At 38.9% G+C, this 97873-nt stretch carries 88 protein-coding genes, 3 tRNA genes, 2 pseudogenes and 1 other annotated feature; of the genes and pseudogenes, 38 read left to right on the top strand and 55 right to left on the bottom strand.

The genetic code is table 11. From position 1 onward, the window contains the following. Window positions 1-203: 203 nt before the first annotated feature. The 8 genes and pseudogenes from K6V43_RS01855 to argR all read right to left on the bottom strand — a co-directional run bounded on the left by K6V43_RS01855 (window position 204) and on the right by argR (window position 7835). Window positions 204-947, bottom strand: a complete 744-nt coding sequence (locus K6V43_RS01855; protein ID WP_013730659.1) for an amino acid ABC transporter ATP-binding protein — start codon at window positions 945-947, stop codon at window positions 204-206. Further along, entirely contained in the window at window positions 947-1750 is an 804-nt protein-coding gene (locus K6V43_RS01850; protein WP_174846249.1) for an amino acid ABC transporter permease, read from the bottom strand. Before K6V43_RS01850 ends, K6V43_RS01855 begins: the two co-directional genes overlap by 1 nt. Before the next feature lie 185 nt (window positions 1751-1935). Further along, window positions 1936-2787, bottom strand: coding sequence for an amino acid ABC transporter substrate-binding protein (locus tag K6V43_RS01845; RefSeq protein WP_174846250.1), 852 nt, complete (start codon window positions 2785-2787; stop codon window positions 1936-1938). Between the two features lie 32 nt (window positions 2788-2819). Continuing rightward, window positions 2820-3506: pseudogene (locus K6V43_RS01840) on the bottom strand (gamma-glutamyl-gamma-aminobutyrate hydrolase family protein). Between the two features lie 321 nt (window positions 3507-3827). Next, window positions 3828-4268: a DUF3021 domain-containing protein gene (locus K6V43_RS01835; RefSeq protein WP_222381281.1), complete on the bottom strand. Its 441-nt coding sequence runs from the start codon at window positions 4266-4268 to the stop codon at window positions 3828-3830. Then, window positions 4265-4708, bottom strand: a complete 444-nt coding sequence (locus tag K6V43_RS01830; RefSeq protein ID WP_172036978.1) for a LytR/AlgR family response regulator transcription factor — start codon at window positions 4706-4708, stop codon at window positions 4265-4267. Before K6V43_RS01830 ends, K6V43_RS01835 begins: the two co-directional genes overlap by 4 nt. Window positions 4709-4833: 125 nt before the next feature. Next, window positions 4834-7374: a DNA mismatch repair protein MutS gene (mutS, locus tag K6V43_RS01825; RefSeq protein ID WP_222381278.1), complete on the bottom strand. Its 2541-nt coding sequence runs from the start codon at window positions 7372-7374 to the stop codon at window positions 4834-4836. Between the two features lie 23 nt (window positions 7375-7397). After that, window positions 7398-7835 carry an arginine repressor gene (argR, locus tag K6V43_RS01820; protein ID WP_222381275.1) on the bottom strand — a complete coding sequence of 146 codons (438 nt, stop codon included), beginning with the start codon at window positions 7833-7835 and terminating at the stop codon, window positions 7398-7400. Window positions 7836-7942: 107 nt separating this feature from the next. Here argR and argS point away from each other — a divergent pair, with 107 nt between their 5' ends. Beyond that, window positions 7943-9631, top strand: a complete 1689-nt coding sequence (gene argS, locus K6V43_RS01815; RefSeq protein WP_105126502.1) for an arginine--tRNA ligase — start codon at window positions 7943-7945, stop codon at window positions 9629-9631. 492 nt (window positions 9632-10123) lie between these two features. Next, window positions 10124-11038: an SH3 domain-containing protein gene (locus K6V43_RS01810; protein WP_222381271.1), complete on the top strand. Its 915-nt coding sequence runs from the start codon at window positions 10124-10126 to the stop codon at window positions 11036-11038. A 36-nt stretch (window positions 11039-11074) separates the two neighbouring features. On the opposite strand, the gene K6V43_RS01805 is transcribed toward K6V43_RS01810, so the two are convergent. After that, window positions 11075-11596 (bottom strand): ABC transporter permease, encoded by a 522-nt coding sequence (locus K6V43_RS01805; protein WP_222381269.1) that lies wholly within the window; start codon window positions 11594-11596, stop codon window positions 11075-11077. A 112-nt stretch (window positions 11597-11708) separates the two neighbouring features. Here K6V43_RS01805 and K6V43_RS01800 point away from each other — a divergent pair, with 112 nt between their 5' ends. After that, entirely contained in the window at window positions 11709-11891 is a 183-nt protein-coding gene (locus K6V43_RS01800) for a hypothetical protein (RefSeq protein WP_222381266.1), read from the top strand. Window positions 11892-12057: 166 nt separating this feature from the next. Here the strand turns inward: K6V43_RS01800 and K6V43_RS01795 are convergent, their stop codons facing one another. From K6V43_RS01795 to malQ, 4 genes are all read right to left on the bottom strand, one after another. Further along, window positions 12058-12699: an ABC transporter ATP-binding protein gene (locus K6V43_RS01795; RefSeq protein WP_024404294.1), complete on the bottom strand. Its 642-nt coding sequence runs from the start codon at window positions 12697-12699 to the stop codon at window positions 12058-12060. Window position 12700: 1 nt separating this feature from the next. Continuing rightward, complete coding sequence (locus tag K6V43_RS01790; RefSeq protein ID WP_222381264.1) at window positions 12701-14731, bottom strand: DUF1430 domain-containing protein; 2031 nt, start codon at window positions 14729-14731, stop codon at window positions 12701-12703. A gap of 58 nt (window positions 14732-14789) precedes the next feature. Continuing rightward, window positions 14790-15083: a lactococcin 972 family bacteriocin gene (locus tag K6V43_RS01785; RefSeq protein ID WP_222381261.1), complete on the bottom strand. Its 294-nt coding sequence runs from the start codon at window positions 15081-15083 to the stop codon at window positions 14790-14792. 658 nt (window positions 15084-15741) lie between these two features. Further along, window positions 15742-17262: a 4-alpha-glucanotransferase gene (malQ, locus tag K6V43_RS01780; RefSeq protein ID WP_172018942.1), complete on the bottom strand. Its 1521-nt coding sequence runs from the start codon at window positions 17260-17262 to the stop codon at window positions 15742-15744. A gap of 305 nt (window positions 17263-17567) precedes the next feature. Between malQ and K6V43_RS01775 the strand changes: the two genes are divergently transcribed. The 6 genes from K6V43_RS01775 (at window position 17568) to pulA (ending at window position 24996) form a co-directional block, all read left to right on the top strand. Beyond that, a complete protein-coding gene (locus tag K6V43_RS01775) occupies window positions 17568-18827 on the top strand; it encodes an extracellular solute-binding protein (protein WP_024404298.1) in 1260 nt (419 codons plus the stop codon). Between the two features lie 117 nt (window positions 18828-18944). After that, on the top strand, window positions 18945-20240 hold the full coding sequence (locus K6V43_RS01770; protein ID WP_024391304.1) for a sugar ABC transporter permease: 1296 nt from the start codon (window positions 18945-18947) through the stop codon (window positions 20238-20240). 1 nt (window position 20241) lies between these two features. Beyond that, window positions 20242-21084, top strand: coding sequence for a sugar ABC transporter permease (locus K6V43_RS01765; protein ID WP_105126507.1), 843 nt, complete (start codon window positions 20242-20244; stop codon window positions 21082-21084). A gap of 61 nt (window positions 21085-21145) precedes the next feature. Then, complete coding sequence (locus K6V43_RS01760; RefSeq protein ID WP_024396322.1) at window positions 21146-21928, top strand: DUF1189 family protein; 783 nt, start codon at window positions 21146-21148, stop codon at window positions 21926-21928. A 9-nt stretch (window positions 21929-21937) separates the two neighbouring features. Next, on the top strand, window positions 21938-22921 hold the full coding sequence (locus tag K6V43_RS01755; RefSeq protein ID WP_105126508.1) for a LacI family DNA-binding transcriptional regulator: 984 nt from the start codon (window positions 21938-21940) through the stop codon (window positions 22919-22921). A 23-nt stretch (window positions 22922-22944) separates the two neighbouring features. Next, on the top strand, window positions 22945-24996 hold the full coding sequence (gene pulA / locus K6V43_RS01750; RefSeq protein WP_222381260.1) for a type I pullulanase: 2052 nt from the start codon (window positions 22945-22947) through the stop codon (window positions 24994-24996). 341 nt (window positions 24997-25337) lie between these two features. Here the strand turns inward: pulA and nrdI are convergent, their stop codons facing one another. The 9 genes and pseudogenes from nrdI to K6V43_RS01700 all read right to left on the bottom strand — a co-directional run bounded on the left by nrdI (window position 25338) and on the right by K6V43_RS01700 (window position 37356). Continuing rightward, entirely contained in the window at window positions 25338-25793 is a 456-nt protein-coding gene (gene nrdI / locus K6V43_RS01745) for a class Ib ribonucleoside-diphosphate reductase assembly flavoprotein NrdI (RefSeq protein ID WP_222381259.1), read from the bottom strand. A 76-nt stretch (window positions 25794-25869) separates the two neighbouring features. Beyond that, window positions 25870-26808, bottom strand: coding sequence for a YitT family protein (locus K6V43_RS01740; RefSeq protein ID WP_024391310.1), 939 nt, complete (start codon window positions 26806-26808; stop codon window positions 25870-25872). Continuing rightward, window positions 26795-28546 (bottom strand): aspartate--tRNA ligase, encoded by a 1752-nt coding sequence (aspS, locus tag K6V43_RS01735; protein WP_222381258.1) that lies wholly within the window; start codon window positions 28544-28546, stop codon window positions 26795-26797. The genes K6V43_RS01740 and aspS overlap by 14 nt, the downstream gene beginning before the upstream one ends. Window positions 28547-28775: 229 nt before the next feature. Then, window positions 28776-29150 (bottom strand): annotated as a pseudogene (locus K6V43_RS01730) (GNAT family N-acetyltransferase); the annotation flags it as partial. A 192-nt stretch (window positions 29151-29342) separates the two neighbouring features. After that, window positions 29343-30254 carry an aldo/keto reductase gene (locus tag K6V43_RS01720; protein ID WP_222381257.1) on the bottom strand — a complete coding sequence of 304 codons (912 nt, stop codon included), beginning with the start codon at window positions 30252-30254 and terminating at the stop codon, window positions 29343-29345. Window positions 30255-30322: 68 nt separating this feature from the next. After that, window positions 30323-31336 carry a glycosyltransferase family 2 protein gene (locus tag K6V43_RS01715; RefSeq protein ID WP_172019389.1) on the bottom strand — a complete coding sequence of 338 codons (1014 nt, stop codon included), beginning with the start codon at window positions 31334-31336 and terminating at the stop codon, window positions 30323-30325. Window positions 31337-31380: 44 nt separating this feature from the next. Continuing rightward, on the bottom strand, window positions 31381-33780 hold the full coding sequence (locus tag K6V43_RS01710) for a glycoside hydrolase family 3 C-terminal domain-containing protein (RefSeq protein ID WP_222381287.1): 2400 nt from the start codon (window positions 33778-33780) through the stop codon (window positions 31381-31383). A gap of 149 nt (window positions 33781-33929) precedes the next feature. Continuing rightward, complete coding sequence (locus K6V43_RS01705; protein WP_222381255.1) at window positions 33930-34409, bottom strand: GtrA family protein; 480 nt, start codon at window positions 34407-34409, stop codon at window positions 33930-33932. Between the two features lie 37 nt (window positions 34410-34446). Further along, a complete protein-coding gene (locus K6V43_RS01700; RefSeq protein ID WP_222381253.1) occupies window positions 34447-37356 on the bottom strand; it encodes a glycoside hydrolase family 3 protein in 2910 nt (969 codons plus the stop codon). Between the two features lie 239 nt (window positions 37357-37595). Here K6V43_RS01700 and K6V43_RS01695 point away from each other — a divergent pair, with 239 nt between their 5' ends. Next, the gene (locus K6V43_RS01695) at window positions 37596-38309 is read left to right on the top strand and encodes a LytR/AlgR family response regulator transcription factor (protein ID WP_172129871.1); all 714 of its coding nucleotides are present in this window, start codon (window positions 37596-37598) and stop codon (window positions 38307-38309) included. Continuing rightward, window positions 38306-39613, top strand: a complete 1308-nt coding sequence (locus tag K6V43_RS01690) for a sensor histidine kinase (protein ID WP_222381252.1) — start codon at window positions 38306-38308, stop codon at window positions 39611-39613. Before K6V43_RS01695 ends, K6V43_RS01690 begins: the two co-directional genes overlap by 4 nt. A 287-nt stretch (window positions 39614-39900) precedes the next feature. Here the strand turns inward: K6V43_RS01690 and K6V43_RS01685 are convergent, their stop codons facing one another. The 3 genes from K6V43_RS01685 to K6V43_RS01675 all read right to left on the bottom strand — a co-directional run bounded on the left by K6V43_RS01685 (window position 39901) and on the right by K6V43_RS01675 (window position 43452). After that, a complete protein-coding gene (locus tag K6V43_RS01685) occupies window positions 39901-41247 on the bottom strand; it encodes a metallophosphoesterase (protein WP_222381251.1) in 1347 nt (448 codons plus the stop codon). Between the two features lie 84 nt (window positions 41248-41331). After that, entirely contained in the window at window positions 41332-42846 is a 1515-nt protein-coding gene (locus K6V43_RS01680; RefSeq protein WP_222381249.1) for a flavocytochrome c, read from the bottom strand. Between the two features lie 159 nt (window positions 42847-43005). Beyond that, entirely contained in the window at window positions 43006-43452 is a 447-nt protein-coding gene (locus tag K6V43_RS01675; RefSeq protein ID WP_228381239.1) for a DUF6568 family protein, read from the bottom strand. A gap of 733 nt (window positions 43453-44185) precedes the next feature. Between K6V43_RS01675 and K6V43_RS01670 the strand changes: the two genes are divergently transcribed. Beyond that, window positions 44186-44389, top strand: coding sequence for a KTSC domain-containing protein (locus K6V43_RS01670; RefSeq protein WP_024391325.1), 204 nt, complete (start codon window positions 44186-44188; stop codon window positions 44387-44389). A 249-nt stretch (window positions 44390-44638) separates the two neighbouring features. On the opposite strand, the gene rpsD is transcribed toward K6V43_RS01670, so the two are convergent. The 10 genes from rpsD to K6V43_RS01620 form a co-directional block, all read right to left on the bottom strand. Beyond that, the gene (rpsD, locus tag K6V43_RS01665; protein WP_024391326.1) at window positions 44639-45250 is read right to left on the bottom strand and encodes a 30S ribosomal protein S4; all 612 of its coding nucleotides are present in this window, start codon (window positions 45248-45250) and stop codon (window positions 44639-44641) included. 203 nt (window positions 45251-45453) lie between these two features. Continuing rightward, window positions 45454-45705, bottom strand: coding sequence for a Veg family protein (locus tag K6V43_RS01660; RefSeq protein ID WP_024391327.1), 252 nt, complete (start codon window positions 45703-45705; stop codon window positions 45454-45456). A gap of 3 nt (window positions 45706-45708) precedes the next feature. Then, complete coding sequence (gene dnaB, locus K6V43_RS01655) at window positions 45709-47064, bottom strand: replicative DNA helicase (protein ID WP_024391328.1); 1356 nt, start codon at window positions 47062-47064, stop codon at window positions 45709-45711. 31 nt (window positions 47065-47095) lie between these two features. Next, the gene (gene rplI / locus K6V43_RS01650; RefSeq protein ID WP_222381247.1) at window positions 47096-47548 is read right to left on the bottom strand and encodes a 50S ribosomal protein L9; all 453 of its coding nucleotides are present in this window, start codon (window positions 47546-47548) and stop codon (window positions 47096-47098) included. Window positions 47549-47559: 11 nt separating this feature from the next. Continuing rightward, window positions 47560-49521 (bottom strand): DHH family phosphoesterase, encoded by a 1962-nt coding sequence (locus tag K6V43_RS01645; protein ID WP_222381285.1) that lies wholly within the window; start codon window positions 49519-49521, stop codon window positions 47560-47562. A gap of 84 nt (window positions 49522-49605) precedes the next feature. Continuing rightward, window positions 49606-51522, bottom strand: a complete 1917-nt coding sequence (gene mnmG / locus K6V43_RS01640; protein WP_222381245.1) for a tRNA uridine-5-carboxymethylaminomethyl(34) synthesis enzyme MnmG — start codon at window positions 51520-51522, stop codon at window positions 49606-49608. Between the two features lie 2 nt (window positions 51523-51524). Further along, window positions 51525-51980 carry an NUDIX domain-containing protein gene (locus tag K6V43_RS01635; protein ID WP_222381243.1) on the bottom strand — a complete coding sequence of 152 codons (456 nt, stop codon included), beginning with the start codon at window positions 51978-51980 and terminating at the stop codon, window positions 51525-51527. Beyond that, window positions 51970-52401 (bottom strand): NUDIX hydrolase, encoded by a 432-nt coding sequence (locus tag K6V43_RS01630; protein WP_222381241.1) that lies wholly within the window; start codon window positions 52399-52401, stop codon window positions 51970-51972. Before K6V43_RS01630 ends, K6V43_RS01635 begins: the two co-directional genes overlap by 11 nt. Before the next feature lie 16 nt (window positions 52402-52417). Continuing rightward, on the bottom strand, window positions 52418-52870 hold the full coding sequence (locus K6V43_RS01625) for an NUDIX hydrolase (protein WP_105136738.1): 453 nt from the start codon (window positions 52868-52870) through the stop codon (window positions 52418-52420). Between the two features lie 141 nt (window positions 52871-53011). Continuing rightward, window positions 53012-53338 carry a winged helix-turn-helix transcriptional regulator gene (locus tag K6V43_RS01620; RefSeq protein ID WP_014638837.1) on the bottom strand — a complete coding sequence of 109 codons (327 nt, stop codon included), beginning with the start codon at window positions 53336-53338 and terminating at the stop codon, window positions 53012-53014. A gap of 125 nt (window positions 53339-53463) precedes the next feature. Here K6V43_RS01620 and K6V43_RS01615 point away from each other — a divergent pair, with 125 nt between their 5' ends. Continuing rightward, window positions 53464-53853, top strand: a complete 390-nt coding sequence (locus K6V43_RS01615; RefSeq protein WP_024389859.1) for a nuclear transport factor 2 family protein — start codon at window positions 53464-53466, stop codon at window positions 53851-53853. Window positions 53854-53895: 42 nt separating this feature from the next. Here the strand turns inward: K6V43_RS01615 and mnmA are convergent, their stop codons facing one another. Further along, window positions 53896-55020 (bottom strand): tRNA 2-thiouridine(34) synthase MnmA, encoded by a 1125-nt coding sequence (gene mnmA / locus K6V43_RS01610; protein WP_222381239.1) that lies wholly within the window; start codon window positions 55018-55020, stop codon window positions 53896-53898. A 230-nt stretch (window positions 55021-55250) separates the two neighbouring features. Between mnmA and sdaAB the strand changes: the two genes are divergently transcribed. Both sdaAB and sdaAA read left to right on the top strand, forming a co-directional pair. After that, a complete protein-coding gene (gene sdaAB / locus K6V43_RS01605; protein WP_172019099.1) occupies window positions 55251-55922 on the top strand; it encodes an L-serine ammonia-lyase, iron-sulfur-dependent subunit beta in 672 nt (223 codons plus the stop codon). A gap of 12 nt (window positions 55923-55934) precedes the next feature. Continuing rightward, complete coding sequence (gene sdaAA / locus K6V43_RS01600) at window positions 55935-56807, top strand: L-serine ammonia-lyase, iron-sulfur-dependent, subunit alpha (RefSeq protein WP_172019098.1); 873 nt, start codon at window positions 55935-55937, stop codon at window positions 56805-56807. Window positions 56808-56843: 36 nt separating this feature from the next. On the opposite strand, the gene K6V43_RS01595 is transcribed toward sdaAA, so the two are convergent. From K6V43_RS01595 to yfmF, 12 genes are all read right to left on the bottom strand, one after another. Continuing rightward, complete coding sequence (locus K6V43_RS01595; protein ID WP_222381238.1) at window positions 56844-57452, bottom strand: DUF3642 domain-containing protein; 609 nt, start codon at window positions 57450-57452, stop codon at window positions 56844-56846. A gap of 120 nt (window positions 57453-57572) precedes the next feature. Next, the gene (locus tag K6V43_RS01590) at window positions 57573-58241 is read right to left on the bottom strand and encodes a response regulator transcription factor (RefSeq protein WP_222381237.1); all 669 of its coding nucleotides are present in this window, start codon (window positions 58239-58241) and stop codon (window positions 57573-57575) included. After that, on the bottom strand, window positions 58238-59620 hold the full coding sequence (locus K6V43_RS01585) for a sensor histidine kinase (protein WP_222381236.1): 1383 nt from the start codon (window positions 59618-59620) through the stop codon (window positions 58238-58240). Before K6V43_RS01585 ends, K6V43_RS01590 begins: the two co-directional genes overlap by 4 nt. Before the next feature lie 115 nt (window positions 59621-59735). Continuing rightward, entirely contained in the window at window positions 59736-60311 is a 576-nt protein-coding gene (gene apf, locus K6V43_RS01580; RefSeq protein ID WP_172019094.1) for an aggregation-promoting factor, read from the bottom strand. 244 nt (window positions 60312-60555) lie between these two features. Next, window positions 60556-61329, bottom strand: coding sequence for an aggregation-promoting factor C-terminal-like domain-containing protein (locus K6V43_RS11455; RefSeq protein WP_261311750.1), 774 nt, complete (start codon window positions 61327-61329; stop codon window positions 60556-60558). Between the two features lie 141 nt (window positions 61330-61470). Then, window positions 61471-62268 (bottom strand): energy-coupling factor transporter transmembrane component T family protein, encoded by a 798-nt coding sequence (locus K6V43_RS01570; RefSeq protein ID WP_024397266.1) that lies wholly within the window; start codon window positions 62266-62268, stop codon window positions 61471-61473. Continuing rightward, the gene (locus tag K6V43_RS01565; protein WP_172055311.1) at window positions 62261-63103 is read right to left on the bottom strand and encodes an energy-coupling factor ABC transporter ATP-binding protein; all 843 of its coding nucleotides are present in this window, start codon (window positions 63101-63103) and stop codon (window positions 62261-62263) included. Before K6V43_RS01565 ends, K6V43_RS01570 begins: the two co-directional genes overlap by 8 nt. Continuing rightward, window positions 63079-63915, bottom strand: a complete 837-nt coding sequence (locus K6V43_RS01560) for an energy-coupling factor ABC transporter ATP-binding protein (RefSeq protein WP_105126890.1) — start codon at window positions 63913-63915, stop codon at window positions 63079-63081. The genes K6V43_RS01565 and K6V43_RS01560 overlap by 25 nt, the downstream gene beginning before the upstream one ends. Continuing rightward, window positions 63915-64454 (bottom strand): CDP-diacylglycerol--glycerol-3-phosphate 3-phosphatidyltransferase, encoded by a 540-nt coding sequence (pgsA, locus tag K6V43_RS01555; RefSeq protein ID WP_024391342.1) that lies wholly within the window; start codon window positions 64452-64454, stop codon window positions 63915-63917. Before pgsA ends, K6V43_RS01560 begins: the two co-directional genes overlap by 1 nt. Before the next feature lie 11 nt (window positions 64455-64465). Continuing rightward, entirely contained in the window at window positions 64466-65350 is an 885-nt protein-coding gene (gene rodZ / locus K6V43_RS01550) for a cytoskeleton protein RodZ (RefSeq protein ID WP_172039383.1), read from the bottom strand. Between the two features lie 82 nt (window positions 65351-65432). Then, entirely contained in the window at window positions 65433-66713 is a 1281-nt protein-coding gene (gene yfmH / locus K6V43_RS01545; protein ID WP_172055309.1) for an EF-P 5-aminopentanol modification-associated protein YfmH, read from the bottom strand. Further along, window positions 66710-67963, bottom strand: coding sequence for an EF-P 5-aminopentanol modification-associated protein YfmF (gene yfmF / locus K6V43_RS01540; RefSeq protein WP_222381235.1), 1254 nt, complete (start codon window positions 67961-67963; stop codon window positions 66710-66712). The genes yfmH and yfmF overlap by 4 nt, the downstream gene beginning before the upstream one ends. Before the next feature lie 73 nt (window positions 67964-68036). On the opposite strand from yfmF, the gene yaaA reads away from it, so the two are divergent. Next, on the top strand, window positions 68037-68420 hold the full coding sequence (gene yaaA / locus K6V43_RS01535; RefSeq protein WP_222381234.1) for a S4 domain-containing protein YaaA: 384 nt from the start codon (window positions 68037-68039) through the stop codon (window positions 68418-68420). A gap of 2 nt (window positions 68421-68422) precedes the next feature. After that, the gene (gene recF, locus K6V43_RS01530) at window positions 68423-69514 is read left to right on the top strand and encodes a DNA replication/repair protein RecF (protein ID WP_222381232.1); all 1092 of its coding nucleotides are present in this window, start codon (window positions 68423-68425) and stop codon (window positions 69512-69514) included. A gap of 75 nt (window positions 69515-69589) precedes the next feature. Here recF and guaB read toward each other — a convergent pair whose 3' ends face one another. Then, window positions 69590-71071 (bottom strand): IMP dehydrogenase, encoded by a 1482-nt coding sequence (gene guaB / locus K6V43_RS01525; RefSeq protein ID WP_222381230.1) that lies wholly within the window; start codon window positions 71069-71071, stop codon window positions 69590-69592. Window positions 71072-71301: 230 nt separating this feature from the next. Then, a complete protein-coding gene (gene trpS, locus K6V43_RS01520; protein WP_172039378.1) occupies window positions 71302-72327 on the bottom strand; it encodes a tryptophan--tRNA ligase in 1026 nt (341 codons plus the stop codon). A 46-nt stretch (window positions 72328-72373) separates the two neighbouring features. Continuing rightward, window positions 72374-72580 (bottom strand) — a binding site (T-box leader). A gap of 93 nt (window positions 72581-72673) precedes the next feature. Here trpS and K6V43_RS01515 point away from each other — a divergent pair. The 3 genes from K6V43_RS01515 (at window position 72674) to K6V43_RS01505 (ending at window position 77849) form a co-directional block, all read left to right on the top strand. Beyond that, window positions 72674-73546 (top strand): YitT family protein, encoded by an 873-nt coding sequence (locus K6V43_RS01515; RefSeq protein WP_024391641.1) that lies wholly within the window; start codon window positions 72674-72676, stop codon window positions 73544-73546. Window positions 73547-73610: 64 nt separating this feature from the next. After that, on the top strand, window positions 73611-75233 hold the full coding sequence (locus K6V43_RS01510; RefSeq protein ID WP_024391642.1) for an ABC-F family ATP-binding cassette domain-containing protein: 1623 nt from the start codon (window positions 73611-73613) through the stop codon (window positions 75231-75233). A 36-nt stretch (window positions 75234-75269) separates the two neighbouring features. Beyond that, window positions 75270-77849 (top strand): YfhO family protein, encoded by a 2580-nt coding sequence (locus K6V43_RS01505; RefSeq protein WP_222381228.1) that lies wholly within the window; start codon window positions 75270-75272, stop codon window positions 77847-77849. Window positions 77850-77918: 69 nt separating this feature from the next. On the opposite strand, the gene K6V43_RS01500 is transcribed toward K6V43_RS01505, so the two are convergent. Further along, a tRNA-Asn gene (locus K6V43_RS01500) sits at window positions 77919-77991 on the bottom strand. Window positions 77992-77996: 5 nt separating this feature from the next. Next, window positions 77997-78068: transfer RNA gene (locus tag K6V43_RS01495), tRNA-Glu, on the bottom strand. A gap of 120 nt (window positions 78069-78188) precedes the next feature. On the opposite strand from K6V43_RS01495, the gene K6V43_RS01490 reads away from it, so the two are divergent. Beyond that, a tRNA-Arg gene (locus tag K6V43_RS01490) sits at window positions 78189-78262 on the top strand. A gap of 15 nt (window positions 78263-78277) precedes the next feature. Here K6V43_RS01490 and K6V43_RS01485 read toward each other — a convergent pair. Continuing rightward, on the bottom strand, window positions 78278-78940 hold the full coding sequence (locus K6V43_RS01485; protein WP_237395533.1) for a YoaK family protein: 663 nt from the start codon (window positions 78938-78940) through the stop codon (window positions 78278-78280). Window positions 78941-78967: 27 nt separating this feature from the next. Beyond that, complete coding sequence (gene rlmH / locus K6V43_RS01480) at window positions 78968-79447, bottom strand: 23S rRNA (pseudouridine(1915)-N(3))-methyltransferase RlmH (RefSeq protein ID WP_222381225.1); 480 nt, start codon at window positions 79445-79447, stop codon at window positions 78968-78970. 192 nt (window positions 79448-79639) lie between these two features. On the opposite strand from rlmH, the gene K6V43_RS01475 reads away from it, so the two are divergent. The 17 genes from K6V43_RS01475 (at window position 79640) to ftsH (ending at window position 97599) form a co-directional block, all read left to right on the top strand. Beyond that, window positions 79640-80821 carry a trypsin-like peptidase domain-containing protein gene (locus tag K6V43_RS01475; RefSeq protein ID WP_222381223.1) on the top strand — a complete coding sequence of 394 codons (1182 nt, stop codon included), beginning with the start codon at window positions 79640-79642 and terminating at the stop codon, window positions 80819-80821. Between the two features lie 62 nt (window positions 80822-80883). Beyond that, window positions 80884-81642, top strand: coding sequence for a ParB/RepB/Spo0J family partition protein (locus K6V43_RS01470; protein ID WP_172019082.1), 759 nt, complete (start codon window positions 80884-80886; stop codon window positions 81640-81642). 202 nt (window positions 81643-81844) lie between these two features. After that, window positions 81845-83209 (top strand): chromosomal replication initiator protein DnaA, encoded by a 1365-nt coding sequence (dnaA, locus tag K6V43_RS01465; RefSeq protein ID WP_222381221.1) that lies wholly within the window; start codon window positions 81845-81847, stop codon window positions 83207-83209. A gap of 154 nt (window positions 83210-83363) precedes the next feature. Next, window positions 83364-84500 carry a DNA polymerase III subunit beta gene (gene dnaN, locus K6V43_RS01460; RefSeq protein ID WP_222381219.1) on the top strand — a complete coding sequence of 379 codons (1137 nt, stop codon included), beginning with the start codon at window positions 83364-83366 and terminating at the stop codon, window positions 84498-84500. A gap of 91 nt (window positions 84501-84591) precedes the next feature. Next, the gene (locus tag K6V43_RS01455; RefSeq protein ID WP_222381218.1) at window positions 84592-85473 is read left to right on the top strand and encodes a diacylglycerol kinase family protein; all 882 of its coding nucleotides are present in this window, start codon (window positions 84592-84594) and stop codon (window positions 85471-85473) included. Between the two features lie 9 nt (window positions 85474-85482). Next, complete coding sequence (locus tag K6V43_RS01450; RefSeq protein ID WP_024391650.1) at window positions 85483-85686, top strand: DUF951 domain-containing protein; 204 nt, start codon at window positions 85483-85485, stop codon at window positions 85684-85686. 99 nt (window positions 85687-85785) lie between these two features. Continuing rightward, window positions 85786-86133, top strand: a complete 348-nt coding sequence (locus K6V43_RS01445; RefSeq protein WP_222381216.1) for a helix-turn-helix domain-containing protein — start codon at window positions 85786-85788, stop codon at window positions 86131-86133. 88 nt (window positions 86134-86221) lie between these two features. Next, window positions 86222-87337: a redox-regulated ATPase YchF gene (gene ychF, locus K6V43_RS01440; RefSeq protein ID WP_024391654.1), complete on the top strand. Its 1116-nt coding sequence runs from the start codon at window positions 86222-86224 to the stop codon at window positions 87335-87337. A gap of 297 nt (window positions 87338-87634) precedes the next feature. Beyond that, window positions 87635-88204 (top strand): aminoacyl-tRNA hydrolase, encoded by a 570-nt coding sequence (pth, locus tag K6V43_RS01435; protein WP_024391655.1) that lies wholly within the window; start codon window positions 87635-87637, stop codon window positions 88202-88204. Further along, entirely contained in the window at window positions 88204-91698 is a 3495-nt protein-coding gene (gene mfd / locus K6V43_RS01430) for a transcription-repair coupling factor (RefSeq protein ID WP_222381214.1), read from the top strand. The genes pth and mfd overlap by 1 nt, the downstream gene beginning before the upstream one ends. 50 nt (window positions 91699-91748) lie before the next feature. Then, a complete protein-coding gene (locus tag K6V43_RS01425) occupies window positions 91749-92021 on the top strand; it encodes an RNA-binding S4 domain-containing protein (protein ID WP_024391657.1) in 273 nt (90 codons plus the stop codon). Continuing rightward, window positions 92008-92379: an FtsB family cell division protein gene (locus K6V43_RS01420; protein ID WP_160864063.1), complete on the top strand. Its 372-nt coding sequence runs from the start codon at window positions 92008-92010 to the stop codon at window positions 92377-92379. The genes K6V43_RS01425 and K6V43_RS01420 overlap by 14 nt, the downstream gene beginning before the upstream one ends. Continuing rightward, window positions 92372-92485 (top strand): SP_0009 family protein, encoded by a 114-nt coding sequence (locus K6V43_RS11450; RefSeq protein ID WP_032512079.1) that lies wholly within the window; start codon window positions 92372-92374, stop codon window positions 92483-92485. The genes K6V43_RS01420 and K6V43_RS11450 overlap by 8 nt, the downstream gene beginning before the upstream one ends. Window positions 92486-92507: 22 nt before the next feature. Then, complete coding sequence (locus tag K6V43_RS01415) at window positions 92508-93788, top strand: serine hydrolase (protein ID WP_024396357.1); 1281 nt, start codon at window positions 92508-92510, stop codon at window positions 93786-93788. Further along, on the top strand, window positions 93789-95057 hold the full coding sequence (gene tilS, locus K6V43_RS01410; RefSeq protein ID WP_024396358.1) for a tRNA lysidine(34) synthetase TilS: 1269 nt from the start codon (window positions 93789-93791) through the stop codon (window positions 95055-95057). A 7-nt stretch (window positions 95058-95064) separates the two neighbouring features. After that, window positions 95065-95607 (top strand): hypoxanthine phosphoribosyltransferase, encoded by a 543-nt coding sequence (gene hpt, locus K6V43_RS01405; protein ID WP_172007146.1) that lies wholly within the window; start codon window positions 95065-95067, stop codon window positions 95605-95607. 21 nt (window positions 95608-95628) lie between these two features. Beyond that, window positions 95629-97599: an ATP-dependent zinc metalloprotease FtsH gene (ftsH, locus tag K6V43_RS01400; protein WP_172007145.1), complete on the top strand. Its 1971-nt coding sequence runs from the start codon at window positions 95629-95631 to the stop codon at window positions 97597-97599. 65 nt (window positions 97600-97664) lie between these two features. Here the strand turns inward: ftsH and K6V43_RS01395 are convergent. Continuing rightward, a partial coding sequence (locus K6V43_RS01395) for a hypothetical protein (RefSeq protein ID WP_222381212.1) occupies window positions 97665-97873 on the bottom strand: 209 nt, incomplete at its 5' end.

Genomic DNA, 97873 nt, shown 5'->3' with positions numbered 1-97873 from the left:
GCATTATTTTTGTCTTTAAGTGCTTGCTTTAATTCTTCGACTTGTGTCTGGGTAAGTTCTTTTGTCATAATACTATCATATCGCTATTTTTGATTTTTGTTAAGTATAACTTCTCTATCAGAAAGCCTAAAAAACAGCCCTCTAACAGGGCTGGGCTGGCTCTATGTATTGAAAATAGGTAGGGCGGGTCACCACACGCCTCTTTAAAATTGAGGATTTGAATAAGAGGCAAAAAATTCTCTAGTTCGTTCTTCTTTAGGATGATGAAAAAGCTCCTCAGGTGTCCCCTGCTCCAGAATACGGCCGTTTTCTAGAAATAATACCTTATCCGCCACTTGATAAATGAAATTCATGTCATGACTAACTAAAATCATCGTTTGTCCTGTCTTAGCCGCATCGGCAATGGAACGTTCTACTTCTCCAACCAACTCTGGATCAAGCGCCGAAGTCGGCTCATCTAGTAGCAAAATGTCTGGTTGCATGGCAAGAGCGCGTGCAAGAGCCACACGTTGCTTTTGACCACCTGACAGATGTCTTGGATAATGGTTCTCACGTTCTGACAGACCGACCTTTCTCAATTCTTCTTTGGCAAGGGCGGTTGCAGATGCATCATCCATCCGCTTGACAATTTTAAGCCCTTCCTTGACATTATCAAGAGCTGTCTTTCGTTCAAACAGATTAAACTGCTGAAAAACCATAGCCAGTTTGCGGCGTAAGGTCAATATCTCCTCTTTTGAAATATTGGTAAAATCAACTGTAAAACCATCAATTTCGATACTCCCCGCATCTGCCTGCTCCAGATAGTTCAGACTACGTAAAATTGTTGATTTCCCTGCTCCAGATGGTCCAACAAGGGCAATAACCTGCCCTTTTTCAATGTCCATATCGATTCCATCTAGTACTTTTTGTCCTGAAAATTCCTTGACTAAATTGCGAATTTTAATCATTAGCGATCACCTCCAACTCCAGAAATATCTACTGATTCAGGGGCCTCAATAGCCATTTTATTTTCAAGGAAACGGCCGAAAGACTCAATCAGAACAGAGAGCGCCCAGTAGACCAAAGAGACAGAAATGTACCGCTCAAAGTAACGATAGTCTGCCCCGCCTTGAATCTGTGCCTGTGCATACACCTCAACGATACCCGCACTGAAGGCTAGAGAAGTTCCTTTAGTCAGACCAATCAAGGTGTTAATCAACGACGGAGTTGCAATCACAGCCGCATTAGGAATGATGATCCGACGATAAACCTGGCCAGAAGTCATACCTAAGGAACGAGCTGCCTCAATCTCCCCTGGACTAACAGCCTGAATCGCAGCACGAATAGACTCACTCATATAGGCAGCCTCATTAAATGCAAAGGCTGTAATCGCAAAGACAGCTGCAGGAATAGCATTGATATTCCAATTAAGACCATATTCCTGATTAAGCCCTCTAAGAACCAATGGAATTCCATAGTAGGTCAACATCAGCTGCACCAAGATAGGAGTGCCTCGCAAAAAACTAACAAAAACTGCCTGAACGGGATATAAGAATCGCACACGATTAATCTTTACAATCGCAAAAACCAAGCCCAATATCAAACCAAAAAAAGCACCTGCGAGCGTCAAGCCAATCGTAATCGGTAAACGTTCAATAATGGATGGCAGTGCATCAAAAACAGCCCTAATGCTAAATAGCTTACCATCCGGTAACCAATCTAAAAAACCTTGATACCATGCCGGTCCTGTTATTCCTAATACACCAATCATACTCTTCTCCAAACATTTAAAAATGACAGATTTTCTGCTATATACTCTATTTTATCATGTAACCATCCACATCAACCTTATATATATTTTATGGCTGTGATAAGTAATCTTAATGATTATAAAAAGACAATGAAAAAGAAACAGCCCACTTGGACTGCTCCCTCCTGTCACAATACTATTGACTCCTATTCATTAGGAACATCTAGTTCCTCCGCCGTTGGAGCATAGTCTTTTCCGAAGAATTGCTCTGTCAATTTCGCAATGGTCCCATCTTCGTTCAAAGCCTTGATGCGGTCGTTGACAAAGCTTTGTAGAGCCGTATTGTCTGAAGAAAATACATAGTAAATAAACGGTTTTTCTGCTGCTTCAAGCTCAATTGTTTTAAGATTTGTCAAATTTTGATCCGCAATAATAGCGTTAACCGTAGGGGCATCAAAAATTTTAAAATCATACTTGCCATCATTTATATTGGTCAAAATCTGTGTGATATTTTCACCAGTATAGTTGATTTCGACTGGCTTATCCGTATGCTGAGTATTGTATTCCTCTAGCTGAGCAGCTGTTGTTGTCCCTGTAACTACCTGTGTAGAATGACCACCAATATCATCATAAGACTGAATATCCGTATCTTTTGGCACAGCTAAAACAGACGGTGTAGAGGCCGTTGGATAAGAATAGAGGTATTTTTCACCACGCTCTTTTGTATAGGAAGTATTATTCCCTAACAAATCAAAGCGTCCTGAATCCAAGCCAGGGAATTGACCGCTACCATCTGTTGTTTCAAAGGTCAATTCATACTGGTCAGAACCATCAAAGATAGCTCGAGCCAATTCAATATCAAACCCTGTCAACTCTCCATTCTCATCTCGATAAGAAAAAGGTTTAGTAGTCCCAACAGTTCCCATTACGATGGTTTCTTTTTTATCCGCTTCTGAAGAGCTAGTGTTTGATGAGCTTGAGGTAGACGAGCAAGCTGCCAAAGCAACTGTCGCAAGAGCTGTAATACCAGCCAGTGATAGAATAGTTCTTAATTTCATAGTAATTCTCCTTTTGTATAAGCAAGTCAGACCTAAAAGGTCTGCACAAAATAATCAAATAGCTTCTGATTACCTCCACTTTGATCAATCAGAAGTTCCGGATGCCACTGGACACCCAGAAAACGTGTCTCATCCATTGATTGGACAGCCTCAATAATACCATCATCTACAGAATGCGCAAGCGCTTCTAGCCCCTGACCCAGATTCTCTATCGCCTGGCTGTGAATAGAATTGACAGCTACTCTCTGACCAAAAATACTAGCCAGAGGCGTCGCCTTTTTACATTCTACCTGGTGAATCAGATCAAAAGGCAGGGACCGATGCCGCTCTACCGCTTGTTTGAGAGTTCCTCCACGTGCAACATTGAAAAGCTGCATCCCCCTGCAAATCCCCAAAATCGGTTTTTCCTGTCTCAAGGCTTCGTGGATCAATTTCAGTTCAAATTCGTCACGTTACTTGAAATAGTCATCGCTTTCGATGAGTTTTTCTTGACCGTAAAACTGAGGTAATACATGTTGACCACCCGTCAGTAATAACTTATCAATCGCCGACACATAGTCGACAACATCCGTTTCACCAGACAAGGGGATATAAAAAGGAAGGCCCTCCCCTCGCTTGATTCCATCTGCAAAGTTACGAGACACCGATAAATTCATAATCGGAATCCCCTCTGCGACAGGCTTTTCATTACTGGTGATACCAATAATCGGTTTCCCCATCCCACCCTCCTTTCGTAATGTATAGACACTATCTTATCATGCCCTCTCTTTTTTGTATATTTTAAATTATTTATAGCCAGCTATATAAAATATTTATGGATCAAAAAAAGAGCCTACTCTGACTCTTGTTTTTTATTCCATAAAAAATAGAGATTGATGGCGCATGCGATTAATATCACGGTTGGCCAAATCAACTGAAACACCGAAAGTCTATTGACATTAACAGCAATATAGAGGACATTCCAGGCTACCCCAAGACTGTAAAGAATTGTCAAGAAAATTTTCATAACACACCCCAATTAAAAGATAGTGTTTATTATACTATAAACCACTATTAATGTCCTTGATATACCGCTCCATTTTTCGATAATTTAGAAAAAATAGCAAAGCATAGACCAAGACAAAGATTAGCCAGAAGAAAAGCAAAGAGCCAAGATTGAGTGGCAACCAACCAGCTAAAATACCCAGTGGTGTGAGGCCTAAAGCTGTTATAGAAAAATGAGTTGTTGTCATATGCAAGAGGCTCCAGTCCTGCTGGTAAATCTTATCTGCTAGCTGAAATAAAAGGCCAATACTTGCCCAAACGACTACACAAATCAGCATGACCGTTGTTTGAGTAAAATGAGCTAAATAGTAAGCCCCCATGGTTGAGAGTGGATTGAGCGGAAGATACGTTCCTTGTCCAAAAATACTGGAAATGATGATGGAAATGATAGTCCCAATTGAAACGCCTAAACTGGCGGATAAAATATATTTTTTCATAGTCCTAACCTTTCTTTGATAGTTTTTAAATAACGACGGGATGAATAGGTGATAGAGCCATTTTTCATGAATAGTTTGACCATACCGTTTGGAGTCAGTTTGAGGTGGTCCAGTTGCCTAATTTGAACGATTTCCGACTGAGAAATTTGCAAAAAGTGTACAGGAAGCATATCTTTGACCTGATACAAGCGTAGATTGGAAGTAAAGGAATCCTCCTCAGTTTCCACCTGTAAGATTTTGTCTTGCAGATATAACCTTACAATACTAGCGTAATCTACAAGGTAAATCTGCTCTCCTTTCTTTACAGTCAGACTGGTAGTTCTCTTGTCCAAATTCTGAATATAGGTCACCAAGTGAGTAATTTGCTCAGACATAGACTGGGCTTCAATTATCACCATATCTTCTAAAATTTCTGAAGAAATATCTAGTTTTACTTTCATATTCTCTCCTTTCTGTCCCTATTAAACACCATTTCTTTACTGGTTTCAAGGGCTTTTGGCTATATGGTTGATTACTTAAGCTAAACGGCAAAAAAGCCAGAATAGCTGTCCTGACTTTCATTGTCTTATAATTTCTTCTTCAACTCCGCAACTGCCATCATGACTTCCATGGGGGTCATATTGTAGATGTCCAGTTTTGCCAGTTCATCGAGGACTGGGTGAGATGGCGTGTCTGCGAAGAGGTCGATTTGACCAGACGGTTCTTCCACTACTGACGGAGCTGGATTAGCTGGTGCAGTAGGGGCTTGGTTTTCAAGTGTCTGCAAAATCCTATCCGCCCGCTGCAATAGTTCCTCTGGCATTCCCGCAATCTTAGCCACATGAATCCCGTAGGACTTGTCAGCTGGGCCTTGTGCAATCTTGTGGAGGAAGGTGACTTGGCCGTCCTTCTCCAAGGTCGATACATGGACATTCTCTAGGTGTTCCAAGGTCTGGCTAAGGTCTGTCAACTCATGGTAGTGGGTAGCAAAGAGAGTCTTGGCTCCAATCTTGTCGTGGATGTACTCGATGATAGACTGGGCCAGGGCCATACCGTCATAGGTGGCCGTTCCCCGCCCCAACTCATCAAAGAGGATGAGCGAACGATCTGTCGCCAAACGCACGGCCTTGTTGGCCTCCATCATTTCCACCATGAAGGTTGACTGCCCGCTGACCAAGTCGTCTGCCGCCCCAATACGGGTAAAAATAGCATCGAAAATCGGCAATTCAGCCTGATCCGCAGGCACATAGGAACCCATCTGCGCCATGATGACAATAACTGCCAACTGTCGCATATAAGTAGACTTACCACTCATGTTTGGACCAGTAATCAGTTGCATATGTGTATCAACATTCAAGTGAATAGAGTTGGGAATGTAGGTCTGCTTGCCCATGACCTTCTCCACCACCGCATGCCGACCATGGTCAATGGTCAGTTCTCTTTGATCTGTAAAGCGTGGACAAACCAAATGTTGCTGCTCCGCCACAACTGCAAAAGCCTGCAAAACATCGATGGTTGCAATGGTCCGAGCCAACTTCTGCAAGCGACCGATATACTTCTCAACCTCTTGGCGAATCCGCAGGAAAATCTCGTACTCCAAATTAGCAGACTTATCACGCGCCTCCAACATCTGCCCTTCGATCTTAGCCAACTCTTCCGTTCCATAGCGCTCCGAGTTTTTCAAGGTCGCCTTACGGAAAAAATGGTCCGGCACATTGCCCAGATTGGAATTGGTCACATGGAAATAGTAGCCGTCTTTTTTGTTGTAATCAATCTTGAGATTGTTGATACCAGACGCTTCACGCTCCTTGGCCTCAATCTCCGCAATCCAACCCGCTCCCTCACGCATGACCAGGCGGTACTGATCCAGCGTTTCGTCAAATCCCGTACGGATGATGTTTCCATCTGTGATGGTCCCTTGAGTTTCTGGGTCAATAGCAGAGCTGATTAGAGCATACATTTCTGGAATTGGGTCCAATCCAGCTACCAGATTGCCTAGAGCAGACTCATTGATTTGTTGCAAGATATTCTTGATTGCTGGGATATTTCCCAAAGTCTGGGACAGCTGCAAGAGATCCTTGGGCATGGTTTTTCCAAAAGACACCCGGCTGGCCAAACGTTCGATGTCATAGACACCTTTTAAAGCCTCGACCAAATCACTCCGTTCAAAGAAGTAATCCAGAAAAACCTGAACGACAGCCTGACGATTCTCAATCCGCTTAAGGTCAATCAAGGGACGATCAATCCATGTCCGCAATAGTCGCATACCCATGGCTGTCTTAGTTTCGTCTAGCAACCAGTACAAACTACCATGCTTCTTGCCTGTCCGACCGTTTTCAAGCAAGTCCAGACTAGATTTAGTCGCATAGTCCATTTGAAGATAGTCCTTGATTTCATAGTGAACCACTTTTTGCAAATGGACCAAATCCCGCATCTGAGTCCTATGAAGGTAGCTGAGAAGCTTGCCTGCTGCAGCTTTCTCCAAGTCTGTCAAGGAATTATCAATCAATTGGACATCCTCTGTCACCTCATCTTCAAAAGAGAGCAACAAGTTCATCTGATTAGAGAAAACCTGCTCCTCTTCCTCCGACAGAGCATAGCCGATGACCAATTCACGTGCCCGTAAATTGCGGATTTCACCGCAAAGACTGGTAAAATCATCTAGGCTAGTCACGAAAAATTGACCCGTTGCTACATCCATATAAGAGAGCGAAAAATGCGCCCCAGACCGATCAATAGCTACCAAAAAGTTACTATCGGCGCCCATCTTTGATGAATCGGTCACTGTGCCTGGAGTGATGACCTGCACCACTTCACGTTTAACAACTCCAACAGCCTGTTTGGGATCTTCCATTTGTTCAGCAATAGCGACCTTATGCCCCAGTTCAACTAGTGTGTCGATATACTGTTGTGCTGCGTGATAAGGCACCCCGGCCATAGGAATAGGGTTTTCTGCATTCTTATTCCGACTGGTCAAAGACAATTCCAATATCTGAGCCGCCTCTACCGCATCTTCATAAAATAACTCATAAAAGTCTCCCATACGAAAAAGCAAAAAAGCATCTGGATATTGTGCTTTTATATCCAGATACTGCTGCATTCCTGGAGAAATTTTTTCTGTTGCCATCCATTATTCTCTCATTCTAACGATTACAAGAAACTATTTATTTCTTCCTCAACACGTTGAGCAGAAACATCATCTTTACAGATGACCAATAAGGTATCCGCACCAGCTACGGTTCCTAAAATGGTCTCTGGTTTCTCTTCATCAATAATATTGGCCATCAAGGCCGCTTCCCCTAGTTCCGAATGTAGAACCAGGATAAAACTAGCTCGGTTTACACTTTTCGTATATTGGGCTAGTAATTGACAAAAATGAACCTGACTGTCATCCTCTCCTAGTGCATAAAAGGACTCTCCAGATTCATGAACTTTGATTACCCCCAATTCCCTCAAATCACGTGATAGGGTTGTCTGGGTTACCGTTATTCCTTGGGCTTCTAGCCATAATTGAATGTCAATTTGACGGCCAACCTTACCTTGCCGAATCATTGACTTAATCAATTCATGCCTCTCTAATTTATTCATACTTGTACCTCAAAATGTATATTTATAGAAATATTATAACATTTTTCCCAACTATTGACCTAGAATTATGATAAAATAGAATCAATAACTCTTGGAGGGATTTTTTTATGGATCATAAACAAACGGTAGCAGAAAAATTATCTGCTGTCCTTCCTCAATTAGACATTGAGACGATTTATTCATTACTCGAAAAACCAAAATCATCAGAAATGGGTGACGTTGCTTTTCCTGCCTTCTCACTTGCAAAAGTGGAGCGAAAAGCGCCACAGGCTATCGCAACGGATATCGTGGAAAAGCTTGATACAACTGGCTTTGAGAAAGTTGTTGCAACTGGTCCTTATGTCAACTTCTTCTTGGATAAGGATGCTATTTCCCACCAAGTCTTGACAGATGTGATTGCTGAAAAAGACCAGTATGGTCAGCTCAATATCGGTCAAGGTCGCAATGTTACCATCGATATGTCAAGTCCAAACATTGCCAAACCATTCTCAGTTGGACACTTGCGCTCAACTGTTATCGGTGATGCTCTTGCCAATATCCATGCAAAACTAGGCTTCAATCCAATCCGTATCAACCACTTGGGTGACTGGGGAAAACAATTTGGTATGTTGATCGTTGCCTACAAACTGTGGGGGGACAAGGCTGCTGTCGAAGCAGACCCAATTTCAGAACTCCTCAAACTCTACGTTCGTATCAACGCTGAGGCCGAAGAAAAACCTGAATTGGATGAGGAAGCACGCCAATGGTTCAAAAAATTGGAAGATGGCGACCAAGAAGCCTTGGAATTGTGGCAATGGTTCCGTGATGAAAGTTTGGTCGAATTTAACCGTATCTATGAAAAACTAGACGTCCACTTCGACAGCTTCAATGGTGAAGCTTTCTATAACGATAAGATGGACGAGGGTATCCAAATCTTAGAAGAAAAAGGTCTTCTTCAAGAATCTAAAGGTGCTCAAATTGTTGACCTTGAAAGTTACAACCTTCCACCTGCTCTTATCAGAAAAACAGACGGTGCAACCCTCTACATCACGCGCGATATGGCAACAGCAATGTACCGCAAACGCACCTATGACTTTGTGAAAAGTATCTACGTCGTTGGTCAAGAGCAAATCAACCATTTCAAACAGTTGAAAGCTGTTCTAAAGGAAATGGGATTTGACTGGAGCGACGATATGACCCATATCACTTTCGGTCTTGTTACCAAGGACAAGAAAAAGCTCTCTACTCGTAAAGGGAACATCATCCTGCTCGAACCAACTTTGGACGAAGCAATTTCACGCGCCCTTTCACAAATTGAAGCCAAAAATCCTAATCTTGAGAACAAGGAAGAGGTGGCTCATGCAGTCGGTGTCGGTGCTGTTAAGTTCTTCGATCTAAAAACTGACCGTGACAACGGCTACGACTTCGATTTAGAGGCTATGGTTTCCTTTGAAGGTGAGACAGGTCCTTATGTACAATACGCATACGCCCGTATCCAGTCTATCTTGCGCAAAGCAAACTTTGTTCCAAGCGCAGAAAATGACTACAAACTAGCTGACGCAGAAAGCTGGGAAATTATCAAACATATCCAAAACTTCTCAACTGTTGTAGAACGTGCTGGTGATAAATTTGACCCATCTCTCATTGCTAAATATGCTATTAATCTAGCCCAAGCCTTCAATAAGTATTACGCACATACTCGTATCTTGGATGAAAGCCCAGAGCGTGATAGCCGTCTAGCACTGGCCTATGCAACTGGTGTAGTTCTTAAAGAAGCGCTTCGCCTCCTCGGTGTAAAAGCTCCAGAAAAAATGTAATCAAAGCCTTCGGCCACCAGCCGAGGCTTTTTTCTAGCCCTCCGATACCAGCTTCAAGCCGAATTATTGGTTGGAGTTTAATACTCTTCGAAAATCAAAATTATCCGTTGTCAACTTGCCTTGATGAACTCCAGTTCTATCATCGGCTTCGTTTCCTAGGCTATTTTTGATTTTCATTGAGTATAACTTGATTTCTATAAGTAAATACCTTTCGGCGTTACGAATAAATAGATATAGTCATTTAGTTTGCTTTTAGTACTCGCTCCAACTATCTGGGAGATAGTTGGAGGTTGGAAATAGAGCAAACAAAGTTCGCATCAACAGCTACAGGCTGTACTGAAGTACGGCAAAGCGAGTTCAAACAATCCAGTGGAGTGTTTGAAGATGGAAATAAGGAAACGGAGTTTCCTCTTGCGTCGAAGTAATCAAAGATAAACTAAATGACTACAAGAGGTATCATTCATACCTCAACATCTATTAAAAGGAGGGTTCATGAACCATTTTTTAAAGAAGAAAAAAACCATCTGTCGACTTGTAGCTATGATTTATCTAATCTATTTTTGTTTACAAGCGTCATCTCTGGCTTTTGCTATTACTCTTGGGGATAATTATCCCTATACTGCCATCAACGCCGTAGACCCTTGGAGACTCTATACCAGACAGTGCACGTCTTTCTCTGCCTTTCGACTCAGTACGGTCAACGGATTTACACTACCACCTGCCTATGGAGACGCCAATGTCTGGGGTCATCGCGCTAGACAAGAGGGATATAAGGTGAACATGATACCTGCTGTAGGAGCTATCGCTTGGTGGGAATCGCCCATGCATGTTGCTTGGGTGTCGGCAGTATATGGAGACACTGTAGAAATAGAAGAGTATAACTACGGTTATCAGTATAAGTACAATCGCAGAACCATTAATAGAAACTCCGTCAGTGGCTACATCCACTTTAAGGATTTGTCTTCTTCTGCCTTGCCAAAACTTCCATCCACTGGAGTCTATACATTTTCCAGTCGTCTTCCTATAAAATCTCAAGCTACCCAGGCTAGTACGACCGTTGGATACTATGAGAGCGGTGAGAAAGTATATTATGATAAGGTTGTAGAAGCTGAAGGGCAATTTTGGATTAGTTATATCAGCTATTCAGGGGTTCGGCGCTATATCCCAGTTTATTCCTTGAGCCAATCTCACCAAACAAGTTCCTTGCCCCAACTCCCATCATCGGGTACCTATAGAGTAAAAATACGCTCCAGCATTCGAAATGCCCCGAAATTGTCCAGTCCTGAAATCACCTACTACGATGCCGGCGCCACGGTGCACTACGATAAGCTAATAACTGCTGAGGGTCGGCTGTGGATTAGCTATATTAGTTATTCAGGCATACGACGCTACATAGCTATTTCCTAACTCAAAAGCGCAATCTTTCGACTGCGCTTTTTTGAATTATATATCTGTTGAATTAACGGCTGTGCTTGGCTTTTCTTTTGGTTTACGCAGATGGAAGAAGACGGTCACACCAAAGTAAATGGCAAATAGGACAATGTTAAGGATGTAAGCCCCTAGCATACCTGCTGCTGTCACATCACGCAAGGCTGGATCTGAGTAGAGGTTGGCAATCCCCTTACCTGCTAGGTAGCTATAGGTATTCAGCAGTAAGGTCGAAAATAGATAGCCGATGTAAAGATAAGAAGCCAGCTCATTTTTCTTCATGAATAAGAAGACAATGACCGCAATCAAAAGACCAAACATGACTAGGGCTGCTGTCTTTTGAATGATACCCGTCTGGAGATTGGCTGTTTCTCTCGAAACAAGAATCAATTCTTCTACATCAATCCCAACAACTCCCTGCACAGACGTACGAAGTCGCTCCTCATTAAAAGTCGACACAAAGGCACTAAACAGCCTTAAAATACTGGCAATACTGGATAGTATCACAAAAATATACAAATGAATCGGTCTTTTCATAATAGCCTCCTTTTTTCTATATTTTATACTCATATTTTTGTATTGTCAATCATATATTTCATTTTACTACAAATATATTTTTTGCTATACTAAATTCAAAGGAGGAAAACTCATGAAGAAATTACCCACCTATATCGGAGTGATTATTTTTGTCGTTACGCTACTGATAAACTGGTTATTGCCAAGTCTTGCTAAAGTTCTGAATGCATTTTTCATTTGGACGATCGTAGCCTGCCTACTCTACACCATCTACTACTGGATTCGCTACTGGCTCTATGTCCGACAACAGAGATAACAAAGACTCCTCTAAGTCAGTTGCTTAGAGGAGTTCATTTTATTCTGATTATTTATTAACTATGCGCACATTGACACGACGATAAGTCTTATTTTAGATAATCAGCATATCCTGAAGAATATGCCTACCTAGACGATATACTGGTTCCCTTACATATATCAGCTGTTTATCCATGTCCAATCGTCTTCATATCGATGAGCACATCTGCTTTTTCCCAAACTGCTGGGTTATGGGTTGCAATAACAATCACACGATTATCATTTTTTAATCTTGCCAAGAGCTGCACAACCTCATCGGAATTTTTGGGGTCAAGTGCCGCGGTCGGCTCATCAGCTAAAATCAGTGGAGGATTTTTTAAGATAAGCTTGGCCAAGGCGACCCGCTGGGCTTCACCTCCCGACAAGGTATAAACCTTTTGGTCTAGGTCTAAATAGTCCAAATTCACCTGCTCCAAAGCCTCCTTTTGCAGTTGCTTTCGCCGCTCTTTTTTCATCTTCTGTCCAACAAATCCCAAGTCTAGATTGTCTCCAATCGACTGATTGTCCAAGAGACCTATCGTTTGGAAAAGGTAACCCATATCATCTCGGAAGAATTGCTGGGAAGGTATTTTTGACAAATCTTGACCTTGGTAAATAATCCGACCGCTATCAGCTGTTTCTAACTTGGCTAGCATATTCAGCAAGGTAGTCTTTCCGCTACCGCTTTTTCCAACTAGAGCATATATCTTTCCCTTTTCCAACTTCAGATTTAAATCCGAAAAAATCTCCCGTTGTTCAAATCTTTTTTTCAATCCTTGAATTTCAATCATTTTATTGTCCTTTCAACACTGCTACATTAGTAGTATGTTCTTTTCTATCTTGTCTTCCCAGTACTATCATGGCATTTAGGGCAAGCAAACTTACTGACAAACTGCTCATAGCGATATCTCCTGTCAACCAAGTTGACACGAGCAATCCGAGTACAAATACGCCAGCTTGACTTAAAAGATAATAGCCATGAAGTTCATTGAAGGTCATTCCTGCCAAACGCCTGATGAACAGTTCTCGTCTGAATTGTTCAAAATAGAGCATACTCATCGCATCAAAGAGCAAAACTGCTGTTGCTAATGTCAAGATCGTACCGATGAGGAGCGAATAAAATTCTGTTCGCTTGGTATTCAAAACACTGACAAAGGACAATCGCTGATTGATCAAGTAGGACACCCAGTTATAGACCCCGTGCTCTTTCATGGCTTCAATAGTCGCTTCATAACCACTAAATTTCATCCCCACATCAAGATTTGTCCCCCAAAACATATCAGAAATAGGTGTCACCCCTGTTGACTCAGGGCTCAAGACAACAATAATCGGGTCTCTCAGATACTGGATCTGACTGCGATTGCCGTCATTATAAAGAAACCGTTGCTGCCCACTGTCTGTAAAGGTTAGACTTATCTTGGTATCGAATAACTGTTGGCTATTTATTTCTAGACTTTCTCGAGAAAATGCCTCTAATTCTGCCTGGAACATATTTTGTACTTGCTCAGATTGATTTCGCAAGTTGGCTGGTAAAATCAGACCATACTCGCCTAGACCCAGATGATTCATTTTTTCTAAGAAAAGTTGTTCTACCACCACTCCCTGCTCTATAAGATAACGGGGAGATACATAAATGACATTGCCACGGGGACTATAATCCGTCAGGCGATTCCCCTCAGGATCCACCTCGCCACCGAAGGCGTACTGGTCTACATTGCTTTTCACAAACAGAGCCTCTGATGTCTCTAGCTGTGTTTTCGTAAACTCTCGCCACTTTTTATTCTGCTGGGCCACTTCCTCTTCGGTCATCATAGCAGAGCTGTAACTAAAAACAGATTTGTAATAGTCATCCCTCAGTGTCCATTCTGCTTGAGCCTGCTCAAGCATGGTCATTTCACCATATCGTTGCACCAATCGGTTTGAGCTAAACCCAACAACCAAAACAGCCAGCAGCTGCCCTATCATCATAACGGACAGCATCCGTTTAAGCGGAAGTTTTCCTTTGAGCAAATTGACGAAGCAATTTTGTCGTAACCCCAGTAAATAAACGACACTGAGACCGAGGGATATGCTGACTAAAGCCACTGCATATAAGATGAGGCCAAAGAAAAAGACTTGCAACAAGGAAATCAGAAAGCCAACTTGAAGATAGAGGATTGCTAGCCCGATTGCAGCCCCAGTTAAAGTAGCTAGTGAAACCTGACGGATGTCTTCCCATAGAGGACGAGCCACTACCTGCAATAAGCTTTCCCCAGAAATCATACGAATTCCTGCATACCGCAAAGATTTGATCCGATAAATTAATGTGAGAGCCATGAAGGTCAAAAGAAAAACAGAGAAGCTCAGCACCGTAACTTCTGAAACAACCGTACTCAGAAAGAGGGTGAAGAGAGAATAGCCATTATGGATTATTCCGCTATAGCCCAGTGATTCCAAATTGTCTTTTAAGGTTTGATTATCCAAATCACCTGAAACAATCAGATAGGAACTAACCAAATCGCTAGTTTCAGCGCTTTCTTTGGAGGAAACGACCAAACCATCCGGAACCTGCCCATTACCATAGATGGCATATGTAAAGCTTGTTTCCCCTAATGCATTAGGCTCAACAATCCGTCTAGCGATCACACTTCTATGCTCATCTGCCAAATCCGTCAAGACCTGTGTCACCTGATCACGATTGGCGGTGGGAACATTGAGCTCTTTCCCAAGGACATCTACCGCCTGGTAGGAGCCAAACTCTACAAGACTGACTTGACCTGCCAAAGAAAATCCTAAGTAAAGTGATACCAACATGGTAGATACTAGAATAAATAAACGTTTCATCGTCTCCTCCAAAGAATTGCTTGGAATTACAAGAGTAGTCCAAGCAAGGTGTACTGTGTTAATAGTTATAGTAAAAAGCAGCCCTTTCACCGAATACAGTATTTATCCAGGCTCGAGAGGTCTGACCTGCCTTTGCATACCCTTTACTTGAGACCCCGGTCCACCTACTTACTACTGTTGAACTATGGTAACGGCTACTGTGAAAGTAATTTGAATAAGCCCCTCCATTTGCTGATCCATATGTCCAAACTCCACCACCTGGATACTGTACCGCAGCAGATGCAGCCACTGTTCCTCCAAGCGTTGCCACAAGTCCTGCAACTAGTGCAAATTTTTTAACGTTCTTTTTCATTTCTATTTTCTCCTTTTGTATTTTAATAGTTTGCAGATGCTATTTCCCACCACGGAATATACACCTTTTCAAAAATACATCTCATCCTATCGCTTACCTTTCCACCAATAATTTAAAAGTGATAAGAACATTTCTTCAAACTTTCTTATCTCACTTCCATTAGCGATTATAGAACATGTGTTGAGCATAGAAAATGACATTTTTGTCATGAAAAAATAAATGTAAGGTTATAATTTTTATGATTGGTGTATACATTTTAAAAAGTATATCTCATGTATAACCTCTCTAAAATGAAAAAAGCATGTCCTCTTTCACGCCACGCTAATGACAACAATGTCATCATACCATTAAAAAACATTTCACCTTAAATGGCGCAAAAAAGACCTGAATGACGAAACTTCCCATCTTTCAAGTCTTATAACAATGATATTCGAATTACCCAAAATTAGAGTTGGCAATGGTTTTTCAAATCTACTTACAACTGTTTTTCTAACGTGATTGCCAATTGCCTCCCGTCACCCTCGATTCATTCCACTATAATAGTGGTACAACTTATGAAGTCTTTATAAAAGCATATCATCTAGTACTCGATTGGCTCTATGTCCGTAAACAGAGATAACAAAGACTCCTCTAAGTCAGTTGCTTAGAGGAGTTCATTTTATTCTGATTTTTCATTAACTATGCGCACATTGGCACGACGATAAGTCTCGGTCAAATCAAGCAGCTCTGCTTCTATTGCTGGGGTGAGTTGCTCTTCTGTCATTCTCCATGTCCAGTTGCCACCAAGTGTATTTGGCAAGTTCATGCGTGCAGAACCGTCTAAGCCAAGTAGGTCTTGCATGGTTACAACAGCCATGAAGGCTGGGGATCCAAAGAGAAGGCGGAAGAGGGCGTGATGGACCGTTTCATCATCACGTCGATTGCTATACTTATCTAAGAATGCACGTGAAGCAGGAGTCGTTTCATTTTCGTACCAGCCAAGAATCGTATCATTGTCATGGGTTCCCGTATATGCCACCACATTATTCGGATGGTTATGGGGCATTTCAATGCTGTCGCCCTCAGGGTCAAAGGCAAACTGCAAAACTTTCATACCAGGAAAACCTGTCGTATCACGCAATTGGATAACCTTGTCCGTCACAGAACCGAGATCCTCAGCAATAATATTTAAATCACCAAGTTCACGTTTGATCGTATCAAATAATTCAAAACCTGGCGCTTCGACACGGTAACCGTTTACAGCAGTTTCTTCACCTGCTGGAATTTCCCAGAAAGAGGCAAAGCCGATAAAGTGGTCGATTCGAACCATATCGTAAATCTTGAAAGATTCTCGTAAACGTGCAACCCACCATGTGAAACCGTCTTGTTTCATCGCTTCCCAGTCATAAATTGGATTGCCCCAAAGCTGACCAATTTCTGAAAATGCATCCGGTGGACACCCTGCAACCACACTCGGCTTGCCTTCTTCATCCGTTTTAAAGAAATGAGGGTTGGCCCACATATCAGCAGAATCTGCAGCAATGTAGATTGGCATATCCCCAACAAACTCAATACCTTTGGCATTGGCGTAAGCCTTTAAAGCCTTCCATTGTGAAAAGAATAAGTATTGTGTAATGCGGTGATAATCAATTCGATCTGCCAACAAGTGACGATAGTGTTCCAAAGTGTCATGATGACGCAAACGAGCCCCTTGGTCTTCCCAATCAGTCCAGGGTTTGAGATCGAAGTGCTCTTTAATGGCCATATATTCAGCAAATGTATGGATCCAAAAATCATTTTCCGTCAAGAAAATTCCGTACTCAGCTGGCAAACCTTGCGCTTTGATATTCGCAACTACTTTTTCTAATAATGGTCGACGAGCTTGAAAAATTGCTGCGTAATCTACTTCTACAGGATTCTGACCAAAATCAATACCTTGTAAATCTTCTAATTGTAGCCAACCTTTTTCGACTAATATATCGAAATCAATAAAATGCGTATTACCAGCAAATGCCGAAAATGACTGATATGGAGAATCTCCATAACTAGTCGTTCCCAACGGTAAAATTTGCCAATAGCGTTGCTTTGTGCGAACTAAAAAATCAACAAAATCATAAGCTGCTTGGCCCATTGAACCAATTCCATATTTTCCTGGTAATGATGAGACGTGCATGAGCACTCCACTTTGGCGTTGTTTCATTTATATCCCCTATTCTCGCACTATAATTGATAGTGCAAACGTTTTCTCGTTATATTATATACCCAAGATCTAAACAAATCAAGCAATATTCATTATAATTCTTTAAAAGTTGGAGAAATATTTCACTTTCTTTCATTAAAATAATTAAAAAAATAATTGCTCGAAATTGCATTAAAAATTTTTTTGAAAAAATTTTTTAAAAACGCTTGCAAACGTGTGCGCGATGGTGTATAATAAAGGCACATTAGGAAAACGTTTGCACCTTGCAAGCGTATCATCACTATTTTTATTCTTGGAGGAAGAATATGAAACACACACTTCTTAAGAGCGTTGCTCTTCTAGCTGCATCAACTGCTGTTTTGGCTGCTTGCTCAAACTCAGATTCATCAACATCTTCATCTAGCGCTGCTAGCGAAAGCAAAGAGTTGACAATCTACATTGACCAAGGTTATGAAACTTACATCAATGATGTCAAAGCTGCTTTTGAAAAAGAAAACGATGTAACTGTTACAGTGAAGACTGGTGATGCATTGACTGGTTTGGATAACTTGTCATTGGATAACCAATCTGGTTCAGCTCCAGACGTTATGATGGCACCATACGACCGCGTAGGTAGCCTTGGTTCTGAAGGTCAATTATCAGAATTGACACTTTCTGACAGCAGCAAAACTGATGATACAACAACTGCTCTTGTAACAAACGACGGTAAAGTTTATGGTTCACCTGCAGTTATCGAAACACTTGTTCTTTACTACAACAAAGATTTAGTTTCAGCGGCACCTAAAACATTTGCTGAATTAGAAGAATTGGCTAAAGATAGCAAATATGCTTTTGAAGGTGAAACTGGTAAAACAACTGCCTTCCTTGCTGACTGGACAAACTTCTACTACACTTACGGTCTTTTAGCAGGTTACGGTGGTTACGTATTCGGTGATAACGGTACTAACCCAGAAGATATCGGTCTTGCAAACGATGGTGCTGTTAAAGCGATTGAATACGCTAAAACTTGGTATGAAAAATGGCCTCAAGGTCTTCAAGATAGCACAGCTGCTAACAACTTGATCAACACTCAATTCACTGAAGGTAAAGCTGTTGCAGTCATCGAAGGTCCTTGGAAAGCAGCTTCATATAAAGAAGCTGGTGTGAACTACGGTGTAGCTACTATCCCAACTCTTCCAAATGGCGAAAACTACGCAGCATTTGGTGGTGGTAAAGCTTGGGTTGTTCCTACAGGTTCTAAAAACCCAGAATTGGCTCAAAAATTTGTTGACTACTTGACTTCTACAGATCAACAAAAAGCACTTTACGATGCTACAAACGAAATTCCTGCTAACACTGAAGCTCGTGAATACGCAGTAAGCAAAAACGATGAGTTGACAACTGCTGTTATCAACCAATTTGCTTCAGCTCAACCAATGCCAAACATCTCAGAAATGGGTTCAGTTTGGACACCAGCTGGTAACATGCTCTTCGAAGCAGCAAGTGGTGCTAAAGACGCTAAAACTGCTGCAACAGATGCTGTAAAAGCTATTGCAGATGAGATTGCTCAAAAACACAGCAACTAGTCAAGTTTAAAGTTGGACTGGGAATTCTTCCCAGTCTACTTTATTACTTAAATTTACTCAAGGGTGTTAGTAATAAAAATTAGGATGATATACTAACTCCTATTCTCAAAGGAGACTATGACTATGAAACAAAATCCAGGCAAGGCCCTCCTTTTGTCCCTGATTCCAGGTCTTGGGCAAATCTATAATAAACAAAAAGCAAAGGGATATATTTTTCTAGGAGTGTCGGTTGCTTTTCTAATATACTTCATTACAATTGCTGCTGGTGAACTCGGAAATCTCGTCACTTTAGGTAGTCAACGTGGCCAAGATAACTCTCTTTTCATGTTGATTCGTGGTTCTTTCCATTTGATTATCACAGTTGTTTATTTGGCGTTTTATGCACTGAACCTAAAAGATGCTCACAGTACTGCTAAGCGGTGGAATGCTGGTCATCCAGTTACTACTTCTTTGCAAGATATGATTAAAGGAGTCTATGAAAATGGCTTCCCTTATTTGTTGATTATTCCATCTTATATTGCGATGACGTTTGCTATCATCTTCCCTGTTGTAGTAACATTGTTTATCGCTTTTACAAACTATGACTTTAAGCATTTACCTCCTGGTGCATTGCTAGACTGGGTTGGGTTTAGTAACTTTACAAATATTTGGAAATTGAGTACTTTCCGTACAGCATTTGGTTCGGTACTTGGCTGGACCATTATCTGGGCTCTTTGTGCTTCAACTGCCCAAATTGTTATCGGTATCTTGACAGCTATCATTGCAAACCAACCATTTATCAAAGGAAAACGTATTTTTGGTGTTATCTTCTTGCTTCCATGGGCGGTTCCAGCCTTCGTAACTATCTTGACATTCAGTAACATGTTTAACGATAGTGTAGGTGCCATTAATACACAAGTATTACCTTTCTTGAGTAAATTCTTACCATTTATTGATAATTTCTTAATCCCTTGGAAAACTGATCCATTTTGGACTAAAGTCGCCTTGATTATGATGCAGGCATGGCTCGGTTTCCCATATATCTACGTATTGACACTTGGTATTCTACAATCAATTCCAAATGACTTGTACGAAGCTGCTTATATTGATGGTGCTAATGCTATTCAAAAATTCAACAACATTACTTTCCCAATGATCTTGGCTGTGGCAGCACCAACTCTGATCAGTCAATATACATTCAACTTCAACAACTTCTCTATCATCTACCTCTTCAATAATGGTGGTCCTGGTAGTGTCGGTGGTGGCGCAGGGGCAACAGATATCCTGATTTCTTGGATTTACAAACTGACAACTGGTACATCACCTCAATACTCAATGGCCGCTGCCGTTACCTTGATTATTTCATTGATTGTTATCAGTATTTCAATGATTGCATTCAAGAAATTAAATGCATTTGAAATGGAGGACGTTTAAGATGAAACTATCTGTAAAATTTAGACGCAGGGTTAATCATATTTTAACTTATCTCTATTTGATTGCACTGTCTATCATTATTATCTATCCTCTTTTGATCACAATCATGTCTGCCTTCAAATCTGGTAACGTGGTTGCCTTCAAATTGGATGGTTCTACTAATTTTACGTTTGATAACTTCCTAGGTTTGTTTAATGAAACGCTGTATGGAACTTGGTACTTGAATACACTGATTATTGCTACCGTTACAATGATTGTTCAAACAAGTATCGTTGTCCTTGCAGGTTATGCATATAGCCGTTACAACTTTATGGCTCGTAAACAAAGTTTGGTGTTCTTCTTGATTATTCAAATGGTACCGACAATGGCTGCCTTGACCGCCTTCTTCGTTATGGCCCTCATGCTAAATGCATTAAACAAGAGCTGGTTCCTTATCTTCCTTTATATTGGCGGTGGTATTCCAATGAATGCTTGGCTCATGAAAGGATACTTTGATACAGTTCCAATTTCATTAGACGAATCTGCTAAGCTAGATGGTGCTGGTCACTTCAGACGTTTCTGGCAAATCGTTTTGCCTTTGGTTCGTCCAATGATTGCGGTACAAGCACTTTGGGCTTTCATGGGACCTTTCGGGGACTATATTTTATCAAAATTCTTGCTTCGTGAAAAAGAATTCTATACCGTTGCCGTTGGTCTACAAACCTTCATCAGCGATCCTAAGAATCTTAAGATATCATACTTTGCGGCAGGTGCGATTCTCATTGCCCTACCTATCAGTATTCTATTCTTCTTCCTACAAAAGAACTTTGTATCTGGTCTTACAAGTGGTGGCGACAAGGGTTAATCTTGTCCCACCCTTTTCCCTTTTTATGGGTGGGCTATGATATCTATGAAAGGACAAATTTATGCTACCATATCCATTTTCATATTTTTCCAGCATTGCCACACCTAGAAAAATGTTTGCCAATCGGAAACGAATGAACCTTTGGCAACGTCTATTTACAACAATCTTTTTAGTTGCTCTCCTTGTGATTCCTCCAACCTTACAAACCTTTTCATTGGAGACTTATCCACTTGATAATTTTGTTGAGGGAATTTACCAACCCTTATCTGATGACGTAGTAACCGACCTTCACGCCAATAGTCAATTAACTGGAGGAAAATTCGTTTACACTGGTACCAAACAATGGGAGCAAGTTACTTTCGGAGACACTGTTAGCACTAGTAAAGACTTCTCATTCCAATTCAAAGAGAGTAACCTGATCATTCGAAAGGGTCAAGATGTATTAGCAGAAATCACTTATGATGGAATGTCTACAGATGACTTTGCTAACAAAGAGCAGCTTCGTGCTGCGATCTCAAAAAACTGGTATCAAGCCAATAAAGCAGTTGTTGGGCTCGGTGTGACATTGGTATCTTCATTTATTCTGGCAGTCAACCTACTATTTATCCTATTAGGTGCTAGTTTCTTCCTTTACTTAACAAAAAAATCACGCCTTTTCCATTTTAGAACCTTCGCTGAATGTTACAATTTTTCTCTAAATTGTTTAGGTTTTCCGACGATTATTGCCTGCCTAATTGGTTTGTTTGGCCAGCCAATTACTACTATTTTGACTCTACAAAATATCCTTTTTGTGCTATGCTTATTATGGGTATTTTTCAAAACAAAATTCAGAGATGAGAACTAGGAGATTATTATGCGTGCAACAATCAAAGACGTCGCAAAATTAGCAGGGGTGTCTCCCTCTACTGTGACGCGTGTTATTCAAAATAGCTCTGCTATTAGCCAAAAAACTAAAGACCTCGTCCGCAAAGCGATGACTGAGCTCAACTATCATCCAAACTTAAATGCACGTAGTTTAGTAAGTAGCTACACCCAGGTAATTGGTCTAATTTTACCTGATGATTCAGATGTTTTCTATCAAAACCCCTTTTTCCCAACTGTATTGCGGGGGATTTCTCAAGTAGCTGCTGATCACAACTACGCCATCCAGATTTCTACTGGAAAGAATGAGGCGCAACGTTTAGAAGCTATTTCGCAGATGGTCTACGGTCAACGTGTTGACGGATTAATTTTCTTGTATTCTAAACCTGATGATCCTTTAGTGCAACTTGCCATCCAGCATAATTTCCCCTTTTTAATTTTGGGTAAAGCTGACTCTCCTTTTATCTCTCTCGTCGATAATGATAATATTCAGGCTGGTTTTGAGGCAACAAACTACTTTATCAATAAAGGTTACAAGAATATCGCGTTTGTTGCTGGTAACAAGGAGCTGGTCGTATCACAGGACCGGTACTCAGGTTACAAAAATGCATTGAAATCTCACAATATTCCACTGGATGAAAACAAAGTAAGATTCGTGTCTGGTTTCTTGCTTGAAGATAGTTCTTATAAAATCTCAAAAAAATTGCTCAAACAAGACTTGGATGCAATCGTCACAACCGATACTTCCGTGGCTGAAGGGGTTGTTAAATACCTCAACGAGGCAAATATTAAGTTGCCAATCATTTCCTTTGACTCTGTCAAACCAAAACTAGATATTGATGCCTACGTAGATGTCCATGCGATTAAGTTGGGACGTGTTGCTTTCAATACGCTACATCAAATCATCAATGACAACAAACAAGGTAAGCAAGTTTGCTACCGTCGTGTCATTCCACATACAATTACTGAACTTTAACTTAGAAAGGAGCCTTTTGGCTCATGGCTTTACGACAATTCCAAGCATTTCTTGATGATGAAGCTACTATTCGCTTGGTCATGGAGAAACGATTTGACTCTGAACATATGAGTTTCTCACTTGAATCAAATGATGCTACATCTCAACTCTTTATACACTCTTGTTTAGAAGTAGACAATCAAATCATCTACTATTTAACTAGCTTGCACGCTTTAACGTTGGATAAAGATTATACCGTCTATGATCAAGACCGCAATAAAATTGAATTGGGTTACGGTCATATTGTCCGCTCTGCTATTTTTGAACAAAATTACACCTATAACGGAAACGATTTGGGTGCAAACTATCGTTCAGACGCGACTACATTCAAGCTGTGGGCTCCTATTTCTAAACAGGTATTTCTCGTTCTCGAGGGTCATCCTTATGCGATGACTAGAGGATCAAAAGGTGTTTGGGAAGTCACAGTAGAGGGAGATTTGGAAACTAAAAGTTACCACTATCTCCACAAGGTAAATGGAGAATGGCTCTCCGTTCATGATCCGTATGCCTTATCTTCTCAGGCAAATTCTGGCAATAGCTACGTGATTAATCCTGATAAACTTCATCGTATTCGACGTGCAAATACTCAGCTTCCAATTTCTCAAGCAGTTATCTACGAAATGAGCGTCCGTGACTTCTCATGGCAAAAAGAGGCTGGTTTTAACCATCGCAGTCAATACCTCGGCCTAACAGAATCTCCTATCATGGATGGAATGAAGCTGGGAATGGACTATGTCAAGGATTTAGGTGTTACCCATATCCAATTATTGCCTGTCTATGATTTTGGTAGTGTGGATGAAAATAAACCACAAGCTGTTTACAACTGGGGTTACGACCCTATGCAATACAATCTGCCTGAAGGTTCCTATTCTAGCCAACCGAACGATCCTTATGCTCGCATTTTAGAATTACAGGATGCTATCCAAGCCTATCATGATGCAGACATTTCCGTTATCATGGATGTTGTATACAACCACGTCTATCACGCGGAAAAGTATGCCTTCGAACTCATCGTTCCTGGTTATTTCTATCGTTATGATGAGCATGGTATGCGTACAGACGGAACATTCTGTGGCAATGATGTTGCCAGCGAACGAAGCATGGTCCGAAACTACATCAAACAGTCACTTCGTCAGTGGCTAGAAATCTATGGCTTTGATGGTTTCCGTTTCGATTTAATGGGTATTTTAGATAGTGAAACAATCAACCAGATTCAAGCTGAATTAGTTGCTCTACATCCGAATGTCTATCTCTATGGTGAAGGTTGGAAGATGGCTACTGGTCTAGAATATGACAAACTTGCTCACCAATACAATGCGGCACAATTACCAACTATCAGTTTCTTCAATGACGACTATCGTGATACTTTCAAGAAGCTCTTACTTAATCCGAACCGTTTGATTGAGAAACAATTACATGAAAAAGTTCAGCATCTTTTGACAGGTAGCCGTCTCACTCATTTCTTAACACCGCAACAATCTCTCAACTATATTGAATGCCACGATAATGCTACTGCATTTGACTATTTCCATATTGAAAATCCAAACTGGACACCTCAGCAACAAAAACGTGCTGCTAGCTTTGGACTTCAACTGATTTTGATTTCTCAGGGTATGGCCTTTATTCATAGTGGACAAGAATTTTTCCGTACAAAAGATGAGATTGACAATACATACAATGTCTCTGATACAATTAACCGCTTAGATTGGACAAGAGCTGTTCATTACAAGGAACATATCGAGTTCATTCAGGAATTAATTGCTTTCCGTAAAAACAATCCAATTCTTAGCCAAGACAACTACGAAAGTATTCAACAAACATGTGATTTCTACTGGTTAACTGAGTTTGTCCTCCGATACCAGGTCATTAGCGAAGAAAAAACCATTCAGTTTATCATTAATTTTGCGGATAGTGACTTTACTTTTGAACGTGATCAAGACAAGACTGTTCTCTACAACTATCCTCCTGTTGAAGGACATGATCAACAAGAAATCACAATCGCAGGACAAAGTATTTGTATTTTGGAAGATAAATAGGGCTTTAGACTGATGAAAGAACTCATCACCTAGGGTATACTATAGTCAATCCTAAATATTTTTCATAATCTCCTTAAAACTCACTGGTTGCGCTGGTGAGTTTTTTTGTGACTTAACTGGGAGTGGGAAAGAACTCAACCAAGATAAAAAGAGTTCGTCTTCCCACCCCCGCACAGTTGATTAGGCCAGATTTGGAGTGCAAAACACGAACAAATCTGCCAATCAACCACTGCTCTGAGATGTTGACACGAACTCTGAGTAGTGGTCCTGGGCTTTTTGCCCAATCTCTTTTGAATGGTAATTCGAGATCTAAAAATCAGTCCCAACTAGTGGGGCTGATTTCATTTCATCAATTCTATAATTTTTCGACCGATTCGCTCAATATCATTTTGCATTCCACGGAGTTCAAAGGTATCTATGACAGGAAAATTAAATCGCTCTGAATACTGCTTGGCAGTCAGACAATATTGGTTGTTAAAATTACGGTTGCCTGAGCCAACGACACCCAAACAGAGCTCTGCATTGGTCCCCAAGGCGATAAAATCTCCAAGAGGATTGGTCAGAATTTCCACATCCCCATTGTCTACTCCATTTCCACCTTCTAAGTAAGTTGGTAAAAAGGTGACAAAGGGTGCATCTAGCGGGTAGAAGGGAATATCCTGCTTGACCAAATCTTTGACATGGACCAATTCAATCTCCCAGTCTGTCTGAAATTGGAAAAAAGACTTTAGGCGTTTCACAAAACTTTCTGTATTGCCACTTAAGCTAATGTAAACTAAATAAATTTTTTTCTTCATACATTTCCTCTTTACACTAAAAACACTACATGTAGACTGTAAATACTATTTTACTCCTACATGTAGTGTTTGTCAATTAGTCACTTTCCACGAAGCGACCGATGATATTTACATTGTCTGCTACTGAAACGAAGGCAGATTTATCAGCTTTTTTCATGATATGTTTAAATTCATTAAATTCTGCACGAGTAATAATCGCAATCAGCACTGTCTTTTGCTCATGATTATACGCCCCTTCGGCACCATTGATAATGGTTACCCCTCGGTGAAGCTTCTTGTGTATCATCTTAATCACGCGATCAGGATGACTGGTAACAATCATGGCCTGCATCCGTTTTTGTTTCACAAAAATCGCATCTGTCATTCGACTGGAGATAAACAGTGCAACCATTGAATACAACGCGTATTGCCAACCAAATGTCATTCCTGCTATCAACATAATCATAATGTTGACAATCAAGGAAATGGAACCAACTTGTCGTCCCGTCTTCTTGCGAATAATAATGGAAACTATATCAGTACCACCACTGGATACATTGTTCCTAAGCGCAAATCCAATCCCAGTTCCCAGCATAAGACCACCAAAAATAGCATTGACTAAAGGATCTGTCGTCAGAGTAACTGGTGGCATAAATTGGATAAAGAAAGAACTAAACGATACCGTAATAAAAGTAAAGATGGTAAATTTGTAGCCAATTTTATACCAAGCCAAAATCAGCAAGGGAATGTTAAGAGCGTAATAGACTACAGAAATAGGAATATTCCATCCTGCATAAGAGGCTGATAATGCAGAAACAATTTGTGCTAGTCCGGTGACTCCAGACGAATAGACATTCCCAGGTCTAAAGAAAAAATTCACCGCGATACTAGATAGGAGTCCATAAATAATGGACCCCGATATCCGTTCTGCGTATTTTTCCCGAGAGATCCCCGAAATAACCGACCAAAATTTATTTTTTCTGGCCTTTCTTAAGAAGAGTACACGCTGTTTTCTGAAAAATTTATTCATTTTCAAGTTTAATATCTAAAGCCAATTCCTCTAATTGTGCTGAGGCAACCGTACTTGGTGCCTGGGTCATTGGATCAGAGGCCTTGTTATTCTTTGGAAAGGCGATGACTTCACGAATGTTATCCTCACCAGCCAATAACATGACAAAACGGTCTAAACCAATAGCCAAGCCTCCGTGTGGTGGGAAGCCGTAGTCCATAGCTTCTAGCAAGAAACCAAATTGCTCATGCGCATCTTCAGCTGAGAAACCAAGAGCCTTGAACATTCGTTCTTGCATGTCTTTTTGGTTGATACGAAGGCTACCGCCACCGAGCTCATAACCATTTAAGACAATATCATAGGCAACTGCACGCACCTGCGCCAAATCACCATCCAAATGATGAGCTGTTTCTTCTGTCGGCAAGGTGAATGGGTGGTGTGCACTCATGTAGCGACCTTCTTCTTCAGACCACTCAAACATTGGCCAGTCGACAATCCAGAGGAAGTTGAACTTGCTTTCGTCAATCAAGCCTTGTTCTTTTGCTAAGCGGTTACGCAAAGCCCCCAGGGTATTATTAGCTACTTCCAATTCATCAGCTACAAAGAGAACCAAGTCTTTGTCTTCAAGTTGTAAACTTGCTGTCAAGCTTTCTGTAACGCCTGTCAAGAATTTGGCAACCGGGCCAGCTAATTCGCCCTTATCAACTTTTACCCAGGCAAGGCCTTTAGCACCAAATTGCTTCGCGAAATCTGTTAATTTATCAATATCTTTACGAGAGTAGCTATCCGCCGCACCTTTCACCACTATGGCTTTGACAACTGGTGCTTCTGAGAAGACCTTGAAGTCAACTTCCTTGACAGCAGCTGTCAAGTCTTGCAAAAGCATTTCAAAACGAGTATCTGGTTTATCTGAACCGTAGAAGTTCATCGCATGGTCATAGGCCATACGAGGGAATGGCAAGGTCAACTCGATCCCTTTGGTATCTTTCAAGACCTTAGCAATCAATCCTTCTACAATGTCTTGGATTTCAACTTCATTCAAGAATGAGGTTTCCAAGTCCACCTGTGTAAACTCAGGTTGACGATCCCCACGCAAGTCCTCATCACGGAAACACTTAACGATTTGGTAGTAACGGTCGAAACCGGCATTCATCAAAAGCTGCTTTGTAATCTGTGGACTTTGTGGCAAAGCATAGAAATGACCTTTGGACACACGAGATGGCACCAAGTAGTCACGCGCACCTTCTGGTGTTGACTTAGTCAACATTGGCGTCTCCACATCAATAAATTCCAAGTCATCCAAGTAGTTGCGAATACTGTGGGTTACAGCTGCACGTAATTTGAAGTTGTTGAGCATTTCTGGACGGCGAAGATCCAAATAACGGTAACGAAGACGGGTATCATCACTAGCTTCAATGCCATCCTTGATTTCAAACGGAGTTGTCTTAGCCGTGTTCAACACTGTCAAGCTGGTTACTTGCAGTTCAACAGCTCCTGTCGGGATATTGTCATTAGCTTGCTCACGCTCCACAACCGTTCCTGTTACTTCGATAACAAACTCGGAACGAAGACTCTCCGCTTTTGCCATCACTTCAGCTTCAACTGACTCAGGGTTAATCACCAATTGCATAATGCCTTCACGGTCACGCAAGTCAATGAAAATCAGGCCACCTAAGTCACGACGGCGACCAACCCAACCTTTCAGAGTAATTTCCTGTCCGACATGTTCCTTACGAACACGTCCAGCGTACATAGAACGTTTCATTTTCTTCCTCTTTTACTGATTTTATACCTATTCATTCTACCATAAAATGGCTGATTTTTGGGGGAAATTGCCGAGAAAAATCCAAGAACCTGCATTCACCGTCCAGCACACCTATCTTAGGCTTTTTATTCAGCTACTCAGCCTTAGTTTTTCAAGATCTAGTCAGTATTCCTTCAAAAACTATCTCTTATATAACTTTACTCGTGGGTACAGGCTAAAAAAACCAGCCTTAAACGACTGGTTTAGTATAAAACATATCTAAATGCGGAATATCGTCCTCTAGATAGACTTCTGAAACTGGCTCAAAACCTAACGAACTATAGAACTTTTTTAAATGGGCTTGGGCACCAATTTTAATCTGACTTTCTTTCCATTCGTTTGTAATAAAGTGAATTGCCTGCTCCATCATTGGTCGACCTAAACCTTTGCCACGATGACTTGACTTGATGACCACACGACCGATGGAAACTTCATCATAACTTAGACCAGCTGTCAAGATTCTCAAGTAAGCCACTAACTCTCCTTCATCAGTTCCCAAAAGATGAAGACAGTTTGGATCCTTACCGTCAACTTCAGGATAGGGACAGGCTTGTTCAAGTACAAATTAAGTCTTTTAGTTTACTTTTAGTACGAGGCAACGAGCTGCAAGCTGTACTAAAGTACGGTAAAGCGAGTTAACGAAGTAATAAAAGAAAAACTAAATGACTGATACATCGGTTCTCAGTGTCAAGATGCTGTAAAGCTCCTGTAAACTTAATTGGTCAAATGCTTTTATTTCCCACTGCATAGTTGCCTCCTAGGGCAAGATGTTGCCTGCACTTTTATATATTTCGTACCATTCTGGTCGAGTCAAGGTAATCTGACTAGCTTGTGCAATCTTGGTCAGACGATCTGGATTCATGGACCCAACAATGGTTTGAATCTTTGCTGGATGGCGCAAAATCCAAGCTACGACAATTGTTTCATGTGAAACATTGTATCGCTCTGCTATTTCCCCAATCGTTTGATTTAAAAGAGCATAGTCAGGATGATTGGCAAAAATACCTCGTTGCAAATCAATCAAGAAAGGAGACCAGGCTTGGATAGTGATTTTTTTAAGCTGGCAATAATCAATCAGCCCACCATCACGCATAGTCGCAGCATCATCTTTCATATTGACATGTAATCCAGCATCAATCAAAGGCGTATGAGCAGGAGAGAGCTGCAATTGATTAACTGCAAGCGGTTGATCGAGATAGGATTGCAATAACTCCATTTGGTAAATGTTTTGGTTGCTGACGCCGAAATAATGAACCTTCCCTGCTTTTTTCAAGAGATAAAAGGCTTCTGCCACTTCCTCTGCTTCCATTAGAGCATCTGGTCTATGCAAGGCAAGAACATCTAAATATTCTGTATCCAAGCGCTTCAAAATCCCATCTACAGATTCCAAAATATAGTCTTTTGAGAAATCAAAATAACCTTTACGAATGCCACATTTTGATTGGAGAAGCAGGTCCTCACGCTTGAGACCTGCCAACTTGGTGCCCTGAGCAAAGCGAATTTCTGACACACCACCACCATAAATATCCGCATGATCAAAAAAGTTGACTCCCTGTCCAACGACTGTATCTAACACTTTAGCTGTTTCCTGCGCTGTCAGACTAGCCATCCGCATACAGCCTAGAGCAATTCGAGAAACCTGTAAACCTGTCTGTCCTAATTCTTGCATGTGTACTACTCCTTGTAAACGTTTTTCTTCTACTCATTATAGCAGAAAAACTCAGCCGAAACTGAGTTTTAGTTAAATCCATAAATTCTTTTCGCGATTTTATAGACGGCATTGGAAATCTTTCGGCCTGGATAACCGTAAAGGTTAGTTAATTGACCGAGTAACCCTTTTCGAACGATCTTAAATAGAGATGGATTGTTATCCCGAATATAGTGCCATAATTCTTGCTTTTTCATCATATGCTCAGCTGTTCCCGCACGATTGAGAAGTGCACAGGAGATAATGGTAGTAATCTCTACGTGATTGAGTAAATAACTCCGTAAATCAGGATTATCAATTGCCTCTAAATCTAAATCATCCACTAAAATCCGATTGACTTTTAACTGCTGGTCAATTCGTTTAATCATGACGGACTCATTGACAGACTGGTCATTTCGACCAATAAAGTAACGATAAAAATCTACTGGTAGATAGTACATGGTTTTCACAGCCTGCAAAGGGGTAAATACGAAAATATTATCCACATAGAAAGTATGCTCTGGTAGAACGAGACCGACCTCTCTTAACAACTCAGTCCTGTAAATCAAGGAATGCATCATCATGTACTGTCCCTTTGGAAAGGCACCAACATCTTCCCAGCCGAATATACGGTTCTCAGGTAGAGTGGATTGATAAGACATGGATTTTTTACGAGATTGTCCCTCTTTTTCATAAACAAAGTTGGAAATGAAGGCATCAACAGGTGTATTTGCTTCTTCTAAATCCTGTAAACTTTCCAAAATCTTCAAATAGGCCCTAGTATCGACCCAGTCATCTGAATCTACAACTTTAAAGTACTTCCCCTTGGCCTCACGTATCCCTGTATTTACAGCTCCGCCATGGCCCTTATTGTCCTGATAGATGGCACGTACGTTTGAAAATTGATTCTCTAGTCCCTCTGCGATTTCCTGAGTCCGATCGGTCGACCCATCGTTAATAATCAGAATTTCAACCTTGTCACCACCCATTACAAGGGAATGAACACAGTAATGAAGGTAAGCCTCCGAATTATAACTCGGAATGGCAATACTTAGTAAGGTCATCTTTCTCTCCATTTGACACAATTTGTTACTATTTTATCACATTTTCAGGAAAGTTGCTTTTGATATTTTCTTTTTGCTTGATAGGCTCTCCATAGTTGGCCTAAACCCTTGAAAAAATGGCCATTGACAATAGTTAGAATCCCTTCTACCATTGGTAAATCGAGCATGTCTCCTGTCATCTTTGCCATTGCCCTAAATGGCATATTATAAAGGAACAGCAGGTTCAAGTCAGGAGTCCCTTTTTGTTCTGCTTTTTTCAGTAAGCTAGCCAATAGTTTATGCACGCCACGTGCCAACCCACTCTTCGCAAATTGGAGTTTCAAAACTGGATCGTTTAGGCTCAATTCTTGACCAATTTTCCAGGTTTCTTCTGGAACTGGACGTCCAAGCAATTGTGCAAAATCCTGTGATGAGACAGCCTGCACTTGGGCTGTCAAATAAGTCGGAATCTGTTCTGTAGCAGGAAATTGGTCCACAGTGCCTTCTCGGGTAATCTCACCAACTAAGCGAATATCTTGACTATTTGCACCTACATACAAGAGATAATTTCCAGCCTCTACTTCAAATTGGCCTGTCTCTTTATTAAAATAACGGAACGTATAGCCCTCAAAAGGAATAAAAATCTGTTTGGACTCGCCTGCTTTTATAAATACTTTTTTGAAGCCTTTTAATTCCTTTACAGATCGGTATATCTGACTGTCTTCTTTGCCTACGTACAATTGGATAATCTCAGCCCCATCTACCATTCCTGTATTAGTAATCGTGACGGAAATCCCTGATTCAGACACTTCTAATTGACTGTAAGAAAAATCTGTGTAAGACAATCCATAGCCAAAGGGATACTTGACAGCCTTGTCAACACTTGTAAAGTAACGGTAGCCTACATAGAGAGCTTCCTTATAGAGGGCAAAATCTCCCTCAGCAGGATAGCCCTCAGAAGACGGAACATCTGCCAACTCAACAGGATAGGTTTCGCTTAATTTCCCTGACGGGTTGACACGACCTGTCAAGGTATCTAACATAGCTCTAGCGCCAGCTTCTCCTGATAGATAGCCGTGAAGAACTGCATCTACATCCACATCCCAATTCATATCCACAACCGAACCAGCTGATAGGACAACAACAATTTTTTTACCTGTCCCTACCAAGGCATTCAGTAAGGATAACTGGTTTTTGGGGAGACTTATATGTTGACGATCCAAGCCTTCACTTTCACTCATTTCATCCAGCCCCATATAGTACAGAACAAGCTCTGCTTGGTTTGCAAGATTGACAGCCTTGTCAACTAACTCCCCATCCTCTTTATCTACACGTTGATAGCCTTGTTCGTAACCAATGATATTTAATGGATAATCTGCTATGCAATCCACTGTTTTATCTAATTGTCTTGTATTGATTAAAGAAGAGCCGGCTCCCTGATAGCGAGGATTTTGGGCAAATTCTCCGATGAGGGCTATTTTTATCTCTCTAGATAAGGGCAAGACATGATCCTTATTTTTTAATAATACAATGCTTTCAGCAGCAGCCTGACGGGCCAATTCATGTTGTGCAGAATAATCTACAGTCTGTTTTTCAGCATTGGCCAACTCCAAAACCACATCAAGTAGCTCATCCACGCGCTCATTCAATACTTGCTCGGATAGACGACCAGACTGAACAGCATCAATGATTTCCTTTTGACCGACCTTTTTAGTACCTGGCATTTCCAAATGACTACCATTTTCAACACCGAGGACATGGTCATTAGAGCCTCCCCAATCCGATACGACAAAGCCAGTAAAGCCCCATTCGTCACGAAGAATGTCACGCAAGAGGCGCTTGTCTTCATTAGCATAGATGCCGTTTATTTTGTTATAGGCAGACATGATTGCCTTTGGATTTCCTTCACGAACAGCAATTTCAAATCCTGTCAGATAGAGCTCTCTCAGCGTGCGCTCATCTACAATGGAGTCTGAAGCCATACGTCGCAATTCCTGACTGTTTACAGCCAAATGCTTAGGCGTTGCCGCAACACCTTGCGACTGCATCCCTCGAATCATTGCGGCCGCCAGTTTTCCCGCCTGATAAGGATCTTCTGAATAATACTCAAAGTTTCGACCACATAAGGGACTGCGCTTAATATTAAGCCCCGGCCCCAAAATGACATTGACACCCAAGCTGTTTGCTTCTGCACCGAGACCCTGTCCGACACGTTCAACCAGATCCACATCCCAAGAATTTGCTAAGGTAGCAGCTGTTGGGAAACAAGTTGCAGGGACAGAGGCATTCAGCCCTAAGTGATCACCTTCACCTTCTTGCTTGCGAATTCCATGTGGCCCATCAGACAAAAAGATAGATGGAATTCCTTTTTCAGGGTAATCCTTGGTTTCCCAAACAGATTTTCCTGACATGAGAGCTGCTTTTTCTTCCAATGTTAAACGATTAATAATCTCCTGATGCTTCATCATCTTTTCCTCATTCTATTTCTTTATCATTATCATATCAGACGAAGCGTACAATTAAAACGCTTTCTTCATAATCTGTCCGATTTTAGGCATAATCTGCTATAAAAAATCTCCCCAGAAAATACTAGGGAGATTGTGTGCATCACTTCTTATTTCATGATTACAAACTTCATCATCGGATAGTTGACAGCCACTTGAACGAAAATATTGACCCAATTGGCTGCTGTCTGTGCCCAACCCAAACTCAAGCCCCATGATGTAAAAAGCTGAGTAGTGTAAGGTGGTAGCACAATGGACAAAATTCCTGCAACTAGAACAGTAATGATATACCAATGGAGGGTTTTGGAAATATCATTTTCTGCCCCAAATACCAACTTCCTTTGTACAATGTAATTGACAACTTGCGCTGCTACATAGGCTAAGAGGAAGGAGAGAAAGCCGTTCAAACCGCCATTTTCTACGGAATAATGGAAGATGAACCAGTCAAATGGCTGACTTGACAAGGCTGTAAAGAGGAAATTTGTTGACAACCACAGAACACAGAAATTTGTAATGGTCGCTATGTTTGATAACACATTAAACTTGATAAATTCCCACAAGTCTGGGTGTTTGGCAATCCATTCTTTCATACTGTCTCCTATGCAAGACAAGGGGATGCCCCCCTTGTTATGCTGCGTTTTTTTCTTCTTTTTTCTTACTTGTTAGTTTTACAAGACCGAAACCTGTCAAACCAACAAGGGCAATATTGCTTGCTACCAACACGACAATCCACCATTTAGTTTTTGGTTTGTAGATGTCAAAGGCTGCAGAATGAGCAACGGTATATAAGATATTTTTGCTTGCCTGACGAAGGGCTGCAACACCTTCCTCAGTACCCGTTGAAGTGGCAGTTGGAAGATCTCCCATAGGCGTTAACATGAGGTCGCCACCGTTGCGGATAGCCTGATCTGGACTCATGTAGTCTTGACCATCATAGTCTGTAATAACCATTCCTTTGAAGCCCCACTCATCACGAAGGACAGTATTCAATAGATTTCCATTACCACCTGCCCAGAGGGTACCAATACGGTTAAATGATGACATAATGGCAGTCGCCCCACCTTCTTTGACAGGGATTTCAAAGGCTTTAAGGTAGATTTCACGGATTGCTTGTTCGTTAGACCAAGTTGCCACACCTTCACGGTTATCTTCTTGGTCATTGAGCGCAAAATGTTTAGTAAAGGTATAAACACCATTTTCCAGCGCTTTTGCTACAAGTGAACTTGCCATTTTACCTGAAATCAGTGGATCCTCTGAATAGTACTCAAAGTTTCGTCCTGAGAATGGAGAACGGTGAATGTTCACAGCTGGTGCATACAAACCAACGATACCATGAGCTAAAGCTTCTTTGGCAAAAGCATCACCCATTTCTTCAGCCAAGTCAGTATTCCAAGTAGATGCAACAACGACTTCTGAGTTGTATTGGATACCTTTGATACCTTGGAAGATACCGTTAATACCGGCAGGGCCGTCCAAGTCAACAACAGCTGGTTTATCGATTGATTTGACTGCTCCTGTTGCGTAACCACCGTAACCGATTAAGTTCACCATTTCATCAACGGACATTTGAGCAACTAATTGTTCCCAACGGTCATCATCATAGTCTGCACCAATCATATCAACCAAACGAAGCCCATTGTCTTCTGTCGTCACAGTATCAATCGGTGTTTCAGAAGCTTCGTCAATGCGGAAGTTTGAATTGTTAATTTCTTTAGCGATTTGCTCGCTAGCTTCTTTATCTTTTGTGCGTTCAGTTGGAAGAGTACCTTCCCAATCCGCACGGGTTACATACTTTACATCACCAACAGCATATTCAAAGGCGTTGGTTACCTCTGCCTTATCAGACGAACGTTGATTCAAGACTTCTTTACTGTCAACTGTATAGGTTTCTGAATCCAATACATCATGAGCATTATTCATAAGTTTGATTTGGTAGTCACCTTTATCCAAGACATAGGCTTTTTCAGTCTTCTCATCGTAAGATGCCATGTCATCACGATCAAATGAAATGGTTAATTCCTCACTCTTACCTGGCTCGAGCACATCTGTCTTGTCAAAACCAGCCAATACAACATGGGATTTTTCAATTCCTCCTTCTGTATATGGAGCAGTGTAATAAACCTGGGCAACTTCTTTACCAGCTACCTCACCAGTGTTTGTTATCTTGACATTCACTTCAATCTTGTCACCATTTTCTTTCATGCTGGTGATTTCTTGGTTAAATGTCGTATAGCTCAACCCATAGCCAAATGGATACTGCACCGTTGCATCGTAGGCTGCCTCATCAACTGTTCCAGTCGCATTATTAACAAAGCGAGTTTCATAGTAACGATAGCCTAGATAAATCCCTTCTTGGTAGTCGACAAATTTGTAGTTGAAGGTTTGTGGCTCTGTTGCACCCCATGGAGTTTTCTCATAAGTAATATTTGTATAAGAAAAGTCACCTGTATTCCAGTAGGTTGGGTTGGTTGTCAAGTCATAGGCGTAGGTATCAACCAAACGACCAGACGGGTTAACATCTCCTACCAAGATATTTGCTACACCGTTCAAACCAGTTGAGCCAGGTCCACCAATCCACAGAGCAGCATCGACACCGGCATCTTCTAAGAAGCCAAGTTCCATAGCATTTGAAGAGTTGACCAATACAACAACTTTGTCAAAGTTTTCAGTCACAGTTTTCAGCATAGCCTTCTCAACATCTTGAAGTTCAAGATAGTGCTTATCCTTGTCACCTTGTTGGTATTCTGCCATATTTTGTGGAAGGTCTGCCCCTTCACCACCATTACGAGAAATGACTACTAAGGCTGTGTCTGAGAAATTCTTCGCATTTGTTAGCAATTCATCTGTGTATTTGTCTTGAGTTGGCTCATAGATATTGTAATCTCCGCCATTGAGGGAGAAGATGTTGGTACCTTCTTTTTCTGGGAGGTTTTCTGTATAGAAATCGGTCAATTCACTGTTGACTTCAAAACCAGCATTTTCAAGACCTTGTTGCAGATTGACGTTTTTGGACTCATCTGCAGCACCTGATCCAGATCCCCCGTAAGTAACTGCTACGGAAGAAATACCAAACACGTTTACCTTAGAAGATTTTTTTAGTGGTAAGGTCTGATTTTTGTTTTCAAGCAAGACAGTGCCTTCTTCTTGAATAGTTGTTACCAAAGATTTAGAAACCTCTTCTGCCTTAGCTATTTTTGTCTCATCTGCATAAGACGGCGCAAAATAGGTGTCGATTACATTGACAAACATATTGACAGCATAGTTGGCACCAATGAATATTACACCTAACAATGCCAAAAGTGAAGTAAAGATCTTTGATTTTTTGGAAACAAATGCCTTATTCTTCACACCTTTGTAAATATAGTATGCGAATAGAGCTACAACTGCTAAACTAGCACATATTAAAACAATCTTTGCAATCCCTGCCGCATCCCATGCTTGATAGGAACTAGCATAATCTTCCGCAAATACCGTTACTCCAACATTTCCCATCAGAGTAACTAGACTTGCTAAACCAAGTTTTTTCCAAGCCTTCATAAGACTTCCTCCTAAACGTTTCGGCTTTCATGTAAGCCTTTTCTTTTTCTTGAATCTACTATATCAATTAACATACTTAATGAAAACCCTTTCTTCATAATCTGTCATTTAACCTTCATAATTTGTAAATTGAGAAAAATAATCCTACTCTTGCTATTTTATCATTTGATTTTTCTAAAATATAGCTAACAATTTCATCTTAATTTTGATATACTGATAGAAAATAAAAGGGGTACTTTATGAAAATCGCGATTGTAGAAGATCAAAAAATCGAGCAAGAGAGATTGTCCAACTATATCAAAACCTACTGCCAAAAAGCTGGTATTGTAGTGGAAATCAGCTGTTTTAATGACGGTCTCCATATCACTAGTGACTATCAAAAACAATTTGATCTGATTTACCTAGATGTCGAGATGGAGATTATGGACGGGATGACCACCGCTCAAAAGATTCGGTCTGTGGATAAAGATGTTCTCATCGTTTTTGTGACCAATCATTCCCATGTCGCTATTCAGGGCTATTCTGTTGAGGCCATTGATTTTCTTCTCAAACCACTGAGCTCCTTCGTCTTTGAGGAACATTTTAAAAAAATTCTTAGAAAATTACCCGATAGCCAAGAGAAACAAAGTTTGTATATAAAAAGCAAGCAATCCACTGTAAAACTCTATCAAGAAGATATTGTTTACCTAGAAAGTCAAGGACATCAGGTTCACATCTACACAGTTGACGGTGGCCTAACGATTACCAATAATAGTCTCAAGAATCTCGAAGCCATGTTAGACAGTAAATTGTTTGTACGAGCCCACTCGGCCTATATCATCAATTTGTCCCATGTTCAAAAAGTGGAAGGTAACCTTGTTTACGTCACAAATACAGCCTTGCCGATTAGCCGCCCAAGGAAAAAAGAATTTATGACTGCTCTAACCAACTTCATCGGAGATAGCCTACTATGATCAACTTCCCTGATATTCCACGTTTCTATACTGCTCTAACAGAAAGCTTGGCCTGCCTACTGGTCTGTTCCTCACTTGTTTTGTCTGAAAAATGGTCACGCAAACAGTTCCGTATCCTCCTGATTTTCCTCATACAAATCTTACTTCAACTTGTGGCTGGCAAACTCCCTTTGTTTTTTTGGACTGTGGGAATGGGCATCAATATCGCTTGGATGTTTGTTTCCATTCGATTGCTTGGAGTTTTCCACAAGAGGACTAGTCTCTATTTGACAGCAAAAGCCTTTATTATTGCCGAATTAGTAGCCTCCATTACTTGGCATCTCTACTGTTTGACGATTTATCAACAACCTGTGGATAACTTGTGGACACAGGGGTTATTTCTGTTGATAACTTCTCTACTTTCTTACTGGCTCATCTATCTACAAGATAAAAAAGTTCACTTAGAAGAATTGGATAAATTCATTGAGCAGCGAGATGTGACGGTAGCTGTCTTTACAACCTTATCTATCTTTGTTCTTAGTAATATTGGTTTCATCCTCTCAGGCACGCGCCAATTTCAAGACTCGACCAGCATTTTCATCCTTCGGACAACCGTCAATCTCTCTGGTCTTCTGCTCCTATTCACCCAAGAATCTCAACAATATGATCGCTATTTACGGCAGGAGTTGACTTCTATCAATAATATGTTTCAACTTCAATACAAGCAATACCAAGCCTATCGTGAAAACAGTGAAATTCTTGACCGTAAGGTCCATGATTTAAAGCATCAACTGGCCATCATTCAGCAAGAATCGGATAAAACTAAAAAGGAACAATACCTAGAGGAAATGAGCGAGGTGATCCAGACACTTGATGCCAAGATTGAAACAGGAAATCCCGTTCTAGATACCATTCTCAGCCAAAAAAATTATTACTGTTTGCAAAATGGTATTAACTTTACCTGTATTGTTCAGGGAGAGCCCCTTCATTTTATGGATGTAATGGATATTTCAGCTCTGTTTGGAAATGCCATTGACAATGCCATCGAGGCTGTTGAAAAAATAGATAACCCTGAACAGCGCTTGATTACTTTAAAGGTTGCCAGCCATCAGCAATTTCTCATCATTCGATTAGACAACTACGATACTTCTTCACTAGACTTATCCACAGGACAGCTCCCTGAAACTTCAAAAACAAATAAGGACTATCACGGATTCGGTCTTAAGAGTATGGAGTATGTTGCCAATAAATACGGGGGCAGTCTCACACTTAGCAAGGAAGATAATTGGGTGCAACTAAAAATCATTCTCCCCTTACAAGCATAGAGGGAGTGGGAAATAATTCGACTAGTCAAAAAGAGTTCCCCTCACCTCCAAACAGTAGGTTCGGGCTAAAATAGTCCACTGGACTATTTTACTCCCACCCCCGTACAGCTCCAACTGTCTAGGAGACAGTTGGAGGTTGGAAATGAAGCGAACTCCGTTCGCAACAGTCGTTATGGTCAGATTTGGAGTGTGAAACACGAACAAATCTGCCAATCAACCACTGCGCAGAGATGTTGACACGAACTCTGAGAAGCGAGACTGGGCTTGCCCAGCCTTCTTTCTATTCGTCATTTAGAAACCGTCACTTGCTCTACATCTCGATTTTGACTCCGTTTTATAATCACATCAAGATAGTCAGCTAAGAAACTTCTTGGTGACACTACTTGCAAGGTCTGATAGGCTTGGCTTGGAAATACTGTCTCATCAAGCCAAGTCTGATCCAATTTTTCTCCTGAAAAATAAGCACGATTGGCTGGCATGATAAATTGTGAAATAGCATCCGCTGTCTCGCCATCATACCAATGTTCATCGTTCAAAGCATTGTGCACCATAATATCACTGGTACTGTCAAAGACGGTTTGTAAGTAGCTTATGTGATCCTGCAAATTCGGATCACTAGGCTGGTGCTTTTCTGCCCACGAAGCCATATCAAGTTGAGTTTTTTGATAGCGAATGCTTGTATCATCAAGGCTCAATTGGCCGATAATAGATGGGTAAATAGAAAATGCACCATTGACCACTTCAGTATAGCTGACTTGCCCCAAGTCTTCTTCAACAATATTCTGAGAATGAGTGTGGCCTGAAAAACCAAATTGAATGCCATATTGATTGAACAAGGCCTTCAAATCGGCAGCATTATCCAAAGTATACCCTTTTGTGAGCATAGCATGCTGTTGCAAGACATTGTGATGGACAACAGGTATCAGGCTCACTCCAGCTTCCTTGGCAGCCTGAAGCTGTACTTCTATCCAATCCAAGGTCTCTTTTTTGATACGTCCATCAGTAGTCGGTGCACCATCTCCTTGCCCACTAGCGTAGATATTGCTATCTATCATCAGAAACCATGCATTGGAAAATGGCTTGGCCAGATAGCTCAATGAGGCTTGATCACGACTGCTGGCTTGCTGGTAGCCGTTATCAGCAAAGAGATCTTCAAATTGCTGAGAAGTGACCTGATCCGTCACTTCCTGCTGATTTCCTTTAAAGGCTCTAGCCCATCCACTAGCAATATCATGGTTGCCAGGAATGACCAAAACCTCCGTTCCTTTTTCTTCAATCTGTGTAAAATATTGTGCCAACTCAACCATGCTCTGTTTTTCACCGTTGAGAGACAAATCACCACTAACTAGTAGCAAAGAAGGATGCTCACGCTCTACTTGTTCAACCAGGGCCTCCATCCGCTCTTTTCCATAGCGCAAATCCTTGCCAGCAGCAGTTTTTTCTATATAGGAAAAAGCCTCTCCATCATCAAATAAATCTTGTGATAAATAATGTAAATCAGTGATGATCCAAATTTTATCTTGGTCTGTTAATTCTGTATCGTCATAGGATTGCTGACGCTGACCGGTCATAACTGACCAGACTACCATCAAACAAATTAAGGTCCCTGCCAGTAATATTATTTTCTTCTTCATACCCTAAAAGTATACCATCTTAAAGAAAGAGCGACAAGAAAAAGGAGTTTGACAATTAATCTGTCTAACTCCTTTAGTCATTTATTATTTTTTTGCAAATCCTGCTGCTTGTTCACCAGCCTGACGACCAAATACGATGATGTCTGCCACAGCATTACCACCAATACGGTTTTGACCATGAACACCACCAGTTACTTCGCCAGCAGCATAAAGACCAGAGATTGCTGAACCATCTGTCTTCAATACTTGAGTATTGGTATTGATTTTCACACCACCCATCGTATGGTGGATACCTGGAGCAACCTTAATCGCATGATAAGAACCTGTATCCAAAGCATGATCCATACCAGATGTACGACCAAATGCCGCATCATTTTTATCCGCTACAGCCTTGTTCCAAGTATCAAGTGTTGTTTGAAGTGTTTCCGCAGATACACCAATTTCTTTAGCCAAATCTGTAAGAGTAGCACCTGTTTTTACAAGACCTTTTTCTTCGTATTGAGCAATAGCTTTCACACGATCTTTCAAGGCATCATCAAAGATAACATAAGCGTAGTTAGGATCTAAAGCATTAATCGCTGCTGAAACTTTATCACGAGTTTCCAACTCATTAACAAAGCGCTCCCCTTTAGAATTGACAAGGATAGCACCTTCACCACGAACTGCTTCTGTAATCAAGTAAGAGGTTTCTTGCTCTACGGTTGGGTGAATTTGGATTTGTTCCATATCAACAGTTGCTGCACCTTCTGATTCAGCAAGCGCAATACCGTCACCTGTTGAACCAGGTTGGTTAGTTGTTACATAGCCTTCAAGGGCAGGATTGAATTTTGCAACCATTTCCAAGTCTGCTCCAAAACCACCCGTAGCCAACACAACAGCTTTTGCTGAAATTTTCTTCGTTTCTCCAGCAATTTCTACCTCAACACCTGTTACGGCACCATCTTTGTCTTGCAGTTTTGTCACATCTGCATTTACAAAAATTGGTACTTCACGTTCAACAAGATTATGGTAAAGACCATTTACTAAGTAGCCACCAACAGCTGAACCATCTGCTGGGCGGTGGGTACGTTTCTCACTCATACCACCAGTTGTAGTAAGGTTGCTAAGAGTAATTCCCATTCCGTCCAACCAGTCAATTGCACTAGCAGAATGATCTACAAGGTAACGTAGTAATTCAGGATCGTTTGTACCCTTACCACCTTTAAGGGTTTCTTCATAGAATTTATCATTGGTATCAGCAATACCTTCCGCTTCTTGGAATTTAGTTTGTGAAGCGTTCATACCAGCTGATGATTTAGCTGTATTCCCACCAATTACAGGCATTTTTTCCAATAAAACAACACTAGCGCCAGCATCTTTAGCTGATATAGCAGCAGACATCCCTGCACCACCAGAACCAACGACGATAACATCATAACTATCTTTCAACTCAGATGGATCAGTATAAACTTTCTCAGATGCACCTGATACAGCTTCTTCTGATGAAGAGCTTGTAGATGATGAAGATGTGGCAGTATTTTCAGATTTACCTCCACATGCAACCAAAAATACTACAGCAAGTAGACTCATAAACAAGCCTAACAACGTTTTCTTTTTCATGATAAACCTCCAATTTTATCTGATACAACTATTATACAAAATTGTGAAATCTTTTTCAATCTTATTTGAAATAAATTTCACAATGTTTATAGTTATAAACAAAAAAATGTATGAAAAAATTGCATAATTTACTCGAAAAATTGTGCAATTTTATTTAGTTTATTCAGTTAGCAACTGCAGGAATTGCTTTATCTCATCTTGGGAAGCCTGACTTCCTTTTCTTAACAAGCCATTCAATTTTCCTGATTTAAAATAGGTTAGACTGGGTACTGTCTTCAAACCGCTTGCCTGACGAAATAAATCAATCTTCCCATCTGGATCGTTCTCACTATCAAGGTAGAAAACTGTCTTCCCCGTCTCTTCAACAGCTTGGGTCAGTTTAGGCACAAATGCTCTACAATAAGGACACGTTTCCCTCCCAATATACAGAATAAAATCATCTTGCCGATCCAATTTTTCTTCCAGTTCACTAATGGAAATAGTCTGATACGTTTTCACTGCCTGACGGTATTCCGATTCTGTTGAACTAGTGGATTGTCGGACAAGAAATACGGATGCCCCAATTCCAACAATACTAAGTAAAAGCAAAACAATATATTTACGCACGATAAATCTCCTAATCAATTGATTGTACATCCTATTTTTTAGCCACACGGTGGTAATAGGAAATACAATTCGAAAACCCTACTAATAAGTTAATTATATCAAAATTAAGTAAAAATCCTCTATCATAGACTTGTAGTAAGGTAATGCAAAAAAATCTCATCCAATGAGCTAAAAGATTGGCTATTTTCCCTACAAACATCAATTTATTCTCTGCGAAAATCAAAATTAGACATTGTTGACTTGATTTGATGAGTGTCAAGCTCCAGTGGAGCTTGACAGCCTGTTCCCTTGAAATATAAAAGGAACAGAGTTCTATCTGCATCTGAGCAAAATGAACTACGTTCGCCTTTTCCTAGCCTCCAAAGGTTCCCCGAACCTTTTTGTAGCGAACTTTGTTCGCCTTATTTCCAACCTCCAAAGGTTCCCCGAACCTTTTTGTAGCGAACTTTGTTCGCCTTATTTCCAACCTCCAAAGGTTCCCCGAACCTTTGGAGCAAGTCGGATTTTGTTTTTCATTGAGAATTAACTCTTTTATCCTACACATTCTTTTCTGACATATTCGTTGCTTTTGAAACGCTCCATGCTCTTCGCCATGATATAATAGCATTATAGCTACTGACAACTACTTATTGAGTAGAAATTGATTCAATTCCTTCAGCCTATACTGTGGGGGAGTTCTCCAACGTATTCGTATAGATTGTATGGAGCATTTTCAATCAAGAGAGGAAATAAATTGCTACGTAGAAATGTAAAAGCCAGGATGGTCAAGTCTATTGGGTGGGAAAATGAAATAATGGAAGTAGAATATGTGTCTGGTCTGATTCATCAATACAAAGATGTATCTGAGGGGGACTACATTCGCTCTCTAACTGGTGCCATTGACAAAAAAGTGAGGCGGATAGGTAAAACCCATGCATTCATTAGAGTAAGTGAATAGCATTTTTATCTTTTGAGGATTTATGCGGGTTTAGTATAGCTAATGACTTATTATACTATAAGCAAAGTTGCTCTATCCTTCAATACATATGTTTACACCGCTAGGGAAGCGCAAAAAATCTATATCCTACTTTGATGCTACCAACTTACTTTACAGAAAAGCAAAAAGGGGAGCAAACCCAGAAATTAACGTTTTAAGACAAAGCAAAAAGCCCACTGTTGTAGGCTTTCTGTAAGATATTTCTTAATATTAAAGCATTTTGTTGTAGAATTCTACGACAAGGGCTTCGTTGATTTCTGGGTTGATTTCATCGCGTTCTGGCAAGCGAGTTAATGAACCTTCAAGTTTGTCAGCATCGAATGATACGAAAGCTGGACGACCAAGAGTTGCTTCAACTGCTTCGCGGATAGCTGGAACGTTCAATGATTTTTCACGAACTGAGATTACTTGACCAACTTCAACGCGGAATGATGGGATATCAACACGTTTACCATCAACAAGGATATGACCGTGGTTTACAAATTGACGAGCTTGACGACGAGTAGTTGCCAAACCAAGACGGTAAACAACGTTGTCCAAACGACGTTCCAAAAGGAGCATGAAGTTGAAACCAACTGTACCTTGTTTGATTTTAGTAGCTTGTACGAACAAGTTACGGAATTGTTTTTCACCTAAACCGTAAGAGAAACGCAATTTTTGTTTTTCAGCCAATTGCAAACCGTATTCTGACAATTTAGAACGGTTGTTTGGTCCGTGTTGGCCTGGTACGTAGTTACGACGTGCCAATTCTTTACCTGTACCTGTCAATGACAAGCCAAGACGACGAGCTTGTTTCCAAGATGGTCCTGTATAACGTGACATTTGTTATGTCCTCCTAAAATAATTATTATTGTAGGAAATAACGTTTTAAGCAAACCTGATTCGTGCAGGAGGCCTTCATCGAAACAGCAACGATTACTCTTCTTGCTGACCTTCTGTTGACGAGCTTCATTTTGCCCTGCTGTTATTTCGCACAAAGATTAGTATAGCACAAAAAAAAGGCTCTGTAAAGCCTTATATAGCGATTAATCCAAATAATGAATCAATATCTTTTCTGTCAAAATGTCTGAATAAGTATAAGATTCTACGAAGGTATTGTTGGGATCTTCAAACTCAACGATAAAGAGAGACTGATAAACCTCTACAATACGTCCTTGTTTATTCTTTTCTCGCTTCCGACCATTTTCAAGGGTTAATTCAACAACTTGACCCTCATGCTCTTTGATATCTTGCTTGATTTGCTTCATCTTGGCAACATCTGTAAATGCATCACTCATTCTCTATCCATCCTCTCTCTTGGAAATACTTGCAAATTTATTATATTCTTTTTGGAACATTAGTTCCACAGTACCACGCGCACCGGAACGGTTTTTTTCTATGATAACTTCAACCGTATTGTTTGGAATGCCGCCATCTTCTTGCTCTCCACGTTCATAATAATCATCACGATACAAGAAGGCAACGATATCCGCATCCTGCTCAATAGACCCTGACTCACGGATATCAGACAAGACAGGACGTTTATCTTGACGTTGCTCCACACCACGTGATAACTGGCTTAGAGCAATAACTGGAACTTTTAATTCCTTGGCTAGAATTTTCAATTGTCGAGAAATCTCTGAAACTTCTTGTTGACGGTTTTCTCGACCGGTTCCTGTAATCAACTGGAGATAGTCAATCAAAATCAAACCCAAATTTCCAGTCTCCTGCGCCAATTTACGAGAACGCGAGCGAATTTCGGTAATCTTGATACCTGGTGTATCATCAATATAGATACTTGCTCGAGCCAAATTAGCTTGAGCCACCATGTACTTGTTCCATTCCTCCTGCGTCAAATGCCCCGTACGAATAGCCCTCGAATTGATAACTCCCTCAGAAGCGAGCATACGGTCAACCAAGCTTTCTGCACCCATCTCCAAAGAGAAGATAGCAACTGTCAAGCCCAGTTTTGTACCGATATTTTGTGCAATATTGAGAGCAAATGCCGTCTTACCAACCGCAGGACGAGCCGCAAGAATAATCAACTCTTCCTCATGCAAACCCGTTGTCATAGCATCGAGGGCAGGATAGCCAGTCGCGATACCTGTAATATCGGATGTCTGTTTGGCTCGTGTTTCTAAGTTATCAAAGTTGATATTTAGAACGTCGTCAATTCTCTTAAAGCCACTCCGACTTGCTCCCTCACTGACATCAATTAAAGCTTTTTCAGCATTAGCAATAATGTCATCTGAGCCATCTGCTCCTTCATAGGCTTGATTGACTGCATCCGTCAAACGGGCAATCAACTTACGAAGATTTGATTTCTCCGCAACAATCTTGGCATAGAATTCCGCATTGGCTGCTGTCGGTACAGAACTGATGACTTCCGCCAAATAAGCCAAGCCACCAATATTTTCCAAATCACCATGGTTGACAAGATAGTTGCGCATGGTTGTCGCATCAATTGCCTCATTCCTGTCAGAAAGGGCAATCATCGCTTTAAAAATTAACTTGTGGGCATGTTTGAAAAAGTCTTCCGCCTCAATATACTCACGGACAAAAACAAGCTTTCCTTCATCAAGAAAAATCGCGCCTAAAACGGACTGCTCCGCTAAAATATCCTGAGGTTGTACTCGTAATTCTTCTAACTCTGCCAAGACCTCACCTCCTCACTGGCTAAGTAGTGTCCTAGGCTTCTTTGATGCTCAATTGAATAAGACCTATTACATCTTGATAAATTTTAACAGGAACTTCAATCAAACCAATCGCACGAATAGGGTGATCTAATTGAATATGACGTTTGTCAATCTTGATTCCAAATTGTTTATCCAATTCTTCTGCAATCTTCTTGCTTGTAATAGAACCAAATGTACGTCCATCTGGACCAACTTTTTCAACAAAGGTCACCAAGGTCGTTTCTTTAGCCAATTTAGCTTTAATACTTTCAGCCTCTGCCATCATCTCCGCATGAGCTTTTTCTTTTGATTTTTCTTGGCCACGAAGTGCGCTAATTGCTTGATTTGTAGCTTCTTTTGCCAAGTTTTTTTTGATCAAGAAATTTTGAGCATAACCCGTTGGAACTTCCTTGATTTCGCCCTTTTTTCCTTGTCCTTTAACATCTGCTAAAAAGATTACTTTCATCTTCTAACTCCTTAACTGTCTTTTATTTCTTCCCGTATTATCGTAGTGAGTGCTTCACAAACCTCTTCTATCGTTTGATCATACACTTGGGCAGCAGCTAAATTAAAGTGACCGCCTCCGCCCATTTCTTCCATAATCCGTTGAACATTGACTTTGCTGTGACTTCTCGCAGAAATTGCCACATATCCTTTGATATTTTTTGTGAGTACAAATACTGCTTCAATCCCTGCCATATCTAAAATAGTATTGGCTGCTTTACTTGGGATTATATTGTCATAGTCTTTCGTCTCATCAGCACAAACAATGACCACATGTGGTTCAACTTTTTGCCCTCGTAAAATTAACTCATTAATCTGACGATATTCTTCAAAGTCTGTCGCAGAAATTTGCTGAATTTCCAAACTATCACTGCCACGTGTACGTAAATAACTAGCTACGTCAAATGTACGACTGGTCACGCGTGACGTGAAATTCTTGGTATCCAGCATAATACCCGCCATCAAAAGGCTTGATTGAAGTCTATTTAACTTATGGTGTTTATCATTCTGGAACTGAATGAGCTCCGTTACCAACTCACTTGCAGAGCTTGCTCCACTTTCGATATAGGTCAGAATCGCATTATCTGGAAAATCCGTATCCCTACGATGGTGATCCACAACAACCACTTGATTAAACTTCTCAAATAGTTTTTGTGACAAGGTCAATCCAATTTTAGAATGGTCTACCATAATGAGTAAGGACTCATAAGTGACTAATTTTAGTGCTTCATCAATCGTGATTAAATTAGAGCAATTTTCTTCCAACAATTTCTTCACAGCACGTTCAATATCTGGTGCCATTTCATCTGGATTATACACGGTATAGGCATTATTCATAATATTTTGTGCAAAATATTGCATCCCTACTGCTGATCCGAGTGCATCCATGTCTAAATTACGATGTCCTACAACAAAAACGGCATCAACTGATTTCAGTTTGTCGGATACAGCCGTCATCATGGCCCGTGTCCGTGTTCGTGTTCGTTTGACTGACGAAGCTGAACCGCCTCCAAAGAACAGCGGCTGCTTGCTTTCATCATTTTCCTTGACAACAACTTGGTCGCCACCACGAACTTCAGCCATATTTAAATTTTGAAGTGCTGCTTGTCCTATTTGATGGTGATTCTCATTACCAAAAGCAATCCCCATACTTAAAGTCAAACCCAACTCCAATTTTTTTGCTTCTTCTCGGAACTTATCAATAACTGAGAATTTATTCTCAATCAATTTCTCTAGAACTGCATAATCTGTAAAGAAATAAAATCGGTCCATCGTTCCACGGCGGTAATAAATACCGTACTCGTGGCAAAAATCTGAAACAAATTGAGCTAAGAATGAATTTACTTGGCTAATCTGTGAGTCGGTCACTGAATTTTCTAACTCATCATAGTTGTCAACAGAAATAATGCCAATAACCGGTCTGCTACCAATTAAGCTATTTGTTGCTGTGTATTCTGTGGACGCATCAAAAAAATAGAACAATCCTTGATCAAAGTCAACATTTACAGTGTACCTTTTGCCTGAAAAATTTGCATAGGTCCGCTCTTCATCCAATCCCACATCAATGATTTCTCGGAGTTTTTTTTCATCAAACTCCCCATTTTCTTTTGCAAATATTAGTTCTGCAAATGGATTAAACCATTCAACCTGATTGCTGTCAGTTTTTACTTTAATGACACCGATTGGCATTTTATCTAACAGCTTCATTAATCCAGAATTTGCCTGAGTATTTAAATACTCAATCTGCTCCAACTCACTAAATTCATATGAATACTTCTGGTATACAAATAAAGATACGAGTAAGACGAGACTTAAGAAGAGTGCAAAAACCGTAACGATGCCCATTGGAAACATTCGATGGAGAACTGCAACCAAACCAAATAATATCACACCTATCATGACAAAATGAATTGTCGAAAAACGAAACTTTTTCATCATTAACCTCTGCCTGCCATTTTACCATAAAATGCAAGAAAATTCTAGTTTTGGTACCACCTGCTTAAAAGAAAAAGATAAGCACTAAAGGCTATCTTTCTTCTTATTTTTCGCAATAGAGCGACTGCGTCCTTCTAAATATACCATTAGGATGGAAATATCTGCGGGATTGACGCCTGAAATCCGACTTGCCTGTCCAATTGTTTCTGGGGAAATCAGCTTAAATTTTTGACGAGCCTCGGTTGCAATCGAATCAATATCATCCCAGTCTATATCTGCTGGAATTCGTTTTTCTTCCATGCGTTTCATCTTATCAACTTGATCCATGGCCTTAGCAATGTATCCCTCATACTTGACTTCCGTTTCAATCAACTCAATTGTTTTTGCATCTAAGTCCTCTGCCGCAGGGCCAATAAATGCAACAACATCAGCATACGTTACATCAGGGCGACGCATGAATTCCTTTGCAGTCAGTGCATCAGTTAAAGGTTTAAAGCCCATTGCAACAACTTTTTCGTTGGTTTCTTTGACTGGCTTGAGTTTGATAGACTCTAAACGTTTCATTTCGTTATCAAATTGATTTTTGTGGATTTGGAAGACCTGCCAGCGTTCATCGTCTACCAATCCAACCTGACGACCGATTTCTGTCAAGCGCATATCTGCATTATCATGACGCAAAATCAAGCGGTATTCAGCCCGACTGGTCAAGAGACGATAAGGCTCAACAGTTCCCTTAGTCACTAGGTCATCAATCATGACCCCAATATAGCCATCGCTTCGTTTCAAAATCAATTCTGGTTTATCCTGTACCTTGAGGGCCGCATTAATACCAGCAATAATTCCTTGGCCTGCTGCCTCTTCGTAGCCTGATGTTCCGTTTGTTTGTCCTGCTGTAAACAGCCCTGAAATCTTTTTGGTTTCCAATGTAGCGCGCAACTGATGAGGCATAACCATGTCATACTCAATTGCATAACCTGTTCGCATCATTTGAGCATTTTCCAATCCCTTGATTGAATGAACCAACTCTCTTTGAACATCCTCAGGCAAACTAGTCGACAACCCTTGGACATAAATTTCATCTGTGTGACGACCTTCTGGCTCTAGGAAAAGCTGGTGGCGTTCCTTGTCGGCAAAACGTACAATCTTGTCCTCGATAGATGGACAATAACGGGGACCAATCCCCTTGACAATGCCTGAAAACATGGGTGCTCGGTGAAGATTACTGTTGATAATCTCATGGCTGGTCGCATTGGTATAGGTCAACCAACAAGGAATTTGGTCTTGTAAATAATCCTCATCCTTTGACAAGAATGAAAAGTGGTTTGGTTTTTCATCGCCAGGTTGAATTTCTGTCTCCTCGTAGTTTATAGTACGAGCATTCACACGTGGTGGTGTCCCTGTCTTGAAACGACCAATTTCAAGTCCCAATTCTTTCAGATTATCCGCCAGCGTGATAGAAGCTAGGCTATTGTTAGGCCCTGACGAATACTTGAGATCTCCAATGATGATTTCTCCACGTAGGGCTGTACCAGTCGTTACCACGACTGCTGTTGCTGAATATTTCTGATCAGTAGCAGTACGAACACCTACAACCTTACCGTCTTCGACCAAAATCTCATCAATCATGGTTTGACGCAGGGTCAAATTTTCTTGACGTTCCACCGTCCGCTTCATTTCCGATGCATATTCTGCCTTATCAGCCTGAGCCCGTAAAGCACGAACAGCTGGTCCCTTACCAGTATTGAGCATTTTCATCTGAATATAGGTTTTGTCAATGTTTCGGCCCATTTCACCACCTAGGGCATCAATTTCCCGTACCACAATCCCCTTGGCTGAGCCACCAATAGATGGATTACAGGGCATAAATGCCACCATATCCAAGTTAATGGTCGCAAGCAAGGTCTTACAACCCATCCGACTGGCTGCCAAGCCCGCTTCTACACCAGCATGCCCCGCTCCAATTACGATGACATCATAGTTTTCTGCAAATGTGTGTGTCATATTTATTTCTCCTTTACATTCATGATATGTTTAACTTGTCCATCCCAGTTTGGCAATTCTTGAGCCAGAAAGGCTGGTACAACATTTAGGTTGACAAGCTTGTCAAGTTCAATCCATTCACAAGCTTGTTTCAAGTTATCTTCAATCATCTCCACAGGCATTTTTCCAATAGGCTCAACAATAGAATGAAATTCGACATTGTGAAAATCTATGTCTTCGTGTGTAAACTGATTTTCAACTACAAAAGCTAGTTGGTTGACACGACTGTCAATCCCTAATTCTTCCTTGACTTCCCGAACAAACGCATCTTGTGCAGTTTCGTTGACTGCAATCGCACCGCCAATGGTGTAATAACGCCCCTTAGAGTCCTTGGTGAGAAATATTTCTCCATCTTTTATAATCAATGCAGTGGCACGAACACCGAAAATCTGATTGTCAATTCTAGTTCTAAAATCCACTTTTTCTTCTCTTTTCTAAAATTTCATCAAGATATGGAACTAAGTTTTTCTTGTTTTCATCACGGCTAGTAATCCATAGAAAATCAGTATGCTCTTCTGAATCAAGAAGAATTGTGTTGGGCTGTTCCGGAAGTGTCACTTCATAGACCAGCCTTGTAAACACCGCCTCTTTCTCTTCATCAAACTGACTATCTTCATGGATAATGGTCAGATTTTCCCTGGCTATCGAAATGCCAGTTTCTTCAAAGCATTCTCGAACAGCAGCATCACGAGGCAATTCATTCTCCTCGACACGACCACCCGGAATGTCCCAATATCGAGGAAAGACATTGGGTTTGCCACGCTTAATCTGAGAACGCTGAATAATCAGGTGACTGTCTGCAACAGTCAGTAAAACATGGGCAATCAGTTTGACAGGCATGGTTTCCTCCGCTACTTTAGTTGTCTTTGTTCATAAAATGCTTTAGTTGTCCGTCCCATTTGGCTAGCTCGGTCTTAAGAAAGGCTGGATTGAGATCAAGTTTCTCTAAGTTCGCAAAAGTAACCCATTCACACTGGCGAACAGAATTCCCTTCTTCCAGATTGGGAGCTGGATTAGACAGCGGGGTAACTATATAGAGAAATTCAATCTGATGATAGGATTTCTCCTGTAAGGTGAACTGATTTTCAACGATAAATGCTAGTGGTCCAAGTTCCACCTCAATTCCGATTTCTTCTTGCATTTCCCGCAGGACAGCCTCTTCCGTCGTTTCACCAAGCTGAATAGCTCCACCTAAGGTGTAGTATTTCCCCTCAGGTGACTTAACAAGATATAACTTCTCATCTTGTACCACCAAGCCCGTCGCACGAACACCGAAGATTTGATTGTCGTGTCTCGTTCTGAAATCCATCTTCTCTCCCCAATAGCAAAAAATAGCCAAAACTCTCGAAAATTGCAGGACAAAAAAGCCTACAATTCCCATGAGCTTTGACCATCATGATAATTGTTACTCTTATTCTATCAAAAGATTTGTAGAATTTCAAATCTAGTGTTACGCTAACGTTTCAATATATTCTAAGCCCCAAGCCTCAACAGCATCCAGTACCGAACGAAATTTTTCGCCCATCTCAGTCAAGCTATACTCTACACGAGGGGGGACTTCTGCATAGACCGTGCGACTAATAATGCGATCCTCCTCCAATTGTCTAAGGTGCCTTGTTAACATGGTTTGAGTAATACCTGGAATCAGTCGCTGTAATTCATTGAAGCGTTTCGTTCCTGTACTGAGTTGGTAGATAATCACCAATCCCCACTTACCAGTCAAGACTTTTTGTGTTGTTGCAAAAGGGCAAATACCATATTCACTAACTTTTTTCAAAAAAATTCTCCTTTATTTATCACAATAGTATCACTTTTGATACCAACGAATGCAAAAGTACCTACTTGCATAATGGAATGCTTCAGCTATAATTGTACTATATCAAAAAAATTGGAGGACATCAAATGTCAACAAACTTGGAAATTTTTAATGCCTATAACAATGCTCTCATCGCTGGTGATTTTGCAGCTCTTTTTGAAACAATGGCTAATGACATTATCTGGCATCAACCCGGAAATCATTCAACATCTGGTGCTAAAATTGGTAAGGAAGTACTCGGAGCACATCTAGCAACTTTCGCCGAAAAAACAAATGGAACTTTCAAAGTAGTGACAAACTGGGTATCCGATAATGATACTCTTGTTGCCGCTAACGTAACATTCCTCGGTACTCGAACAGATGGTGAAGAACTAAACATGAATGGCATCGATCTTTTCCGTATGGAAGATGGCAAAATCAAGGAAGTTTGGCTCTTCTCAGCCGACCAAAAAGCCGAAGATGCTTTCTGGGGATAAGATAAAAAGCTTAGCATGAGGGTGCTAAGCTTTTATTTTTGATTAAATATACTGACAAGCAACCCCAGCTTTGTAGGCCATGTCGATCATGCCACCGCCCAGACACTCTTGACCGTCGTAGAAAACAACGGCTTGACCTGGTGTGATGGCTCGTTGTGGCTCTGCAAAAACAACCTCTGCCTTGTCACCTTTTACCTTGACAGTTACTTGACTATCTGGTTGACGATAGCGGAACTTAGCCGTGCATTCAAGCGTGAATTCTTCAGGCATATCACGTGTAAAGTGCACTTGACTGGCCCGTAAAGAAGTTGACATCAAGGAGTCATGATAAAAGCCTTGGCCGACATAGAGGATATTTTTTGACAGGTCTTTCCCGACAACAAACCAAGGCTCATTGTCCCCACCGATTTGTCCTCCGATACCTAGCCCGCCCCGCTGACCAATGGTATAGTACATAAGGCCTGTATGCTCTCCCATATCACGACCGTCAACCGTCATCATCCGGCCGGGCTGGGCTGGCAAATACTGCCCTAAAAATTCTTTGAAGTTCTTTTCACCGATAAAGCAGATGCCTGTCGAGTCTTTCTTTTTAGCCGTCGCCAAGCCTGCTCGCTCTGCTATTTCCCTCACCTGAGGCTTTTGTAAATGGCCGAGCGGAAACATGGTTTTCTGCAGTTGTTCCTGTGAGAGTTGGCTAAGGAAATAGGTCTGGTCCTTGCCATTGTCTGCCCCACGTAGCATATGGACGGTGCCGTCCTCGTCGCGTGACACCTGAGCGTAGTGCCCCGTCGCCACATAGTCCGCCCCCAAGTTCATAGCGTAGTCCAAGAAGGCCTTGAACTTGATTTCCTTGTTACACATGACATCTGGATTGGGGGTGCGGCCAGCCCGATACTCTGCTAAAAAGTACTCAAATACGCGGTCCCAATACTCTTTTTCAAAGTTGACAGAGTAGTAAGGAATGCCGATTTGGTCTGCCACTGCAGCCACGTCCTTGTAGTCTTCTGTTGCTGTACAGAAGCCATTTTCGTCCGTGTCGTCCCAGTTTTTCATGAAGATGCCGATCACATCGTAGCCCTGCTCCTTGAGCAAGAGAGCCGTAACCGATGAATCTACACCGCCACTCATACCGACAACAACACGGGTTTTAGAATTGTCAATTGACATAATCTTCTCCCATCAATTGTGATACTCAGACTCAATCCGAGTTCAATTTCAACTTAGACTTGAAGGGTCTAGTTTTATCCAAAGCGATTGAAGGTCGATTTGAACAATTTGTATTATATCATATAAGATGGTACATAGATAGAATTTTGATATAAAAGCTCATTCATCTAAGCATATTCTCGTAAATGAATTTTTGATATAATAGAACCAAGAAAATCGTGAGGATTACTATGACAAATTTAAAATTTCAATCGGTCTTTGATATTATTGGACCAGTCATGATTGGACCTTCTTCCAGTCACACAGCAGGTGCAGTTCGTATCGGCAAAATTGTCTCATCTATCTTTGGAGAGCAACCCACCGAAGTTGAATTCCAACTCTACAACTCCTTCGCTAAAACATACCGAGGGCATGGTACTGACGTAGCCTTGGTCGCAGGTATTCTAGGTATGGATACCGATGATCCTCGGATTCCTGACTCCTTAGATATTGCGAGGGAACGTGGTATCAAAGTTTACTGGCGTGTCAACAAAGAGAGTAATACACCCCATCCCAATACAACGCGAATCATCATAAAAAATGAGAAAAAATCTATTTCTGCAACAGGTGTATCCATAGGAGGAGGAAATATTCAGGTAACGGAACTAAATGGATTTTCTGTCAATCTGAATATGAACACCCCAACCATCATTATTGTTCATCAAGATGTCCCAGGCATGATTGCAAAAGTTACTGATATTTTATCTAAATACAATATTAATATTGCTCAAATGAATGTCACCCGTGAAAAAGCAGGGGAAAAAGCCATCATGATTATTGAGGTGGACTCCCGCCAGTGTGAAAATTCCATTGACGAGATTGAAAAAATTCCCCACCTGCACAACGTCACCTTCTTTAACTAGAAAGAGAGAACCATGTTTTATACAATTGAAGAATTGGTTTCACAGGCAGAACAGTTTTCTGGTAGCGTCTCAGAACTAATGATTGCTACTGAAATGGAGCTAACTGGTCGGAACCGTGACGAAATATTGACAATTATGTCAAGAAACTTGACAGTAATGAAAAATTCCATTATTGATGGTCTCTCCGAAAGTAAATCTGTTTCAGGATTGACAGGAGGGGACGCAGCAAAACTTGACGCATATATAAAAGGTGGAATAACACTGTCCGACACCTCCATACTGTCAGCAGCTAGAAATGCTATGGCTGTCAATGAACTAAACGCTAAGATGGGTCTTGTTTGTGCCACTCCGACTGCTGGCTCCGCTGGATGTTTACCAGCTGTTTTAGGAGTTGCCATTGACAAGTTGAAGTTGACAGAAGAGCAACAACTTGACTTTCTCTTTACAGCTGGTGCCTTTGGTCTTGTCATCGCCAACAATGCTTCTATTTCTGGAGCAGAGGGTGGGTGTCAAGCTGAAGTTGGTTCAGCTTCTGCTATGTCTGCTGCCGCACTAACATTAGCTGCAGGCGGGACAGCGTATCAAGCTAGTCAAGCTATCTGCTTTGTTATCAAAAATATGCTTGGTCTCATCTGTGATCCTGTCGCTGGCCTAGTAGAAGTGCCTTGTGTCAAGAGAAACGCGATGGGCGCTAGCTATGCTATGGTAGCAGCTGATATGGCATTAGCTGGGATTGAATCAAAGATTCCTGCTGATGAGGTAATAAATGCTATGTATCAAGTAGGTGCTGCTTTACCAACAGCCTTTCGTGAAACAGCCGAAGGCGGGCTTGCTGCTACACCGACTGGTCGCCGACTTGCACAGGAAATTTTCGGGGAAGGTTGACAGTTTTGTAAACAATAAAAGGACCTGACGGTCCTTTTATTGTTTAGTAAATATCATTTTATCTAAGGTGGTGTCGTTGTTGTCAACCTCAGTAATTACTAAAGTTGAACCCGTTAAGGAGTATGTATTTACTTGTCCATCAATATAAGCAAGTTTTTTGTCTAAATCAAAGATAACTTGGTCAATCGTCTGTTCTCCATCATCGTCAACTTCTGTCAGAGTAGCTTGATTGCCTTTTATTACTAGTGAAAAACGATCATTCCCATCTTTTGCTGTATATGTTCCAGCTATATTTGATGTGTCAACCAACTTAACACCATAGGTTGCCGCCAATTCACTAACTGATTTTGTAGTTGTCCCAGCTGAAGAAGATGAAGAAGCCGTAGCAAGAACCTCTTGGCGATTTTTGTCCTCTTCGTCTTTAATTCCAAGTTGTTGCTCAATTTGATTTCCCAACGCTTCTATTTTACTATCATATACTTCTGCTAAAACGACTCCTGCAGTTGCAAGTGTCAGAATACCAACAGATAGTAGGATCATTGTTTTCTTACTCATACTTGTCAATCTGTTCTTTACAGATTCCAATATCGTTTTCTTTGAATTTTCTGTTGCCTCAATGAGTTCTGGTTGATTATGTTGTTCCATCTAATGCTCCTCTTTTATTTGTAGGGATGTCTTTCAGCTCATTTGCTGATAAACCCATTATAGAGGATATTCTTGAATAATTTATGGAAAGTTTTTAAACAAATCTTAAACACTCACTAATTAATCATTAAGACGATACCCTGCACCCCAAACTGTTTCAATTAACTCACTTCCCAACTTGTCTCGAAGGCGATTGATGTGCACTGCAACTGTTGCACTATCCCCTACATAGTCATACCCCCAAATCTTCTCAAATAAATGTTCCTTAGAGAATACTCTGTTTGGGTGTTTTGCTAGATAAACAAGTAATTCAAATTCGCGATTAGGTAGCTTTATCTCTTGTCCATCCAACGTCACCTTCCAATTTTCCAAAAATATTGTCATATTTCTGATTGTCAATTCACTGCTGTCACTACCTTTTTGAAAGCGTTGATAGCGCATCAAATGAGCCTTAACACGCGCCACTAGCTCCATTGGATCAAACGGCTTACTAATGTAATCATCTGCTCCTAAACCCAAACCTCTCACAATATCCACTGTCTCTTGCTTAGAAGTAACCATTAAAATAGGAAAATCTACCTTATCCCGCAAATCACGACAAAGATCATAGCCTGTTTTATTCGGCAACATGACATCCAACAGAAGGAGAGAATACTCTTCTTTTTTTATTTGTTCCTCCACAAGACTTCCATCATGGACTAAGTCCACTTGGTAACCCTGCATTTCTAGGTAATCTCGTTCTAAATATGCAATCTCTATATCATCTTCCGCAATCAATATCCGTATCATTTCATATCCTTTCTAGGTAATTTGAAAGTAAATCGAAGCCCTGGAGATGCCTCAACCGACACAGAACCGCCCAATCTATCTATGATATTTTTTACAATGGATAGTCCCAAACCATGACCTTCTACTTTCTGTCGTGTATTATCTTCCCGATAAAATTCGTCAAATATTAAATTCAGCTTTGCATTTTCGATGCCTTTTCCATTGTCTGTAAATGTCCAAATAACTACTTGTCCCTGCGCGTGACCAGAAATATCAATCTTTAATGGACTAACAGCTGCATATTTTCGAGCATTGTCAACTAGATTATCTAAAATTCGTCGAAATTGAATAGGATCAATCTCAACAAACAATCCATCTGAAGTATCCAATTGGAATTGAATAGCCTCATCTGCTAATTCCTTTGATTTTTCCAATACATATGATTGTAGAAAGATTGCTAAATCAAGGGTAATCTTGTCAAAAGGCATTTTATCTGTTTGTAATTGTGAAAAAGCAAATAATTTTTCCAGCAAGTTTTCCATAAGCTGAGATTTTTGATATATAACTGTCAAATACTGTTTACGTTTTTCTTCCGTATTAGCAATACCATCCAAAACTCCCTTGGCATATCCTTTGATAGAAGTCAAAGGAGTACGCAAATCATGGGAGATATCTGCAATCATTTGTGTTCGATTTTGCTCATAGATTCGATTTTGCTCATGGGCATCCATCAAGGAAGTCTGCATTTGATTAAATCCTTGGGTCAATTCTTCAAATTCCTTATCTCCTTGATAAATCAGTGGCACCGTATAATCTCCCTGTTGAATACGTTCTACACCGCTATGCAATTCATCCAAAGGACGCATAACAACAGCCAGTAATCGTCGAGTAAAGAAGAAATTAAGAATAACTAAAACAATTATCCCTATCCCACCAACTATTAACAGTTGAACAAGAAAGGCTTGAAATTCCTGGCTTTCTTGTTGTTCCTCTATATCTTCCAAAATAGCATACAGGTGATACATTTGTCCATCTGTAGTCACTTTCCGGCTAATTACAACTTCTCCATCAACATAAGAAGTATGAGTGGTAGCTGAAATACTGACAGTAGACAAGTCTTCACTATCATCCTTGAAATTTGAAAATACGACCTCACCATTGCTTTCTGCGTAAAGTTGTGCGCCACTCTTTGCTAATTCATCTGCCAAGGATGAAAAATCAGTTCCCGAAAAGTTTTCTAGGCTAGCCTGACTAGTTGCTGTTTTCTGACTGGTAGATTGCCATGTTCCTTGGTTCCGGTAAATACTATTCACCACATAAATACTAACACCAAGCATAGCAATCAAGGATAAAACCAACATCATCATGTTTAATCGAAAAATTCGTTTCTGTAAATTCATTGTTCTACTTTTCTAGTCAATTTTTCCACAATTATAAACAAAACCGGCTTATCTGTAAAGTTAAAAAACTCAATCAAAAAAGCCTAGCAGAATGCTAGACTTCCTCTTATGTATTTTAGTACCATCCATTTGCCAACCAGAATGCTTTGGCTGCTGACCATGAACCGTAACGACTGGCAACATAAGCATCAGCTACGCGCTCTTGGTTTTCAATAGAATAATCACCATTTAGGTACGTATTTGTCAATTGGTAACGACCAATGTAGATCCCATTTTGAGCATCATAGCTACCACTTGATTCCTTCATTGCAATCCATTCTTTAGCTGCGGCATCCTCAGCACTCAAGTTTGAAGAATAAGAGCTAGTTGTAGTAGTTGTAGTTGTTTCTGCTGATACCTCTGTCGTTGTTTCTGCGGCTGTTTCTTGAGTTGTCTCTACTGAACCACTCGCTACTGTGACATCGCCTAATTCAAGTGTTTGACCAACACTGATAATATCTGGGTTAGCAATATTATTTTGCTCAGCGATTTTTTCAACAGTTGTACTATACGTTTTTGCAATTTCTGATAATGTATCTCCAGATTTTACTGTATACGTATCTGCACTAACTACACCCGCACCTAAAAGTGAGGCACCTGCTACCAAACCATAAATAGTTGTTTTTAAATTCTTTTTTAATGTAATGTTCATAAATAGTCACATTCCTTTCTGTTATGTATCTATCTTACCTTCTAACTATTACTTTAACTTTGTAAATGTATTACAAATGTTACAATGACATTGAGTTTACACTATAAAAGGGCCGTTTATGGGATCTTAGAGAGTATTTTCCCAAATAAATTTACAGATTTCTTTACATTAATATCTCTGTCTTGACAATTCCTGTCAATGAAAATAAAATGCCTAGGACTTCCCTAGACATCTTAATTTTATGTTAATACCATCCATTTGCCAACCAAAACTGGTAGGCTGCCGACCATGAACCATAGCGTTGCAAAACATAGGCATCCGCTACACGCTCCTGATTTTCTGGTGAATGGTCTCCATTTAGATATGCACTACTCAATTGATAGCGACCAATGTAAATACCATTACTTACTGTATAGCTGCCACCCGATTCTTTTTGTGCAATCCATTCTTTAGCAGACGCATCATCAAGTACGGAACCTGATGAAACAGGAGTAACTGTGGGAGTTGAAGCAGCAACTGATTGAGTTTGCTCTACAACAGGAGTGTTTACTTCAGCTACGACAGGCACAACATCCGTGACCGCTTGTACTGTTGATGCTGCTGTATCATACGCTTGATTAGAATCTTCCACAGGAGGTGTTGATATTTCGGTCTGAATACTCTCCTGCGATACATCTACTGGAGTGACTGAACTTGAATCCACCACTTCTGTTGATTCAATAATTTGCGGTTCTTCAAACGTAATTTCTAAAGCTTCCACTTGAAGTGGTTGAGAATCAGTCTTCAACTTTAATATAGTTTCATAGCCCAATTCAAAAATAGGACTTGCTGAAATATATTCAGTTGTATGTGGAACACCATTACGAATCTTATTTACTGTATTCTTTATAGTATATGGGGCATCAGATACTGCTCTCACAATTTGTGTATGAGATATCTTCCCTGTTAGAATGAAACCAAACAACACCAAGGCAAGAATAGTGAATAGTCCAGTAACACCTTTCAATGCTTTATACATCAAACTCTTTTTCATTAAAAAGAATAGTCCTCTACTTATTGTTATAACTATTCCTATCATACTATCATAATATTACTTTTTATTTAAAGATCTATTACAAATATTACAATAAAGTTGTTTTATGGTGAAAAGGATAATATTTTAAGCACTTTTTAGTACATATAGTGTTACACCAAGTAATATCATGACAATTACTGCACAGGTATCTGGCAGTTTCCATTCTAAAACTCGGTATTTGGTTCTTCCTTCGCCTCCTTGATAACCACGCGCTTCCATCGCTGTAGCAAGGGCATCAGCTCTCTTGAAACTTGAAGCAAATAGTGGAATCAAAATAGGAATAACCGATTTAACTTTTTGAATCAGATTTCCTTCATTAAAATCCACACCACGTGCTCTCTGTGCATTCATAATGCGTGTGGTATCATCCATAAGGGTTGGTACAAAACGCAAACTCATCGAGAGCATTAGACCAATTTCATGAACAGGAACTTTCAACCGTTTCAGAGGGGCTAAACCAGATTCAATACCATCAGCCAGACTCAAAGGTGTTGTTGTTAATGTTAACAAAGTTGAAAAGAAAATAATGAGTACAAATCGGATGAAGATAATCAGCGCCTGCTGCAAGCCTTCAATCGAAACCTTAAAAATCCAAAATTCCCACAAAACACTTGCTCCAGGTGTGAAGAAAACTTGGAAGAAGGTTGTAAACAGAATAATTCCTATCATTGGTTTTAAACCATTGATAAAAAAAGATAGGCGTATTTGTGATAAAAGGACCATTGCAAACACAAAGGCAATGATTAGAACATTTGTTATCAAATTATTTGCCCAGAAAATAAGCAAAAGAAAGGCAAACATGGCCAACAATTTACTACGTGGATCTAAACGATGAATCATCGAATTTCCAGGAATATACCGACCTAAAATCAATTTATCCATGACTCATCACCTCGGCAAATTCTTTTATCGTAACTGGCAAGCGTTCAAATACAAAGCCCTTTCTTTCCAGATTCGCAGCAAATTTTGTTATTTTTGGAACACCTAATTGAATAGTTTCCAAAAATTCAACCTCTTGAAAAACATCCCTCGGTTTTCCTGAACGGATTAACTTCCCTTTCTCCATCACATAGACCCAATCTGCATAATTAGCAACATCATCCATTAAATGAGTTACCAGAACGATGGTCATGCCATTAGCGTGTAACTGTTTAAAGATATCCATTAATTCCTGACGCCCAGCTGGATCTAGTCCTGCTGTAGGTTCATCCAATACTAGAACATTTGGTTCCATGGCTAATATTCCTGCAATCGCAACTCGGCGCATTTGACCTCCAGATAATTCAAAAGGACTTCGTTCAAATAACTCTTCTGAAATACCAACGAGTGCAAGTTTTTCACGAGCAATCTTTTCAGCTTCTTCTTGAGAAATACCAAAATTTTGTGGACCAAATGCCACATCTTTTAAGACTGTCTCATCAAAAACTTGACTTTCTGGGAACTGAAAAACCAAGCCAACTTTTTTTCTTACTTGCTTAATACCTTTTTTATCTGAAGTCGCGTTGATAACCATATCATCAACCATCACACTACCAGATGTGGGGATATTTAACCCATTTAAAAGTTGCAAAATAGTTGATTTCCCAGAACCAGTATGCCCAATCAATGCAGTATAGGAACCGTCAACAATTTCCAAATCTACACCGAAAAGCGCACGCCCCTCAAAAGGTGTGCCAGCTTGATAGGTATAGCTTACTTCTTGGAGATGAATTCCCATAAAGTTTCCTCTAATTCTTCCTCTGTAAAATAGCGTAGCGGAATAGCGATTCCCGCCTGGCGCAATGATTCAGCTAGATTTGCTGTAAATGGCTGTTCTAAATCAAGCTCAATCAAATCGTCCCTCATAAATAATTCTGCTGGGGTACTGGTTGATTCAATTTGCCCATTCTTCATCACAATCACACGATCACTTAGTGCAACTTCGTCTAAATCATGCGTAATAGAAATAACCGTCATATTATGTTGATCTTTAATTTCCTTCACAATACGAATTAATTCTAAACGCCCTTCAGGATCTAACATAGACGTTGCTTCATCCAAAATAACAATATTGGGACGCAAAGCCACGATACCTGCTATTGCAACACGCTGTTTTTGTCCACCAGAGAGTCTAGCAGGTTCTCTCTTCTTAAAATTAGCCATGCCAACCAATTCCAAAGCTTCTTGAACACGAACACGCATTTCTTCAAGAGGAACCCCTTGGTTTTCCAAACCAAAAGCAACATCATCCTCTACTGTAGCCCCAACGAATTGATTATCTGGATTTTGAAAGACCATTCCAATTAGACGGCGTTTTTCCCAGACATTATCAGCTGTCAATTTATCGCCGGATATGTAAATGTCCCCAGATTCAGCTTCCAATAAGCCATCAATTAAACGGACAGTTGTTGATTTCCCTGATCCATTATGGCCAATGATGGACAACCACTCTCCTTGTTTCACGTGAAACGAAACGTCGTTTAAAGTATATTTTTCGTCTTCTTGATCGTACTTATACTTAAGATTTTTAACTTCGATAATATTTTCCATTATTTGAATGTATCTTTGAAAAGAAATGAAGCACCCTTGAAATAATCATAACCTGAATACAGGGTGAAGAAAAGTGCGATATACAATGTTATGTGACCAAGCAGGTTCCAATGCAAGAGTAGGAAAATGACCGCAAACATTTGAGAAAAGGTTTTAATTTTCCCTGGCATTGCTGCGGCTAGGACTGTCCCACCATTTTCAACTAAAAGTAAACGCAAACCAGTTACAGCAAGCTCCCTACAAATGATAATCGCAACAACCCAAGCAGGGGCAAATCCCAATTCAACTAGCATAATAAAAGCTGTCATTACCAGTATTTTATCCGCCATTGGATCTGCAAACTTTCCGAAATTTGTAACAACTTTCCATTTTCTAGCTAAATAACCATCTAAATAGTCTGTAATACTAGCTAAAGCAAAGATAATTGCAGCCAGTGTATGGCTGATTGCATTGTTCCAAAGCGTTAATAATAAAATAAAGATGGGGATAACGAGAATCCGACCAATTGTTAATGCATTGGGAATATTTTCTTTTTTCATCTTTTCGTCCTTTATTGTTCAAAGTACAGGGTAATACTTCCTGTCTGAGTAGTTAAAGCCGATGTATCCAACTTTTGACCACCGATTGTAATAGTAACCCCTTTTACAACACCTAAAACGAGAGTAGCTGAAGATACTCCTTCCTCTATTTTTGTTGTTGCTGATGGGTTATCAGGGGTCAGTGTTACGCCACCTGAAAGTGTTGTATCAGATAAACTAATCCAACTAGTTGTATTGTCTGCAGTTACAGTAATATCAATTGGATAGGTAATCTTTGATACGGTAGCACTAATACTTTCTCCAGATCCAGTTACCTGAATCATTTCAGAAGCGCTAGTTGTTGAACTGCTAGTAGAACTAGAACTATTTGAAGAAGACTCCTCTATGACATTTCCTGATGTTGATGTACTTGCTATTGAGCTTGTTGAATTTGTCACTTGCCTAGACACACTATAAGATGTACTTTGATTTGAGAATAGTGAAATTTGCTTCATACGACTATGAATCACAAATGTCACAAAAATAATCATCAAACCAGCTGCTAGTAACAAGTAAAACAAAGGAAGAAAAGAATCTTTTTTATTCTTTTTTCTTAACTTATAACGTCTTTTTAACTCCGTAGAAAGTTCTTCCTCTTCTCCTTCTTCATAGTAGATTACTAGACTGTTCTTTTTATAAGCATCTAGTAATACAGCAGAATCTAATTCAAGCGCATCCGCATACGTTACCAAAAAACTTTCTATGTAGTTACTGTCTGGTATATATTCGAAATCATTATATTCTAATGCTTGTAAATATTTAGCCTGAATTTTCGTCATTCTCTGCACATCAATTAGGTTCCAGCCCCTACTTTCTCGAGCTGATCGAAGAACTTCACCGATACTTTTTTGCCTCATAAATCCCTTCTCTCATTCATTCATTGTATACAATACTCTATTTTAACAAAAAACTACGGAAATTTCGATGCTTTACAACATTCTATCGGGGAAAAATCGTAAAATCTGTCATATCACAGTTGTAAATAAACTGCCTCCCAACCTCAAAAACATCCTCCAGTGTAATAGATTGAATAATCTCTGGAAAATCAAAAATAGTCTGCTCATCAGTGACTTGAGTCACAAAGTGACTGGCAGTAAATTCAAGTGAATTTAAACTTCGAATAAAATCACCATACATTTCATTTTTTAATAATGCAAGTTGTTGATGATTGATATCTTTATCATTTTCAAATTGGTGAATGGCTTTCATAATTAAACTAGATAATCGAATTGGTGATTCGGTATCAGTTGTAATGACTACGAAGTGATAGTCTGGGCTCACCTCAATTTGAAATTGAAACGAAGAATCAATTATTCCATCCTCATATAAGGCTTGATAGCGTTTTGAAGTCCAACCAAATAACATTGCAAATAATAATTGTAAACATACTTGGTATCTTGGAATTTCCTGCCTTGAAATAACATCATTCCCTCTTAACCCTATTGCTAATTTTGAAGTAGCTACCTCAAATTGCTCTGTTTGATGTTCTAAAATTGGTAAATGTGTCAAGGCAAGTTTTTCAAACGACCTACAATCTTGCACAGAGTTCTCTTGGGTTTGAATAATTTCTTCCCATACCTCCTCTATAATAAAATTTCCAACAATAAACATATGCATATTACTTGGACGATAGAAGGCTAAATAATTTTCATACAAAGCATCAGCTGTAATTTGTGAAATTGATTCAACAGTACCAGCAATATCATAAGCTAATGGAGTTCCCGGATAGAGTGAAGCTAAAATTCCCATATAAAGACGATAATCTGCATCGTCTTGGTACATTTCGATTTCTTGTTCAATAATTCCTTGCTCACGCTCTACATTTTCTTTTGTAAAATGAGGCTTAGTAACAAATGATTGCAGTAAATTCAAACAAGATAACACTTCTTGGGTAGTTGAAAAAAGATAGCTTGTTTGACGAAATCCAGTATAGGCATTTGCACTAGCACCTAATTTGGCAAATTGATTCATCACATCGCCATCTTCTTCTGATTCAAATAGTTTATGCTCCAAAAAATGGGCAATCCCTGCGGGATAGTGAACAATTTCTTTACCATCTGCTTTAAATTGAGTATGTAGAGCCCCAAATTCTGTCGTTAATACTCCATAGGCCTCATTAAAATCAGTTTTTGGAAGTAAAGTTACTGTCAACCCATTGTCAAGTTTAGCATAATAAAGACTCTCCTTCATATACGGATAGCATTTTTCAATTAGTTTCATTGAGCAACTCCTTCCATAAAGTAAATAGCCTGTAAACGAATAACTTTTCCAACTTTTACAACATCGTCTATCGATACCGCATGAATACCATCAATCCACTGTTGCCAAGTTAGATTTCGTTCTCCTAAGCAGACTTCATTATAGGCCTGTTCAATTAGATTATTTTGCCTATCTTGAGCCAGCGTTGCAGAATGAGTTAGTGATTTTTTTGTTAATTCCAAGTCATCCTCTGTAATTTGACCACGTTTTATTGCAAGAAATTCACGATTTATGAGCTTCATTGTCCTCAATCGATCTTCTCGATTAATTCCAGCATATACTTTCAACATACCTGAAAAAATATTCACTTGACTCCCAATCGTATAGGCCAGACTTTCTTTTTCCCGAACATTCATAAATAATTTAGAATGAGAAAAGGCACCTAACAGACCATTAAAAACCAACAATGCAGGATAGTTTACATCGTTGTAAACAACTTGTAAATGATATGCTAATTCTAAAATAGATTGTTGAGCAACTTTTCGTTCCACTTTTTCATGAACGATATTGGAATAATCTTGTGAGTACTCGAACTCCAATTTTGGATTTCGGTATGTAAAGTCAAAGTTTTTAAATTTATTTTGAACCTCTAATTGATTGACTTCTCCAGCAACAAAAATATCAATCCTGTCCATTTTTAGCATTTTTTTGTATGCTTCATAAACAGATTCAGCTGTCTCCTTTTGTACTAAATCAATTCGAGCAACTCGTGGCACCTGTATATCTTCATCATTAAAATAGAGACGACTCATTTCAACATCCGCATGATAAAAATTATCTTCTACCTCAGATTCTAAAAAACTTAATAAATTTCTTTTCTCCACTTCGAACATTTTTTTATTGAAGGCTTTTCCTTCTGTCAACGGTCGCAATAGACAGGCATATAGAAAATCAATTATTTCTAAAGTTATATCTTCTTTATTGAGCAAAAACGATGATTTCACATACGAGATGTTCACATCAACAAAATGAACTCGTCCCCTCTTAGAAACAGAGGTTGAAAAATGTGCTCCGTATAAAGCAGCTAATTTCATTCGAAGTTGACGCGCTGTTGGATAATCTTGATTTCCCATTTCTAGTAAATTGGCTAGTAGCACACGACCTGCCACTGTTTTTTCACTCATTGCTGCAGCAAAACGCACACGAATTCTATTGGTCGTAAACTTATTTGATTCTATAAAATGAAGATTAACTCCTTCTTGTAATTGCATTCTCTTCCTCTTTCAAACATTGTACCTTTCATTATACCATTTTGTGTTATAATATTCTGTAACGAGGTGACATATGGAATTTAAACTATTTGATGACTACATTACTTTACAGGCTCTTTTAAAAACAACTGGTATTCTTCACTCAGGAGGTGCTATCAAAGTTTTTTTAGAAGAAAACACCATCCTTTTTAATGGAGAAGATGAAAAAAGAAGAGGGAAAAAAATCCGTATTGGTGACACAGTCGCACTACCAGAACATGGTATTACTATAACTGTTATTGCTCCAAGTACAGAAGAAATTCAGCAATACCAAGAAGACCAGGCTGAAAAAGAGCGGGTAGCTGCCATTGTTAAAAAAATGAATCAAGAGAATAAAAAAAATAAGAAACAGGTCCCTCCTTCAAAAAAAACAGCTCAAAAAGCTGACAGAAAACCTGTTCGTTTCCCTGGTACATAAACATGTGGTTGGAACGATTAGCATTAAAACATTTTCGGAATTACAACCAATTAGATATTGAGTTTCACAAAGGACTCAATGTCTTTTTAGGTGAAAATGCCCAAGGTAAAACCAATGTATTAGAATCTATCTATTTTTTAGCCCTGACACGGAGTCATCGAACCCGAACAGATAAAGACCTTCTACAATTTCAGGAAAAAGAATTATCTATTTCCGGAATACTTCATCGTACAAATGGTAAGATTCCGCTTGACATTCACTTGACAGATAAAGGGCGAGTAACAAAAGTCAATCATCTCAAGCAAGCAAAGCTTTCAAACTACATTGGACACATGAACGTTGTTCTCTTTGCACCGGAAGACTTGCAATTAATCAAAGGTGCCCCTGCCTTAAGGAGAAAGTTCATTGATGTCGAATTAGGACAAATCAAACCAATTTATCTCTCAGACTTGTCAAGCTATAACCATGTTTTAAAACAAAGAAATGCCTATCTTAAATCTACAGAAAAGGTAGACAATACCTTTTTATCTGTATTGGATCATCAACTAGCAGAGTATGGTAGTCGTGTTATCCAACACCGGATTGACTTTCTAAAAAAATTAGAATTGCATGGCAACAGCAAAGTTCAAGAAATCTCAAATCAAAAAGAAACCTTAACCATTCAATATCTATCTTCAGTTAACTTGACTAACTCTGTCAATTTAATTGACACTTTCTTGACAGAGTTAGAAAATAATCGTAAACGTGATTTATTCAAAAAAAATACAAGTGTAGGGCCACACCGTGATGATATTGCCTTCTTTCTAAATGATATGAACGCCCATTTTGGTAGCCAAGGACAACACCGTAGTCTTGTCCTTTCTCTCAAACTCGCTGAAATAGAATTAATGAAAGAAATGACAAGAGAGTATCCGATTCTATTGTTAGATGACGTCATGAGCGAACTTGATAACAATCGACAATTGAAATTGCTTGAAACAATTACCGATACGATTCAAACATTTATAACTACGACATCTTTGGACCATTTACATAAGCTGCCTGAAAATCTTAAAATTTTCCATATTCAAAAGGGAAACATTACCGAAGACTGAAAAGGTGCTTTACAATATTTGTCAACTATATTTACACTTAAAGAAAGACCCTGTCAACCAGGGTCTTGTTTTTGTTTACTGTACTGAATAGTTTGGAGCTTCGTTTGTTATTTGAACATCGTGTGGATGGCTTTCTTTCAAACCAGCGCCTGACATTTCGATAAACTGAGCATTTTCATGCAATTCGGTCAAGTTACCAGCACCTACATAGCCCATACCTGAGCGAAGTCCACCAACCATTTGGAATATCATATCTGCAACAGATCCTTTATAAGCTACACGTCCTTCAATTCCTTCTGGAACAAGTTTATTGGCTTCATTGACAGATGCTTGGAAGTAACGGTCTTTTGAACCTTGTTTCATGGCTGCGATAGAGCCCATACCACGATAGGTCTTGAACTTACGACCTTGGAAGATTTCTGTTTCGCCTGGTGCTTCATCTGTACCAGCAAACATAGAACCAAGCATAACGGCATGACCACCCGCAGCAAGTGCCTTGACAATATCTCCTGAATACTTGATACCACCGTCAGCAATAATGGTTTTACCATATTCACGCGCAACACCAGCTGCATCATAGATAGCTGTCACTTGTGGTACACCAACACCTGCAATGACACGTGTTGTACAGATTGAACCTGGGCCAATACCGACCTTGACAACATCAACACCAGCTTCATAAAGAGCACGAGCTCCTTCAGCTGTGGCAATGTTGCCGGCAATCAAGGTACGAGTTGGGAAGTGGTCACGGATTTCTTTGATCTTACGAAGAACACCTGCTGAGTGACCGTGAGCCGTATCGATGACAATCGCGTCTGCACCTGCTTCAAAAAGGGCTTCTGCACGTTCAAAAGTATCAGATGTAACACCAACAGCACCCGCAACCAAGAGACGACCAAATTCATCCTTCGCAGCATTTGGGAACTCAATCACTTTCTCAATATCTTTGATGGTAATCAAGCCTGACAAACGACCATTTTCATCAACCAATGGCAATTTTTCAATACGATGCTTGTGAAGAATAGCCTCAGCAGTCGCAAGGTCTGTTCCAACTGGCGCTGTCACTAAATCATCACTTGTCATGTTGCTAGAAATTGGCTGTGAATAGTCGGAAATGAAACGCATATCACGGTTGGTAATAATACCAACCAATTTACGATTTTCCAATGTTTCAACGATTGGCACACCTGAAATACGATAAGTTGCCATTAATTTCTCAGCCTCAGCAATGGTGTGCTCTGGTGTTAGGAAGAATGGATCGATAATGACCCCATTTTCAGAACGTTTTACCTTACGCACCTCATCAGCCTGCTCCGCGATAGACATATTCTTATGGATGACACCCAAACCACCTGCACGCGCCATAGCGATAGCCATTTTGCTATCTGTTACAGTGTCCATGGCAGCAGAAATAATCGGAAGATTAAGGGTCAAATTTGGTGCTAATTGTGTTTTTAAATCAATATCATGTGGTAAAACATGACTTTCAGCCGGAATAAGTAATACGTCATCAAAAGTAAAGCCTTTTTTCAAAAATTTAGTGTCCCAGTTTGACATTTTCTTCCTCTTTTCTTATTTATGTGTAGCTTGATTGCTATTTGTATTTTAATTATGATAACATTTTGAAATCATTTGTCAATCATTATTCGCTTTAATATTGTTAATCCTAAAAATTCAGAAAATTCTATTCAGTTTTATCTATAAAAATCGAACGTTTGTTTTTTACTTCTCTGTGATTTAAATGAAAAAAGCAACATTTTTTCAACATTGCTCTTTCATTGTTAACCTTATTTAAAATAGTTGATTCCCATAGCTGATTTCACTTGATCAAGAGTTGTCGCAGCAACCTGACGAGCTTTTTGGCTCCCTGCTTCCAACATTGCATAGACCTGACCCATATCCTGTGCAAACTCCAGACGGCGTTCACGGATTGGTCCTAATTCTCTCTCTAAAATGTCCAGTAAATAACGTTTGGTCTTCACATCACCCAAACCACCACGTTGATAGTGCTCCTTCATAGCCTCAATCTCAGCCTTATCTTCTTCACGTCCAAAAACGTCAAGATAATGGAAAACCATGTTTCCTTCGATCTGGCCTGGATCTTCAACACGGATGTGGTTGGGATCAGTGTACATGGACATGACTTTCTTTTTGAGTGTATCCATGTCATCTGCCAGATAGATACCATTTCCAAGTGACTTAGACATCTTGGCATTGCCGTCCAAACCTGGCAAACGACCTGCTGCCTCATTTTCAGGATAAATGCCTTCTGGCTCTACCAAAACATCTGTTTGGTAAGCATGATTAAAACTACGAACAAGTTCACGAGTCTGCTCAATCATAGGTTTCTGGTCATTTCCTACTGGAACAAAGTTTGCCTTGAAGGCTGTAATATCCGCCGCTTGTGACACAGGATAGACCAAGAAACCAGCTGGAATTCCTTCGCCAAAACCTTTTTGAGCAATTTCTGTTTTAACTGTTGGGTTACGCTCTAAACGCGCAACAGATACCAAGTTCATGTAGTACATGGTTAATTCTGCCAATTCAGGGATTTGACTCTGAATGAAAATCGTTGTCTTAGCTGGATCAAGTCCTGCCGCTAGATAATCTAGCGCTACGTTTCCAACGGATTCAACAATCTTTTCCGGTTCCTTTGCATGGTCTGTCAAAGCCTGTTGATCAGCTAAAAAGACAAAAAGTTCATGTTGACCTGCATCCTGTAATAAAACACGATTTTTCAACGAACCAACATAATGTCCAATATGTAATTTGCCTGTTGGACGGTCTCCTGTTAGGATAATCGGTTTACTCATAAAATGTTCTCCTTTTACATAATAAAAGCCCACGCACAGAAAACTGTGCGAGGGCGTCAAGGACACGGTGCCACCTCACTTATAAGCATTAAATAAGCTTACATCTTTTTGCACATAAGGCCTGCTAGCCGAATCCTTATTTGTTCAGATTCTATTCACTCAGTCCATTCATAAGCGACTCTTGTTTGTTTCCACCAACCACAAACTCTCTAAAAATTATCCACTTACTACTCTTCTGATTGATTCCTATTATAACCGCAAAAAATTAGAAAGTCAAGGTCAGTAAAGCCTTGACGCTACCAAGAGAATGATGGATAATAGTATAGAATTATTTTTTGTGGAGCTTATTATGCAACGATTTAAAGAGTTTTTTCTAGTTACCATTGGTACCTTTATCATGGCTGTTGGCTTTAACAGCCTCTTTTTAGCGAACAACATCGCTTCCGGGGGTATAAGTGGTCTGGCTATTAGTATTAACAAATTATTTGAAATAAATCCAGCCACCTTTGTATTTATCGTTAACATTCCCCTACTTATTGCATGTTACGTTTTTCTAGGTAGAACAACCTTTTTGAAGACCGTATATGGTTCTAATATTTACCCATTTTTTCTAAAACTCACAGACTCACTTCCAACACTTACTAAAGATCCGCTATTAGCAGCACTATTTGGTGGTATTATTGTTGGAATTGGAATTGGTCTTGTTTTTCTTGGAAATTCTTCAACTGGCGGTACTGGAATTATTACTCAATTACTCAATAAATTAACCCCGATTCCTATTGGGATTTTAATGGGTATAATTGATGGAATAATCGTTATTATAGGTTTTATTGCTTTTGATCCTGATTCTGTAATGTACTCCATCCTCGCACTGATGACCATCACTTATATTGTCAACTTGATGATGTCCGGTGCTGATTCCTCTCGAAATGTAATGATTATATCGAGATATCATGAAGAAATAAAAGAATACATTACAACAGTTGTTGATCGAGGTGTTACTGAATTTCCTGTTGTTGGTGGGTTTACAGGTAAAGAACAACGAATGCTGATGACAACCGTTTCACGTCCAGAAATTCAAAAACTTGAAACAAATATTCTTGCAATCGACGATACTGCATTTCTAATTGTCATGCCAGCAACTCAAGTTAAAGGACGTGGATTCAGTCTTCAAAAAGACCACAAACAGTATAATGAAGATATTTTGATTCCAATGTAATTCATTGAAAATTCAAGTTCTTTCTAGTACAATAAAACTAATAGACAGAAAAATAGGAGAAACTATGCTTACAGTATCAGATGTGTCGCTACGTTTCAGCGATCGTAAATTATTCGATGATGTCAACATTAAGTTTACAGCAGGAAATACCTATGGATTGATTGGTGCTAATGGTGCCGGAAAATCTACTTTTTTAAAAATCTTAGCAGGAGATATCGAACCAACAACTGGCCATATTTCCCTTGGTCCAGATGAACGACTTTCTGTCCTTCGTCAGAACCATTTCGACTACGAAGATGAACGTGTGATTGACGTCGTTATCATGGGAAATGACCAACTTTACAGCATCATGAAAGAGAAAGATGCCATCTATATGAAGGAAGACTTTTCTGATGAAGATGGTGTCCGAGCTGCCGAGTTAGAAGGTGAATTTGCTGAACTTGGTGGATGGGAAGCTGAGAGCGAAGCTTCACAGTTACTCCAAAACCTCAACATCTCAGAAGATCTTCACTACCAAAATATGAGCGAATTGACAAATGGTGAAAAGGTCAAAGTTCTCTTAGCCAAGGCGCTTTTTGGTAAACCCGATGTTCTTCTTTTGGACGAGCCAACCAACGGTTTAGACATCCAATCCATCAACTGGTTGGAAGACTTCCTCATTGATTTTGAAAATACCGTCATTGTTGTTTCCCATGACCGTCACTTCTTAAATAAAGTATGTACACATATGGCTGATCTTGACTTCGGTAAAATCAAGATTTTTGTTGGTAACTACGACTTCTGGAAACAATCAAGTGAGTTGGCTGCCCGTTTACAAGCAGATCGAAATGCAAAGGCTGAAGAAAAAATCAAAGAATTACAAGAATTCGTTGCCCGTTTCTCTGCTAATGCATCTAAATCCAAACAAGCCACTTCACGTAAAAAAATGTTGGATAAAATTGAATTAGAAGAAATCATACCCTCTAGCCGTAAGTATCCATTCATCAACTTCAAATCTGAACGTGAAATCGGTAATGACCTCTTGACAGTTGAGAACTTAAAAGTTGTCATCGATGGTGAAACGATTCTTGACAATATCAACTTTATCTTACGTCCAGGTGACAAGACTGCTCTTATTGGACAAAATGACATCCAAACAACTGCTCTCATTCGTGCGCTTATGGGTGATATTGAATACGAAGGAACTGTCAAGTGGGGTGTCACTACTAGTCAATCCTACTTACCAAAAGACAATACTCGTGACTTTGATACCAATGAATCAATCCTTGATTGGCTTCGTAATTTTGCTAGCAAGGAAGAAGATGATAATACCTTCTTACGTGGATTCTTAGGGCGTATGCTCTTCTCCGGAGATGAAGTTAACAAACCTGTAAATGTCTTGTCAGGGGGAGAAAAAGTGCGCGTGATGTTGTCAAAACTCATGCTCCTTAAATCAAACGTATTGGTCTTAGATGATCCAACCAACCACTTGGACTTGGAGTCAATTTCCAGTCTGAACGATGGTTTGAAAGCTTTTAAAGAATCCATCATCTTTGCCAGCCATGACCACGAATTTATTCAAACTTTAGCAAACCATATCATCGTCATTTCTAAAAATGGCGTGATTGATCGAATCGACGAAACTTATGATGAATTTTTGGAAAATGCTGAAGTACAAGCTAAAGTACAAGAACTTTGGAAAGCATAATAAAAAGGCGATTTATTCGCCTTTTCTTTTAAATCTATGAAAAAAATATTTACAAAAACATCCATTTATTACCTCTTATCTTTCCTTATCCCGCTAACTATTATTTCTATTGTCTTGGCATTTCAAGGAATCTGGTGGAGAAGTGACACAACTATATTAGCAAGTGATGGCTTCCATCAGTATGTTATATTTAATCAAACATTACGAAATGCTTTACATGGAGATGGCTCAATATTTTACACATTTACTAGCGGTTTGGGACTGAATTTCTACGCATTGTCTTCGTATTATTTAGGTTCTTTCCTATCTCCCATCGTTTTTTTCTTCAATTTACAGTCTATGCCAGATGCCCTATATCTTGTCACTATTGTCAAGTTTGGATTGATAGGGTTGTCAACTTTTGTCAGTTTAAAAGGCATTCACCAAAATTTAAAAGAAGAGTGGGCGTTGCTACTTTCTACTAGTTTTTCCCTAATGAGTTTCAGTACTAGTCAATTAGAAATTAATAACTGGCTGGACGTTTTTATTCTTCTTCCAATCATTCTCCTTGGTTTACATCGATTATTAACGGGAAAAGGACAAATCATTTACTATGTAGCTCTGACATGCTTATTTGTACAAAACTATTACTTTGGTTACATGACCGCTGTTTTTCTAATCATTTGGACACTCGTACAATTGTCTTGGTTAGAGGGGCAGAAATTGAAGAGATTTGTAAACTTTACATTGGTGTCAATCTTATCTACATTGAGTAGCATGTTCATGTTGTTGCCAACCTATCTTGATTTGAAGACTCACGGTGAAACATTTACAAGCATTGTCAACCTAAAAACAGAAGATTCTTGGTATCTTGACTTCTTTGCCAAAAACTTAGTAGGTAGTTTCGATACGACAAAATTTGGATCCATTCCTATGATTTCTGTTGGTTTAGTCCCATTGATTCTAGCTTTGCTATTCTTCACATTAAAAGGTATCAAACCAATTGTAAAGCTATCTTACAGCCTATTCTTTATACTCATTATTTCAAGTTTTTATTTACAGCCACTAAATCTTTTTTGGCAAGGAATGCATGCTCCGAATATGTTTTTATATCGCTATGCATGGGTTCTTTCAATAGGTATCATCTACCTAGCTGCTGAAACTGTTGTGCGTTTGGATCAAATTAATTTAAAACATTTCACATTAGTTATTTCATTTCTATTTATTGGATTTTTATCCACTTACTTTTTCAAAAATCATTACGACTTTCTAGTGGATGTCAACTTCTTATTGACACTAGAATTTTTGATGGCATACTTTATTCTTTTTATTGCTATCCTAGGCTACAAGTCATCCTACAAATGGATAACTTCCACCATAGTACTATTTAGTCTCTTAGAAGTCGGAATTCATACTTATTATCAAGTGCAAGGCTTATCGGACGAGTGGCATTTTCCTAGTCGTTCTAACTATGAAGAAAAGTTGTCAGAAATTGACAGTCTTGTAAAGTCTACAACTGAGAGCAATGATTCGTTTTATCGAATGGAGCGTCTCTTGCCTCAAACAGGTAATGATAGTATGAAATTCAATTATAATGGTATTTCTCAATTTTCTTCCATAAGGAACAGAGCATCTAGCTCAGCATTGGATAAACTTGGTTTTCGATCTGATGGTACCAATCTAAACCTTCGATACCAAAATAATACTATTATAGCTGATAGTCTATTTGGAATAAAGTACAACTTAGCAAGCAGCAATCCCAATAAGTATGGTTTTTCGTTAAGTCAGAGTCTTGATACAATTAGTCTCTACGAAAATTCTTTTAGCCAAGGGTTAGCTATTCTAACGGATGGAGTTTACAAAGATGTCAAGTTTACGAATTTAACTCTTGACAACCAAACAAACTTCCTAAATCAATTGACTGGGTTATCACAAAAATATTATTATTCACTTAAAGACATTGAATCACAAAATACAGTTGAATTAGGCAATCAAATGACTGTCAATAAAGTTGAAACTGAGGATGCTGCAAAAGCTACTTTCACTGTTACAATTCCTGCAAATAGTCAGGTATATTTAAATTTACCAAATATTACTTTCTCAAATGAGAATCAAAAAAGAATTATTATCACTGTCAACAATCAGTCAAGTGAGTTTACAATTGATAATGCTTTTTCCTTTTTCAATATTGGAAATTTCTCTACCGATACTGTGGCTCAGATAGAAGTCTATTTTCCTGAGAATAACCAAGTATCATTTGATTTGCCACAATTTTATCGATTGGATTTACTAGCTTTCCAACAAGCAGTATCTATACTCCAAGAAAAAAACATTGATACACGCGCAGATGGTAATAGAGTCACAGTAAATTTTGAAACAAGTAAAGAAGCTTCTATCCTATTAACCCTTCCTTTTGATAAGGGATGGAGTGCAACCATTGATGGCAAGCCAGTAGAAATTCAAAAGGCTCAAAATGGTCTTATGAAAGTAAATGTAGAACCTGGTCAAACAAAACTCGTTTTAACCTTTATTCCACAAGGTTTTTATGTCGGTTTACTGATTTCTTTTGGGGCTATTTTCGTATTTTGTACTTATCAGTTTCTTCGATTTTATTATCTTAAAAACCGAGAAAAATAATACTTCTCGGTTTTTCTATTTAAGAAAACAAAAAAACCTTGATTTCTCAAGGTTTCCTACACGTTCTTACTCCGCCAACAGGGCTCGAACCTGTGACATCATGATTAACAGTCATGCGCTCTACCGACTGAGCTATGGCGGAAAAAATAGTCCGTACGGGATTCGAACCCGTGTTACCGCCGTGAAAAGGCGGTGTCTTAACCCCTTGACCAACGGACCATTTATTCTACAGAACAATATTTAGTATAATATAGCTCCAATCGTTTGTCAATATATTTTTACTATTTTTATTAACTTGACAGACTAAACCCTTTAATGTAAAATAAAATGGTTACTAGCGGTTCCATAGCTCAGCTGGATAGAGCATTCGCCTTCTAAGCGAACGGTCGCAGGTTCGAATCCTGCTGGAATCATTTTATCCCATCAGATTAGGTGGGATTTTTTTCTTGCCATAATTTGTAAGTTACATACATCATAGGAAATATAACCCCAACCAAAGCATATTCAAGAAACATTCTGGACAAGATTGTAGCACAAATAACCCCAAGCATAAAGCCAATTATGGTTATAAATATATTTCGTCCTGTCTTTATTAACTCCTTATTTTTTTCCATTATTCCTTTAAACCAAATAAAGGCTGCATTTTTGACATTACCAGTCATCATTACATTTGCATATGGAACACCCCTTAAAGTTCTAAATGTTTCAACTTGTATAGAAGCTACAAAAGCTAAGATAGCCATGGTATAAAATGAAGACATAACCGGTGTCAGTATAACAGCAATTAATACAAAACATAACATAATGACACTGCTACCTAAATGCCAGGGATAGTGTCTTTTTAGAAAGTAATTTTTCACCAAATAGGTAAAAAATTGCCCACATACAAAGAAGATAATAGGAATTAGAAAATGGATGGTATTTGTAAAATTCCCTTGTCCCAATTGATTAGCTAAAAGAATAACATTTCCTGATTGAACACCTGCAAAGCGACCACCTTGAGTTAAATATGTAAAAGCATTTAGATAACCACTTATAAAAGTTAGACAACTTGCGATACGAAGTCCTTCAAAAACTCTATATTTCCTCACTCTTTCTCTCCTATGTTTCACATGAAACTATTTATGGTAAGGACTTCCCTGCTGAATCATAAAAGCCCTATAAATTTGCTCTATCAATACTAATCGCATTAATTGGTGTGGAAGGGTCAATTTTCCAAAACTCATCAATAAATTTGCCCTATTCTTAACAACAGAATCCAATCCCAAACTTCCACCAATAACAAATGTAATATCTGAATAGCCACTAGTCGTAATAGTATCTAATTTTTTACTAAATTCCTCTGAAGGGAATTGGGTTCCTTCAATCGCCAATACAATGACAAATGCTCGATCAGAGATTTTTGACATGATGCGATCAGACTCTTTTCTCAGAATTTGTTCATTCTCTGCCTGACTAGCATTGTCTGGTGTTTTTTCATCTTGTAGTTCTATGAATTCAAGCTTCGCAAATCTTCCCAACCTCTTTGCATATTCGTTTATCCCATCTTTTAAATATTTTTCTTTCAGTTTACCAACGGTTATCAATTTTATTTTCATAAAAATATTGTAACATATCCACAGGCTATTCTCAGTAGTTAATTATAAAAAATTCTCTATAAATCAATAGTTATTCACATACTAGTAAAAGTTATCCACAGCTTGTGGATTGATTTTTGAAAACTTTAAGTTATAATTAAGAAAGTAATTGTAATCTTAAAGCGAAATTGGGAAACTAGGAGGAATCCTTTAATGAAAAAATTATTGAAATTTGTTATTTTGTTTGTTGTTGGATTTTTAGGAGGAATTGGTGGGTATTACTTTGCTTCATCAACTCTGACTCAAGGAAATTCTACTTCAAATCAAGCAAATACAACCAGTGTGAGCAATGTTCAATATAGCAACGATACCTCCACCACTCAAGCTGTGGAAAAAGTTCAAGATGCTGTTGTCTCCGTTATCAATTATCAAACTCAATCATCGAATAGCCTCAGTTCTATTTTTGGCAACATTGAAAGTTCAGATGAGCTAGCTGTTGCTGGAGAAGGTTCAGGTGTTATTTATAAAAAAGATGGTGATACAGCATATATTGTTACAAACAACCACGTAGTTTCAGGTGCTGAAAAAATCGATATACTTTTGGCTTCTGGAGAAAAGCTTAGCGGAGAACTCGTAGGTGCAGATACTTATTCAGACATTGCTGTTATCAAAATTGCTGCAGATAAAGTGACCACTGTTGCTGAATTTGCTAATTCAGACACAATTAAAGTTGGAGAAACTGCGATTGCAATCGGTAGCCCATTAGGAAGTGTCTATGCAAATACAGTAACGCAGGGGATTATTTCTAGTCTCAGTCGTACAGTAACTTCACAAACAGAAGATGGCCAAACAATCTCAACAAATGCTATCCAGACTGATACAGCCATTAACCCAGGTAACTCAGGTGGACCACTAATCAATATTCAAGGACAAGTTATCGGTATCAACTCAAGTAAAATAACCTCTAGTTCTGTCAGCAGTTCAGGAGTTGCAGTAGAAGGAATGGGCTTTGCCATTCCATCAAATGATGCTGTACAGATTATTAATCAATTAGAAACAAATGGTAAAGTTACTCGTCCAGCACTCGGTGTACAAATGGTCAATTTAACAGACTTATCTACTAGTCAATTAGAAAAAGCAGGATTAGCAAATACAGACTTAACATCTGGAGTACTAATTGTATCTACTCAATCAGGTTTGCCAGCTGATGGAAAATTTGAACCATATGATGTCATTACTGAAATCGATGGTGAAACTATTGAAAATAAGAGTGATTTACAAAGTGAACTTTACAAGCATCAAATTGGCGACACCATAACTGTTACCTATTATAGAAATAATAAGAAAATGACCGTTGACATTAAGTTGACACATTCAACGGATGATTTGTCATAAGATAATGTTTAAATGGACTTTACACAATTGTAAAGTCTATTTATTTTTGTTAGAATAACCGTATGGAAGAACTACACTATCTCAAAATTAAAGACATTCAAGCCAATCCCTATCAACCAAGATTGCATTTTGATGAAGAAAAATTATTGGAATTAGCTCAATCTATCAAAGAAAATGGCGTCATTCAACCCATTATTGTTCGCAGATCACCTCTGATTGGTTTTGAGCTACTTGCTGGTGAAAGACGATTAAGAGCTAGTCAACTAGCGGGATTAACAGAGATTCCAGCAGTCATCAAGCATCTATCTGATGATGATTTACTCTACCAAGCTATCATAGAAAACTTACAACGCTCTGACCTCAATCCTATTGAAGAGGCTCATTCCTACGAAAAGTTGATTGAAAAAGGCTTGACACATGATGAGATTGCCCAAATCATGGGAAAATCACGACCATATATCACTAATCTTCTTCGTTTACTCCATTTATCCGAATCTACAAGGCAAGCAGTAGAAACTGGAAAAATCACACAAGGGCATGCTAGACAGCTAGTATCGCTATCAGAGAAACAACAAGCAGAATGGGTTCAAAAAATCCAAGAAAAGGATATCAGTGTACGACAGTTAGAAACAATACTATCCTCTAAAAAGAAAAAAACAATTAGAAAATCCAACCAATTTGTTGCAGAAGAAGAAGAGAAATTAGCAAAACTACTTGGTACCAAGGTAACAATCCAACAAAAGAAAAATGGATCGGGACAACTGACTATTCAATTTCAAAACATCGAAGAATTTGAAAGAATTATCAACAGTCTGAAATAGCATTGTTCATATTTTTATTCTATATACAAGGTTTTCCACAAGAAAATGTTTAAGAAATTCACTCATATAGACTGTTTATTTGATTTATTCACATATTGTGGATAACTTTTATAAACAGTGTGGATTTTTTAAAACACCTGTGGAAAACTTTTCTTTTTTATGGTAAACTATTAGGACGATAACAAAAAGAAGGGAGGATGTTATGAATCAAGAACAACGTTTTTGGCATCGTTTTTTAGAATTGGTGCAATCGAATTTTAAACCGTCTGTATATGACTTTTACGTTGCTGATGCAAAACTACTAACTATTCAACATCAGACTGCCAAAATATTTCTGAATCGTGATTTCAAAAAAGAATTTTGGGAAAAGAATTTTGAAGAATTAATGGTAGCTGCAAGTTTTGAAGTATACGGTGAACCTATTACGATTCAGTACCAGTTTACTGAAGAAACTACACAATATACTCCTCAGAATGGGACAATACCACCAATAGAAAATAGCATAGCTGAGGCTGCACCTGCTGAAATTCTTCCTGCTGTTCATCCTGATATTAAACCTCAATATACATTTGAAAACTTTGTGCAAGGGGACAATAATCAATGGGCAAAAGCAGCCGCACTGGCTGTCTCTGACAATCTGGGAGGCTTGTACAATCCATTATTTATTTTTGGAGGCCCAGGACTCGGTAAGACTCATATTTTGAATGCAATTGGAAATAAGGTATTAAGTGATAATCCTCACGCGCGAATTAAGTATGTCTCTTCAGAAACCTTTATCAATGACTTTTTAAAACATCTGCAATTAAACGATATGGATAGTTTTAAGAAGACCTATCGGAATCTAGATTTGCTACTCATTGATGACATTCAATCATTAAAAAATAAAGCCTCTACGCAAGAAGAGTTTTTCAATACATTTAATGCACTCCACACCCAAGATAAACAAATTGTATTGACAAGTGACAGAAACCCTGATTTCTTAGATAACATTGAAGAGCGCTTGGTAACACGTTTTAAATGGGGATTAACAAGTGAAATAACTCCGCCAGATTACGAAACGCGAATTGCGATTCTACGAAATAAATGTGATGAATCGCCCTATACATTTACCAATGAAACACTCTCTTATCTAGCAGGACAATTTGATTCCAACGTTCGTGATTTAGAAGGAGCATTGAAAGATATTAATCTTTTGGCATCCATGCGAAATCTTTCTGAAATTACCGTTGAAGTTGCAGCAGAGGCTATTCGTTCTAGAAAACAAACAAGTCCTCAAAACCTAGTCATACCAATTGAAAAAATTCAAAATGAGGTAAGCAATTTTTACGGTGTTAGCGTAAAAGAATTGAAGGGCTCTAAACGAGTGCAACATATTGTTCACGCGCGCCAGGTGGCTATGTATCTAGCAAGAGAATTGACCGATAACTCTCTTCCAAAAATAGGAAAAGAATTTGGTAATAGAGACCATACAACTGTCATGCATGCCTACAATAAAATTAAATCTCTCTTGTTAGATGACGATAATTTAGAAATAGAGATAACTGCTATAAAAAATAAAATCCGCTAAGTTGTGGATAACTTCTATCAAAACCCGCCAAGTTATCCACACTTTGTGAACAAGTAGAAATCCTTGATTTATCTATAGTTTTTTAAGTTATCCACACTTTTCACAGAACCTACTATTACTATTAACCTTATAGATACTAAATAAAGGAGAATCCATGATTCAATTTTCAATAAATAAAACTATATTTTTACAAGCATTGAATGTTACTAAAAGAGCTATTAGTAGTAAGAATGCTATTCCAATTCTTTCAACTGTTAAAATTTCAGTAACAAGTGAAGGAATTACTTTAACAGGTTCAAATGGACAAATTTCAATTGAACACTATATTTCAACTCAGGATGAAAATGCTGGTTTATTAATCTCTTCACCAGGTTCTATTCTTTTAGAAGCTGGATTCTTCATCAATGTTGTTTCTAGCATGCCAGATCTAGTATTAGATTTCGCTGAGATTGAACAAAAGCAAATTGTTTTAACCAGTGGAAAATCTGAAATTACTTTAAAAGGGAAAGATTCTGAGCAATATCCTCGTCTACAGGAAGTTCCTACCTCAAAACCTCTGATATTAGAAACAAGTACACTTAGACAAACCATCAATGAAACAGCCTTTGCGGCCTCTACCCAGGAAAGTCGTCCAATTTTGACCGGTGTTCACTTTGTTCTGACAGAACATAAAAATCTAAAAACAGTAGCAACAGACTCGCACCGAATGAGTCAACGTAAACTTGAATTAGACACATCAGGAGATGACTTTGATGTTGTCATCCCAAGTCGATCCCTTCGTGAATTTACAGCTGTCTTTACAGATGATATTGAGACAGTAGAAGTATTCTTCTCCAATAATCAAATTCTATTTAGAAGTGAATCAATTAGCTTCTATACTCGGTTATTAGAAGGAACATATCCAGATACTGATCGTTTGATTCCGGTAGAATATAAAACAACAGTTGTTTTTAATACTGCTTCTTTACGCCACTCTATGGAACGCGCACGCTTACTGTCAAATGCTACTCAAAATGGTACTGTAAAACTAGAGATTACCAATAGCGTAGTTTCTGCCCACGTAAATTCGCCAGAAGTTGGACGGGTGAATGAGGAATTAGACACTGTCGAAGTATTAGGTGAGGACTTAGTAATCAGCTTTAACCCAACTTATTTGATTGAAGCTTTGAAAGCCACAACTAGTGAACAAGTGAAAATTAGCTTTATTTCTTCAGTTCGACCATTTACCTTGGTGCCAAATAATGATGGTGAAGACTTTATTCAATTGGTAACCCCAGTTCGCACAAACTAATATGAACAAGAACGGCCAAACAGGCCGTTTTTATGTTATACTAAAAAAATAATACTCTGTAATAATCAATGTGACTAGTGACGGGAAATAGATGACTTTATATATCTTAGCAAATCCGAATGCAGGTAGCCATACTGCCAAAAGCATCGTATCAAGCATTAAGGATAATTATCCGCAATTTACAATAAAAGAGTTTATGACTGCAGGGCCAGGGGACGAAAAAAATCAAATAGAGGCCATTTTAAGAGAATTTTCGTACAGAAAAGATCACTTTATCATCATAGGTGGAGATGGTACTTTATCAAAGGCTCTTACTTTTTGGCCTGCAGAATTACCTTTTGCTTACTTTCCGACCGGATCTGGGAATGATTTTGCAAAAGCTATGAATATCAAAAATTTATCTACAGTTATAGACTCAATCCTAGAGGGAAAAAGACAAAGCATATATGTTTTACAGAGTTCTTTTGGAACAGTTGTGAATAGCATGGATATTGGTTTTGCAGCACAAGTAATCAATAGTTCTACAGATTCAGCTTTAAAAAGAATGTTAAATAAAATAAAATTAGGCAAATTAACTTACTTATTTTTTGGTATCAAAACCCTATTTTCAAAGCAATCCATTAATATAGAAGTGATTCTTGACGGAAAATCCTATCCATTAGACAATCTCTTTTTTCTTTCGATAGCCAACAGTAGTTATTTTGGTGGTGGAATTATGATTTGGCCAACAGCAAGTGCTAAAAAGAAAGAAATTGATCTTGTTTACTTTGAGAATGGTTCGTTTTTTCAACGACTTCAGTCATTGTTATCTATGGTTTTGAAAAAGCATGAATTATCACCAACTATTCGTCATCTAACAGGTTTACATGTAGTACTTAAATCAAATGAAAAACTATTATTACAGATGGATGGAGAGATTACTACAGCAAACGAAGTAAGTTTAATCTATCAAGAAAGAAGTATGTATCTTTAAGGAGGAAGTATGTATCAATTAGGATCCTTTGTCGAAATGAAAAAGCCTCATGCCTGTGTCATCAAATCGACCGGCAAGAAGGCCAATAAGTGGGAAGTAATCCGTCTAGGAGCGGATATTAAAATCCGCTGCAACAACTGTGACCATGTAGTGATGATGAGCCGGCATGATTTTGAGAAAAAAATGAAGAAAGTTCTGCCAAGCGAAGGCTAGTTGACAACTTGCAACCGTTGGTTGCGAGAGTTTCTGAAGTGTTGCTAGTAAACTATTTATACCTAAGTTATACTAAACTTAGAAATCAGGAGGAAAAAAATGACTCAATTAGCACAACAAATTCGAACTTTACGCACAGCCAAGAACATGTCTCAAGATGAGTTGGCAGAAAAACTCTATATTTCACGTCAGGCTGTTTCCAAGTGGGAAAATTGCGAAGCAACGCCAGATATTGATAAACTGGTCCAGCTGGCAGAAATCTTTGGTGTCAGTTTAGATTATCTGATTTTTGGAAAAGAGCCTGAGAAGGAAATTGTGGTGGAACAAAAAGGAAAAATGAATGCTTGGGAATTCTTATCTGAATATTGGTGGGTTGTTATACCAATCATGATTATTGCATTTGGTTTATTTGCAGGTGCAATGAAAGTTATTCAAATGTTTGGTTAATTTTTTGAATCCTGTCATTTGGCAGGATTTTTATTTACTTTTCTGCTATAATAGTCATGATTGAAATTTTAATTGGAGAGTAAAAAACATGGCTTTAACAGCAGGAATCGTAGGTTTACCTAACGTAGGTAAATCAACCTTATTTAATGCAATTACAAAGGCAGGAGCGGAAGCAGCAAACTACCCGTTCGCAACAATAGATCCGAACGTCGGTATGGTGGAAGTACCTGATGAGCGGTTACAAAAATTGACCGAACTCATTACCCCTAAAAAAACAGTGCCAACTACTTTTGAATTTACCGATATTGCTGGTATCGTCAAAGGTGCTTCAAAAGGTGAAGGGCTTGGAAATAAATTCTTGGCCAATATCCGTGAGGTGGATGCCATCGTTCACGTTGTCCGTGCTTTTGATGATGAAAATGTCATGCGTGAACAAGGCCGTGAAGATGCATTTGTGGATCCAATCGCAGATATTGATACCATTAACCTAGAATTGATTTTGGCGGACCTAGAGAGCATCAACAAGCGTTATGCGCGTGTTGAAAAAATGGCCCGTACTCAAAAAGACAAGGATTCTGTAGCAGAATTTACGGTTCTTGAAAAAATTAAGCCAGTTTTAGAAGATGGAAAATCTGCCCGTACCGTATCATTTACTGATGAAGAACAAAAGATTGTGAAACAGTTGTTCCTTTTGACTACTAAGCCAGTACTCTACGTAGCCAATGTTGATGAGGATAAGGTAGCTAATCCAGACTCTATCGCATATGTCCAACAAATTCGTGATTTTGCTGCGACAGAAAATGCAGAAGTGGTGGTGATTTCTGCGCGTGCTGAAGAAGAAATTTCAGAACTAGACGATGAAGACAAGGGTGAGTTTTTGGAAGCTCTTGGTTTAACAGAATCTGGCGTGGACAAATTAACCCGTGCAGCCTACCACTTACTTGGATTAGGTACTTACTTTACAGCAGGAGAGAAGGAAGTACGTGCATGGACTTTCAAACGGGGGATTAAAGCACCTCAAGCTGCAGGTATTATTCACTCAGATTTTGAAAAAGGCTTTATCAGAGCAGTAACCATGTCCTATGATGATTTAATCAAGTATGGTAGCGAAAAGGCTGTAAAGGAAGCTGGGCGTCTTCGTGAAGAAGGAAAAGAATATGTCGTTCAAGATGGTGACATCATGGAGTTCCGTTTTAATGTCTGATAGCCAACAATTCCCATTCTCTAATACTGTATTTACAAAGTGCTTAGGTAGAGGAATTGATAGAAAAAGAGTTCGTAGAATAATAGGACTAGTATTCGGTTGGGAAGTATTTTCCAGCCTTTTGGTATTTCTGGTTGTTTAGTTTGTTTTTAGCACTAGGCATCGAACTATTGGCAGTACTAGAGTACAACAAAGTGAGTTCAAATAGTTTCATAATTATTTGAATCTGCAAATAAGGAAACGAAGTTTCCACATAGAAGTAATAAAAGATTAACTAAATGACAATAAGGAGGATAAATGACACGATTGATTATTGGTCTAGGGAATCCAGGAGACCGTTATTTTGAAACCAAGCATAATGTTGGTTTTATGCTTATTGATAAAATTGCTAAGCGTGAAAATGTAACCTTTACCCACGATAAGATTTTTCAAGCTGATATTGCAACAACTTTCATTGATGGAGAAAAAATCTTTTTAGTTAAACCAACTACGTTTATGAATGAGTCAGGAAAAGCTGTCCATGCTCTGATGACCTACTATGGTTTAGACGAAAAAGATATTTTAGTTGCATACGATGATTTAGATATGGCTGTTGGGAAAATTCGTTTTCGCCAAAAAGGTTCTGCTGGCGGCCATAATGGAATAAAATCTATCGTTAAATATATTGGAACACAAGAATTCGATCGGATTAAAATTGGAATTGGTCGCCCTAAAGGGAAGATGAGTGTTGTCAATCATGTCTTATCAGGATTTGATGCAGAGGATCGCATTGAAATTGATTTAGCACTAGATAAACTTGACAGTGCTGTCAACTTTTATTTAGAAGAAGATGATTTTGAAGCAATTATGAGAAAGTTTAACGGATAATGAATATATTAGATATACTTCACAAGAATAAGCAAATCAACCAATGGCAGTCAGGATTGAATAAATCAACTAGGCAATTGTTGTTGGGGCTTTCTGGAACGAGTAAATCTTTAGTCATGGCTACTGCTTATGATTGTCTAGCAGAGAAAATAATGATAGTGACTGCTAGTCAGAATGAAGCTGAAAAGCTAGTAGCAGATTTAACAGCGATAATTGGCGGTGAGAATGTTTACAACTTCTTTACAGACGATAGTCCGATTGCAGAGTTTATATTTGCCTCAAAAGAACGAATCCAGTCAAGAATTAATAGCTTGAATTTTTTGACTGACACCACTCGGTCAGGAATTATTGTTGTCAGTATGGCAGCTTGTAGGGTTTTATTGCCAAATCCAGTAGCTTATAAAAATGCAAAGATTCAAATTGAAATAGGTCAAGAATTTGAAGTTGACACTCTTGTAAAGAAACTTGTTAATATTGGTTATAAGAAAGTGTCTCGTGTCTTAACACAGGGAGAATTTAGCCAACGTGGTGATATCCTAGATATTTTTGATATGCAAGCAGACTCTCCATATCGCTTGGAATTTTTTGGAGACGAGATTGATGGTATTCGAATTTTTGATGTGGATAGTCAAAAATCTCTAGAAAATCTAGATAAAGTCACTATTGCTCCTGCTTCAGATATCCTTTTGTCTTCGGAAGATTATGAGCGAGCGAGACAAAAAATTCAAACAGCCATTGAACATTCAAGTATAGAAGATCAGCAGTCTTATTTACGCGAAGTATTAGCAGATATGCAAGCGGAGTATAGACATCCAGACTTGCGTAAATTCTTGTCTTTTTTATATGAAAATTCATGGACCTTATTGGACTATTTACCTAAGAGTTCGCCTCTATTTTTAGATGATTTTCATAAAATTGCTGACAAACAAGTACAGTTTGAAAAAGAGGTTGCTGAATTATTGACAGATGATTTACAAAATAGTAAATCCGTGTCAAGTCTACAGTATTTTGCATCAACGTATTCAGAATTAAGAAAATATAAACCTGCTACCTTCTTTTCGAGTTTTCAAAAGGGGTTGGGAAATGTAAAATTCGATGCACTTTATCAATTTACACAACACCCTATGCAAGAATTCTTCCACCAAATTCCACTTTTAAAGGAAGAATTGACTCGGTATGCTAAGTCAAAGAATACGGTCATAATTCAAGCAAGTTCTGAATCAAGTTTACATACTTTACAAAAATCTTTACAAGAGTATAATATCCAACTACCATCTTATCCATCAGATAAGTTGGTAGAAGGTCAACAACAAGTTACTATTGGGCAATTTACAGCTGGGTTTCATCTGATGGATGAAAAGCTTGTTTTGATTACTGAAAAAGAGATTTTTAATAAAAAAATTAAGCGCAAGGTTCGAAAAACGAATATTTCTAATGCTGAGCGCATAAAGGACTATAGTGAGCTAGCTGTTGGTGACTATGTTGTTCACCATGTTCACGGTATTGGTCAGTATTTAGGAATTGAAACCATTGAAATTTCAGGAATTCATCGTGATTATCTGACTGTCCAATATCAAAATGCAGATCGAATTTCCATTCCAGTCGAACAAATAGATCTTCTCTCCAAATACTTAGCATCTGATGGAAAAGCTCCAAAAGTTAATAAATTAAATGATGGTCGTTTCCAGCGAACAAAACAAAAAGTTCAAAAACAAGTAGAAGATATAGCAGATGATTTAATTAAACTATATGCTGAGCGTAGCCAACTAAAAGGCTTTGCCTTTTCACCAGATGATGAGAATCAGGTTGAGTTTGACAACTACTTTACACATGTGGAAACCGACGACCAACTTCGTTCCATTAATGAAATTAAGAAGGACATGGAAAAAGACTCTCCAATGGATCGTTTATTAGTAGGAGATGTTGGTTTTGGTAAAACAGAAGTAGCTATGCGTGCTGCCTTTAAAGCCGTCAATGATGGCAAACAGGTTGCTATTCTTGTACCAACGACTGTTCTGGCCCAACAACATTATGCGACTTTCCAAGAACGGTTTGCAGAGTTTCCTGTAAATGTGGATGTTATGAGTCGTTTTAAAACAAAGGCAGAGCAGGAAAAAACACTTGAGAAGTTGAAAAAAGGACAAATTGATATCCTGATTGGGACCCATCGTCTTCTATCAAAAGATGTTATTTTTGCAGATTTAGGTTTACTGGTTATTGACGAAGAGCAACGGTTCGGTGTCAAGCATAAGGAACGCTTGAAGGAACTGAAAAAGAAAATTGATGTCTTAACATTGACTGCTACCCCAATTCCTCGCACTCTACAAATGTCCATGCTAGGGATAAGAGATTTATCAGTAATTGAGACTCCACCGACCAATCGGTATCCTGTTCAGACATATGTGATGGAAACAAATCCATCTGTAATTCGAGATGCAGTTCTAAGAGAAATTGATCGCGGAGGGCAGGTTTACTACCTTTACAATAAAGTTGACACTATTGAACAAAAAGTGTCTGAATTGAGAGAATTAGTCCCAGAAGCTACTATAGGATATGTTCATGGTCAAATGTCAGAAATCCAATTAGAAAATACTCTCTATGCCTTTGTAGAGGGTGAGTATGATATTCTAGTGACCACAACAATCATTGAAACAGGTGTTGATATTCCAAATGCTAATACACTGTTTATTGAGAATGCAGATCACATGGGACTGTCAACTCTTTATCAACTTAGAGGACGTGTTGGCCGTTCCAGTCGGATTGCCTATGCCTATCTCATGTACCGTCCAGACAAGTCCTTGACAGAAGTAGCTGAAAAACGTTTGGAGGCAATCAAGGGCTTTACAGAACTAGGATCAGGTTTCAAGATTGCTATGCAAGATTTGTCTATTCGTGGTGCAGGTAATATTTTAGGTGCTGCCCAGTCAGGATTTATTGATTCTGTAGGTTATGAACTGTATTCACAATTGCTAGAACAGGCTATTTTAGAAAAACAAGGCAAGTCAGCTCAGCGTCAGAAAAGTAACTCTGAGGTCAACCTACAGATTGATGCTTATCTACCAAGTGACTACATTGCTGACCAACGGCAAAAAATCGAAATTTACAAACGCATCAAGAGCATTGACAGTCGTGTAAACTATCAAGAATTACAAGAAGAATTGATAGACCGTTTTGGTGAATATCCAGATGTTGTTGCATACTTACTTGAAATTGGACTTCTTAAATCATATCTGGACCAGGTCTTTTGTCATACTGTTTTAAAACGACAACATCAGGTGATTGTCACATTTGAACCGATGGCAGGTCAAATTTTTCTGACGCAAGATTATTTCGAAGCACTTTCTTCCATTAATTTAAAAGCTCAGATAACAGAAAATAGAGGAAAGTTGGCAATTATTTTTAATGTGCAACAGAAAAAAGAATATGAGATTTTGGGAGAAATGATTTCTTTTGCTGAAAAGTTGCAAGAAATAAAGGCTAGAAAGGCAGAATAAATTTCTCAATTGAATGAAAAAATGGTAGAATATTTACTTGAGGTAAAGGTATGAGACTAGATAAATATTTAAAAGTTTCTCGCATTATCAAGCGTCGAACAGTTGCAAAAGAAGTAGCTGATAAGGGAAGAATAAAAGTCAATGGCATTTTAGCAAAATCTTCAACAGATTTGAAAATAAATGATCAGATTGAAATCCAATTCGGCAATAAACTACTCACTGTTAAAGTACTTGAAATGAAAGATTCTACAAAAAAAGAAGATGCACTGAAAATGTATGAAATAATCAGTGAAAAAAGGATAGAAACAGATGAAAAAATCTAACATCCTCCAACTGAATAATGCCTTTATTCAGTCAGAACGCCAAAAAGATCAACATTTTCATGAAGAACGACAACGAAAAAATCGTTTTATGGGAGCCATACTTGTTTTAGTCATTTTTTTGTTTATATTGCCGACTTATAACTTAGTTCAAAGCTATGGTAAGTTGCAAGAAAATGAAAAGAAATTGGTTGAATTAGAAACACGGTATGAAGAATTAGTTGATGTTGAAAAGCAAGAATCTCAATTGGTAACCAAATTAAAAGATGAAGATTATGCTGCCAAATATGTTCGAGCAAAATATCAATACTCCAAAGAAGGGGAATTTGTCTACAATATTCCAGGGTTACCAAATGACTGAGTCTATTTTACAAATTGTGGAGCAATTTTTACAGCATTCTGACGAAAAATTAGAAGAATTATCGCAAAAAAATAGGGAACTGAAGCTAGAAGAAAAGGAAACATAGAATAGAGAGGAAAGGAGGGAATATGCAGAAAAAACTGATCGTATGGTTGTTACCAATTTTATTTGGATGGCAAGTGGTTGATAGTACTGAAATACCATTTGAACTCACAGCGCAAGAAGAATATGAATTAACACAAACTGTTTATGATCAGTATTTTCAAACAATCCCTCAAAATCCAAATGTTTTTCAAACTGAAAGTATCTATTCTGATGTAAACTTGACTCAGGTAAGTGGACAAATAAAACCAAATCAAGATTTTTCTATCACTGGTGTAGCAATCAATGAAAGGAAAGAGTTAGTGTATCAATTAGATAATACTTACTATATTCTTGCAAGTAAACAGCTACTCTTTGATGATAGGATTGTGACCGAATCCTCTGTAGAACAAACTTATTGGCTTAAACAAGGTTTTACTGTATTGTCTTCCCCAATTTCTAATCAAGCAAAGGAATTGAAAACAGACTTGCGGGCCTATCAAGCAATTACCATTTCTAAAATTGCGACAACTGCCATTGGAGACTTTGCCTATATCAGTGATAGAGGCTGGATTTCACTAAAAGATTTATCAGAAAAAGACAATAGAATGGAAGCTGTTCAAGCATTGTTGAGTAGCAACTATTCAAAAAATAATATAGGTATTTATGTAAAAGATTTAACAACTGAAACGGAAGCAGGTGTTAATCAAGACAAGATATTTTATTCTGCAAGTATTGCTAAGCTCCCTATTTTATACTATGTCCAAGAGCAACTGAATGCTGGTCAAGTTGTTTTGAACACTACAGTTAAATATACAGCAGAATCAATCTCATTTAATGGGGCATATAAAGTCTCTGGTAGTGGTTCCTTAGCAAAAACACCCGATAACAAAGACTACACCATTGAGGAATTAATTAATAAAACAGCTAAAGAGTCAGATAATGTAGCAAGTAATTTACTTTCATATTATATAGCAAATAAATTTGATGATGATTTTTATCAAGTGACGACTGCTGTAACAGGTAGTAGATGGGATATGGTTTCACGTGAAACATCAGCTCAAGTTGCAGGAAAAATGATGGAAGCCTTATATGAACAAAATGGCTATGTCATAGAAAGTTTATTATCTACCCAATTTGATAACCAACGCATTTCGAAAGACATTCCAGTCCCAGTTGCTCATAAGATTGGTGATGCAGATGATGTGAAACATGATGTGGCAATTGTATATGCAGAATCTCCTTTTGTTTTATCCATCTTTACGGATAAATCGAGCTATGATGAGATTACCCAAATCGCAAATGATATTTATGGTATATTGAAGTAAATGAAAAATAAATTTTTAAAAGTGACACAGGAAGGTCACTTTTTTGATAAACACAAGAAAGTATTAGTAGCCGTATCAGGTGGTTTAGATTCTATGAATCTATTTCATCTCTTGCACGAATACAGCAAAGAATTAGGCATTGAACTTGGACTTGCCCATGTCAACCATGGACAAAGAGAGGAATCTGTTACTGAGGAAAAATATCTCAAACAGTTAGCAAAAGATTGTGAAGTACCTTTCTATTTATCCCGCTTTGAAGGAATATTTTCAGAAGAAGCAGCACGTAAATGGCGCTATACATTTTTTGCTGAAGTTATGGAGAAAGAGGGATACACTGCTCTAGTCACAGCCCATCATGCTGATGATCAAGCCGAGACGGTGTTGATGCGTTTGATAAGAGGGAGTCGACTGCGCCACCTATCTGCCATTAAGTCTATTCAATCCTTTGCCTCAGGTGAGCTTATCCGACCACTATTATCTTTCCATAAAACCGAGTTTGAAGACCTATTTCACTTTGAAGATAGTAGTAATACAGATTTGGGATATTTTCGAAATAGAGTCAGAAATAACTACATTCCGCAGTTAAAACAAGAAAATCCTAAAATTGATGTGGCACTTAATCATCTAGCAGATGATACCAATTACATCTATCAAGCATTACGAGACTTAACAAAGGATATTTCAACAACTGATTTGGTAAGTTTTCAACAACAGACACCTGCGGTTCAACGCGTCTTAATTGAAGAGTATTTAGATAGTTTTCCTGATTTACAACTCTCTCGTTCTCAGTTCGAGCAATTGATACATATATTACAATCGAATAAGAACTATTATCATATATTAAAAAATGACTATGTACTAGAGAAAAACTATCAGAATTTTCGTATCTATAAAATAGGACCAGAGACGTATAGCCAACAGGAAAAAATCGTGATAAAATCAGAAGGTATTTTTTCATATGATTCTTATATTTTTTCTCTGAACCACCCCTTAAAAGATGCGGATTGGGTAATTTATTTTCCAACAGATGAACCAATTTTATTAAGAGGAAGACAAGCAGGAGATGCTATCCTAGTAAATGGCATCACTAAAAAACTCCGTCGCTGGTTTATTGACCATAAAATTCCACAAAAAATTAGACAGGATGCTATTATCATCGAACAATCGGATAAAATATACGGAATTGTAAAACTAGTGACTAGTGATTTGAGTAAATTTGCAAAGAATGATATAATTAAGGCTACATTATATATAAAAATGAAAGAGTAGAACAACTATGTTGGACAAAGATATAAAGAAAATTCTTGTTTCAGAAGAAGAGATAGTCGAAAAAAGTAAAGAACTCGGACAAATTATTGCGAAAGAATATGCTGATAAGAACCCACTTCTCGTTGGTATTTTGAAAGGTTCTATTCCTTTTATGGCAGAACTTATCAAACATATTGATGCCCATATTGAAACAGACTATATGGTTGTTTCAAGTTACCATGGTGGTACTGAAAGTAGTGGAACAGTAAAGATCATAAAGGATTTAGATAACAGTGTAGCTGGTCGTCATATTATCTTTATTGAAGATATTATAGATACAGGTCGTACACTGAAAGAATTAAAAGAACTCTTTGCCCTTCGTCAAGCCGCCTCTATCAAAATTGCAACTTTACTGGATAAGCCAGAAGGACGTGTAGTCGAAATAGAACCAGACTATACTTGTTTTACGATTCCAAATGAATTTGTTGTTGGTTTCGGATTAGATTATGATGAAAATTACCGTAATCTTCCTTATGTTGGTGTACTCAAAGAGGAAGTTTATACAAAATAGAAAAAGGTTTCCTACTATATTATGAACAATCAACCAAATAAAGGATTTATAAAAAATCCTTTTCTCATTATTCTCGTTATAGCGACACTTGTTACAGCTTTTCAATTTTTTAATGCTGGTCAACAGGTTGCAACTCAAGAAATTAGCTACTCACAGGTCATTACAGAATTAAAAAACAACAATGTATCTGAAATTACTTATCAACCTGATTCAAGTGTTATCGAAATAACAGGTACATATAAAAAAGAACAAGAAGCTAATGATGAACTCGCATCTTCTATCAAATTATTCCAAGTCTCTAGTACGGTTAAATATAAAAACTTTAAGGCTCTAATACTTCCATCTGAAACAAGTTTGTCAGAATTACAAACACTTGCGGATGAAAATGGTGTTAAAGTTACAGTTAAACCAGAGAGTACAAATGGTTTATGGTTTAGTATCTTGATAAATCTTGTTCCACTCATCATTTTTGGTGTATTTTTCATGATGATGATGAACCAAGGTGGCGGTGGAGCACGCGGAGCAATGAACTTTGGTCGAAACAAAGCTAAAGCTCTTGAACAAAGCAATATAAAAGTACGTTTCTCAGACGTCGCAGGCGCAGAAGAAGAAAAACAAGAACTGGTAGAAGTTGTTGAATTCTTGAAAGATCCTAAACGTTTCACGAAATTAGGTGCTCGTATTCCAGCCGGTGTCCTTTTAGAGGGCCCTCCGGGAACAGGTAAAACACTACTTGCTAAAGCTGTGGCTGGTGAAGCCGGTGTACCATTCTTTTCTATTTCAGGTTCTGATTTTGTTGAAATGTTTGTTGGTGTTGGTGCTAGTCGTGTACGTTCACTTTTTGAAGATGCTAAAAAAGCAGCCCCAGCCATTATTTTCATCGATGAAATTGATGCCGTTGGTCGCCAACGTGGCGTCGGCATGGGTGGCGGAAATGATGAACGCGAACAAACTCTTAACCAACTCTTGATTGAAATGGATGGTTTTGAAGGAAACGAAGGAATTATTGTTATTGCTGCAACAAACCGTAGTGATGTACTCGATCCAGCTTTGCTTCGTCCAGGGCGTTTTGACCGTAAAGTATTGGTTGGCCGTCCAGATGTTAAAGGTCGCGAAGCTATTCTAAAGGTTCATGCTAAAAATAAACCACTTGCAGCAGACGTTGATTTAAAATTAGTAGCACAACAAACACCAGGTTTTGTTGGAGCTGATTTAGAGAATGTTCTTAACGAAGCGGCACTTGTCGCAGCTCGACGAAATAAAACGATTATTGATGCATCCGATATTGATGAAGCAGAAGATCGTGTCATTGCAGGTCCATCTAAGAAAGATCGTCAGGTGTCTGCTAAAGAACGTGAAATAGTTGCCTATCATGAAGCGGGACACACTATTGTAGGTCTTGTTTTATCAAACGCTCGTGAGGTACATAAAGTAACTATCGTCCCACGTGGTCGTGCAGGAGGTTACATGATTGCACTACCTAAGGAAGACCAAATGCTTCTTTCAAAAGATGATATGAAAGAACAATTGGCAGGCCTTATGGGTGGACGTGTAGCAGAAGAAATTATTTTCAATACACAGACCACAGGAGCATCAAACGACTTCGAACAAGCAACGCAGATGGCGCGTGCAATGGTTGCAGAGTATGGTATGAGTGAAAAAATGGGTCCAATGCAGTACGAAGGGAACCATGCAATGTTTGGTGGTCAAACCACTCAGAAATATATTTCAGAACAGACTGCTTATGAATTAGATAATGAAGTCAGAGACTTATTAAATGAAGCTCGAAATAAAGCAGCAGATATTATCCAGTCAAACCGTGAAACGCATAAACTCATCGCTGAGGCATTGCTCAAATATGAAACACTTGATAGTGTCCAAATAAAATCACTCTATGAAACAGGCAAAATGCCTGAGCATACCGAACATGGTGAGGATGACGTCCATCCACTTTCATATGATGAGATAAAAAATAAAATGAATGATCAGTAATAAAATAATTCAAAATATAAATGATTATTCAAAATAAATTTCCATAGCGCTCTTGATCGAGAGCGCTATGTTTGGTATTTAGGGAAATAGAGGCCAAAGAAACTTCTCTTAGATATTAGTATAAAAATAAATAAAAATACAGCCCAAATTTCAAGTTGAAAAGAAACAAAAAAGTTTGAAAAAGTAGTTGACAATAGTAAGTGAAGATGATAGAATAATTGAGTTGTCTCTTGAGGGGATTGGTTAACAGAGGAACGAAAAAAAGTTTCAAAAA

It is taken from the genome of Streptococcus suis, from assembly GCF_019794615.1.
Taxonomy (GTDB): Bacteria; Bacillota; Bacilli; order Lactobacillales; family Streptococcaceae; genus Streptococcus; species Streptococcus suis_AI.
The sequence above is the reverse complement of the archived record's forward strand: the minus strand, read 5'-3'. Positions and strand labels throughout refer to the sequence as shown.

Excerpts from the sequence above, each read along its gene's own strand:
- nrdI (WP_222381259.1), bottom strand. The coding sequence starts at position 25,793 with ATGAAGAAAAAAATTTATTTAGTTTACATTAGCTTAAGTGGCAATACA.
- sdaAB (WP_172019099.1), top strand. The coding sequence starts at position 55,251 with ATGACAAATTTAAAATTTCAATCGGTCTTTGATATTATTGGACCAGTC.
- K6V43_RS01770 (WP_024391304.1), top strand. The coding sequence starts at position 18,945 with ATGACTATGAAACAAAATCCAGGCAAGGCCCTCCTTTTGTCCCTGATT.
- malQ (WP_172018942.1), bottom strand. The coding sequence starts at position 17,262 with ATGAAACAACGCCAAAGTGGAGTGCTCATGCACGTCTCATCATTACCA.
- pth (WP_024391655.1), top strand. The coding sequence starts at position 87,635 with ATGACACGATTGATTATTGGTCTAGGGAATCCAGGAGACCGTTATTTT.
- K6V43_RS01415 (WP_024396357.1), top strand. The coding sequence starts at position 92,508 with ATGCAGAAAAAACTGATCGTATGGTTGTTACCAATTTTATTTGGATGG.
- K6V43_RS01790 (WP_222381264.1), bottom strand. The coding sequence starts at position 14,731 with ATGAAACGTTTATTTATTCTAGTATCTACCATGTTGGTATCACTTTAC.
- argS (WP_105126502.1), top strand. The coding sequence starts at position 7,943 with ATGGATCATAAACAAACGGTAGCAGAAAAATTATCTGCTGTCCTTCCT.
- yaaA (WP_222381234.1), top strand. The coding sequence starts at position 68,037 with ATGGAATTTAAACTATTTGATGACTACATTACTTTACAGGCTCTTTTA.
- pulA (WP_222381260.1), top strand. The coding sequence starts at position 22,945 with ATGGCTTTACGACAATTCCAAGCATTTCTTGATGATGAAGCTACTATT.
- K6V43_RS01595 (WP_222381238.1), bottom strand. The coding sequence starts at position 57,452 with ATGGAACAACATAATCAACCAGAACTCATTGAGGCAACAGAAAATTCA.
- dnaN (WP_222381219.1), top strand. The coding sequence starts at position 83,364 with ATGATTCAATTTTCAATAAATAAAACTATATTTTTACAAGCATTGAAT.
- dnaA (WP_222381221.1), top strand. The coding sequence starts at position 81,845 with ATGAATCAAGAACAACGTTTTTGGCATCGTTTTTTAGAATTGGTGCAA.
- mnmG (WP_222381245.1), bottom strand. The coding sequence starts at position 51,522 with ATGACACACACATTTGCAGAAAACTATGATGTCATCGTAATTGGAGCG.
- K6V43_RS01755 (WP_105126508.1), top strand. The coding sequence starts at position 21,938 with ATGCGTGCAACAATCAAAGACGTCGCAAAATTAGCAGGGGTGTCTCCC.
- K6V43_RS01680 (WP_222381249.1), bottom strand. The coding sequence starts at position 42,846 with ATGAAAAAGAAAACGTTGTTAGGCTTGTTTATGAGTCTACTTGCTGTA.
- K6V43_RS01690 (WP_222381252.1), top strand. The coding sequence starts at position 38,306 with ATGATCAACTTCCCTGATATTCCACGTTTCTATACTGCTCTAACAGAA.
- ftsH (WP_172007145.1), top strand. The coding sequence starts at position 95,629 with ATGAACAATCAACCAAATAAAGGATTTATAAAAAATCCTTTTCTCATT.
- K6V43_RS01475 (WP_222381223.1), top strand. The coding sequence starts at position 79,640 with ATGAAAAAATTATTGAAATTTGTTATTTTGTTTGTTGTTGGATTTTTA.
- K6V43_RS01685 (WP_222381251.1), bottom strand. The coding sequence starts at position 41,247 with ATGAAGAAGAAAATAATATTACTGGCAGGGACCTTAATTTGTTTGATG.
- K6V43_RS01850 (WP_174846249.1), bottom strand. The coding sequence starts at position 1,750 with ATGATTGGTGTATTAGGAATAACAGGACCGGCATGGTATCAAGGTTTT.
- K6V43_RS01800 (WP_222381266.1), top strand. The coding sequence starts at position 11,709 with ATGAAGAAATTACCCACCTATATCGGAGTGATTATTTTTGTCGTTACG.
- trpS (WP_172039378.1), bottom strand. The coding sequence starts at position 72,327 with ATGAGTAAACCGATTATCCTAACAGGAGACCGTCCAACAGGCAAATTA.
- mnmA (WP_222381239.1), bottom strand. The coding sequence starts at position 55,020 with ATGTCAATTGACAATTCTAAAACCCGTGTTGTTGTCGGTATGAGTGGC.
- K6V43_RS01570 (WP_024397266.1), bottom strand. The coding sequence starts at position 62,268 with ATGGATAAATTGATTTTAGGTCGGTATATTCCTGGAAATTCGATGATT.
- K6V43_RS01705 (WP_222381255.1), bottom strand. The coding sequence starts at position 34,409 with ATGAAAGAATGGATTGCCAAACACCCAGACTTGTGGGAATTTATCAAG.
- K6V43_RS01785 (WP_222381261.1), bottom strand. The coding sequence starts at position 15,083 with ATGAAAAAGAACGTTAAAAAATTTGCACTAGTTGCAGGACTTGTGGCA.
- K6V43_RS01695 (WP_172129871.1), top strand. The coding sequence starts at position 37,596 with ATGAAAATCGCGATTGTAGAAGATCAAAAAATCGAGCAAGAGAGATTG.
- yfmH (WP_172055309.1), bottom strand. The coding sequence starts at position 66,713 with ATGAAACTAATTGAAAAATGCTATCCGTATATGAAGGAGAGTCTTTAT.
- K6V43_RS01760 (WP_024396322.1), top strand. The coding sequence starts at position 21,146 with ATGCTACCATATCCATTTTCATATTTTTCCAGCATTGCCACACCTAGA.
- K6V43_RS01855 (WP_013730659.1), bottom strand. The coding sequence starts at position 947 with ATGATTAAAATTCGCAATTTAGTCAAGGAATTTTCAGGACAAAAAGTA.
- K6V43_RS01660 (WP_024391327.1), bottom strand. The coding sequence starts at position 45,705 with ATGAGTGATGCATTTACAGATGTTGCCAAGATGAAGCAAATCAAGCAA.
- aspS (WP_222381258.1), bottom strand. The coding sequence starts at position 28,546 with ATGAAACGTTCTATGTACGCTGGACGTGTTCGTAAGGAACATGTCGGA.
- K6V43_RS01645 (WP_222381285.1), bottom strand. The coding sequence starts at position 49,521 with ATGAAAAAGTTTCGTTTTTCGACAATTCATTTTGTCATGATAGGTGTG.
- K6V43_RS01795 (WP_024404294.1), bottom strand. The coding sequence starts at position 12,699 with ATGATTGAAATTCAAGGATTGAAAAAAAGATTTGAACAACGGGAGATT.
- sdaAA (WP_172019098.1), top strand. The coding sequence starts at position 55,935 with ATGTTTTATACAATTGAAGAATTGGTTTCACAGGCAGAACAGTTTTCT.
- K6V43_RS11455 (WP_261311750.1), bottom strand. The coding sequence starts at position 61,329 with ATGTATAAAGCATTGAAAGGTGTTACTGGACTATTCACTATTCTTGCC.
- mutS (WP_222381278.1), bottom strand. The coding sequence starts at position 7,374 with ATGGCAACAGAAAAAATTTCTCCAGGAATGCAGCAGTATCTGGATATA.
- K6V43_RS01420 (WP_160864063.1), top strand. The coding sequence starts at position 92,008 with ATGAAAAAATCTAACATCCTCCAACTGAATAATGCCTTTATTCAGTCA.
- ychF (WP_024391654.1), top strand. The coding sequence starts at position 86,222 with ATGGCTTTAACAGCAGGAATCGTAGGTTTACCTAACGTAGGTAAATCA.
- K6V43_RS01450 (WP_024391650.1), top strand. The coding sequence starts at position 85,483 with ATGTATCAATTAGGATCCTTTGTCGAAATGAAAAAGCCTCATGCCTGT.
- hpt (WP_172007146.1), top strand. The coding sequence starts at position 95,065 with ATGTTGGACAAAGATATAAAGAAAATTCTTGTTTCAGAAGAAGAGATA.
- K6V43_RS01455 (WP_222381218.1), top strand. The coding sequence starts at position 84,592 with ATGACTTTATATATCTTAGCAAATCCGAATGCAGGTAGCCATACTGCC.
- K6V43_RS01835 (WP_222381281.1), bottom strand. The coding sequence starts at position 4,268 with ATGAAAAAATATATTTTATCCGCCAGTTTAGGCGTTTCAATTGGGACT.
- rplI (WP_222381247.1), bottom strand. The coding sequence starts at position 47,548 with ATGAAAGTAATCTTTTTAGCAGATGTTAAAGGACAAGGAAAAAAGGGC.
- K6V43_RS01775 (WP_024404298.1), top strand. The coding sequence starts at position 17,568 with ATGAAACACACACTTCTTAAGAGCGTTGCTCTTCTAGCTGCATCAACT.
- K6V43_RS01565 (WP_172055311.1), bottom strand. The coding sequence starts at position 63,103 with ATGGGAATTCATCTCCAAGAAGTAAGCTATACCTATCAAGCTGGCACA.
- K6V43_RS01590 (WP_222381237.1), bottom strand. The coding sequence starts at position 58,241 with ATGATACGGATATTGATTGCGGAAGATGATATAGAGATTGCATATTTA.
- recF (WP_222381232.1), top strand. The coding sequence starts at position 68,423 with ATGTGGTTGGAACGATTAGCATTAAAACATTTTCGGAATTACAACCAA.
- tilS (WP_024396358.1), top strand. The coding sequence starts at position 93,789 with ATGAAAAATAAATTTTTAAAAGTGACACAGGAAGGTCACTTTTTTGAT.
- argR (WP_222381275.1), bottom strand. The coding sequence starts at position 7,835 with ATGAATAAATTAGAGAGGCATGAATTGATTAAGTCAATGATTCGGCAA.
- K6V43_RS01615 (WP_024389859.1), top strand. The coding sequence starts at position 53,464 with ATGTCAACAAACTTGGAAATTTTTAATGCCTATAACAATGCTCTCATC.
- K6V43_RS01710 (WP_222381287.1), bottom strand. The coding sequence starts at position 33,780 with ATGAAGCATCAGGAGATTATTAATCGTTTAACATTGGAAGAAAAAGCA.
- guaB (WP_222381230.1), bottom strand. The coding sequence starts at position 71,071 with ATGTCAAACTGGGACACTAAATTTTTGAAAAAAGGCTTTACTTTTGAT.
- rpsD (WP_024391326.1), bottom strand. The coding sequence starts at position 45,250 with ATGTCACGTTATACAGGACCATCTTGGAAACAAGCTCGTCGTCTTGGC.
- yfmF (WP_222381235.1), bottom strand. The coding sequence starts at position 67,963 with ATGCAATTACAAGAAGGAGTTAATCTTCATTTTATAGAATCAAATAAG.
- K6V43_RS01630 (WP_222381241.1), bottom strand. The coding sequence starts at position 52,401 with ATGCCTGTCAAACTGATTGCCCATGTTTTACTGACTGTTGCAGACAGT.
- K6V43_RS01585 (WP_222381236.1), bottom strand. The coding sequence starts at position 59,620 with ATGAATTTACAGAAACGAATTTTTCGATTAAACATGATGATGTTGGTT.
- K6V43_RS01805 (WP_222381269.1), bottom strand. The coding sequence starts at position 11,596 with ATGAAAAGACCGATTCATTTGTATATTTTTGTGATACTATCCAGTATT.
- K6V43_RS01810 (WP_222381271.1), top strand. The coding sequence starts at position 10,124 with ATGAACCATTTTTTAAAGAAGAAAAAAACCATCTGTCGACTTGTAGCT.
- K6V43_RS01700 (WP_222381253.1), bottom strand. The coding sequence starts at position 37,356 with ATGAAGGCTTGGAAAAAACTTGGTTTAGCAAGTCTAGTTACTCTGATG.
- K6V43_RS01845 (WP_174846250.1), bottom strand. The coding sequence starts at position 2,787 with ATGAAATTAAGAACTATTCTATCACTGGCTGGTATTACAGCTCTTGCG.
- K6V43_RS01425 (WP_024391657.1), top strand. The coding sequence starts at position 91,749 with ATGAGACTAGATAAATATTTAAAAGTTTCTCGCATTATCAAGCGTCGA.
- K6V43_RS01720 (WP_222381257.1), bottom strand. The coding sequence starts at position 30,254 with ATGCAAGAATTAGGACAGACAGGTTTACAGGTTTCTCGAATTGCTCTA.
- K6V43_RS01830 (WP_172036978.1), bottom strand. The coding sequence starts at position 4,708 with ATGAAAGTAAAACTAGATATTTCTTCAGAAATTTTAGAAGATATGGTG.
- apf (WP_172019094.1), bottom strand. The coding sequence starts at position 60,311 with ATGAACATTACATTAAAAAAGAATTTAAAAACAACTATTTATGGTTTG.
- K6V43_RS11450 (WP_032512079.1), top strand. The coding sequence starts at position 92,372 with ATGACTGAGTCTATTTTACAAATTGTGGAGCAATTTTTACAGCATTCT.
- K6V43_RS01715 (WP_172019389.1), bottom strand. The coding sequence starts at position 31,336 with ATGACCTTACTAAGTATTGCCATTCCGAGTTATAATTCGGAGGCTTAC.
- rlmH (WP_222381225.1), bottom strand. The coding sequence starts at position 79,447 with ATGAAAATAAAATTGATAACCGTTGGTAAACTGAAAGAAAAATATTTA.
- K6V43_RS01445 (WP_222381216.1), top strand. The coding sequence starts at position 85,786 with ATGACTCAATTAGCACAACAAATTCGAACTTTACGCACAGCCAAGAAC.
- K6V43_RS01470 (WP_172019082.1), top strand. The coding sequence starts at position 80,884 with ATGGAAGAACTACACTATCTCAAAATTAAAGACATTCAAGCCAATCCC.
- K6V43_RS01765 (WP_105126507.1), top strand. The coding sequence starts at position 20,242 with ATGAAACTATCTGTAAAATTTAGACGCAGGGTTAATCATATTTTAACT.
- mfd (WP_222381214.1), top strand. The coding sequence starts at position 88,204 with ATGAATATATTAGATATACTTCACAAGAATAAGCAAATCAACCAATGG.
- K6V43_RS01560 (WP_105126890.1), bottom strand. The coding sequence starts at position 63,915 with ATGGAAAATATTATCGAAGTTAAAAATCTTAAGTATAAGTACGATCAA.
- rodZ (WP_172039383.1), bottom strand. The coding sequence starts at position 65,350 with ATGAGGCAAAAAAGTATCGGTGAAGTTCTTCGATCAGCTCGAGAAAGT.
- pgsA (WP_024391342.1), bottom strand. The coding sequence starts at position 64,454 with ATGAAAAAAGAAAATATTCCCAATGCATTAACAATTGGTCGGATTCTC.
- K6V43_RS01625 (WP_105136738.1), bottom strand. The coding sequence starts at position 52,870 with ATGGATTTCAGAACGAGACACGACAATCAAATCTTCGGTGTTCGTGCG.
- K6V43_RS01505 (WP_222381228.1), top strand. The coding sequence starts at position 75,270 with ATGAAAAAAATATTTACAAAAACATCCATTTATTACCTCTTATCTTTC.
- K6V43_RS01510 (WP_024391642.1), top strand. The coding sequence starts at position 73,611 with ATGCTTACAGTATCAGATGTGTCGCTACGTTTCAGCGATCGTAAATTA.